Raw genomic sequence first — 113,068 nt, forward strand, 5'->3', positions numbered from 1 at the left:
CCCGGCAGCAGCAGCGGATCGCCGAACACGTCGCGCAGTTTTTGCAGCTGGACGCTGACCGACGGTTGCGACATGTTCAGTTTCTCGGCCGCCCGCGTGACGTTGTGCTCGGCGAGCAGCACGTCGAGCGTGACGAGCAGGTTCAGATCGAGCCTTCTGAGATTATTCATCGCTATACCTGGGATATCAGGAATTCATTTCAAATATACCGTTGAAGGCGGCATCCTGCAGTCATTCAATCCACGGAGTGACGAACATGAATGTGCTGATCGTGTATGCCCATCCCGAGCCGCGCTCGCTGAACGGCGCGCTGCGCGACTTCGCCATCGCGCACCTCGAAGCGGCCGGCCACACGGTGCAAGTGACCGACCTGTATGCGATGAACTGGAAGGCGACGCTCGATGCGCACGACATGACCGGCCGTGCACCCGACGATCGCTTCGATCCGGCGCTCGATTCGAAGCGCGCGTTCGAGACGGGCACACAGCGCGACGACATCGCGCGCGAACAGGGCAAGCTGAAGTGGGCGGACGCGGTGATTCTGCAGTTTCCGCTGTGGTGGTTCTCGATGCCGGCGATCATGAAGGGCTGGTTCGAGCGCGTGTACGCGTACGGGTTTGCTTATGGTGTCGGCGAGCATTCCGACACGCATTGGGGCGATCGCTACGGCGAAGGGTCGCTCGCCGGCAAGCGGGCGATGGTGATCGTCACGACGGGCGGGTGGGAACCGCACTACAGCCCGCGCGGTATCAACGGGCCGATCGACGACCTGCTGTTCCCGATCCAGCACGGCATGCTGTATTACCCGGGGTTCGACGTGCTGCCGCCGTTCGTGATCTATCGGACGGGCAAGATGAACGCGGCGCGCTTCGACGAAACGCGCGCGGCGCTCGGCCGGCGTCTCGACGATCTGTGGACCACGCAGCCGATTCCGTTTCGCCGGCAGAACGCGGGCGATTACGAGATTCCGGCACTGACGCTGAAGGACGGGATCGCGCCGGGGAAGGTTGGATTTAGTGCGCATCTGGCGCACGAGGGTTGATCGTGCGCGATCACGATGGGTCGATGCGCCGGACGACGTGCAGGCGGCCCGGCGGCTCGAAGTAGGTGCCGAAGCGTACGAGCCCGGCGTTCTTCAGATGGCAGGTCATCTCGAAGCTGACGAGAATGCCGGGATCGCGGTTGTCGACGATCGCGACGTCGATCGCGCGAATGCGCGGTTCGTATTTCAACAGCGTCGCCTCCATCTGCTGCTTGAGTAGATGCGCGGACGCGGGCAATGCCTTGTAGATGTTCGTCAGGTCGGGCAGCCCGTAGTCGGGTAGATGCTTGAGCGCGCCGGCTCGCGTATTGAGAATACGGCGGACGTTCTGCTGGACGCTCAGGCATTCAAGCGTGCGATCGTCGTAGGCGCCGATCGGTTCGCCGCCGATCTGGCCGAGCAGCATGTCGTACAGCGACGGGCCGGCGGTCATTGTCGGCTCCATCGTTCGGTGCCGTCGTCGGCGGCCGTCGGCGCATCGACGAAATCGATCGTCAACGTGCCTTCGGCAGTCGCGGACAACGAGATCTGCCGTGGCGCGATGCCCGATGCCATCCGCGCAAGCAATTCGCGGGACACGACGGGCAGCACGCGCTGGTTCAGGAATGCATCGACGCTGCGTGCGCCCGATTCCCGCGATACGCAGTGCCGCGCGATCGAGTCGATCAGATCGTCCGCACACGTCAGTGTCACGCCGTGTTGCCGGAGCAGGCGCGCTGCGATCGTGTCTAGTTTGATGCGCACGATCGACGCGAGCGCCGCGGCATCGAGCGGCCGATAGACGAGCGTCTGGAACCGCGCGAGCAGTGCCGGCTGGAAATGCGCGACCAGTCGAGCGTGAATGACTTCCCGCAATACCGCCTGCGTGATCGATGCGTCCTCAGCCGTCGCATCGTCGATTTGCGCACTGCCGAGATTGGACGTCATCACGATCACGCAGTGGCGGAAATCGATCTCGCGCCCTTCGCCGTCGCGCATCGTGCCCCGGTCGAATACCTGATAGAAGATGTCGAGCACATCGCGATGCGCCTTTTCGACCTCGTCCAGCAGCACCACGCTGTACGGCCGCTGACGCACGGCTTCGGTCAGCACGCCGCCGCGCCCGTAGCCGACGTAGCCGGGCGGCGAGCCCTTGAGTTGCGACACGGTATGCGCTTCCTGGTACTCCGACAGGTTGATGGTCGTCAGCGCGGCGTCGCCGCCGAACAACAGGTCGGCCAGCGCTCGCGCGGTTTCGGTCTTGCCGACGCCGGACGGCCCGGCCAGCAGGAACACGCCGAGCGGTGCGTGTTCGCTCTTCAGGCCGGCCTTGGCGGTGCGCAGACTCTCGGCCAATGCCGCGATCGCATCGTCTTGTGCGACCACGCGCGTCGCCAGCGTCGCTTCGAGGGCGAGCAGGTTGCGCAGTTCGTCCTCGACGAGGTTGCCGACCGGTACGCCGGTCCATTCGGCGACGACGCGCGCGATGGACGGCGCGTCGACGTCGGCGGCAATCATCGGCGACTTGCGTTGAACGGCCGACAACGCATCGAGCGCATCCGACACGGCTGCCGGATCGACCGCTTGATTCGTTGCGTCGCGAAGGGCATGCACGATGCCGACGAGTTCGCGTTCCCGCGTGTACTGATCCAGCAGCCTGTCGGCGGCGCCGCGCGCGGTGTCGTGTTCCGTGTCGATCGACGCACGCCGTTCGGCGACAGCGGCGATCCCGGCGTGGCGGTCCGCGTCCAGCGCGGCGCGCTCCAGTTCGAGCGCCGCCAGCGTCGCACGCGCCTGCTGCAGTTCCGCGGGCGGCACGTCGAGCGACATGCGCACGCGTGCGGCGGCCGTGTCGATCAGGTCGACGGCCTTGTCCGGCAACTGTCGCGCGGGAATATAGCGGCGCGACAACCGCACGGCCGCGACGATCGCTTCGTCGCGGATATGCACGCCGTGATGCTTCGCAAAGCGGCTCGCGAGCCCGCGCAACATCAGGCAGGCGGTGTCGTCGTCCGGTTCGTCGACCTTGATGACCTGGAAGCGCCGTTCGAGTGCGGCGTCGCGCTCGAAATACTGCTTGTACTCGGCCCACGTGGTGGCCGCGATCGTGCGCAATTCCCCGCGCGCGAGTGCCGGCTTGAGCAGGTTGGCCGCATCGGCGCCGCCCGCCGCGTTGCCCGCGCCGATCAACGTATGGGCTTCGTCGATGAACAGCAGGATCGGTGTTTCGGACGCGCGCACTTCGTCGATCACGTTCTTCAGCCGTTGCTCGAATTCGCCCTTGACGCCCGCGCCGGCCTGCAACAAGCCGAGATCGAGTGTCAGGATGCGCGTGTCGCGGATCGTTTCCGGCACGCTGCCTTCCACCACACGCAGCGCGAGCCCTTCGACGACCGCGGTCTTGCCGACGCCTGGTTCGCCGACCAGGATCGGATTGTTCTTGCGGCGGCGCGCGAGTACGTCGATCATCTGCCGGATCTCGCGGTCGCGGCCGAATACCGGGTCGATCTCGCCTCCGCGTGCCTTTTCGGTCAGATCGAGCGCGAAACGGGCGAGCGCATCGCCGTCGATCGCGCGCGCCGGCACGTGCGGCGCATGCGGGGCCGCGTTGCCGGTGGGGGTCGATGCCGCCGTCCCGGCGCCGCGCTGACTGCCGGCCGGGTTGGTCTCCCGCATCGATACCGTTTCGTCGCGCGCGTTTTCACACGAGCGCCGCCCGAGCCGGGGCAGCACACGCCTGATCTGCGTACTCGAAACCGACAGCAGCGGCCATGCCCGCTGGGTGCGCAGCACATGCGGTGCGTCGACGATCGCCTGTAGCAGATGCCCGGAGCGAATGGCGCCGTCGCGGTCGTCGGATACCGCCTGCGCCCATGCGTCCTCGATCACCGTGGCGAGCTGCCGTGACAACGCCGGCACGCCGCGCAGCGTACGCGGCATGCGGTCGATCACGTCGATCATCGCATCCCAGACGGCATCGATGTCGAGATCGTAGTGACGCAGGATCGCCGGAATATCGCCGTCGTCCGCCTCGATCAGCTTCAGCACCCAGTGCTCGACCGCGATTTCGTCGGCGAGCCGGGTCTGACAAAGGCTTGCAGCGGCTTCGAGCGCACGCGTGCAATGAGGATTGAGACGGCGAATGAGATGGGAAGCGTCCCGGAGCGGCGGCGTCATGTCGGTAGCGGATCAGGAGAGGGAGAGGGCGCGCATCCGTCGATGCGCATGCGAACCGGCGGAATCCGGTGCGCGCACGCACCGGATTCCCCCGGCCGGTCAACACGTCAGGAACGTTCGTTCCACGTGTCCTTGTGGATGATGTTGCCGTCCTTGTACGACCACGTGATCGTCTCGTAGCGCAGTTCCACGTCTTCGAGATGGTTGTGCTTCTCGTAGTCGGGGTTCTTGATGTCGAGCATCTTCGGCTTCACCGCGACGATCTTCACGTTGTCGAGCTTCGTATTGAAGTATTCCTTCTCCTTGCCCGCGTCGTCGATCCGATACCATTTGATCTCGACCGACTTCAGCGTCTGGCCGCTCGTCACGGCCTTGTACAGGTACGGCGTCGACGCGTCCGTTTCCTTCGTCAGCATGATCGGCTTGTGCACGCGCGTGCCGGTGAGCTTGCCCGTATTGCCGTCGGTCGGGATGTGCACGCCGTGGTCGAACGCGACCAGTTCGACGCTGCCCTCGCGATCCTGGACGGTTACCGAGCCCTTGATGTCCGCGCCACCGTCGTCCTTGAGCCACATGTAGGCCGGAATTGCCATTTGTTCACTCCTTCTTTTCGTACTGCGAATCGCCGGAACGGCGTTCCGGCGCTGACAAGCCCGAGGCGTCGCCCCGGGACCCAAAAATGTTGCGTATTACCGCGCGGCGCTCGTCGGGACGGCCGGCGGCGTATCGGGAACGAGCGTGATTTCGACCCGACGATTCCTCGCTCGCCCCTGCGGTGTCGCGTTGTCCGCGACCGGCCGTGTATCGCCGTAGCCCTGGATCGCGAACTGCGTCGGCGGGATGCCCGATGCATCGACGAGCCAGTCGCGCACGGCCGACGCACGATCGATCGACAGCTTGAGGTTCCGATCGGGCCGACCCCGATCGTCCGTGTAACCGGCGACGAGCACGCGCTTGCCCGGATGAGCCTTGATGAGGTCGAGCGCATCGACCATCGCGCGCGTGGTGCCGGCCTTGAGCCGCGCGTTGCCGCTGTCGAACAACGACATGCTGTCCAGCGTGACGACGGCGGGCGGCGGCGGGGGCGGTTCGTAAGAGGCGATCGCGTCGTCGAGAAGCGGCAGTAGCTGCGCACCGCGATAGGTGCCGAACGACAGCCGCAGCGGAACGCCGACGCGGGCGTATCGGTCGAGTTGATCGCGGTCCGCTGCAAGAGACAGCAGCGCGTCGCGCTTCGCGGCGTCCTGCGTGACGGGGATGTGGTTGTAGCGCTCCAGATGCGCGCCGACGCGGGCCATCAGCGCTTCATTGTTCCGGGCGGCTGCGCAAATGGCGACGACCGCCGCGCACGCGACGATCGCAATCGCATGCGCGACTGCGGCGACGCGCGGCGATCGCCACGCGCGGCGCGGCATCGTATCGATCAGCGGTTGCGGAAAGGGCCACGGGAGCGGCGACGCCGGCAATGCGGCCGGCGTGATACCCGTCAGCGCGCGCACTTCGCGTTCCCATGGTTTGCCTGGGCCGGACGCCGGGCCGTGATCGATCCAGCCGGCGCCGAGCAGCGGCCACGGCGACGCGGGCTGACGTCGGTCCGTCAGCGTGTCGAACACGAGACGGCGGGTCCATCCGACGATCGATGCGATTCCGGCGGCGCGGGCCGAGAGGGCCGGATTTGCGTCGCCATGGAGTGCGTCCGACTCGGCCGCCGCGATTGCGGTGTCGAAGCCGTGCAGATTCGCGATGGCCGAGCCGGTCGACATGCCGTACCACTGCGCCGCCGATGCGCCGGCGGCAGCCTTCGTCGCCACGCTCGCATCCGACAGTCGCTGATAGACGGCGACGTAGCCCGGCAGCGACGTGCCCAGCATGCGACACGCATCGGCGACGGCCTGCCGGATCACGCGCAGGTTCTGCGACAACGTATCGTCGCTCGCATGGAGGCCGGGCGCGACCGAGAGCACGACGCAATCGGGTGCATGGCCGTCTCGCCACTGACGGACGGCGACGGCAAGCCGGGCGAGATCCTGCGGGCGATCGGCGCGCAGCCAGATTGCGCCGTCGCCCACGTGAACGAAACGTGCGCGCGCCGTATCGCGATCGAACAAGGCGGACAGGCCGTCGCCGGTGACGAGCGCGAGCGGCATTTTCGTGCGCAGTGCGACGGGCAGGTCGGCGGTCGCCGCGCCGAGTTGCGCAAGCACGTGCACGTTCCGTTCGCGGGCACGTGTCAGCCGGCGCGAATGCAGCCAGACGACGAGCGCGGAGAACGCAACGACGCTCGCCGTCAATCCCCACATGACGCCGCGATCGACGGCCAAAACCCATCCGATGATAGCCAGCGCGAGCGTCGCGGATAGCGTGACGATCGTGCGCAGCGGATAGCCGAGACCCGACAGCGCCGCGTTTGCGGCATCGGATTCGACGTGGGTCGCCGCCCGTGGGAGAGGGGTATCCGACGTCACGGCCGCTTCACTGTCTGGACGAGTTGCGCCAGTTCCGCGTCGAGAATGCGATCCCACGCGAACCATGCGAGTATCGCGATCACGCAGGCCGTTCCGGCGATCGCCCATGGCGACAGATGCCTGAGCCGGTCGATCAGTCGCGTGTTCGAACGATCGGTGACGAACCCCGGCCGCACAGCCGGCCGCAATTGATCGATTTGCGCGACCAGCGCGGCCAGCAATGCCAGGCGTGTTGCCTCGCCCTCGTGGGCGTCCGCCGACGAGCCCGCGCGAGCGGCGTAGCGGCCGCGGAATCCCAGACCGAAAATGGCCGCATAGCATTCGAGCAGATCGACGTTCGGCGCGGGTTCGCGCATCCGGTACTCGAGCCGCTCGTAAATGCGCGTGCCTGCGTCGTGCGTGCCGAACCGGTCGACCTGCAGCGGCCTGGACTCCCAGTTCGCCTTGTCGGCGGCGGGCAGATGCCGCAGCGCGGTTTCATCGATCAGCGCGCATTGCGCGACGAGCAAATCGTCCCGTATGTCGGCGGCGACCCCCTGTGCATCGAGTGCCGTCGCCAACTGCGCGACGAGCCGGGCGCACTGCTGACGCAGCCCTTCCGGGTTGTCGACCTCGCCGCCGCTCGACAGCTGCGCGACGAGCAGTGCCGTATCGCGCAGCAGCGCACGCATCGAAGGCCCGGCCGCGTGGCTGGACGATGGCTCCCGCGCCAGCAACGCGGAATCGTGACGTGTGGAGACGATGGCGTTCATCAGCGCAGCACCGCGTAGAGTTCGATCGATGCGTCGGGAACCGACGCCGGCAGATAGATCTGGCAAGCGCGCGCGGCCAGCATTCGCGCATGGGCGGCGTCGTGCGCATCCAGCGCGAAATAATGGTTGTCCAGCCGCACCGGAATGGCGCCCGGCACGCGCTGCACGGCCTTGAGCGGAATCCCCGCCACCGCGGAATTGACGATGTGCTCGACGTCGTCCGGCGCACCGATCTTGCACAGGCGCGGGAACTGTTCGACGAGCTCGAACGCCGGTAGCGCCGCATTGACGGACAGGTACCAGTCCGCCGCGCCCTCGACGATCCGCTCGTCAAGGAACCGGCCGGCCCAGGTGGTCGGCGTTGTGTGCGATAGCCCGATCGACACGACCCGCGACGGGATGATCGCGTCGAGCAGATCGCGGATCAACGCCTCGAGCGTCGCGAACACCTCGTGTGCGCCGGCATGATCGTAAGGCGGGATGTCGGTCAGCGACACGTGTGTCGAGAAAGTGCTCAACGAGCCTGCCAATTGCGCGAGCACTTGGTACAGGCGATCCGTGGGCTGCGCGGGATGCGACGCGAGGAAGCGCAGTTGCGGCCACGCCTGATGAATGCAGTGCAGGAGCCAGAAGAGCTGGACGTCGGCGACGCCGTATTCGGCAACCTGTTCGATCCGTTCGCTGCGGCGCGCGCCGAGGAGCGCGCTCTTGGCGGCGAGGATATCCGCGAGCCGCCGGATGCGTTCGATATGCAGCGGATGACCCGACAGCGACAGACAGGGCGGTACATATTCGCGATCGATCTGGAACTGGCCGCTCGTCGTGCGCGTCAGGCGAGCGATTGCGCATGCAGTGTCGTCTGCGTGCGATTCGTGGCCGAACAGCAAGCGGACGGCGTGGCGCTCGGCTGCGATTTCGGCTTCGCCCGCGCCGTTCAGGTCCACCACCTTCACGAACTCCCGATACGCGCGACGCGGACGGGCCAACGCCGTCTCGTCGAAACGGCAGTTGCCGCCGTTCGCATCGGGCAGCGCGAGTGCGGCGAGCACGTCGACGGTCTGGGTATCGGCGGGAATTTCGCGGCCGAGGTCACGCGCGGGCGGCAGTGCGTCGGCGATGGTCGTGTCGATCGGCGTGCCGTCCGGAAAGCGTAGCCGAAGCCGCGTGAGCTTCAGACGGCCGGACGCCAGTGCTTCTTCGTCGACATCGACGTTCAGCGTTCCCCACGGCGACGCGGCGACCGCCGACGCCAGTTGTTGCAGCGCGAACCCGTTCCAGCGGTCCTGCTGCTGGAAATGCTGCTGCGTGAGAATCAGCCCTTCATGCCAGAGCGGCTTTTCGATCCGCATGGTGTAGTCAATATCGATCAGAAGTTATGAGGCGCCGATTCTAACCATCATTTGCCGATTTCGTCACTCCGTCATCGGGTAATTTGTTGACGAATGTGTCATTTATATCGAGATAAGAGTGGGGTTGATTTTGAGATTGTGGTGTGAATTGTTTTTGTGATCTACGGGAATTTGTGTGCGCTGATTTATCGAGATTTTTGCGAGTGTCGTTTGCTTAATTTCGTTATAAATATCAATGAGTTGTGGTGAGCATTCAGTTATTTGAGATTGATTTTGGTGTAGTTCATGTCTGCCTCGGGCGAGGGGGTGATATAGGACGAGTATTAATTGATCCGTTTCTCGTTAGGTCGGATGTGATTTTTGATTTCTGTCTGTTTACTTTTCATGAAATTGCATGATATTTTCTGCCGTCTGAATCGGCACGTCATGCCGCGAATATCCGATTCGGTCGTGCGTCAATACGGGTTGCGATTTTCTACAAAAGTGACGTGAACGACGGTGCACTCGTGGTCCGGGGTGCATATCGCGGAATCTTCAAGCTTTCTGAGATAAGGAGAACGAATTGGATAGCTTTCAGCGAGAGATCCCGAAGAGCCGGGTGTCGATCACTCTCGACTTGCATACGGGCGGCGCGCAGAAGAAGGTCGAGCTGCCCCTGAAGCTGTTGGTGGCGGGCGACTTCAGCGCCGGCCGCGAGCAGGCGCCGCTTGCCGAGCGCAAGAAGGTGAACATCGACAAGAACAATTTCGATGCCGTGCTGGCCGACTACGCGCCGGATCTCAAGATTGCCGCGAACAACACGCTGGCCGGCGACGGTTCCGAGTTGCCCGTCAACCTGTCGTTCCGGTCGATCAAGGATTTCGAACCCGAGCAGGTGGCGCGCCAGATTCCCGAGCTTCAGGCGCTCCTCGCGATGCGCAACCTGCTGCGCGACCTGAAATCGAATTTGCTCGACAACGGGACGTTCCGTCGCGAGTTCGAGAAGGTGCTGAAGGACGACCGCCTGTCCGCGAAGCTGCGCGGCGAGCTCGCGCAGATCGCGACCGCCGCGACGCAGCCTGAAGGGCATGCGTGAGCGACGCCGGGCAAAACGCGCGTTCAGCGCATTCCGCAACTTCGTAGCCATTCGATCGCAGACAGGATCCGAGATGAAACCCACTGAAACGCAGCAGGCCGGCGCGACCGAGACCGTCGTGCTGGACGCCCCGCATGGGGATATCGACAGCGTCTATGCGTCGCTGTGCAGCAAGATCAACCTGAAGCCCATTAGCGAGGCGCGCCCGCTCGAGGCGTTCCGCGACAACGACATGCTGTCCGAGGCGTCGGCCGACGAGCGCATCGCGCGCGGGATGGGCGCGTTCCTCGAACTCGTCGCGAACGCGCGCCAGCCGGTGGACCGGCTCGACAAATCGCTGCTCGACTTCCACATTGGCCAGATCGACCGGCAAATCAGCCGCCAGCTCGACGCCGTGATGCACACGCCGGAATTCCAGGCGCTCGAAGCACGCTGGCGGGGCCTGAAGATGCTCGTGAGCCGCACCGATTTCCGCAAGAACGCGCGCATCGAGGTGCTCGACGTATCGAAGGACGCGCTGCAGCGCGACTTCGAGGACACGCCGGAACTGATCCAGAGCGGCCTGTATCGCCTCACCTACATCGAGGAATACGACACGCCGGGCGGCCAGCCGATCAGCGCGATGATCAGCGACTTCGAGTTCGCGAATTCGCCGATGGACGTTGCGCTGCTGCGCAATATTTCGAAGGTCGCGGCTGCCGCGCACATGCCGTTCATCGGCTCGGTCGGGCCGGCGTTCTTCGGCAAGCGGTCGATGGAGGAAGTGGCGGCGATCCAGGACATCGGCAACTACTTCGATCGCGCCGAATACATCAAGTGGAAGAGCTTCCGCGATACCGACGATGCGCGTTACGTCGGCCTGACGATGCCGCGCGTGCTCGGCCGCTTGCCGTACGGCAAGGACACGGCGCCGGTGCGGGCGTTCAACTATGAGGAGGCCGTCAAGGGCCCCGATCACGACAAGTACCTGTGGATGAACGCGTCGTTCGCGTTCGCGGCGAACATGGTGCGCAGCTTCGTGAGCAATGGATGGTGCGTGCAGATTCGCGGGCCGCAGGCGGGCGGCAAGGTCGAGGATCTGCCGGTTCACCTGTACGACCTCGGCACCGGCTACCAGCCGAAGATCCCGACCGAAGTGCTGATCCCGGAGACGCGCGAATTCGAATTCGCGAATCTCGGCTTCATCCCGCTGTCGTTCTACAAGAACCACGACTTCGCGTGCTTCTTCTCCGCGAACTCGGCGCAGAAGCCGGCGCTGTACGAAACCAAGGAAGCGACCGCGAACAGCCGCATCAACGCACGGCTGCCGTACATCTTCCTGTTGTCTCGCATCGCGCACTACCTGAAGCTGATCCAGCGCGAAAACATCGGCACGACCAAGGATCGCCGGCTGCTTGAACTCGAACTGAACAACTGGATCAAGGGGCTCGTCACCGAGATGAAGGATCCGGGCGACGAGTTGCAGGCGTCGCATCCGCTGCGCGAGGCGAAGGTCACGGTCGAGGATATCGAGGACAACCCGGGCTTCTTCCGGATCAAGCTGTTCATCGTCCCGCACTTCCAGGTCGAAGGCATGGACATCGGGCTGTCGCTCGTGTCGCAGATGCCGAAGGCCAAGAACTGATCCGACGTGTGATGGCGAACCGCCGGGGTGACGATGATTGCCCCGGCGGCACCGCCTGTTTGCGCAACCGAGAGAGTCGATGTCGATGATTTTGCCTACGCAGGCTTATGAATTGAAGCTGGCGCCGCATCCGGCGCCGTTCTCGATCCTGAAGTTCACGGGGCTGGACCGCGTGAGCCAGCTTTATCGGTACGAGATCGAATTCACAAGCCCCGTGGCCGGGATTCCGATGGACCAGGTGCTGGGCCGGCCGGCGAAGTTCGTTGCGGATCCGATCGACCCGGACATGGATTACTTGCGAAAGATGTTCGGGGAGAACGCGGCTCGGTTCAGTACGAAGCCGGCGGCGTATACGGTTCATGGTGTGATCACGCAATTCGACGAGCTTGAGACTTCGGCGGACGAAACGCGTTACCGCGTCGTGCTGGAACCGACGCTCGCGGATCTCGATCGCGGCGTGACCAGCCGCTTGTTTCAGAAGCAGTCGGTCGAGGAGATCGTGACCGACACGCTTCGGCACTACGGTTATCGCGCGGGGGTGGATTTTCAGTTCCAGTTGCGCGGGCAGTACAAGCGCCGTGAATACGTGACGCAGTATCACGAGACTACGTTCGCGTTCATCCGGCGCATGTGTGCGGAAGAGGGGATCTGGTTTCGCTGGGAGCAGAAGAAGGATCGCGCGGTGGTGGTGTTCGGCGACGATCTCGATGCGTATGCGCGCAAGCAGCGCACGGTGCCGTATCGGCGTGATTCGGGGCTGGAGAGTGTCGGTGCGGATGCGATCAAGACGCTCGGGCGCGAGATGAAGCGCGTGCCGGAGGCCGTGCGACTGCATGACTACAACCATCGACAGGCCGGGGTGTCGCTGCTGGTTGAGGAAAACACGGCACGCGACGACAAGACGACGAACGCCGTCGATTATCGCTGGGGCGAGCATTACGAGACGCCCGAAGAGGGCAAGCGGGTGGCGCGGTTGCGGCACGAGGCCTATCTGGCCGGGCAGATCACCTTCAAGGGAACGGGTAATCCGTTCTGGCTCGAAGCCGGCGAGGTGATGCGCGTCGAGCCGAAGCCGGCCGATGCGAAGCATGGTGTGTTCGTGACGTCGGTCGAGTCGCACGGCGGGCGTAACGAATCGTACTGGGTGGCGTTCGAGGGGATTCCGTCGGATCGCGTGTGGCGCACGTCGATGGCCTCGATTTCGCGGCCGGTGGTCGACGGGATTCTGCCAGCGCGGATTACGTCGCCAGGCAACTACAAGTATGCGTACCTGACCGAGCAGGGCTGGTACGTGATCAAGCTGCCGTTCGATCTCGATGAATGGAGCCCGGGTGGGACGAGCCGGCCGGTGCGGTTGGCGAAGCCGTATAGCGGCGGCGATTATGGGCATCACTTTCCGTTGATCGACGGGGCGGAAGTGGCGATCGTCCATACGGACGGCGATCCGAACCGGCCGGTGATCATCGGGGCGATGCATGACAGCGCGCATCCGGATCTGGTCAACAACCTGAACCATACGCGGAACCTGATTCGGACGGCTGCGCGGAATGAGTTGCGGATGGAGGATAGGGAGGGCAACGAGCATGTCCATCTAATCACGCCGTTCCGGGCAAGCCAGCTGAATCTCGGCTTCATGGTCGACATCGATCGCAACGCGCGCGGAACGGGGGCTGAACTCGCTACCGATGGTCATGCGTCGATCCGGGCGGCAGACGGCGTGCTCGTATCGGCCGAAGCGCAACCTGGGGCGGCCGGCGAGCAGCTCGCGATGCAAAACGCGGATGCGACGTTCGCACAGGCTGAAGAAATTCTGCGCTCTCTCAATGATGCCGCGAACGCCGCAAAGGCACTACAGGCTGAGGCCAATCAGCAACGCGTACTGATCGAGCAGAAGTTGAGCCGCCTCCAGAAGCCCGTCATTGTCGCAAGCGCGCCGGAGGGTGTCGGCATCGCGAGCGGGCAGCACGTTCAGGTTGCTGCACGCAAGCAGATGTTCATTACGGCCGGCGAAGGATTGGACATCGGCGTCATGAAGCGTATCACCGCGGCGGCCGGTGAAGCGATTTCGTTCTTCGCGGCGAGGCTGGGAATTCGACTCTTCGCGGCAAAGGGCAAGGTGCAGATTCAGGCGCAAGGCGACGGCATGGAATTGATGGCGATGCAGGACGTGCACGTGTGTTCTTCGGATGGCGGAATCACGATAACCGGTCGTAAAGGCGTCACGATCGGTGATGGCTCGGGTGCCTATATCAAGCTGTCAGGCGGAAAGATCGTGCTCGGGAGTCCTGCGGGGGAAATCGAGCTGAAAGGCGACCTGACCGTCAATGACGCCGACGGCGGGAGTTTCAAGTTTCCGATGTGGTCCTCGGCGCCGCCAAAGGACGTGAAGAACACACTGAATTTCGGTTTTTCGGAGTAAGCCCGACCATGGCGACCAAACGCACATCGAAAAATGCGCCGAAGCGAGCGACGCCGCCCAAGTCAACGCCGACGCCTGCTAAGCCTGCTCTGAAGAAACTGTCATTCGCATTTCCGTTCTTGCGTAAAGGCAATGGCGTGTCCGATGCGTCAACCCGATTCACCGATGAGCACGATATCTATCGGCTGCTGGCCGAGCGTGAACCGTCCGGCACCTATCTTTCGAGCAGCAACGGCATGTGGCACGGCGGCATCCATATCGCGGAGGCCGGTGCGGGCCAGTCGCTGGACCTCGACGGGGGATTGCGCTGTATCGCCGACGGTATGCTGATTGCGTTTCGCGCCAACAAGACCTATCCGGTCAGCGAAATGGCGGCTGCCGATAGTGGCGCGCCGTATGAAGCGCCGTATAGCACGGGCTTCGCGCTGGTGCGGCATACGATGGAGTTCCCGCGGGATACCAAGCTGACGTTCTACAGCTTGTATATGCACCTGATGTCCTGGGAGGACTACGCAAATTTCCCGAAACGGGAGAAGCCGTCGTATTGGCCGCGGCAATGGCGGGTGACGCAGTATGCGCAGGATAAACCGGTGTCGGGAAAAAACGGACAGGCTGTCGATCCGGCGCAGCAGGGGTTGCGAGTCCGCAAGGTTTCGAACGGCGCCCCTATTGGCATCGTGCCTCAGGGGACCAGCGTCGGCATCGGGAAAATTGAGACGAAGCACGGGAAGGTGTGGGGGCAACTGACGGATCTACACGGGGCATCGCTGTATCCGCAACACGCGGGCGGTTATGTCGAGCCGTCGAGTGCGATCGGTGGGTGGGTTTTCCTCGGCCAGGAAAATGGCGGGCCGGTTGCCGAGGAGGCTGTTGAGGACGCGATGTTCGATCGGGTTGTCGTGGTAACGGATCAAGCCAAGCCTGGCGACACACCCGGCATTCCAATCAAGGCGGGGGATCTGATCGGACACCTGGGGCGATACGACTCGTTGAATCAACGTAGCTCGGGCGTTCGAATGGCGCACGTCGAGGTTTTCTGTGATGACAGCATCCGGCCGTTCCTCGAGCAAGGGCGTGCATGGGTTAGCCAACATGGTTCGCGCAAGGAGGACTGGGCCGAGCTCGGGCTTCCGTCGGAACCGACCATTCTGCGAATCGAGCCGGGTACGGTGCTGTATCAGCGTACGCCGAACAACGAATTTGTACAGGGCGCGGATCCGCAATCGCGAAAAACAGACCGTGTGCAGGTGTACTCGCTCGCCGAGCTGGCGCGTGATTCAACACGGCGTGTTCCGGTGCCCGGACCGAATCCCGATCCAGGATACCCGGTGAGTTGGTGGCATGTCGACGGCGTAAACGCCCACGGGCACGCGATTGAAGGCTGGGTGTGCGATTTCAACTTCGCTGGCGGGCGAGTGACCCGCGAGTTCGCACAGAAGTGGATCGATTTCGAGTGTTTGGCAGATACCCACGATCCGGCACATACGATTTTTGCGACGACGCAATCATGGATTGATTACGCGAGCGGTGCGAATGCGCCTGATCTCGCATCGTGTTCGAAGCTCAGTCCGTTGATGCTCAAGGTATACGACGCACTGTACAAGAGGGGTGATGGTAGCCGCGCGGCTGACGAGCTTTGCACGTTGTCGACAGGCGAACGGGATGGATATCCGTGGTTGATGCAAGCGGCGTCGCGACTGATCGTCAAGCACGAGAGCGAGTGGGCGAATCCGTCGAAGTGGAAGCAGTTGATCGCCGAGTTGGAGAAGCAGACGGGGCCTAAGCCGCAGCATGAGGAAGAGCAGAAGCGGATTGAGAAGTTGGCGTGGTGGGATGAGGTGGGGGCTGGGGTGCCGGGCTTCCCGGGGGCGAGTGTCTATCACGTCAATCCAATCTCACTAGCCGCCAATTTCGAGTCAAAGTTTAAATTTACGCTGCCAATGCTTCAGCATATTTTTCCAGGAGCGAACATTGGAACACTGCAAGCGGTTATGGACGAGTTAAATGGCAATATAGAGTTATTCAAGTTGGACAATTATCTCCGGCGAGAGCATTTCTTTGCCCAGATTCGTCGCGAATCGGGTCCGTCATTGGTTGTCCACGACGGCGAGAGTTTGAATTATCCACCTTCCAGGCTGATCGAGAAATTCAGCTATTTCAAGCGCCATCCCGCTGAAGCAGAACAATATGGGCGTACGAGCAGTCACCCCGCTGATCAAGAGGCGATAGCAAATCGAGCGTATGAAAAAAGAAATGGCAACGGTGCATTTTCAAGCGGGGACGGGTGGAAGTATCGGGGGCGAGGTTTGATACAGATTACTGGGCGTAGGCAGTATGAAAAATTTAACGAATGGCATAGAGAAAATTCGCAAGGGTGGCCTAGTGAGGCGTCACTGAATTTTGTGGAAAATTTTGAATTGGTCGGTCAAGCTAAATATGCAACTAGATCGGCCGCCGGATATTGGGTTGATAATCGGTTGTATGAGGTTGCCGATCATGGTGACGCGAACGACGATGTAGACAACGTAACTAGAGTTATAAATCCTGGTCTTTTTAGTCATCGCCCTGGCCAGCCAATTTCTGATGAAAATATGTCGGATATTGTTGATCGGAGAAATAATTTCATATCTATTCATGGCTGGCAGGGGTTGAGATGACAAATGGGAAATTTACTTTTGCAATTCTCTTGTGCGTGGCGAAAATTAACGTGGCCGGCGCTGGAGTCGGCGCGGCGAGAGATGAAGAAACTCTGTGTCGAGTAGATGAGGATATTTATTTTAGCTGTCCGCTTGTAAACAAAAAAGTAATTTCAATTTGCGCGAAGAATAATTATAGGCCCGGAAAAGGATATATAAAATATCGATATGGGAAGAAGGATAATTTCTTCGAGATTCCGGAGGGGTATATTGGTTCAAGTAATTTATTTTCAATATCCGATGTTTCGGAAGGCAGTATTCGTGGTCTTCATTTAAAAATAACAAATGGAGCTTACGTGTATGTTGTATCTTCTGTTTGGCCGGGGGGGGGTGTACGTTTCGCGAAATGGAAGGGTGATTATGGATCAAGAGTGTCGGTCATCGAAGTACAAAAACTTCTCGGATGATGTGTCGGATGGGGTGAGGCGGGTATTACCTTCTGAAGTTGATGTGCATTAGTCAATATTCGAGAGTGTCTTCGTGAAAGTGATCTCAAAGGAGCTTTCCTTAGTATCGTTAATTATTTTTAATGGCGTAGCTTCTGCTGCGAACACAGATTGTAGTCGATGCAATAGGACGGCGCATCTCGGAGGTCTCCCGGCGGAGTAATTTATGAACATCCTTAGGATGGTCTTCCTGATTTCTCAATGGGGGTGTAGATGATTAAGGGCTATGTTTTTGGATGTGCTCTTATTGTAAGTTGTTCTGTATATGCGAAGGGGGTGTGTTCGGATGTGCGCGGGGAGAAAATATACTCGCCCTTGAAGATCAAAGAGGGAGTTGTTTGCTTTGTCCGGAAGGCGATATTGGATGATAAAACAAAGTCACCAGTCGGGCTTGATGGAATTTCCCTATTTTATATCAAAAGCGGAGGTGTTCCGGTCGAGGCTGAAGGACGAGGTCTGCTTTACGACGATACGCCTGGTGAAATCGTTGATGCTTTTTTATTGCGGGGCGGTCGTGATCGTCGGGAAAAGATATATGTGATTCATTATTTTGACGTTCGAAATTCGCTTGTTGAGAAAAACTCGTCCGGAAAATTTTATTCAGTCTACGTCTTTGAGTCGGTTGGGGGTGTTTTGCGCCAAGATGAGCGTGCTACCGACTGGTTTGGGGCTAACTACAGTTGGCTGTCTGATGGGGAGAGGGTGGTTTATAGGTTTCCGTATCAATATAGAAAAGATGTTGAGTCGGTGGTTAATTCGCCCCTCGCTTTGCTAATGGAGGGGGCTGATGGTGTTCGTGCAAAGGTCAAGAGAAAGGCTTACCTATTTAATGAGTCACGTACCAGTGCTAAGACAAATAAATATCTGATTGCCGGCGATCGAGTGGTGGTTGAAAGGACTACTGCGGGATGGTGCAAAATTGACTATCGTGGAAGCAAGGTGCCGATAAAAATGTGGTTGATTTGTGCTGCGCTTGATGTTGGGGCCGGAGTGGATGTGAATTGATACCTTTTTCATATGGTCGCGCATCATGAAATTGAAGTGCATTTTTTCATTTATGGAATTTTCGCATTGGCGGTCAATTTATGTGCGTCTGCTTTCTTTCTTGAAAAATGAAGAATAAGTGCTGTTTGGTTAAGTGGATCGGTCGCTCGGATACGGATTTATGCGTTAAGTGATAAGAAATGCTAGCGCTGGATATCGAGATGGCTTTTTTCGGCAAGTCCGGGATAGTGTTTTTTCTGCGAAGTAGTCGCGGTCAGAGTTGCATCAGGGTAAAGGGTGGCTGTCTGGGGAGGGAGTGGGTGCTTTTCGAGAATTAATAGAAGAAGGAGATCAATTGATTTTTGGCTCACACAGTATTTTGGCTGACGTATTTAAGGCGGTTTTCGTGTTCGGTGTTGGAGGCTGCGCATATGCAGATGAAGTCACGTTGTGTCAGCCGCACGAGGAAATTTACTTCAGCTGTTCAAGTGACAGTCCCGATTGTTGATGGTGTAGATAATTAATAGTTGCGCCATCCGTGGTTCGATCGTTTGGCGTCTCTGTCGAATTGAAAATTTATAAAATGCTTGATCGCTGGTTTTGATGTGAATTGGTAAATGCTTGGGGATGCCTTGTGTGAAAACGATCTCAAAGGTGGGTGTCTTGGTGTTGTTAACTATTTGTAATAGTGTGGCCTCTGCTGCAAGCGAAGATTATCTATATGCGGGGAGTCTCTGTCATTATGGTGAAGTCGAGTACTTTAATTGCAAATTACAGGACTCAAAGAAGATTGCATCGGTTTGTGCGTCTAACAACTCGTCACCCGATCATGGATATGTGCAATATCGCTTTGGGACACAGAGTAATATTGAATACAAGTACCCTGGCGAACTCTTACACCCGCGCGGAAGAATTTCGATCATTGATGTCTCAAGGCTCTCTGAAGGCTTAGGTAGTCATCTAAAGTTTACGAGCGGGCCCTACACCTACGTAGTCTCAAATGCGCTCGTGCCTGGGGAGATTTATGTTTCTAAAAATGGGAAACTGGTATTCGATCAGATTTGCGAAGGCAATGCATATATCCCATTCGATAAAGCTGTTCGAAGTGGTGTGGAATATGGGGTCGTGGATAACACCGATAAGCTTGATCATCATGGAAAGTAGAGGTGGGGAATCTATGTTTTGATTATTTTAAATCGATGTTAGAGGTCGCGAGATGTTGGAGTTTCATGCTGCGGAAACGTACGGACATGTCCGAAGCCGGTTGGGTCGATGGTTGTTGAATATTCACGAGGAAAAGCGTAAATGAAAAATCTCGCATACGAAGGTGACGCAACGACCCACGGCGGCCGGGTCCTGACTGGCTCCGATCGCATCAAGGTGAAAGGACGCCGCGCAGCCCGTATTGGCGACAAAGTCTCATGCCCGATCCATGGCGACAATGAAATCGTCGAAGGCAGCAGCAGGATGAAGGACGGTACGACACAGCTATCGCGCGACGGTGATCGCACACGGTGCGGAGCCGTTCTGATCGCGCCGTCCAGCGGAGCGCGGGTCCGGTAAGCAATGCCCATCGACTTCAATCGTGTGCCGCCGCGCGTGAAGGTGCCGGCTGCGCCCCGGGTCTCGGCGCTCGTCTGGACGATTTTGCTGGTACTCGTAATGGGAGCGGGAGCCGGACTGACGATCGCGCTCTGGTCGACGGACCGCCCTGCGAACACGCCATGGTTCTGGTTTTGCGTCGCGGGTTACCCATTTCTGGCATGGGCATTCCTGCTGTTTGCGTGGCTCGGATACGGCTATGCCTGTCGCAATCAGGCGATTGCGACCAATCGCGTGAGCGATGACGCAGAACAGGCGTGCCACGCAATGGCAGCCATACCTTTGACGATCGTAGGTCATGCTTGGTGCGTCTCCACGAACGATTCCGAAAACTCACTCCAACAGATACTGACGGGAGTCGAAGGAACGAAATCGCGACCAAGCGATGCAGTGGCGGATAGAGAAGTCAATGCACGCTGGCTCAACCTTCCGGATATTCGTTTCTATCCGGGTAACGAAATCTCGGAATATGTTCGCCATCGTTCGGTTTGTACATGGCTGCTCGAGCGCCTGATAGACGGCCTGCTGCCGCAGCTCCGCGCGCTGCCACGGGGAACGAGACTCTACGTCGAACTGAGTCACCAATCGTGGCTCGAGCACGAGGTCGTCGGGACTCAGATATTGAATCTACTCGCTGAACAAGCCCCTGCATTGAACGTGGAGATGGGAGCCAGCGAACCCGCGCTCACGGTCTTCAAAGCGGATGCCTGGCACGACGACCGAGACGCCGGGAGCGCCCACCTTCTGGTCGCCGTCGAGCTTCGCAATGCAATCAGCTCGGTACTGTCCGACGGCGTTGCGGAGGCAGGCGTCGCGCTGCTGGTCAAGCGTTCGCGCCCCGAGTCGTCGCCGATGTCCGCCGGACTTCTTTTGCATCGGCCTGCCAAAGGCTCGCTCGCTTCTCCTGCCGCAACACTCGAGCTTGCTGCACGGTGGGGACAAACTCCGTCCGACCGTCTGCGTACGGTATGGACGCATGGCCTGGTCGGCGACGGTATCGGTAGCGTTCGCCAAGCGGCGCCGTTGCCGGACGACGCATGCTGGATCGCGCTCGAGACAGCGGTGGGCGACTGTTCGGGCGCAGGGCCCTGGTTGGCCGTGGCCCTCGCTGCAGAAGCGGCCCGGACGACGGGCGATCCGCAATTGGTGCTTTGTGGCGAAGATGAGGAACTTTTCGCACTCGTATGCAGAAAACGGACATGAACGACAAAAGCGAGAACAAAACACGATCGGCCGGTTTCTTCATTGGCGTCGCGGCCGTCATCGTATTCCTGGCACTCAGTATCGCAGTGTGGGTGGAGGGGCCTCGTCGCGGGTGGTCGCGCGAAATCCTGATCATCGGCCAGCTTGCGTTGGCATGTGCGTTGCTGCTGGCAATCCTGGCGGTCAAGTTCTTCGAGTGGGTATTGCTGAAGATTGCGGTGTTGAGGGCGTCCAGATGGTTCGCTCGTTTCGATGCCGAAAAGCGCGCCGAATCCGGCGAGCGCAACGATCCGAACCTGTCACCAGGACAGATCAATCGCGCTGCTGCGCTTCGCGAGGTTCTGCGTAACCGCTACGGCTGGCGTTGGGGCTATCGTGACCGCTGGCTGCTTGTCGCCGGAGACACGCCTCTCGTCAGGCGTCTCGCGCCCGAACTGGCCGACATCGGGTACATCGTTCTCGGTAACACGGTCGTGTTGCATGCAAACCAGACCCGCGACCAACTCGACACCGAATGGCTGGATCAAATCCGCCGACTGCGGCGGCGCCGTCCGATCGATGCGATCGTAGCGGTTACCCGCAACCGTAGCGCCGCGAATACTGCGTTCGACACTGATGAGCTCGCTACGCGTCTAGCGCGCCATGCGCGCGCGCTACGCTGGGCCGCGCCCGCTTACCTTCTGAATGTCACGGATTTCGGTAGCGAGTGGCTGGATCCAGACGAAGCCATCGGCTTGACGTGGGCCAACACGTCGATGAGCGGAGAAGCGATCGATGTATCGCTGCGGAACCTCGCCGGCAACCTCGCGGATGCGGGTGTCGCGCGCCTCGCCGCGGATGCCCGCGATCGTTATCCCGCGGAATTGTCCCAGCATGTTTCAAGGCTGCACGAGGCGCTGTCGAACTTGGTGCGGCAAGCGTCTGAATCCAGTATCTGGAGGCATGCGGTTCACGGTCTGATGTTTGCGCCGCTGTTCAAGGAGCGTGACGTGATGTCGCCGGATTCCAGTATCGAGAACGGCGACGATACGCCCGACAATCCCCACCACCGCACCATCTGGCAAACCGTCGCCGCCCACAGCCGCAACGTACACGGCCGCCGCATCGGCTTTTCGCTATCGACCACGGCGGCGTGGATGGCGACCGTGCTGATCGGCTGCTGGCTCGTCGGCACGATGCTGTCCGGGTTCGGCAACCGTGCAACGATCTCGGGTACAACGGATACGGTTGCGAAGCTCACTGGCGCCTTGAACCCGGCACAGTCGCTGCAAACGCTCACCGACCTCGATCGCCAGATCGACACGCTCGAAATCCGTCAGCGCACCGGCGCGCCGTTGATTGCCCGTTTCGGCCTGAATCGCGACGAAGCGTTGCTCGACGCCCTTTGGCCGCACTACGCCGATGCCGCGAACCGTATCCTCATCGGTCCGATCCGCCGGAAGCTCGAGGCAAGACTGCATCAACTCGCGTCGCTGTCCGACGCGGAAATCGCGAGCGGCGGCGAAGCCCAGGTGCAGGCCGCTTACGACACGCTGAAGACGTACCTGATGCTTGCCAGGCCCGAGCGGGCCGTGGCCGCGTTCCTGGCGCCGCAACTCGTCGCGACGTCCGCGCCCGAACGCCCGGCCGGTTCGCAACTGTCGCGCGGCAAATGGGCTGATATGCGTCAGCACGCGATCACGTTCCTTGCCAATCACATCGGGCGCGGAGCCGGAGCGGACCGCACCGCGCCGGCGATCGTGCCGGACGGCGCGCTGATCGCGTCCACCCGCCAGACGATTGTCGGCGTGCGCGGCATTCAGAACTCGGGAGATGCGATCTACCAGCAGATCGTCGACGAAGCGACACCGAAATACCCGCCGCTATCACTCGCGACATTGCTCGGCGACGCGGCGTCGCAATCCTCTGCCGGTGGTGCAACGAGCCGGGGCCTGTTCGGCACGACCGCCACGGTACCCGGCGTATTCACGCGTGCAGCATGGGAAGAGCGCATCTCGAAGGCAATCGACGAAGCCGGCGAACAACGCGATGTGGCGAGCGACTGGGTACTCTCCGACACCAAGGTTGCCAATGCATCTCCGTCGACATTGAAGGCCGAACTGCGTCAGCGCTATTTCGACGATTACGCGCGGGCATGGGGGCTATTCCTCAACAGTCTGCGTTGGCAACCCGCACCTACGCTATCAGCCACGGCCGATCAACTCACGCTGCTGGGCGACCCGCAGCGCTCGCCGCTCGTCGCGCTGATGAATGCGGTCGTCTATCAGGCGGGAACGGGCGCCAACGCACAGTCGCTGTCCGATACGCTGATCAGTAAGGCGCAGCAACTGGTCGGCGCCGACGAGAAAGATCCGTCGAAGCAGGCGAAGCCACCACTTGCGCCGCTCGCGGCCGCGTTCGGACCGATCTTGCGTCTGACCGGCAGCGATCTCGTTTCGGTGGCGCGATCCGGCGGCAAGGGCGTCAGCCCGCCCGCAGCAACCGGCGACCTGAGTCTGGCGCGCTACCTGGAGCGGATCACCGCGATGCGCCTGAAAACGGCTCAGATCGTCTCCAGTCCGGATCCGGACGCGATTGCGCGTCTGGCCGCGCAGTCCGTGCTGCAGGGCAAGACGTCCGATATCGCCGACAGTCGCGATTACGCGAGCCGCGTCGCTGCAAGCCTCGGCGAACAATGGTCCGGATTCGGTGCATTGTTCCGTGCGCCGTTCGATCAGTCTTGGCAAGTCATCGTGCAGCCGGCCGCCGCAAGCCTGAACGAAATCTGGCGTACCGCGATTCTTGCCGACTGGAACAGGACGTTCGGCGGCCGTTATCCGTTCGCGGATTCCGACAACGATGCGTCGCTGCCCGAGATGGCGCGCTTCATGCGTCCGGACAGCGGCGTGGTCGCGCAGTTCGTGACGTCGCAACTGGCCGGTGTCGTCGAACGGCATGGCGATCGGTGGGTGGCCTCGCAGGGCGCGGACTCCGGCGCATTGACGATCGATCCGGCTTTCCTGAACGGGCTGAACAAGCTCGCGCGCACGGCGACGGTGCTGTTCCCGTCCGGCGATGCACGGGTGCGCTACGAGCTGAGACCGGAGCCGACGCCGGGCGTCACCGACATGCGATTCGTGCTGTCCGGCCGCGAACTGCATTACTTCAACCAGAAGCAGGAATGGACGCCGTTCGAGTGGCCGGGGCAGTCGCTTGAAAATCTGTCGCACATCGAATGGCAGACGGAGCAAGGCGGCTTGCGCACCGCGCTCGATTCGCAGGGACGCTTCGGTTTCATCCGGCTGCTGGAGCGCGCGAAGGTCAAGCAACAGGACAACGCGCGCTATCTGCTGACCTGGACGCCGGATACGAGCCAGGGTGTTCCGCTCAGGGTGCAATTGCGCAGCGAAGCCGGCGCCGGCCCGCTCGACGTGCTCCAGTTGCGCCATTTCGCGTTGCCGGCACGCGTGTTCGTGACGGCGGCGGCGAACGCAGGGGCGCGGGTTTCGGCGAGCGGTCCGCCGCCGTTGCCGCCGTCGGCGATCGAGGCCGCGAAGCATGCGGCCGTGCCGCTGCCGTCGGGGCTTCCGGGCAGAAGCCCGTTGCCGGATGAAGCGAGGTGGGCGGCGTCGGAGAAGGTATCCGGCCGGAATGCCGATCGCGAACCGGCTCGAGCGTCGGCACGAACGACCACGTCCGTCCCGACGACACGAACGACGCCGCCGAAGCCCTCGATCTCGCCCGTGGTGACGACGTCGGCGCTTTCGGATCCACCCGCCAGCCCGTTCCGGTACGCCCTCACGCTGCTGGGCGACGCATTCGTTTTTTGAGACCAGCGATGACGCTAGCCAATTTTGTGAAGACCCTTGTCGGCGGCACGCGTGCCGATTCGCTCCATCGGGGACGCACGGACACCTGGGCCGCATGGATCGCGCCGATACCGGGCGAGCATGCGTGCGGGCGCGATCCCGGCTACGAAGAAGCGTTCTTCGAAATGAAGGACGAAGCCGGCAAGCTGTCGGGAATCGACGACGGGTTGATCGTCCGCGCGTGCGAACACCTGCTGAAGGAGACGGGAAAGGATTTGCGCGTGGCCGGCTACTACGCGTTCGCGCGCCTGCGGCAGGACGGCCCGGCCGGTTTCGCCGACGGGCTCGAACTGGCCGCCGCGCTCGTCGACCGGTTCGGCGAGGCGCTGTTGCCCGCCCGCCACGAAGCGAGGAAAGCCGCGCTGGACATGCTCGCCACCGCGCGTGTGATCGACGCGCTGGACCGCCACGGCGATTTCGCGCCGGCCGATCTCGAGCGTGCGCTTGCCGCACTCGGCGTGCTCGTGACGTGCACGCAGGCGTGGCCCGACGCCGCCCGTCCGAATTTGCAGCCGCTCGTGTCGCGCTTCGATAAAAAGGAAGCACCGGCGCACGGGGCCGATTCCGGCACGGCAGTGCCGCCGGCCAGTGCGCCGGGCAAAATTTCAGCCGGCTCGATCGCGTCGACGCGCGACTTGCTCGATCAGGCACGTGCGATGTCGACGTGGCTGCGGGATCAGGAAAACGGCTACCTGCCTTCGGTACGCGTCGCGCGAAGCATTCGTTGGGACACGCTGCACGACGTGCCGCCGGCGGATGCCGCGTCGCATACGCGTCTGGCGCCCCCACGCGCGGAGTTGCGCCAGCAGATGAAGCGCCTCGTGCTGCAGAAGCACTGGCACGAGTTGCTGGAGCGGGTCGAAGGCGCATTCATGGAGGGCGCGAATCACCTGTGGTTCGATCTGCAGTACTTCCAGCATGTGGCGCTCGATCACGTCGGTACGCCGTACGGCGCGTGGCGAGCATTGCTGCGCGCCGATTTCGCGCTATTCCTCGAACGCTTGCCCGGCATCGAACGGCTGGCGTTCAGCGACGGCACGCCCTTCGCCGACGACACGACACTCGAATGGATTGCCCGGCACGCGGTCGTGCGCGACCTGGAGGCGGGAGAGGCCGTTGCGCCGCTGCCGGTCTCCGCGGATAGCGAAAGCGACTCAACCGGCGACTGGCCGGAGATCGAAGCCCAGGCCCGCGAACTGGTGGGGCGTGAGGGTATCGAGGCGGCGTTCGCGTGGCTCGAAGCGCTGCCCGGCATGAAAACCGATCGACATCGCTACTTGCAGCGGCTCGTGATGGCCCGGTTGGCCGACCACGTCGGCCGTCACGATGCAGCGCTCGCGCTCCTGGTCGAACTCGACGCCACGTCCCGCTCGCTGCCACTGATGCGCTGGGAGCCGGCGCTGACGTTCGAGGTCAAGCAACAACTGGTCAACGCATTGAAAGCGACGAGCAGCCGCAAGGATGCCGACAAGCCTGCGCTCGCGCGCCGGATCGGCGAACTGCATGCGGAACTCACGGTACTCGATCCCGCGCGCGCATTGACTCTTTCGTAATGGATTTTTCATGGACAACGACGATCCCATCCTGCGCTACTACGAAGCGGAAATGCGTTACTTGCGCGAGTCCGGCAAGGAATTCGCGAAGGCGCACCCCGATCGGGCGCGCCTGCTCAATCTGGACCGCGTCGGCGATCGCGATCCGTACGTCGAGCGCCTTTTCGAGGGCTTCGCGTTCCTGACGGGCCGGCTACGGCAGAAACTCGACGACGAATTGCCGGAGTTGACCGAAGGGCTCGTCAGCCTGTTGTGGCCGCACTATCTGCGGATGATTCCTTCGCTGTCGATCGTCGAGCTGACGCCGTTCGCGGAGACGCTTCAGAAAACGATCGTCGTGCCTGCCGGCGTGCCGGTGCGTTCCGCGCCGATCAACGTGCCGTCTGCGAGCGGCGCGGAAGGCGTGGCGCCGCGGACGGTGCAATGTCTGTATCGGACGACGCAGGCCGTTGCGCTGCAGCCGGTCTCGATCACGCATGCCGGGCCGGCCGTGCGTCACGACGGCCGTTCGGTGATCCGCCTGCGCTTCGCGTTGCACGGCTCGGCGCTGCGCAAGGAGACGGATCTGTCGCGGCTGCGGCTGCACCTGAACGCCGATCTGCCGACCGCATTCGCGATGCATCTTGCGTTGACGCGCCAGGTCGATGCGATTCACTGGCGCGTTCCGGAAATACGCGACGGAGAAGCCGTGCCGCTGCCGGGCGTCACGATCGAGCCGGCCGGCTTTTCGACGGAAGAACGGCTGTGGCCCAAAGCCGATGCGGCATTCTCCGGATATCAGCTGCTGCTCGAATACTTCACGTTCCGCGAGAAGTTTCTGTTCGTCGATCTGTGCGGGCTGGACATCTCCACGCTTCCGGAAACATCGACCCGCTTCGAGCTGGAGATGGTCCTCAAGGACGCCTATCCGTCGGACCAGCGCTTCAACGCGGAAAACGTGCGGCTGTTCTGCTCGCCGGTGATCAACCTGTTCGAACTCGATGCCGAGCCGATCGAGATCGATCATCACGAAACCGAATATCGCGTGGTGCCGGCCGGCCATCAGGGCGAGCATGTCGAGACGTATTCGGTCGATGCAGTCGCGACGTTCGATCACGATACGGCCGAGCGATACGAATACGTGCCGTTCGCGACGTTCCGGCACCGCGGCGGCATGCTGCGGCACGAGGCGCCGGAGCGCTATTTCCACACGCGCGTGCGTTCGGGCGTATCGGGGTTGCACGAAATGTGGGTGATCCTCGGCGGGCACGCGTGGGAGTCGATGGACACGCTGCCCGAGGAAAGCCTGTCGCTGCGCGTGACGGGGACGAACGGGCTGCTGCCGCGCAAGGGGCTGCGCGAGGCGAGCCTCGACGAGCTGGCGGCCAGCACGCCGAACGTCGGGGGTGTGCGCAATCTCGTCGCGCCGACGTTGCCGCTGTATCCGCCGACCGAAGACCGCTTCCAGTGGCGCGTGCTGTCGCATCTCGCGCCGAATTTCCTGTCGATGATGAACGCGGAGGTATTGCGCGGCGCGTTGGCGCTGTACGACTGGACGAACGAGGAGCTGAACCGGCGGCGGCTCGCCGGCATCCTGCATGTGTCGCAGGACATGCTGGAAGAAGTATCGGGCGGCGCGGTGGAACGCGGTGTGCTGATCGAGATCACGCTCGATTCGCACGCGTTCTCCGGCGAAGGCGACGTGATGCTGTTCGGCGAGCTGCTGCATCGGTTCTTCGGCGCGTATGCGGAGATCAATCTGTTCACGAAGCTGGCGATCGTCAGCCTGCCGTCCCGGTCGCGGACGGAGTGGCCGCGCAGCAAGGCTCGGCGGGCGCCGCTATGACGGCTTCGATCGATCGGACGGTGGCCGAAGCTGCCGCGTCGAAGGGGGTGCCGACGGTTGTCGGGATGCTGTTCCAGCGAGCGCCGAAGATGACGTTCATGCAGTTCTGTCGGCTGCTGGAGGCGTGTACGCCCGAACGCGCCGGATTCGGTACGCGCGATACGCCGGAGCACGAGCCGGTGCGGTTCCGGCCGCGTCCGCGGTTGGGGTTTCCGGCGGGCGAGATGGCCGCGGTCGAATTCGACGACGAGCACCCCGAGGCACCGCCGACCGTGCGCACGACGTTCATGGGGCTTTACGGCGTCGATGCGGCGATGCCGTCGCACATGATCGACGAGATCGTACTGCGGGAGGAAGGGCATGAGGCGGTCGAGGCGTTTCTCGATCCGTTCAACCACCGGGTGGCGACGCTGCTGTATCGCGCATGGAAGAAATATCGTTATCCGGAGCGTTTCCAGGTCGGCGGAGTCGACGATTATTCGCGCAGCCTGTTGTGTCTCGCCGGATTCGGATGGGGCGACAAGCCCTTGCGTGCGGGTTTGCCGGATTCCCGGATGCTTGCCCTGCTGGGGCTGCTGATCCAGCGGACACGCACGTCGGAAGGGCTGGCCGGCGTGGTGGCGCTCGCCGCGCCGGGAGCCGATGTTCGGGTGGACGAATTCTGGGCGGTGACGACGAGTAGCGGTCGGCCAAAGCCGTTGACGTCGGCGAAGCCGGATGCGGACGCGCTGTCGGACGGGAAGCGCGGCGGGCTCGGCGGCGGTTACGTGCTCGGCAGGCGTCTCGCGTATCGCAGCCGCGCGGTGCGCGTGACATTGCGGCCGGTCGACGAACGGCAGGCTCAGGACCTGTTGCCCGGTGCGTGGCTGCATCGAGAGGTGATGGCATTCATCCAGCTGTATGTCGGCGTCAAGGCCGATGTGCATTTGCGGATGGAAGTGTCGTCAAGGTTCGTTCCGCATCCGACCGTCGGCGTCGAACATGCCGGCCCGGCGCCGCGTCTCGGCTGGACGACGGTGCTGCCGTCGGTCGATGAACGCATGATCGGCATCGCGCTTGGCGTGTACGAGGCGTTCCCCGTACCGCAACCCAACCCGCATCTCGTGCCGCGCACGATCTGATTCCGGAGTTCCCATGTTCTATCGAATGAGTGCGGCTACCGCCGTCGCCGTCTTGCTGCTGTCAGGTTGCGGTGCCTGGCAGTCCGTGTCGGACGCGTCGTCGAATGCGTATCGCGCCGTGTTTTTCAAGCAGGTGAAGGTGCTTGACGTCGATCTGGTCGCCCGTGCCGAACTGAACCCCGACGACGCAGGGCGGCCGACGTCGGTGGCCGTTCGCGTCTACCAGTTGAAGGACCGCAAGATGTTCGACGGAGCATCGTACGACGATCTGTTGAAGAACGACCGGACGGTGCTTGCTCAGGATCTGCAGGCCGATATGTCGGCCGTCGTGAACCCCGGAGCTTCGTCGAGCTTGTCTCAACCGATGCAACGCGAGACGGAGTATGTGGCGATCGTCGCGTTGTATCGCGTCCCGGACGCAGCCGGCGGCTGGAAGCGCGTCATCGAGAAAAGGAAGCTCGATCCGCACAAGCCGCTACGCGTCGGTTTGACATCGACCGGATTGCAGATGGCGGGGGATAGGCCGAAGTGATCGCACTGCTGTCGGGGGCGCGAAAGAGACCGCGCTGACGCAGGCGACTTGAACTGAAAATGCGGCCCATGCGCCGGTTGCCCGGCGATGATGGGCCGCAAGGGCATCACCGATCGTCGTCCCGTACTGAAGACGGATGCCGGCACAGCGCCCGCACGTCCATCTCCATGTACGGAAACAGCGGCAACTGGCTCAGCACGTCGTGCAGTTGCTGCACGCTCTCGACGTCGAAAATGCTGACGTTCGCATACTGCCCTGCGATGCGCCACAGATGGCGCCAGACGCCTTCGTTCATCAGCCGCTGGCACATCGCCTTTTCCTCGGCCTTCAGCGTGGCCGCCTTGACCGGGTCCATGTCCGCCGGCAGGCGAACGGTCATTTCCACATGAAACAGCATCCTGCACTCCTTGCGTTGTCGATTCGTCGAACGGGAAGGGCGCTCACGCCTGCGCGCGGGCCCGCTCGACTTCGCTGCCCGGCACGTCCTGCTTTTCCTTGACCAGCGAGAAGTCGAAGTCGATCAGCGCGAACTGTCCGTCGACGCCGTACGGCTTGCCTTCCGCGCCCTCCGCCTGCCGCACCGGCGGGATCAGCCCGTCGCGCGTCGCGAACGCGAAGTCGTCCCACAGATGCGGATCGCCATCGATGTTGATCTGCGTCGTCAGCTTACGATAACCGTCCGCCGAAACGAAGAAGTGAATGTGCGCCGGACGATGGCCGTGGCGGCCGAGCTGGTCGAGCAGTTGCTCGGTCTTGCTGCCCGGCGGCACGCTGTAGCCGACCGGCAGCACGCTGCGGAAGCTGTAGCGGCCTTCGGTATCGGTGCGGATCGAGCGGCGCAGGTTGAACGCGGGCTGCGACGGGTCGAAGTACGAGTAATTGCCCAGATGGTTCGCATGCCACACCTCGACCAGCGCGTTCGCGAGCGGCGCGCCATGCTCGCCGAGCACCTGGCCGCGCATGATCAGCGTCTGGCCCGGATCGGTGCCGTCGTCGAGGCGCGCATGGCCGACCGATTCCGGCGCGCCGGCGACATACAGCGGGCCTTCGATCGTGCGCGGCGTGCCGCCCTGGATGCCGGCCTTTTCCTCGGCTTCGTCCATCCGCACGTCGAGGAAGCGCTCGAGGCCAAGGCCTGCGGCGATCAGCCCGAATTCGCGGCCGGCTTCGTTCAGGAAGTTGAGCGCCGTCCAGAATTCGCTCGGCTGCACGTCGAAGTCCTCGATCGTGTAGCAGATGTCCTTCACGATCCGGTTGACGATCGCGCGCACGCGCGGGTTGCCGGGCTTCTCGGCCGCGTCGTCGAAGGTCTTCAGCAGGGCGTCGATGGCTTGCTTGTTCATCTGTGTCTCCGGTTTCGGTTGTCGTGTGGGGTCAGCGGGCGCCGCGTCGCATCCGTTCGATGCGGGCCCAGTCGAAGGTGATGCCGAGGCCGGGCGCGGCCGGCAGATGCAGCTTGAAATCCTGGTAGCGCAGCGGCTCGACGAGAATCTCCTCGGTGAGCAGCAGCGGGCCGAACAGTTCGGTGCCCCATTTCAGCGAGTCGAACGTGCTGAACAACTGGGCGGACGCCATCGTGCCGGCCGCGCCTTCGAGCATCGTGCCGCCGTACAGCTCGATGCCGGCGGCCGCGGCGATCGACGCGACGCTCGCCGCGCCCTGCAGGCCGCCCGATTGCGCGATCTTCACCGCGAACACGTCGGCCGCGCGATCCTGCGCGAGCGCGAACGCATCGACGGGGCCGTGCAGCGCCTCGTCGGCCATGATCGGCACCTGCGCGAGCTGCGTGAGGCGTTTCAGCCCCGCGCGATTGGTCGCGGCGATCGGCTGCTCGACGAGGCTCACGCCGGCGTCGGCGAGCCGCGCGCCGGCCCAGATCGCATCGGTTTCGCTCCAGGCCTGGTTCACGTCGACGCGCACGTCGCCGCGCTCGCCGAGCGCGCGCTTGATCGCGACGACGTGCGCCACGTCGTCGGCGACCGCGTTCGAGCCGATCTTCAGCTTGAACGCGCGATGGCGGCGTGCGTCGAGCATCGCTTCGGCTTCCGCGATGTCACGTTGGGTATCGCCGCTCGCGAGCGTCCACGCGACATCGACCGCATCGGTCCGGCGCCCGCCGAACAGCTCGCACAGCGGCACGCCCAGGCGCCGCGCCTGCGCGTCGAACAGCGCGGTCTCGAGCGCGCACTTCGCGAAGCGGTTGCCCTGGAACAGCTTGCGCGCACGCGCCATCGCGGCGCCGGGGCGCGTCGCGTCCATGCCCAGCAGCAGCGGCGCGAAGTAGGTATCGATGTTGACCTTGATGCTTTCGGGGCTCTCCTCGCCATAGGCGAGCCCGCCGATGGTCGTCGCCTCGCCGACGCCTTCGATACCGTCCGTGCATCGAACGCGGACGAGCACGAGCGCCTGGCAATTCATCGTCGCGACCGACAATTTGTGGGGCCGGATCGTCGGCACGTCGACCAGCAGCGTCTCGATGCGTTCGATGGTGGCGGTAGTTGCTATCATGCGATTCCTCCTGTTGGTGCACATGGTAGGAATTCCCGCCCCGCGTCGTCCAACACTCTTTCCGACTACTTCCATACCTTTGAGGCATGAAATGGAATTGCGTCAGCTCCGTTACTTCATCGCCGTCGCCGAGGAAATGAACATCACACGGGCCGCGGAGCGGCTGCACATGACGCAGCCGCCGCTGAGCCGCCAGCTCCAGGCGATCGAGGAGGAGATCGGGCTGCCGCTGTTCGAGCGCGGCGCGCGGCCGTTGAAACTGACCGATGCCGGGCGCGTGTTCCATGCGCAGGCGAAACGTCTCGTCGATCAGGCCGACGAATTGGGGCCGCTGACGCGGCGGCTCGCGCAACTGTCGGAGCGGATCGTGATCGGTTTCGTGCCGTCGACGCTGTACGGCGCGCTGCCGGACGTGATCCGCGCGTTTCGCGAGGCGCAGCCGGACGTCGAGCTGTCGCTGATCGAAATGTTCACGCTCGAACAGCTCGGCGCGCTGAAGGGCGGGCGGATCGACGTGGGGTTCGGCCGCTTGCGCTTCGACGACGACCAACTGGTGCGCGAGGCGTTGATCGAGGAAAAGCTGATCGCGGCGCTGCCGCTCGGGCATCGGCTCGCCGATCCGGCCCGGCCGCTGACGCTCGCGGATCTCGCGGACGAGACGATGATCGTCTACCCGAGCACGCCGCGGCCGAGCTTCGCCGATCAGCAGTTGTCGGCGCTGCGCGACGGCGCGGTCGTGCCGGCGGCCGTGCACGAGGTGCGCGAGTTGCAGACGGCGCTTGGGCTCGTGGCGGCGCAGGTGGGCGTGTCGCTGGTGCCGGAAAGCGTGGAGGGCGTGCGCGTGAAGGGGGTGGTTTACCGGCGGCTGCCAGAGCCGGCCGCGACGTCACCGATCATCATGAGCCGCCGGCTGCACGGTGAGAGCGCGGCCACGGCGGCGTTCTGTGCGATTGCACGGCAGATGTTCGTGCCGGTGACGTGACCTGACTCGAGCACGAATCGCAGCTAACGGCCTATTTCGACGCGCTCCTCCGAGGGGGAATCGGGCTTGTCGCCGCGGCTTCGTGCCGTCGAGCTGGCGCCGGCCGCCCTATTAATGAGATAACTGGTCGGCGAAACAAGCGTCTCTCAGGCTGCACTCAATTTAATGTATTAAAAAATAAACGTAATAATGAGATAATGGGTGGCGACGCATATTGATTCTTGCTGTGTGTGGTTTTAATTGTTGCAATATCGAATCATAAATAATCTGATTTTCTCCCCGTAAACCAGGGTCATGAAGCGGCACTTTTCATTCATTGCCGACCTGGAAAACCGGAGGGGAACGAGGTGAGTCGATTTGCGAAAAGCATAAAGTTCAGGATTTTTGCCACCCTTGCGGTGTGCGTCGCGTTGATGGTCGCAATTGGCACGTTCGGTGTATTCGGTCTGTCCAGACTGAATTCGAATCTCCATCGCGCCTATACGGGCAATACGGTGCCGATCGTCGAATTGACGGAAATCAGCGCGCTCGCGTTCAACATACGGTTGCAAATGCGCCGGCTGCAGGCCGAGCATGACCCCGCGCTCATGCGCAGCGCGGTCGACGACATTCGCACGCAACAAAGCCGTCTCGATACGATCTGGGGCCGTTATTACGGGGAATCGATCACGAGCGACAAGGAACGCATCATCGCCGAGCGCATCCGGAGCGTGCTGCCGCAGTTCCGGGCCGGGGTGAACGACGTGGCCGCGGCGATGAACGGCGGCGATCACGACGCGGCCAGGGCGGTGATCGAGCGATTGTCGCCGACCGCGAACCTGCTCAGGCAGGCGCTCGAGGACGACATCGCGCTGAACGTCGAGCAGGCGAAATCGTTCGTCGACGACAGCGAATCGACCTTCCGCAACATTTTGTGGATCGCGATCGGCCTGATCGGTGTCGGTCTGCTGGTCGCGGTGTGGGCGTCGGCGCATCTGCTGCGGCATATCTCGACGCCGCTCGGCAAGGCCGTGGGCGTGGCCGACGAAATCGCGGGCGGCCGGCTGGACAACCGGATCGACATCGACTCGCACGACGAATTCGGCCAGTTGCTTGGCGCGCTGGAGACGATGGACCGGCAGCTCGGCACGACGGTGCGCGGCATCAAGCGCAGCGCGGAATCGGTGGCGATCGCGTCGCACCAGATCGCGAGCGGCAATGCCGATCTGTCGGCTCGCACGGAGGAGCAGGCCGCGTCCCTCGAGGAAACCGCGTCGAGCATGACGCAACTGACCGAGACGGTGAAGCAGAACGCCGACAACGCGCAGCAGGCCAATACGCTCGCGACGCGCGCGACCGGAATGGCCGACGCCGGCCACGACGCCGTGCAGCACATGGTCGCGACGATCGAGCAGATCAGCAGCAGCTCCAGCCGGGTGTCCGACATCACGGGCGTCATCGAGGGAATCGCGTTCCAGACCAACATTCTCGCGCTCAATGCGGCGGTGGAAGCGGCGCGCGCGGGCGAACAGGGGCGTGGTTTCGCGGTGGTCGCGAGCGAAGTGCGCAACCTCGCGCAACGCTCCGCGAGCGCCGCGAAGGAGATCAAGGAACTGATCGGCGCGTCGGTGTCGATGATCCATGACAGCGCGCAGCAGGCCGCGGACGTCGGCGCGACGATGGGGCAGGTGAAGCAGGCGATCAAGCAGGTGTCCGACATCGTCGCCGAAATCGCGGCCGCGTCGCGGGAGCAGAGCCAGGGAATCGAGCAGGTCAACGTGGCGATCGGGCAGATGGAGGGCGTGACGCAGCAGAATGCGGCGCTCGTCGAGCAGGCGGCCGCGGCGTCGCATTCGCTCGAGGAGCAGGCCGGCCATTTGCAGGCGGCGATGTCGGCGTTCCGGCTGGCGGAGGCCTCCCCGGACGAGCCCGCCGCGCCGGCGGTTGCGCCTGCGGCGCGGGTGCAGCCTCCGGCGGCGGCGCGGCCGCCGAGCGTGCCGGTAGCGGCAGCGGGCGGGGCCGCCGAGTGGCACGCGTTTTGAACGCCACGCGGTCCGCGCTTGTGGCGACGTGCTTGCCGGTGCGCCAGACACGCCGGCGCGCGCGTTCGCCGTTCACTTTCACGATCCGTCCGCGGCGATGCGGGCGGTGGATCTGTTCATGACGCTCATGACGAACCCGACTCAGGCAGTACTGACGCTCGACGCGCTCGTCGACACGTGCGCGCGTTTCGATCCGTCCGACGCGGATCAGCGGCTGATCGTGCGCACGATGGTCGTGCCGATGCTGGCGCGGCGGCTGAAATGGCTGGAATTGCTGCTGCGCGCGTGCCCGCATAGCCCCGCCACGCGGGCGATGTTCGAACAGGTGGAACGCGCGCTGGCCTGCGCGTCGTCGCGACTGGATGGCCCGCGATTGCCGCCCGCGGGCGCTGCCGACACAGCGCAACCGGCATGACCGGCGCAAACGGCGCAGGCATGGGCACCAGCGGCACTAACCGCTGACGCCGCTGACGCCGCTGACGCCGCTGACGCCGCTCGCGCTGCGCGCGCCATCGCAGCAACCGGTGCCGGAGACGGCCGCAGCCACCGAAGCGGTCGGCGCCGCGCGGTACCGCAATGATCGTCGGCCCGCTTGTCGCCGTGCGCGCGTGCCATGCAACAGGCAACCGCCCGTGCTGCCGCGGGCGCGTCCGCCCGAAAACGCGCGGACGTGCGCTCAGCGCAGCCCGTCGAGCGTCTCCGACGGCGATTCGCCGAACTTTTCCCGATACGCGATCGCGAACCGCCCGAGATGGGTAAACCCGCAGTCGAGCGCGATATCGGCGATCCGCCGGTTGGATGCCGCGCCGCGCAGCAGTTCGCGCGCGTGCGCGAGCCGCGTCGCGCGCAGGTATTGCATCGGGCTCATGCCGCGAAATTGCAGGAACGCGTCGCGCAGCGTCCGTTCGGGCACGTTGGCGGCCTGGACGATATCGGCGAGCTGCAGCGGCTGCGCGTAATGCGCATCGACGAACTCCTGCGCGCGCCGCACGAAGCCCGGCGCCGGGTCGCGGTGCGATGCGTGCGGCACGGACGACGGCGGATGGCCTTCGATCAGCAGGTCGATCAGCAGATGCTCGAGCTGCGACGCGACCCGCGGGTTCGCGTTCGCGCGTTCGAGCAGCTCGGGCGAGCGCGCGACGAGCATCAACTGCTGGCGCCACGCGGCGAGCGCGGCGTCGCTGACGTGCAGCACGGGATCGAGCGTCGCGCGCGGGTCGCCGGTCAGCGAGCCGACGGTCGCCGCGTCGATGCGCAGCACGAATTGTTCGCAATCGGCCGACAGCACCGCGTCGAAGCGCTCGCCGGGCGCGCACAGCACGCCGGTCTGGCCGTCGACGCCGAGCCGACGCCCCATCGCATGGACTTCCGCGTGCCCGGACAGGCAGAACATCAGCAGGTAATAGCCGTCGACTGCGTCGACCTGCACGCGCATCGCGTCGCCGAACGCGATCGTGCCGATCCCGAGCCCGCCCAGCCTGACGAAATCCATGTGCGATGCCCCGTGCACGCGGCCGTTCGGCAGCAGCGCGTGCGGCTGCATCACGCGCGAGATCCGCTCGCGAGTCTCGTCGAGATCGCGGGATTCGAACAGCCGGTGCGCGCGCAGCGCGAGCGGCTCGAACGACGTTGGGGACATGGGCTTCAGCCTTGGTATGGACGGCACGCGCTTCGATCCGGCGAACGGGGGCGCGATCGTGCGCCAGCCGCGTGTGCCGTCATGCTAGCGCAGAAATCCGCCGAAAGTGGATATTGCGCCGCCGCAATCGCACTTTCCGGATAGACGCCGAATATTAGCTTTTCAAAAATCGGCTCCATGCATTCAACGCAACGGATCGACAAGGAGTCCGACATGGAGCAGACAGAATCGCCCGTCGTTTTCGCCGCACGCGGCGACGCATCCGACGTGACTTTCCCGCACGACGACGGCTCGCGCGTGCCGTACAAGGTGTTCAGCTCGCGGGCGGTCTACGATCGCGAGCAGGAACGCATCTTCCGCGGGCCGACGTGGAATTTCGTCGCGCTCGAAGCGGAAATCCCGAACGCCGGCGACTTCAAGAGCACGTTCGTCGGCGACACGCCCGTGGTCGTCACGCGCACCGAGGACGGCGCGCTGTCCGCATGGGTGAACCGCTGCGCGCACCGCGGCGCGCAGGTGTGCCGCAAGTCGCGCGGCAACGCGAGTTCGCACACGTGCGTCTATCACCAGTGGAGCTTCGACAACCAGGGCAACCTGCTCGGCGTGCCGTTCCGGCGCGGCCAGAAGGGGATGACCGGGATGCCGGCCGATTTCGATCCGAAGCAGCACGGGCTGCGCAAGCTGCGCGTCGACAGCTATCGCGGGCTCGTGTTCGCGACCTTCAGCGACGAGGTCGCGCCGCTGCCCGACTATCTCGGCGAGCAGATGCGCCCGTGGATCGACCGGATCTTCCACAAGCCGATCGAGTATCTCGGTTGCACGCGCCAGTATTCGAAGTCGAACTGGAAGCTGTACATGGAGAACGTGAAGGACCCGTATCACGCGAGCATGCTGCACCTGTTCCATACGACCTTCAACATCTTCCGCGTCGGGATGAAGGCGCGCTCGATTCCCGATGCGAACCACGGGCTGCACAGCATCATCACGGTGACGAAGACGGGCGACGATACGTCGGCCGCGTACAAGCAGCAGAACATCCGTTCGTTCGACGAGGGCTTCCATCTGGAAGACGAGTCGATCCTCGATCTCGTGTCGGAATACGACGAGGACTGCACGAACCATATCCAGCCGATCTTCCCGCAGCTCGTGATCCAGCAGATCCACAACACGCTGGTCGCGCGGCAGATCTTGCCGAAGGGGCCGGACAACTTCGAGCTGATCTTCCACTTCTTCGGCTATGCGGACGACACGCCCGAGCTGCGCGCGCTGCGCATCAAGCAGGCGAACCTGGTCGGGCCGGCCGGCTACATCTCGATGGAAGACACGGAGGCGACCGAGCTCGTGCAGCGCGGCACGGTGCGCGATGCCGACGCGACGTCGGTGATCGAGATGTCGCGCGGCAATCCGGACCAGCAGGACACGGTGATCACCGAGAGCCTGATCCGCAAGTTCTGGGTCGGCTATCAGAAGCTGATGGGCTATTGAGGCGGGAGCAAGAAATGACGGAAGACATGAAGACGTGGTTCGAGATTTACATGCTCCAGAACCGCTACATCGGGCACCTCGACAACGACCGGCTCGAACACTGGCCGGAGATGTTCACCGAGGACTGCACGTACGAAATCGTGCCGAAGGAGAACGCCGATCTCGGGCTGCCGGTCGGGATCGTCCACTGCACGAACCAGCGGATGCTGCGCGACCGCGTGGTGTCGCTACGGCACGCAAACATCTACGAGGAGCATACGTACCGGCACATGACGTCGGGCCTGACGATCGTCGCCGAACGCGACGGCGAATTCGATACCGAGAGCAACTACGTGGTCGTGCAGACGCGCAGCAACGGCGAATCGAACGTGTACCAGGCCGGCAAGTACTACGACACGGTGGTCCGCACGCCCGACGGCTTGCGCTACAAGACCAAGCGCGTGATCTACGACACGTCGCGCGTGCAGACGCTGCTCGCGACGCCGATCTGACCGCTCCGACGAAGCAAGGAAACGACATGACCGAAGCAACGCTGGCCGAGTGGCATCCGCTCGGCGCTTTCGACGAATTCTCCGAAGACGAACCGGCGGCGCGCGTCGCCGGCCAGAAGCCGATCGCCGTGTTCCGGATCGGCGACGAACTGTTCGCGATGCACGACCTCTGTTCGCATGGTCACGCGCGCTTGTCCGAAGGCTATGTGGAGGACGGCTGCGTCGAATGCCCGCTGCACCAGGGGCTGATCGACATTCGCACGGGCGCGCCGAAATGCGCACCGATCACCGAGCCGGTGCGGACCTATCCGATCCGGATCGTCGACGGGCAGGTGGAAGTCAATGTCGGCTGATCCGTTCGTGATCGTCGGCGCCGGCCACGCGGCGCGGCGCACCGCCGAAGCCCTGCGCGCACGCGATGCGGCGGCGCGCATCGTGATGATCGGCGCGGAGCGCGAGCTGCCGTACGACCGGCCGGCGCTGTCGAAGGACGCGCTGCTGAGCGATGGCGGCGAACAGCGCGCGTTCATCCGGGATGCGGCGTGGTACGACGCGCAGCGCATCGCGCTGCGGCTCGGCACGCGCGTCGAGGCGATCGAGCGCGATGCACGGCGCGTGCGCCTCGACGACGGGACGACGCTGCCGTATGCGCGACTCGTGCTCGCGACGGGTTCGCGGGTGCGTGCGTTCGGTGGTCCGGTCGACGAGGGCGTCGTGCCGCATTACGTGCGTACCGTGGGCGATGCACGTTCGTTGCGAGCGCAACTTGCGGCGGGGCGTCACGTGGCGGTGCTCGGCGGCGGCTTCATCGGCCTCGAGGTCGCGGCGGCGGCGCGCCAGCTCGGCTGCGACGTGACGGTGATCGATCCGGCGCCCCGGTTGCTGCAGCGCGCGTTGCCGGAAGTGGTCGGTGCGTTCGCGCATCGGCTGCACGATGGGCGCGGCGTGAGCTTCCGGTTGGCGACGCTGCCGCGCGCGATCCGTCGCGCGCCGGGCGGCGGCGCGATCGTCGAAACCGATCGCGGCGACGTGCCGGCCGATATCGTCGTGGTCGGCATCGGCGTGGTGCCCAACGTCGAGCTCGCACAGGCGGCCGGGCTCGACGTCGACAACGGGATACGCGTCGATGCGGGCTGCCGCACGGCCGATGCGGCGATCTTCGCGGCGGGCGAGGTGACGATGCACTTCAATCCGCTGCTCGGGCGGCATGTGCGGATCGAATCGTGGCAGGTGGCCGAGAACCAGCCGGCCGTCGCGGCCGCGAACCTGCTCGGCGCCGACGAGCGCTATGCGGAGCTGCCGTGGCTGTGGTCCGATCAGTACGACTGCAACCTGCAGATGCTCGGGCTGTTCGGCGGCGAACGCACGATCGTCGTGCGCGGCGATCCGGCGAGCGGGCCGTTCACGGTGTTCGGGCTCGGCGACGACGGCAGGATCGTCGCGGTGGCCGCGGCGAACCTCGGGCGCGACATCGGCGCGTCGCGCCGGCTGATCGCGGCAGGCGCGGTGCCCGATCCGGTGAAGCTGGCCGATCCGGCCGTCGGTCTGAAGGCGTTCATGTAGCGCGGCACACGCGGCGCGCATGCGCCGTGTGTGCGACGCCGGCCGCGGGTTTGTCGGCTGCGGCGAAATCGGGGATATTAACGACATCGCCGATCCGCCCGTCCTCCATGACGCCAGACAAAGCCCTCGAACTGAAACGAAGCAAGCGCCGTGCGCTGTTGCTGCTGCTGGCGGCCGTCGCGGTGTTCGTCACGACCATCCTGCTGCCGCGCGGCCCGTGGGTCGACGGTTTCAAGGCCGTCGCCGAAGCCGCGATGGTCGGCGCGCTCGCCGACTGGTTCGCGGTCGTCGCACTGTTCCGCCGCGTGCCGATTCCGTTCGTGTCGCGCCACACCGAGATCATCCCGAAGAACAAGGACAAGATCGCCGACAACCTCGCGGTGTTCGTGCGCGAGAAATTCCTCGGCCCCGACGCGCTCGCCGCGCAGATCCGCCAGCACGACCCGGCGCGGATGCTCGGCGCGTGGCTCGGCGAGCCGGCGAACACCGACGCGCTCGGCGGCTACGTGACGAAGCTGATGAGCTTCGCGCTCGACATGACCGACGACGCGCGGATCCAGTCGTTCGTCCACGATGCATTCCGCGCGGTGATCGACCGGGTCGACCTGTCGCAATCGGCCGGTGCGATCCTCGACACGCTGACGAAGGACGGCCGCCACCAGGCGCTGCTCGACGACGCGATCGAACAGGTGGTGGACGTGCTCGACAGGGAAGAGAACCGCGAGGTGATCGCGGGCTTCATCGTCGAATGGCTGAAGACGCAATACCCGAAGGTCGAGAAGATCATGCCGACGCAGTGGTTCGGCGAGAACGGCGCGCGGATGCTCGCGAGTGCGGTGAGCCGCGTGCTGGAAGGCGTGGCGGCCGACCCGGAGCATGAACTGCGGCAACGCTTCGATCGGACGGTCGTGCGGTTGACCGAGCGGTTGAAGCACGACCCCGCATTCATCGCGAAGGGCGACGAGATCAAACGCTACATCCGCGACGGCGACGCGTTCAACGACTATGTGCGCGACTTGTGGGGCCAGTTGCGGGCCTGGCTGAAGGCCGATCTCGCGCGCGCCGATTCTGCGCTGCACCGGCAGGCCGCGACGCTCGGCGGCTGGCTCGGCGCGCGGCTCGCCGAGAGCCCGGCGCTGCGCGCGTCGCTGAACGAGCATATCGAGAAGGCCGTGCACGAGATGGCGCCCGATTTTGCCGATTTCCTGATGCGTCACATTCGCGACACGGTGCGCAACTGGGATGCGCGCGAGATGTCGCGACAGATCGAACTGAACATCGGCAAGGATCTGCAGTACATCCGCATCAACGGCACGCTGGTCGGCGGGCTGATCGGACTCGGGTTGTATCTGGTGTCGCTGGCGCCGCGCTGGGCGGCCGGCTGGCTGCACTGACGCGGGCACGGGCGTTGCGCGCATGACGCGACGCCGCGCGCCGCCGGATCACGCGGACGCCTTGGCGCCGTGCAATTGCAGGCCGAGCGCCTTGATGACTTTCAGGATCGTGCCGAAGCTCGGATTGCCGTCGTGCGACAGCGCCTTGTACAGCCCTTCGCGCGACAGGCCCGCATCGCGCGCGACCTGCGACATGCCGCGCGCGCGGGCGATCACGCCGAGCGCGTGCGCGATGAAGGCCGGATCGTCGCCGGCCTCCTGCAGGCAGGCGTCGAAGTAGTCGGCCATGTCGTCTTCGGTTTTCAGGTGTTCGGCCGAATCCCACGGCCGCGTCTTGATCTTGTCCATCGATCACTCCATGTCGAGGTGCGCGAGCATTGCGTGCGCGGCGCGTATGTCGGCCTGTTGCGTCGATTTATCGCCGCCGCAGAGCAGGATCACCCAGATCGTCCCGCGCCTCGCGTAGTAGACGCGATAGCCGGGCCCATGATCGATGCGCATTTCGACGACGGGCGAGCCGGCGGATTTCCAGTCGCCCGGATTGCCCATCGACAGGCGGTCGATGCGCGCCTGAATGCGGCGCCTGGCGATGCGATCGGGCAGGCCGGCAAACCAGGCGTCGAAGACGTCGGTGGTCCGGATGCTGAATGCAGGAGGACTGTAGGGCATGAATTGCAGTGTGTCAACCATGGTTCACATGTCTGTTGAATGGAACATCGTTGCCATTACAGCCCGGCCGGCGCGTCGGCGGGTGTTGACTGGCCGTCAGGCCGATCTTTCCGCTGGCGGAGCCGGCCATCCGGTCGAAGCCGGAATTTCAGGAATCCGTCTACAATCGAAAACGTCTTTGCCGTTCGCGCGAGCTGGCCGCGCGCGGGCGGATCCGTTCGTCCTCCATCATCCGGAGGCGCCGCCGCGCATCGCGCATCACGCTCCGGCATCGCGTGCCGCGCGGCGAGCAGTGCCGTGGTTTGTGTCCAGCAGGTAAGGCGTCCGCGTGCCGTAGGCCGGCGCGCGTCCTGAACGCCGCGTGTCCGTAGGCCGGGCAGGCGGCATAACCGAGAGTCCCATGAAAGCATCGGATCTGTTCGTGAAGGCGCTGGAAGCCGAAGGCGTCGAGTACGTGTTCGGCATTCCAGGCGAAGAAAACCTCGATCTGCTCGAATCGCTGCGGCGATCGAAGATCAAGCTCGTGCTGACCCGGCACGAGCAGGCGGCCGGGTTCATGGCCGCCACCTACGGCCGCCTCACGGGCCGCACCGGCGTGTGTCTCGCGACGCTCGGGCCGGGTGCGACGAACTTCGTGACGGCCGCCGCGTATGCGCAGCTCGGCGGGATGCCGATGCTGATGATCACCGGGCAGAAGCCGATCAAGTCCAGCAAGCAGGGCCACTTCCAGATCGTCGACGTGGTCGACATGATGCAGCCGCTCACGAAGTTCACGCGGCAGATCGTGTCGATCGGCAACATCCCGTCGGCCGTGCGCGAGGCGTTTCGCCGCGCGGAGGAAGAGCGTCCGGGCGCCGCGCACCTCGAACTGCCCGAGGACATCGCGCACGAGGAGGGCGACGGCAAGCCGATCCCGCGCAGCTACAGCCGGCGGCCGGTGGCCGAGGAGAAGGCGGTCGCGCATGCGGTCGACGCGATCCAGGCCGCGCGTCATCCGCTGTTGATGATCGGCGCGGGCGGCAACCGCAAGACCACCTGCAAGATGCTGCTCGAATTCGTCGACAAGACGGGCATTCCGTTCTTCACGACGCAGATGGGCAAGGGCGTGATCGACGAGACGCACCCGCTGTGGCTCGGCAACGCGACGCTGTCCGACGGCGACTTCGTGCATCGCGCGATCGAGCATGCGGACTGCATCATCAACGTCGGCCACGACGTGATCGAGAAGCCGCCGTTCTTCATGCGCACCGACGACAAGACCGTGATCCACGTGAACTTCCTCGGCGCGCAGGTCGACCCCGTCTATTTCCCGCAGATCGAGGTGGTCGGCGACATCGCGAATGCGGTGTGGCAGATGAAGGAGGCGCTGACGCCGCAATCGCACTGGGATTTCGAGCGCTTCAGGATGATCAAGTCGCATTTCGACGCGCATCTGGAAAAGGGCCAGCACGATCCGCGCTTCCCGATGTACCCGGTGCGGATCGTGAACGACCTGTACAACGCGTTGCCGGTGGACGGCATCGTCTGTCTCGACAACGGGATGTACAAGATCTGGTTCGCGCGCTACTGGCGTGCGCACGAGCCGAACTCGCTGCTGCTCGACAACGCGCTCGCGTCGATGGGCGCGGGCCTGCCGTCGGCGATCGCGACGAAGATCGTGCATCCGCAGCGCAAGGTGATCGCCGTGTGCGGCGACGGCGGCTTCATGATGAATTCGCAGGAACTCGAAACGGCCGTGCGGCTGAAGCTCGACATCGTCGTGATGATCCTGCGCGATGACGCGTTCGGGATGATCCGCTGGAAGCAGGAGAACATGAACTTTCCCGATTTCGCGATGACGCTGCAGAACCCCGATTTCGTGTCGTACGCGCAAAGCTACGGCGCGCACGGGCATCGCGTCGAGTCGGCCGACGATCTCGAGCCGCTGCTGCGCGAATGCTTCGCGTCGCCGGGCGTGCACGTGATCGACGTGCCGATCGACTACTCGGACAACGAGCGCGTGCTGAACCGCGAGATCAAGCGCCTGTCGGCGCAACTCTGAATGCCCCGTTCACAGGAAGGAGTCGTTCCATGTTGAAGGAAACCTATCCGTACTATCTCGCCAACGAAGCCGTCTACGCGAACACCGATCTGGAGGTGACCGACAAGTTCAGCGGCAAGGTCGCCACGCGCGTCGCGCTGGCCGACGCGAAGGCGATCGACGCGGCGATCGCCGCGGCAGTCGACGCCACGAAGCCGATGCGCGAGATGCCGGCCTACAAGCGGCAGGCCGTGCTCGATCATTGCGTCGCGCGGTTTCGCGAACGTTTCGACGAGCTGGCCGAGGCGCTGTGCATCGAGGCCGGCAAGCCGATCAACGATTCGAAGGGCGAAGTCACGCGGCTGATCGACACGTTCCGCGTCGCGTCCGAGGAATCGGTGCGCATCGACGGCGAGATCGTCAATCTCGAGATTTCCGCGCGGGCGCAGGGCTATACGGGCTACACGAAGCGCGTGCCGGTCGGCCCGTGCTCGTTCATCTCGCCGTTCAACTTCCCGTTGAACCTCGCCGCGCACAAGGTCGCGCCCGCGCTCGCGGCCGGCTGCCCGTTCGTGCTGAAGCCGGCGAGCCGCACGCCGATCGGCGCGCTGATCATCGGCGAGGTGCTCGCGGAAACCGACCTGCCGAAGGGCGCGTTCTCGGTGCTGCCCGCGCATCGCGACGGCGCCGACCTCTTCACGACCGACGAGCGCTTCAAGCTGCTGTCGTTCACCGGTTCGCCGGCGGTAGGCTGGGCGCTGAAGGAGAAGGCCGGCAAGAAGAAAGTCGTGCTGGAACTCGGCGGCAACGCGGCCGCGATCGTCGATGCCGACCAGCGCGAGCGGCTCGACTACGTGGTCGATCGCCTCGCGTTCGGCGCGTACTACCAGTCGGGCCAGAGCTGCATCGGCGTGCAGCGGATTCTCGTGCATGCCGACCTGTACGACGCGCTGCGCGAGAAGCTGATCGCGAAGACGCGTTCGCTGAAGATGGGCGATCCGAAGGATCCGTCGACGTTCGTCGGGCCGATGATCTCCGAATCCGAGTCGCGCCGGCTGTCGGGCTGGATGGACGCGGCCGTCGCGGCGGGCGCGAAGATCGTCGCGGGCGGCAAGGTCGACGGCGCGATGTTCGAGGCGACGCTGCTGGAGAACGTCGGGCGCGAGCAGGACCTCTACCGGAAGGAGGCGTTCGGCCCCGTCGCGATCCTCGAGAAGTTCGACCGCTTCGACGACGCGCTCGCGCGCGTGAACGACAGCGACTTCGGGCTGCAGGCCGGCGTGTTCACCGATTCGCTCACGCATGCGCAGCGCGCGTGGGACGAGCTCGAGGTGGGCGGCGTCGTGATCAACGACGTGCCGTCGTTCCGCGTCGACAACATGCCGTACGGCGGCGTGAAGGATTCGGGCCTCGGCCGCGAAGGCGTCCGCTACGCGATCGAGGACATGACCGAGCCGCGGTTGATGGTCGTGCGGCGCCGGTAATGCGCGGCAGGCGGCGCGGCGCCACGACGGCACGCGGGCGGGCGATCGGGCCGGCCCGCGTGCCGTTCTTTCATCGCGCGTCGCGAGCGCGGCGCGGCGCCGCGCGTGTCCCGCGCGCCGAACTGCCCGACACGGGCTCGACGATGGGCGTCGCCTCGTGATGTAATCGCGCGAAACTGCCGGCCGGGGTACGACGCCGGAACGCGCGAATTCATTCTTCACGAGGTCGATTCATGTCCCCCGTCTCGGCATTCAAGCTGGTTCTGTTGTCATTCCTCGCGATCGTCGCGCTCGAATGCATCGCCAAGCGGCTGCGGCTGCCGCCCGCGGCCGCGCTGCTGATCGGCGGCATCGGCATCGCGTTCATCCCCGGCCTGCCGCCGATCGATCTCGATCCCGAGCTGGTGCTGCTGGTGTTCCTGCCGCCGCTGCTGATGGACGGTGCGTACTTCTCCGTGTGGGAAGAATTCAAGCGCAATGTCGGCGGCATCCTGATGCTGGCGATCGGCGCGGTCGTATTCACGACGTTCGCGGTCGGCTTCGCCGTGCACTGGGTGGTGCCGACGCTGCCGTGGGCCGCGTGCTTCGCGCTCGGCGCGATCGTGTCGCCGCCCGATGCGGTGGCCGCGAAGGCCGTGCTCGAACGCGTCGCGCTGCCGCGCCGGCTGATGGTGCTGCTCGAAGGCGAGAGCCTGCTGAACGACGCGGCCGGCCTCGTGCTGTTCCGCTTCGCGGTCGCGGCCGCGCTCACCGGCGCGTTCAGCCTCGAGCACGCGGTCGTGCGCTTCGCGGAGCTCGGGCTCGGCGGCGTGGTGGTCGGCTTCGTGGTCGGCAAGCTCGTCGTGTGGTTCCTGAAGCTGCTCGACGACGACTATCTCGTGATCACCGTCGCGGTGATCGCCGGCTGGATCGCGTACATCGCGGGTGAAATGGTCGAGGTGTCGGGCGTGATATCGACCGTCACGGCCGGCATGATCGTCGGCTGGCATCAGCACGAAGTGTTTTCGGCGGCCGTGCGCACGCGCGGCACCGCGTTCTGGCAGGTCATCGTGTTCCTGCTCGAGGCGCTGGTGTTCGTGCTGATCGGGCTGTCGCTGCGCGGCGCGATCCACCGGCTCGGCGGCTTCGAGCAGGTGCTCGGCACGATGGTGCCGCCAGTGCTCGCGGTGCTGGCGGCGGTGATCGTGTCGCGCTTCGTGTGGATCTACGCGGTCGAGGCGCTGAAGTGGCCGGTGCGCGGCCTCGCGGGCCGCGGCGAGGCGCCCGACTGGAAGGCCGCGACGATCATGAGCTGGGCCGGGATGCGCGGCGTGGTGACGCTGGCGATCGCGCTGTCGCTGCCCGAGGCGCTGCCCGGCCGCGACGTGATCCTGGTCGCATCGTTCGCGGTGATCCTCGTCACCGTGCTGCTGCAGGGCACGACGATTGGCCCGCTGATCCGGCTGCTGCGCCTGCCGCCGCGCGACGAGCGCGCCGCGCACCACCTGACCGAGCCGCAGACGTGGGCGTACGTCGAGGCCGCGCAGCTCGCGGCGATCCAGCCGCTCGTGCGCGACGAGAACGGCGTCGTGATCCATCCGCGCCTGCTCGAGCAGTACACGTATCGCGCCGAGCTGACCGAGCGGTCGAAGAACGCGCCCGCGTATCCGGTGGAAGTGCGCACCGCGCACTACGACGTGGTGCTGGCCGCGATCCGGGCCGGGCGCGCCGAGCTGTTGCGCCTGCACCGGTCGGGGCGCATTCACGACGAGATGCTGCACGCGCTCGAACGCGACCTCGACCTGCAGGAAGTGTCCGCGCAGCACGCGCGCGGCTGATCGGCCGCGGGCTCACGACTCACACCCACGGGGCCGGCGTCCTGCCGGCTTCCCGCCGGTTCTCATACGCATGCGGATCGAGCGTCGCCCGCCGCGCGATTTCCCCTCGCACTGCCGATTTGACTCGCCACGATCGGGCCCCAATACGACCGATCCCGCAGCCTTGCACGACATGCAAGCCTTATGGCGCGGGTCTCGCAAACGTTATCGTGCGTCGAATCCGGAAATGATCCGATTTATCCGTTGCCGTCTCTTTCTGCATATTTGGCAAAACTAAACCGGAAGGAGATAGATGCTGTGTTCTAATTTCATTTAGAATCAGCCGGTTATGTTTATTGAGAGAAAGAATGCGGAGGTAATGCGGTCGTCGACGGGGAAACAACGGCGTCCGAGGCCCCGCAAGGCAATGCCGACAGGCCTAATCCGCGGAATCAGGCGGGTTTTTCAACTGCCAATATAAGATGGCGCCCAAGTCGGATAAACAACTCCTATGAAAGAATCGTTTGGAGATTCGGCGTTTGAAACTGGATTTATGAAAGAATCGAGTAGTGATAATGCCTCGGATTGCCTCGAATCGGGGTTATCGGTCCTCCTTGTCGACGACCAGCCATTCGTCGGCGAGGTGATCCGCCGCGCGTTGCGCAGCGAGCACGACATCGACCTGCACGTGTGCACCGACGCACATCGGGCGATGGCGGTCGCGCGCGACGTGAAGCCGACGGTCATCCTGCAGGATCTCGTGATGCCGGAGATCGACGGCCTCGATCTCGTGCGCGCGTGGCGCGCGGACGCCGGCACCGCGCGCGTGCCGATCATCGTGCTGTCCGCGAAGGAAGAGCCGATCGTCAAGCGCGAGGCGTTCATCGCCGGCGCGAACGACTATCTGGTGAAGCTTCCCGACGCGATGGAGCTGACCGCGCGCATTCGCTACCACTCGAATTCGTACCTGATGTCGCGGCAGCGTGACGAGGCGCTCGATTTCCTGTCGCACGACATGCGTTCGCCGCAGACGTCGATCCTCGCGCTGCTCGACGTCTACCGGGCCGAACACGGCGACATGCCGGCGATCATGGAGCGCATCGCCGGCCATGCGCGGCGCGCGCTCGCGCTCGCCGACGGCTTCATCCACCTGACCCGCGCGCAGTCCGAGCGCCGCGCGCACGAAGTCGTGAGTCTCAACGAGATCGTGGTCGACGCCGTCGACCAGCTGTGGGAGAAGGCGGCCGGGCTCGGCTGCCGGGTGATCGCGCACGTGCCCGACGGCGAGTGCGTGACGATGGGCGACCGCATGATGCTGACGCGCGCGGTCGCGAACCTGGTCGACAACGGGCTGAAATACGGCCCGGCCGGGATGGACGTACATTGCACGCTGGGCGGCGAGGACGGCGCCTGGCTGATCGGCGTCGAGGATGCCGGCGCCGGCATCGCGCCGGAGCAGCGCACGGCCGCGACCGAGTCGTTCGTGCAGCTCGAATCCGCGCATGGCGCGGCGCGCGGCGGTTTCGGCCTCGGCCTCGCATTCGTCCGCGCAACGGCGGCGCGGCATCGCGGCCAGATCCTGATGCGCAATACGGCGCGCGGTTTCATGGTCGCGCTTCGGCTGCCGGCGCAGGCGGAGCGGTGACGTCGCGGCGCGGCCTGCCGCGGCCTGCCGCCGCCGCGCCGCCCGAGAGACCTCGATGCGCTCGTGGCGCGCCATTCGGCGCGTACGCGGGCGCGGTTTTTTCAACGCTGAATTTAGAAAGCCCATAACGAACATGGCCACCGTGACGCCCCGCGCGACCAATGAAAGCCTGCATCCGACGATCGGCGCCGCCCGGCTGACGCTCGGCAATCGCATCCTGCTCAGCTTCGGCGTGCTTTTCGTGCTGATGCTGGTGACGGCCGGCGTGTCGTACGAGCGACTGCGTGCGATCAACGCCGAAGCCGTCAGCATCGAGCGCGACTCGCTGCCCGGCGTCTACCTCGCGTCGACGCTGCGCGGCGCGGTCAACGAATCGTTCACGCTGCTGCAGCGCGCGATCTTCGTCGAAACCGATCCCGACGCCGCGCAGCGCGATCTCGCGAAGATCGCCGACGCGCTGAAGGAGGTCGAGTCGCTGACGGTGGACTACCAGAACACGACGTTTCGCGACGACGACCGGCAGCGCTTCACGGCGTTCCGCGGCGCCTACGATCACTACGTGCCGTTGCTGAACGAAGCGGTGCAGAAGGGCCGCGCGTCGCGCGAAGACGCGGTCGCCGCGTACGCGAAAACGCTGCCCGCGTGGACCGAGGTCGTGCGCAACGCGAACGTGCTGGTGCAGGAGAACCGCAAGTTCGCCGAGCAGTCCGCGAAGCTGATCCGCGAATCCGTGCAGGACACCGAGATCGTGCTGGCGACCGCGCTGGCGTTCATGCTGCTGTCCGCGCTCGGGCTCGGCTACATGCTGTACCGGTCGGTCACCGTGCCGATGGCGCGGCTCGTCGAGGTGCATGACGTGATGCGCACCGGCAACCTGACACATCGCCTCGACCTGCGCCGCCGCGACGAGTTCGGCACGCTCGAGACGGGCTTCAACCGGATGGCCGACGAGCTGACCGAGCTGGTGTCGCGCGCGCAGCAATCGTCGCTGCAGGTGACGACGTCGGTGGCCGAGATCGCGGCCACCTCGCGCGAGCAGCAGGCGACCGCGAACGAAACGGCCGCGACGACGACCGAGATCGGCGCGACCTCGCGCGAGATCTTCGCGACGTCGCGCGACCTGCTGCGCACGATGAACGAGGTGGCCGGCGTGGCCGAGCAGTCGGCGACGCTCGCGGGCGTGAGCCAGAGCGGGCTCACGCGGATGGGCGAGACGATGCGCAGCGTGATGGACGCGGCCGGCTCGGTGAACGCGAAGCTCGCGATCCTCAACGAGAAGGCGCTGAACATCAACCAGGTGGTCGCGACGATCACCAAGGTGGCCGACCAGACCAACCTGCTGTCGCTGAACGCGGCGATCGAGGCCGAGAAAGCCGGCGAGTACGGCCGCGGCTTCGCGGTCGTCGCGACCGAGATCCGCCGCCTCGCCGACCAGACGGCGGTGGCGACCTACGACATCGAGCAGACGGTGAAGGAAATCCAGTCGGCCGTGTCGGCGGGCGTGATGGGGATGGACAAGTTCTCCGAGGAAGTCCGCCGCGGGATGCTCGACGTGCAGCAGGTCGGCGGGCAGTTGTCGCAGATCATCGCCGAGGTGCAGACGCTCGCGCCGCGCTTCCAGATGGTCAACGAAGGCATGCAGACGCAGGCGAACGGCGCCGAGCAGATCACGCAGGCGCTGTCGCAACTGTCGGAGGCCGCGCAGCAGACGGCCGAATCGCTGCGCCAGTCGTCGCAGGCGATCGACGACCTGACGCTCGTCGCGAACCAGTTGCGCACCAGCGTGTCGCGCTTCAAGGTCGACGCGTGACGCGCGCCGATCCGCAGAACGGCGCGCGCGCGCTGTTCCTGATGTTCGAGCTCGACGGCGAGCGTTATGCGCTCGACGCGGCCGGCATCGACAAGGTGCTGCCGCTCGCCGTCATGAAGGCGATGCCCGGCGCGCCCGACTGGATCGCCGGGCTGCTGATGCGCGACGGCCAGCCGGTGCCGGTGATCGACGTGCCGATGCTGGCGCTCGGGCGGCGCGCGCAGGCGCTGCGCTCGACGCGGCTCGTGCTGGTCCGCTATCGCGCCGGTCACGCTGACGGCGAGCGCACGATCGGCCTGATCGTCGAGCGTGCGACGCAGACGATGCGGATCGACCGCGCGGCGTTTCGCGCGAGCGGCATCGCGACCGCGCGCACGCGCTGGCTCGGGCGGGTCGCGAACACGCCCGACGGCGTCGTGCAGCAGGTGTCGGTGCCCGACCTGATCGACGACGTTGCGCGCCTGTATCTGTTCGACGGCCTGTCGGGCCACGGGGAGGAGTCTGCATGAACGTGTCCGAATCGCGATTTCGCGGCTGGTTGCTGCGCGAGACCGGCATCGACCCCGATTCGCTCGGCAACGATTTCCTGATGCGGGCGTTGACCGATCGCGTGCATGCATTGCAGGCCGACGGCGAGCGCGTGCCGTCGGCTGCGCGGGCGCCCGTGACGCCGGAAGCGCTCGATGCGTACTGGCAGCAGCTCAACGCGTCGGCCGACGAACGGCGCGCGCTGATCGAGCTGTTCGTCGTTCCGGAGACGTGGTTCTTCCGCGACCGCGAGGCCTTCGCGACGCTCGCGCGGCTGGCCGCCGAACGGCTCGCCGCAATGCCCGGCCGCGTGATCCGCGTGCTGAGCGCGCCGTGTTCGACGGGCGAGGAGCCGTATTCAGCGGCGATGGCGTTGCTGGATGCGGGGCTCGAGCCGGCCAGCTTCGCGATCGACGCGATCGACCTCAGCGCGCGCGCGATCGAGCAGGCGCGGCTCGGCTGTTACGGGCGCAATGCATTCCGCGGGACGGCGACGGAGTTCCGTACGCGGTATTTCACGCCGACCCGCGACGGCTGGCTGCTCGACGAGCGCGTGCGCGCGTGCGTGCAGTTCAGCCACGCGAACCTCGTCGAGCCGGTGGCCGATACCGGCATTCGCTACGACTTCGTGTTCTGCCGCAACGTGCTGATCTATTTCGACCGCGACGCGCAGGATCGCGTGATCCGCTCGCTCGACGCGCGCCTCGCCGACGACGGCATGCTGTTCGTCGGGCCGGCGGAGACGGGCGTCGCGATGCGGCACGGGATGCGCTCGGCGCGCGTCCCGCTGGCGTTCGCGTTTCATCGCGAGCTGGCCGGCGCGGCGGCCGATGCATGCGCGGCGCGGCCGGTTGCGCCGCTGTCCGCGGCGGTACCGCACCAGCGCGCGGAGCGCTTCACGGTCGCCCCGCTCGCCGCGCCGCGCCCGGTGGTGGCCGTCGCGCCCCCGGCCTGGTTCGGCGACGTGCGTCAGCCGTTCGTGGCGGCGCCGGCCGTGGAGACGGCCGCAGTCGACGCACGGGCCGACCTGACGGTGGCGACCGCCGCGGCGGCCGTACCGGCCTACGACGGCATTGCGCCGGCAATCGACGATGTCCCGACGCTGGAGGATGCGCAGGCGCTGGCGAACGCGGGCGCGTTCGACGAGGCCGAGCGCGTGCTCGCGCAGTTCTCGGCGCGCGTCGGCCCGCATGCCGATGCGTTCTACCTGAACGGGTTGATCGCGGATGCGCGCGGGCGCGCCGCGGAAGCGAGCGACTTCTACCGGAAGGCGCTGTACCTGCGCCCCACGCATCACGAGGCGCTGACGCATCTCGCGACGCTGCTCGACGTCGGCGGCGATCGCGCGGGCGCGCAATGGCTGCTCGAACGCGCCCGGCGTTCGGCCGGCTGACACGACGACGGGAATGGGACCGACACCGCGATGACCGGAGGAATGCATGAACCGCGACGCCGCTGCCACTGACGATGCGACGCTCGACGTCGACGACTGCTGGAACCGGATCGGCACGCGCGGCGACCGCTCGTGCGAACGGCTGAACGACTGCCAGCGCTGTCTGAACTGCCCGGTCTATGCGTCGAACGCGGCGAGACTGCTCGAGCGTCCGCTCGACGTGGCCGAGATGGCGGACGTCACGCGCCGGATGAGCGCGTTCGGCACGGCGCGCGCGGGCGACGCCGCCGGCGACGCGCGCCATGCGGCGCTCGCGTTCCGGGTGGCCGACGAATGGCTCGCGCTGCCGATCGGCGTGCTGCGCGAGATCGCCGGCACGCGCCCGATCCATTCGCTGCCGCATCGACGCCATTCCGCCGTGCGCGGTGTGGTCAACATCCGCGGCACGCTGCGTATCGCGATCTCGATCGGCGCGCTGCTCGGCCTCGATGCCGGCAAGGCCGGCCGCGGCGGGAGCGGTGGTGGCGACGGCCGTTTCACGCGGCTGCTGGTGGCCGCGCACCAGGGCGAACCGGTCGTGTTTCCGGTGGACGAAGTCGAGGGCGTGCTGCGCTTCGGCGCGTCCGACTGGGTGCCGGTGCCCGCGACGGTCGGGCGAGCGAGCGCCGGCCTGTCGCGCGGCGTGCTGTCGTGGCGCGGCAAGTCGGTGGGGCTGCTCGACGACGACCGTCTGTTCGACGCCGTGACACGGAGCATGCGATGAGCGGCGACGACGACCTGAGCCACCTGTCGCTGCTCGAGCTGTATCGCGAGGAGACGCGCACGCAGACGCAGGCGCTGTCGGAGCGGCTGCTCGCGCTCGAATCGGGCGAGCCCGATTCCGTCGCGCTCGAAGCGTGCATGCGCGCCGCGCATTCGCTGAAGGGCGCCGCCCGCATCGTCGGCGTGCCGATGGGCGTCGAGATCGCGGGGCGGATGGAAGAGTGCTTCGTCGCCGCGCAGGCCGGCACGATCGCGCTGACGGCCACGCACGTCGACGTGCTGCTGGCCGGCGTCGATTTGCTGGTGCGCGTCGGCGATCCGCAGGGGCACCCCGTGTCGCAGACCGAGATCGACGTGTTCGCGGCGGCGCTGACGGGCGCCGACGGCGCGCAGACGATGCAGGCGCCGGCCGCCGCGCCGCCGCCCGCGCCGCCGTCGTTCGTGCCGTATCGCGAGCACGACGGCGCCGCGAACGAGCCGGTCGGGGCCGGTGCCGCGGTGCCGCCGCTCGCCGTGTCGGGCCCGGCGCCCGATCCGGCCCAGGCCGGCCGCGTGGTGGGCGCCGGCGCGATGCGCCGCGTGCGCGCCGATACGCTGAACCGGCTGCTGAGCCTGTCCGGCGAATCGCTGGTCGAATCGCGCTGGCTCAAGCCGTTCGCCGAATCGATGCTGCGCGTGAAGCGCGCGCAGCGCGACGCGGCCCGTTCGCTCGACCTGATGGTCGAGCAGTTCGCCGACGATCTCGACGCCGGCATGCTCGCGTCGATGAACGAAGTTCGGCACATGCTCAACGACCTGCAGCGCTCGCTCGCCGAGCGCATGGACGAATTCGACCGCTTCGAGCGGCGCAGCACGCATATCGCCGAGCAGCTTTACGACGAGGCGTTGCAATGCCGGATGCGGCCGTTCGGCGACGCGACGCGTGCGTATCCGCGCATCGTGCGCGATCTCGCGCGCTCGCTCGGCAAGCAGGTGCGTTTCTCGATCGTCGGCGAAGGCACGCAGGTCGATCGCGACATCCTCGACCTGCTCGACGCGCCGCTCGGCCACCTGCTGCGCAACGCGATCGACCACGGCGTCGATTCGCCCGAAGCGCGGCACGCGCGCGGCAAGCCGGCCGAGGCGAGCGTCACGCTCGAGGCGCGCCACAGCGCCGGCTCGCTGCTCGTCAGCGTGATCGACGACGGGCCGGGCGTCGACATGGACGCGCTGCGCGCGGCCGTCGTGCGCCAGCGCCTGACCGACGACGAGACGGCCGCGCGGCTGTCCGATCCCGAATTGCTCGAATTCCTGCTGCTGCCGGGCTTCTCGATGCGCGACGCGGTGACCGACGTATCGGGGCGCGGCGTCGGCCTCGATGCGGTGCAGGAGATGGTGCGCGGCGTGCGCGGCGCGGTACGGATCTTCAACGAGCCGGGTGCCGGCATGCGTTTCGTGCTGCAGTTGCCGCTCACGCTGTCGGTGATCCGCAGCCTGCTCGTCGAGGTCGGCGGCGAGCCGTACGCGTTCCCGCTCGCGCACGTGCGCCGCACGCTGGAACTCGCGCACGACGACATCGACGTGCTCGAAGGGCAGCCGCATTTTCCGTTCGACGGCCGGCGCGCGGGCCTCGTCGCCGCGCACCAGTTGCTCGACGCGGGCGAACCCGACGTGGCGCGCGCCAGTACGGCCGTCGTGGTCGTCGGCGGCGAACCCGAACTGTACGGCGTCGCGGTCGACCGCTTCCTCGGCGAACGGATGCTCGTCGTGCAGCCGCTCGACAGCCGCCTGAACAAGATCCAGAACATCGCGGCCGGCGCGCTGCTCGAGAACGGCGACCCGGTGCTGATCGTCGACGTGGAGGACCTGATCCGCTCGGTCGACAAGCTCGTGCGCGGCGGGCAGCTCGCGCGGGTCTCGCGCGATCCGCAGCTCGCGCTCGCCGACCGGCGCCGCCGCGTGCTCGTCGTCGACGATTCGCTGACGGTGCGCGAGCTCGAACGCAAGCTGCTGGAAAAGCGCGGCTACGACGTGACGGTCGCGGTCGACGGGATGGAAGGCTGGAACGCGGTGCGCAGCGATGCGTTCGATCTCGTCGTGACCGACGTCGACATGCCGCGCATGGACGGCATCGAACTCGTCACGCTGATCAAGGGCGACCCGATGCTCAAGCGCGTGCCGGTGATGATCGTGTCGTACAAGGATCGCGACGAGGATCGCCGCCGCGGGCTCGACGCCGGCGCCGATTACTACCTCGCGAAGAGCAGCTTCCACGACGAGGCGCTGCTCGATGCCGTGCACGACCTGATCGGGGACGCGCGAGAATGAACATCGGCATCGTCAACGATCTGCCGCTGGCCGTGGAGGCGCTGCGCCGCGTGATCGCGCTGCGCGCGGACCATCGCGTGCTGTGGGTCGCGACCGACGGCGACGAGGCGGTGGATTTCTGCGTCGCGCACCCGCCCGACGTCGTGCTGATGGATCTCGTGATGCCGAAGGTCGACGGCGTCGCCGCGACGCGCCGGATCATGGCGCGCGCGCCGTGCGCGATCCTGATCGTGACGGCGAGCGTCAGCGCCAATACGTCGTCGGTGTACGAGGCGATGGGCGCGGGCGCGCTCGACGCGGTCGACACGCCGACGCTCGCGCTCGGGCTGTCGACCGACGCGTCGCCGCAGGCGCTGCTCGCGAAGATCGACCAGATCGGCCGGCTGCTCGAAAGCCGCTCCGCGGCGCTCGTGCCGCCGGGGCCCGCGTCCGCGCGCGGCCAGCCGACGCTCGTCGCGATCGGCGCGTCGGCGGGCGGGCCGACCGCGCTGACCGCGCTGCTGCGCGCGCTGCCGGCCGATTTTCCGGCGGCACTCGTGATCGTCCAGCACGTCGACCAGGCATTCGCGTACGGCATGGCCGAATGGCTCGACGGCTACACGCGGCTGCCGGTGCGCGTCGCGCGGGAGGGCAGCGTGCCGGAAGCGGGCACGGTGCTGCTCGCGGCGACCAACGACCATCTGACGCTGTCGCCGCGCGGCGTGCTCGGCTATACGCGGCATCCGGCCGACACGCCGTACCGGCCGTCGATCGACGTGTTCTTCAACAGCGTCGCGGACGGCTGGCAGGGCGAGGCGCTCGGCGTGCTGCTGACCGGCATGGGACGCGACGGCGCGCTCGGCCTGAAGGCGATGCGTGCGAAGGGCTGGTACACGATCGCGCAGGACGAGGGGACCAGCGCCGTGTACGGGATGCCGAAGGCGGCCGCGGCGATCGGCGCGGCGTCGGCGATCCTGCCGCTCGAGCAGATCGCGCCCCGGCTGATCGCGCGGATCGCGCTCGCGCCGCGCGACTGACGGCGCAGCGGGCAGGCGCCGTCGTTTCGCAGCGGCCCGGCGGCGTCTGCATTGTGTGCGTGGCGCGCCGTCGCGTACAATTGCCGCCTGCGGAGATGGCATGCCTCCCTGCGGTCGTTCCCGGCGCGTGGCGCGCGCGGTGCGGCCCTCAACCGCCGGTTTGCCCGGCTGATGATGCCTGCGTGTTCCTGGGTCGTCAGGAGGTCGCAGGCCGTCCATCCGGTATTCTGCCGCCCAGGTTTTGATGTTCCGTCGAATCTGGGAAATCATGTTTTTCACGACTTCTGCCGATTTTTTCGCGACCGTGCGCTACGTGTGCCGCTGGCTCGCGCTTTCGGCCCTGCTCGGCGCGCTCGCCGGCACGGCTTCCGCGCTGTTCCTGATCGCGCTCGACTGGGCGACCGGTACGCGCGTCGCCCATCCGTGGCTGCTGTGGGGGCTGCCGGCCGCCGGCTTCGCCACCGGCTGGATCTACCATCGATTCGGCCAGTCGGTCGCGCGCGGCAACAACCTGCTGATCGACGAGATTCACGACCCGAAGGCGCTCGTGCCGAAGCGGATGGCGCCGCTCGTGCTCGTCGCGACCGTCGTCACGCATCTGTTCGGCGGCTCGGCCGGCCGCGAGGGCACGGCCGTGCAGATGGGCGGCGCGCTCGCCGATCGCATCACGCACGTGCTCCGCCTCGATCGCGAGCATCGCCGCGTGCTGCTGATGGGCGGCATCGCGGCCGGCTTCGCGTCGGTGTTCGGCACGCCGCTCGCGGGCGCCGTGTTCGGGCTCGAGGTGCTCGCGATCGGGCGCCTGCGCTACGACGCGCTGCTGACCTGCGTCGCGTCGGCGATCGTCGCGGACGTCGTGTGCCGCGCGTGGGGCGTCCATCACACGGCCTATGCGATTCCATCCGTGCCGGCCGTCACCGTGACCGGGCTCGCCGTGACGGTCGTCGCGGGCATCGCGTTCGGCGTGGTCGGGCGGCTGTTCGCGTTTGCGACGCATGCGCTGACCGCGTGGTTTCGCCGCGTGATCCGCCATGCGCCGCTGCAGCCGGTGCTCGGCGGCCTGCTGGTCGCGGTGGCCGCGACCGTGCTGAACGTGCCGCAGTATCTCGGCCTCGGTATCCCGACGATCGAGGCCGCGTTTCACGGCCCGCTGCCGCTTTACGATTTCGCGGGCAAGTTCGCGTTCACCGTCGTCACGCTCGCGTCGGGGTTCAAGGGCGGCGAGGTGACGCCGCTGTTCTACATCGGCGCGACGCTCGGCAATGCGCTAGGCCAGGTGCTGGCGCTGCCGGTACCCGTGCTCGCGGGGCTCGGCTTCGTCGCGGTGTTCGCGGGCGCCGCGAACACACCGATCGCGTCGACGATCATGGCGATCGAACTGTTCGGCGCGGATATCGGCGTGTATGCGATCGTCGCCTGTGTCGTCGCGTATCTGTTTTCCGGGCACGCGGGGATTTATCGCGCGCAGCGCGTGGCGGTGGGGAAGGGGGCGCGGGTGGAGGGGGAGTGACGGGCGGCCGCGGCCGATGTCGTTCGATCGCCGCGGCGCGATGCGATATCCCGTACCCGGTGATCCGGCGGATCACCTGGCACGCGGGCATCGCGCTTACTGCTTCGGCAGCCGCGCGACGTTGCGCGCCAGCAGTTCCTCGATATCGATGCCTTTTTCCGCGAGCAGCGCGGTGACGACGCCGTTCAATTCGCCGAGCGTTTCCTTGACCGACTCGCGAATCGTATCCACGACGACCTGCGTGCTGCGCTCGATCTCGATGTTGACCTTGTCGCCCACGCCCTTCGCATCGAACGTGGTCGCGCGGCGCGTTTCTGGAATCAGCCAGACGTCGAACCACCCTTCGTCACGATTGACGTCCGACACGGTCAGGCTGCAGCCGTTGATCGCGATATAGCCCTTCGCGAACACGTAGCGCTTGAATTCGGCCGGCACGCCGATGCGGATCATCCGATTGTGCTCGGACGACGCGATGTGCGCGATGGTCCCCGTGAAATCGACATGACCGGACAGCGGATGCCCGCCGATCTCCGCGCCGTCCTTCGCGGCCCGCTCGACGTTGACCCGCGCGCCGGTCGTAAGGTCGGCGAGCGTGGTGATCCGCAGGCTCGGCAGCATCACGTCGAAGTCGATCAGCGCCGGCGAATGGATGGTCGTCACCGTCAGGCACACGCCATCGACCGACACGCTCGCGCCGATCTCGATGTCGTCGGTGAAGCGCTCGGGGAATTCGATGCTGAACGTCCTCAGCTCGCCGTGATCCTTGATGGCGTTGATGGTGCCAACACCCTGAACAATGCCTGTAAACATGGTCTGCCTTTCGTCGCGAATTGCCTGGCCGACATGATAAGTGATCCTGGCGGCGGACGCGGCGCGCGGCCCGGTGCCGCCGCGCAAGATCCGCGAGCACGAAAAAGGCCGTGCGCGTGGCACGGCCTCGAATCGGAACCGATTGCCGACGACACGGCCCGGCGGCGATGACCGCGCCGCCGGGCCGCATCGCGACGCGCCGGCGTCAAGCCTCCACCGGTTCGCCCAGCGGCCCGGCGTCGCGATCCACCATGCGGCGCGGCGAATCGGCGAGCCCCTTCGCCAGCTCCAGCGCCTGCCGCTCGAACAGCCGGCGGTAGATGCCGCCGTCGATGCGGATCAGCGCATCGTGGTTGCCTTCCTCGATCACCTTGCCGCGATCGAGCACCAGCAGCCGGTCGAGCGCGCGCACGGTCGACAGCCGGTGCGCGACGACGAGCGTCGTGCGGCCGACCATCAGCCGCTCCATCGCCTGCTGGATCAGCAGCTCGCTTTCGCTGTCGAGGCTCGACGTCGCTTCGTCGAGGATCAGGATCGGCGCATCGGCGAGGAACGCGCGCGCGATCGCGACGCGCTGGCGCTCGCCGCCCGACAGCTTGATCCCGCGTTCGCCGACGAGCGTGTCGTAGCCGTCCGGCAGCGCGGCGATGAAGTCGTGCGCGCTGGCCAGCCGCGCGGCGCGCTCGATGTCGGCGCGGCTCGCGCCGGGGCGTGCATACGCGATGTTCTCCGCGAGCGTGCGGTGGAACAGCACGGGCTCCTGCTGGACGATCGCGATCTGGCTGCGCAGCGAATCCTGCCGCACCTGCGCGATGTCCTGGCCGTCGATCGTGATGCGGCCGCCCGACACGTCGTACAGGCGCTGGATCAGCTTGATGAACGTCGTCTTGCCCGACCCCGAATGGCCGACGAGGCCCACGCGTTCGCCGGGTGCGATCCGCATCGAGAAATCGTCGTACAGCGGCACCGGATGGTTGCCGTAGCGGAACGTCACGTGCTCGAAGCGGATCTCGCCCCGATCGATGCGGATGGCCGGCGCGCCGGGGCGATCGTCGATGCCGAGCGGCTGGCGTTCGAGCGCGACGAGTTCTTCCATGTCGTTCACCGAGCGCTGCAGGTTGCGGATGTGCATGCCGACGTCGCGCAGATAGCCCTGCAGCATGAAGAACATCGTCAGCGCGAACGCGATGTCGCCGACGCTCGCTTCATTGTTCATCCACAGCCGCAGCGCGACGCCGATCATCGCGGCCTGCATCGCGACGAGCATCGCACCCTGCAGCCCGCCGTTGAACGTGCCGCGCACCCACGTGCGGCGCGTGCGCTGCCGCCACTTGCCGATCACGCGCGCGAGCCGCGCTTCCTCGCGCGTTTCCGCGCCGAACGCCTTGACGACCGCGTTGCAGCTCACGGCGTCGGCGAGCGCGCCGCCCATGCGCGTATCCCACAGGTTGCCGAGCCGGGCGGCCGGCGCGACGATACCGAGCGACACCGCCACCGTCACCGCGATGTACAGCAGCGACCCCGCGCCGACGACGAGCCCCATCACGGGCCAGTGCGTGCCGAGCAGCACGGTCGCGCCGACCAGCATCGTGACCGACGGCAGCAGCGCGATCAGCACGGTGTCGTTGAGCAGGTCGAGCGCCCAGATCCCGCGCGTGATCTTGCGTACGGTCGAGCCCGCGAAGCTGTTCGCGTGCCAGTCGGTGGAGAAGCGCTGCACGCGGTGGAACGACGCGGCGGCGATCTCGCTCATCATCTTCAGCGTGAGCGTGATGATGTTCAGGTAGACGCCCTGGCGCAGCACGGTCGCGCCGATGCCGAGCGCGGCCAGCGTGCCGAACGCGGCGAGGGCCGAATGCCACGCGGCGGCGCGGTCGGTCAGGCCGGCCGACAGCGCGTCGACGAGGCGGCCGGCGAACAGCGGCGTGAGGACGTCGGCGAGCGCGGCGAGCAGCGCGAGGCTCGCGACCGCGGCGATGCGCGCCGGCTGCTTGCGCCAGTAACGGACGGTGAAGCCGAAGACGGCCTGGAATGCGTGGCCGCCCAGATGGGAGGTTTTTCTGGTCATGTATCGTTGCCCGGCGCATCGCGCGACGGGACTTTCCGGTTCGGAGAACGTCGAAAACGCAACAGCCGGGCCGCGCGAAACACGCGGGCGGAACGAAACGGGCTGTCGGGAAAAGCGCGGCTGACGGGTTAGCGGAAAACTCGGGAGCCGGCGCGGACGGCGGGCTGGATCAGCTGCGCCGTGGGACCACGTTCGGGAAGGTTGCTGGCATTCGGAACATCTGCACCTCCCTGAAGTGAACGGTTGAAAGGACGCCGAAAAAAGACGTGTCGCGATTTTATCAGGAGTGTCGCGCGCGCCGCAACGTCTGACGAATGCGGCGTTGCGGCGTCGATACGGTTAGTATTCGGGGTTTTGGCCCCTTTTCGCGTACGTTGCGCGATGGCGGGCACGGGGCCGGCAGGCGCATCGATTACACTTGCGCGTCCGCGGCGCGCGACGATGCGGCCCGCACAGATTCACTCCGAACCATTCCCGAGGAAACGATGAGCGACGTTCAGCAAGGCATCCTGGCTCCGATCGATACGGCGGCCCGATACCTCACTTTCACGATGTCGAATGACGGCAATATCGCGGCGGCGCTGGCCGCGCTGCGCGAGATCGCCGACGGACGCGACACGGTCGTCGGCTTCGGGCACGCGCTGGCTGCCTATCTCGGGCACCCGGTGCCGGGACTCACCGGGTACCCCGCGTTCTCCGTGAACGACCGCACGCTGCCGATCACGCCGGCCGACGTGTGGGTGTGGCTGCGCTCGGACGACCGCGGCGAGATCGTGCTGCGCGCGCGGGCGATCGAACGCGCGCTGGCGCCGGCGTTCGTGCTGCAGGACGCCGTCGACGGCTTCCGCTATTCGAACGATCGCGACCTGTCCGGCTACGAGGACGGCACCGAGAATCCGGAAGGCGATGACGCGGTGGCCGCGGCGATCGTGACGGGGCAGGGCGCGGGGCTCGACGGCTCGAGCTTCGTCGCGGTGCAGCAGTGGGTGCACGACTTCGACCAGATGGAGCGCATCCCGTCGGGCGAGATGGACGACATCATCGGGCGCCGCCGTTCGGACAACGAGGAACTCGACGACGCGCCCGAATTCGCGCACGTGAAGCGCACCGCGCAGGAAAGCTTCGCGCCCGAGGCGTTCATGCTGCGCCGTTCGTCGCCGTGGTCGGACACGCGCCGGGCGGGCCTCTATTTCGTCGCGTTCGGCTGCTCGTTCCGCGCATTCGACGTGCAGATGCGCCGGATGAGCGGCGCGGAAGACGGCATCGTCGACGGCCTGTTCCGCTTCACGCGGCCGCTGACGGGCGCGTATTTCTGGTGCCCGCCGATGAAGGATGGCAAGCTGGATCTGTCCGCGCTCGGACTGTAAGCGTCGGGCGGGATCGACGAACGGGCGGGTCGCGCTGGATGCGCGGCCCGCCCGTTCCGTTTTTCAAGCGTTCGAGCGCCGTGCGTGAGTGCCTGCGGCGTGCGTCGGTGCGTCAGTGCGTCAGTTCAACGTCGTCTCGATCCGCGTGCCGCGCTTGATGAACTGCGTCACGGGGGTTTTCTCGCAGATCTCCGCGAGACGCTGGCGTTGCGCGTCGTCGAGCGGGCCGTCGAGCGTCACGACGCGGCGCACGTACTGCACGCCTTCGCGATCGGCATGCAGCTCGGTGCGCACCGCGATGCGCGCGGCCGGCCACGTCTTGCGCTGCATGTACATGCGCAGCGTCGCGGCCGTGCATTGCGCGAGCCCGGCCAGGACGAACTCGTACGGCGCCGGCCCGCGATCCTGGCCGCCTTCGCGCGGTGCCTCGTCGCCGGTCAGCGCATGCGTGCCGGCCTGCAACTGGACGACGTAGTCGGGTGCGTCGGCATCGAGGACGGCGGCGGCGTGGATGAGCGACATGGCAAGTCTCCGGTAAGCGGATCGAGGAAAGAAGGCGCCGTGTGGTGGCGTGCAGCCGCCAGCATACCTTCCCGGTCGAGCGCGCGTGCGCAGCGCGCGACGCGTCGGCGATGCCGGCGCTGCCGCGCACGCGCGCGACGATGCGTTCGCGCACCCGCTGATGCGCTCGGTCGGTGTCGCGTGACTCGTGCCAGTACGCGAGCAGCGGGAATGGATCGTCGACATGCGCGCGCAGCGGGTTGAGCGCATGCGTGACGGCCGGTTGCGTGACGTGCGGCGCGCGGGCGGCGTGGTGAAGGACCGATCGATTCCAACGGATGCGCGGGCAACGGATGCGCCCGTCGGCGTGCGACGCGATCGCACGCGTTCGATGCACGTCGATGCCGTTCGCGCCGATACGCGAGCGTTCGCTTTGCCGATGCACGACGCCATCGGACACACTCGTCATTGAACATGGCGGCTGCAATAATCGGCCGCATCGCATACGCGTTTCAGTGTCGGCATACCAGCGGCGCGCGGCAGCCTGTAGTAATCCGCCATCATGCTGTCCCCGTCGGCCATTTCGCGCCAAAGGCGCTACCCGTTCGGCTAAGATGCCGTCGCTTCATATTTCGGGATAGCCGTCCTGTCGCACGCATTCAAACCAAATATAAGCCTGACAGTTCGACGGTATTAGAAGAAGTCGAACAAGTCGGGGGCTTGGCCAGTGAATGCAGCAGATCAGCGGTGGGTCATCATCTATTTGAGCACGGGGTTTTCGTTGGCCCAGGCCGCGCGTCTTGGCGAGGCCTTCAACCTGGCGAATCGCCTGCATGGGTACGGCGTGGATTACCAGCTCAAGTACGTATCCGAAAGCGGGGGACTGTTGCAGTCGTCGTCCGGCGTGAGAATCGCGGCCGATCCGCTCGGCGACGAACACAGCCGCCGTGCGCTCGCGTTCTTTCATCTTCATGGCGAGCGCGCGGCCGTCAATGTAACGTCGCGGCCGAATTGGCACTGTTTCGCGCTGGCTTTGTCACTGACGTGTCGTAGGCGCTTTGCGGTCTTTTTGTCACGTTCCAATGTCGGGTTCGCGCGCCCGTAGCAAGCCGGCCTACCGGGCTGCGCCCATCGCAGTTCACGCCAATCGTATCCGTCCGTCTAGCCGCTCCGCGAAACGGTCCCGTCCCCGATTCGTCTATACTTCCGACGAATTTCCTGCAAGCCGTCCGTAAGTCGGCAAATTTTCTACACCAACCGGGACAGGCGGCGCGTTGTGCGCCGTCCGGGGACCATCAATTTCGATAAAACGAAGTGAAAAGGCGAGAATTCATCCTCGCAGCGGCGCTGACGCCGCTGCTCGGCGCGTGCAGCCGCGATCTTGCTGCTAAGCGGTTTCAACCGCGATCAATTGCCGCTGGCCCGACTCCAAACGATGGCAGCAAGCACATCCTTACGTTCGGGGAAGACGGCATCACGTTCTTGCTGGACGGTAAGCCATATCAGATTCGGAGCGGTGAAATGCATCCGCCGCGTATCCCGCGCGACTACTGGCGTCACCGGATTCAAATGGCGAAGGCTATGGGGATGAACACCATCGCCGTCTACGTCATGTGGAATTTTCATGAAACGAGCGAAGGCACGTTCGAGTTCGATACCGACGAGCGAGACGTCGAGGCGTTCATTCGCCTATGCCAGGACGAAGACATGTGGGTATTGCTGCGTCCAGGGCCGTATATCTGCGGCGAATGGGACCTGGGCGGCTTGCCTGCGTATCTGCTTGCGCACGACGACATCCAGTTGCGCGTCAGTTCGCACCGCGATCGCCGATACATGGACGCGGCGAAGCGATACATCGCTGAGCTGGTGCCGCGCATCAAACCGTTGATGTCGGAAAACGGCGGCCCGATCCTCATGCTTCAGATCGAAAACGAGTATGCAACGTACGGCAACGACGTCGCGTACCTCGAAGAAATCCGCGCGGCGTGGGTGCAGGGCGGGATACCCGGCCCGTTCTTTACCGACGATGGAGTTAAGCAGCTCCAGGAGAGCCGGACAGCGCTCGAAGGCTGTGCCATCGCACTCAGTGGGCCGAAGGCACACGACGTCGCAAAAATCTGCGAGACGTTCCCCGGGTCGACTGTTATGGGCGGCGAACTCTACCCCGGCTTCTTTACGCATTGGGGTGACCGCGAATTCCAAGGCGCAAAGTCCGACATCTCGCGCGAGCTTACGGACTTCATGCGCTATGGCATCTCGTTCAGCATCTACGTGATCCACGGAGGCACGAACTTCGGCTATTCGGCCGGTGCAAACCTCGACTCAAAAACCGGGGAGTATCAACCGGACATCACCAGCTACGACTACAACGCGCCGATCGACGAGCAAGGGCGAGCCACCGACAGTTTCTCGAAATACAGAACCATAATTCAGGCACGCCTCGATACACCGCTTCCCGATGTGCCGGCCGTTCCACCAGCACTTGACCTGTCAGGCGACTACGCGCTGCGTCCGTATCTGCATTCGTCGGTATGGGACAACCTGCCGTCGCCGATCGTCGCGGGCGATGACGCACCGCTCAAGTCGATGGAGCACCATCGCCAGGCGTCGGGGTTCATCCTGTATCGCAAGGCCGACATGCCGGGTATTGGTGGCGCACTGACACTCCGCGACGTGCACGATTACGCAACGGTCTTCACCGACGGATCGTATATCGGCGGGGTCAGTCGAGCGAAAATGCCTCGTTACTTGGCCGAGGGGCTGCGCCTTGTGACGAATGAGGACCGGCTGCCTATCGCGAGCGGATCGTCTACGCTCGACGTGCTTGTCGAAGCCATGGGGCGCGTGAACTATGGTGACGACATGATCGATCGAAAAGGGATAACAGACGCCGCACACCTCGATGGAACGGAACTCCGTGGATGGCATACCTACTGCCTTCCCATGAGTCCCGAGTATGTCGCGGCACTGCGACCGATCTGCACTGATCCACGTCGCCCCGGGTTGTTCTTCAAAGCATCAATGATGCTCAACGAAGTAGGCGATACGTTCCTCGACATGCGCCATTGGATCAAGGGCGTTGTATGGGTCAACGGTCGGAACATTGGCCGTTACTGGAACGTTGGTCCGCAGTTCAGGCTCTTCTGTCCCGCTCCGTGGCTCCGCAAGGGTTACAACGAAGTGACGATCTTCGATTTGCACCAGATTGATCCCATGCCAATCGATCTTCGCTCGACCGCCACGTAGCCTTTACTCGCTGCCCGGTTCCTCGTCGGGAGGAACCGGACAAGTTACCTCGAACGGAAATCCTTCCTGCTCCGGAATCTTCCGCAGCGCTTCACGAAATGCGATCCACCTGACAGCGAGCGCCTTCACTGAGTCCGGAGCGTCAGGAGGCGCGAACGGCTTGCTGTCCGTCGCGCTCAAAGCCGCATCCCGGAAGAATCGAACGTGCTCGGCGCGGATCGATTCCTCGTTGCTACGGAAAAACGCCTCCACGTCCGTATCGTCGGGTTGCGGCACCGAGTCACTCGTCCAATACACGATAACCGGCGGCCCGCTTTGCTTCCCATCTTCACCGAGCGGATGTCGCGTGCGGTAGTCTCTGCCGGCGACGAGCTCCGGGTACATGCGTTTCAGACTAAGAACCATGTGATCGTGCGTGTAATTGCGGAAGTCGATTTGTCTGAGGTCCATATTTCTTCGCTCCTTATTGGTTGCGCAGCACAACGCCGCGCTGCCAGATCGCCGTGATTGCACTGGTGCTCGCTGCGACTCGCAGACCCGTCACAACCCACGGCGCGGGCAAATCGATTTGACCGTGAATGTTGCTGCTCACTGACCCCACGTAGTCGAATTCAGAGATACCCGAATCCCACTGCACGCGAGCGCCGGCAGTCGCCTTTCTCGCGACCACGTTCGACGCATAGTCGTTTCCCCAGGCTGATCCCCATATGTTGCCGTCGGCCTGATAAGACGCACCACCCACGTGAGCGGTGCTGTTTTGCCACGTCTCGCCAGCATCCGACACTTGCCACGGAACCGCGTTGTAAGCGCTGTTGATGATGTCCAGGCCGCCACCGATGCGCGCCCGCAGGTACACATTCGAGTTCTGCGAATACAGGTTCTGAAGCTGGATGTCTGCCTGCCAGCCGTCACGCGAGACGATCAGTCGGTCCGACATGCGGGGCACACTGCGCGACACATACGTGTTGGACAGATATGTGCTCAACCATCCGCCCCATACCGGTCCATAGACGTTTCCGTCGGTTGCATACGTGGCATTGGCCCCACCTCCTACCGTCGTCCCGCCTACGGTCAAACTGCTTCGGGTCGCTACTTGGCCACCGTCAAATACCCACATATTCACAGCGGTGTTCGCGCCGTTCACGATGCCGACGAATTTTCCAGGGCCATCAGTTTGGATACGCGGTGTGTAACCGCTCGCACTGAGAACTACACCGCTGTATCCACCCGGTACCGCGATCGTCAGGATGCCGGTCATCGTATCGCCGGCCTTATTGAGGGCGTATCCCTTCACCCAATCCTGCGACGCATATGCGGAAAGCTGGCTCGCGAATGCGAGCAGACCGAGATCGTTCGCATCGACCGTCACGCGCAGACCGGAACCGTCCTTCGCCCACCCGATCTTCACAGCATTGGTGCCTTGGCCTACGCCGGTGCCCTGTTGAACCGGTGTGTAGCCGAGCTTGGGTTGGTAGTCCGCGCCAGCGTCGGCGACCATCTTCTGGATCGCCTTGACGATTTGCTTGTTGTCGGCCGGATCGAGTTGCATGCCGACGCTCTCGGGAACGGCCGCCAGCTCTTCCTGGACGGTCTGCATGTACGGCATCGTGACAACCGTGCCCTTGATCCCTTGCGAAGGATCGCCCGCGTGCCAGTTGCCGTCCGGTGTGTTGATTCGCTGCATGGTTACTCTTCCTGGTAGATGAAGTAGACGAACGTGTCGGCCGGCTTCAGGTCTTGGAACACGGATTCGAGAATGGGATCGGCGAACGTCAGCAGCGGCTCGCCAACCGCGCTCTCATCGACGCGGAAGTAGATTTCGAGCGAAGGCGAGCCGTGTACGATCACGCCCCACTCGTAGACGATGTCCTCGATCCAGATCGCATCGCCGATCGCGCCTTCGTCGACGCGGAAGGGGTCCGGTTCGACGATCTCGATGCGATAGCCGAGCGCGGCCGCGAGGCGCGTGAAATACGGAATCGACATCCCGCCGGTCTCGTTGACCTTCGCGACGACGGTCGACACGCGCTGCTGCAACGTGGCATCGACGGCCGGCGTAATCCCGCACACGCGTTCCCAATCCGGCAGAAGCTGTTGCGCGAAGAACGGCGTGATGCCGTTCACAATCGTGTCGGCATCGGCGAGCGCGCGATCGAGCGCTTTCCCCTCGGCCGTCAGCTCCGCCGCGAGACGCGGCTCGCGAGGGTCGTATGAGACGGGCGGGAGAAGACGCCCAAGCAACTCGGCGTGTTCGTTCATACCATCGGCCTCAACGTCACGTTGCCGAGGCGGCACCACTCGATCACCTGCGCATCGACCACCGGGACGACGTTAGCCGCTGGACTGTCCAGCACGTAGTCGCCGATGCCGAGCGTGTCGTTGATGACACCGCCGATGCGGTTGCGAATGACCGTGTCGCCGGGCGATACAACCGCGTTGTAGGCTCCGAGTCCGGATTCCACCGCCGCCTGGGCCGTATCGAGCGTGATGCCGTTCAGCTTGACGGCCGCCGTCACGTCATAGGTCTTGATCGACGGCACAACGACACGCGTATCCTTGGCCCGCACGGGGCGCTGATCGTCGATGTGCGCCTGTGCCGCCTTCAACACATCGTCGGACGGTAGGCCATCCTCGGTCACGATCACCACATCGACCGTGCCGAGTCCGCGACGCAGCGGATAGACGAACGCCGCGGTCACGCCCGGTACTTCCATCGCCCATTGCCAGTAGTCGTATTTGTTGCCGCCGGCCGGCGGCCGACGGATACGCTGAAGCAGGCGTGCGAGCAGGCTATCGAGCGTCTCGATCGCCGTCCCGCCGCGCAGCGTCACGATGGTCAGTGTCGCGTCGACGTCGATCGGCGGCACGGTGAGCGTGAGCGTATCGCCGTCCTGGCGGTTCCCGATGGTGCCGGCGTCGACGGCCGCTACCGACACGACCAGATTTCCATCCGCATCAAACGTGCCGCCGCTCGTCGTCACGTAGGCGGTGCCGTCCTGATATTTCGCACTCAGACCGCTGGCGATTTGGACACCAGGCTTGCCCTTGGCGCGTGCGGTGCCACTTGCGACGACAGGCGACTTGCGATCGATGCCGCGCAGGCGCGCGTGCAGGATGAGATTGTCTTCGTCGGCCGTGTCCGGGAAAATCTGCCGCGCCGTCCAGGCGATACGCGCATACAGACCTTCGACCGCGCTGGCCGTGCCGCTCGCGCGCACGTAGTGATCGGAATCGTCGCCGACGTCGGCATCCGGGCGCTGGTTCTTGATCTCGCGCAGAATGTTCGCGCGGACCTGGTCGAGAGTGAGAACGGTCGCCGGCATTACGACACCTTGACCGGATGCTGGAAGTGCTGGACGTTGCCCGTCGCGTCATACACTTCGACGAGCAGAACGAGCCAGCCTTTTTCGCCCGCCGTGGCCGACACCACCACCTTGCTCGCGCGGCCATCCTTGACCAGCGGGGCGAGCGCTTGCTCGGCGTATTGAACAGCGAGGCCACGCACGCGCGGCGTGTCTTTCTCGCGCGCCAGCGTGTGCAGCAGCGACCCGACGTCGGGCGCAGCCCACCAGGAGCCGAGCGGCGTGGCGAGGCGGATATACACGGCGTTGGCGAGCGTCGTCGTCTGTGTGCCGGTATATCCGCCTGTTTGCGGGTTCAGAAGTGCGTCCATGCCGCGATTGTCATCGCGCGCGCGTGAACGTCTTACGTGATGGAGGTCAGTGGGCTTCTGCTGACGTCAAACGACAGGCGTGTCCGTGATGCTGCCGGTTTCCGGATGCTTGTGGCCGTTGAAGCTCTTATTGCCGATCACCACGTCCTGGTCGACGCGAAGATTGTCGATATGTGCACCGTCGCCACCCGACATCGACAAGCCACCCTTGCCTGTGATCTGCTCGGCGACGTTGAGCGCGTGATCCATGTTGACGGTCGGCGTCTTGAAGTTCACCGAGTCTTCCGCCTCGATGTTCAGCGTCTTCGTCTTGATGTTGATGACGCGGCCGCGTGAGAGCACGATTGAATCACCTTCGTCCGTGTAGATCGCTACCTCACCATCCTTCAACGCTTTCACGCGATACTGCGCGTGCTCCGTCGCAACCACAATGCTATGACTCGTCTTTCCGCCGATCGGCACGACGATCCTCATCGTGCCGGCCGGCGGCGCACTGGTGTATCCGTAGTGCTGGAACAGCTCTTCGTCGACACCGCTCTCGCCGGCAAGCCCTTCACCACGCACCATCACCACCGGGCCGTCGGTGTTCACGCCGCTGATCACGCCACGAAACGCTTGTCGCACGCCGGCCAACATGCGCGACACTCGCTTTTCAACTTCTCGCATCATTTTGTCACCGTCGTGTTGCCGTTTGCGTCCGTCACGACCAGCGAAAGCGGGCCGTCGCCTTTCTTCTTGCGTCGATGCTTGCGCCCCGAATGCGGATGCGCGTCGAGAATCCAGACCCCGTCTTCCTTCAGCGTCAGCGTCGTGTGAGCCCCACCAGGACGACCGCCCGTGAAGCGGCGCGCCATCAGGAAATAAACGGCGTCGATGCCGTACTCTTCCCACACGACATGCACGCGCTGCCCGGGCTTCCACAGCACGCCGTTCGAGGTTCGGTGTCCCTTCACGCTGGCTTTCAATGTATGCGCCGCGAGCGCCGAATCGGAGATGATTTTCTTCGCGCGAGCTTCAGCGGCCGCAAGGTTGGGCGCGTCGTGATCGACGTACACCTTTGGCCGATACACCGTCACCCCCTGGTCTTTCACCGTGGCCTTGATCGCGTGCTTGCCGGCCGTTGTGCGCGTACCGTGCGCCTGGCCCAGCACCGTGACTTCCGAATACCGCTCCGCAATCGAATCGTCTTCGTCGAACCATTCGACGTTGTTGCCTTTGCCATCCTCGCGCAGGATCAGGCTGGCCACGGGCGGCGCATTGTAGTCGGGGCCTCCGATCACAAGCGTGCCGTCCGGTTCGAACCACGGCCACAAGCCTTCGCCCTCGGCAGCGTGGACCAGCGCGTCCCACGCGGTGTCACCCGGATCGACGCTGATCTTGTCCCACGTCGACTGGGCCTGTACGGTGTCGATGCGTACTTTCTTGATGCCGAGCGGTTTGACGATGTTCGCGACGACGTCGGCGAGCGTTACCTGCTTCGCGGTGAAGATCGGGGCCGAGCAATCGCGCAGGATCGCGGCATAGTCACGGCCGCTGATCGATAGTGTCTTCTCCGTCTTGCTGGTGCGCCGCCGCACGTTGTCGACGTAGCCCACGAGCACGGTATCGTCGCCGACCTTCACCTGGACGTGTGCGCCAGATTTGACCGTGTCGGGCATCTTGCCGGCCGGGCGCGTGAGCCGCACGTCCCACGCATCGGCCGGCGTCAACAGATCGGAATCGATCGAGTACGACGACCAGGCGCTGTGCGCCTTGCCGCCGATTAGCACCGTTACGTCGTTATTGGGCGAAGCCACGGACAGTGTCTCCTCGCTGGATGAAGTTCGGATTGCGGATTTGCGGATTCAGTCGCAGCAGCTCGGCGGAGCGCAGGTAGTTGCCGTACCAGAGATGTGCGAGCAACGTCATGTTCGACGGTGCATCGACGGTACGCGAGATGATCGGCGGCAGGACGTCGATCACCTTGATCGCCAGCTCCTGCACCGTCAGCGCCGTCTCTTTTAACGGCTCGATAACGGGCCGCGCCTGCTCGACCGGCACGGCCGCACGAACCGCGTCGATTGCGGTCTGTATCAGCTCGCGCGTGTCATTCGCGATCTGCTCGACCTGGTCCGGTGTGAGTGTCGGTTCGTCGGCCTCGTTCGCGAGAACGTCGGACGCGACGCTCGCGGTAACCGTTGCGACGACGACGGCCGTCACGGCCGTGACGAGCTGCACGTCGGATGTGTCGGCCGCGACCGTACCCGGGCGCGGCGGTGCATACGGCGCGGCCGGATCGGTCGAGCCGCTCGGCACGACCGTTGTCGCCTGCGTACCAGGAATAGCAAGCGGCTGGCCAGCGGCAGATGCGGCGGGCAGCTTCACGACCGTTTTCATCTGGTCGCGCATGTCGTTCCAATCGGACATAACGAGGCCCGGATCGAACGAACGGAAGTCCGCAATGCCGCTGACCAGGCCGATCAGGTCGGACGCAAACGCGCCGGGCCACGACAGATAGTCGACGCTCGCACGGCGGAAGCCGACGACCAGTGCCTTGATCGGGCCGAGCGTCTCGCTCAACACGTCGCGCAGCGCATTGAGTCGCCGCAGACCGGCCTTCATCGTCTTGAGAAAACCGACTGCGCGCTCGAACATGCTGGTGCCGGCATCCATCGCGGTGGTCGCGAGTTGCGCGGCCGCGTCGGCAGTTTGCGTCGGCCGCTGCTCGACGAAGAACGGGTTGCCGGGCGTCGAGCGCTTGAACCGCATCTCGATCACGCACGCGTCAACGTTGTCGGCGTCGTGCGACACGTGCGCGCCGATGAGCTGCATGCTCGGCATCGAGCCGAACACCGGATGAATCAGTTCGCCCGGCCCCTTGACCGCGAGCGCGGCGAGCAGCGCCTTCATCCGCACTTCATAGTCGTCGCCGAAGAAGATCGCCGTGAGGCTCGTCGTGTGCGCCTTCAAACCGAGGTCTTCGACATCCTCGCCGTCGACGTGCGGGACCGCATATTCCGCCGTGTCGCGGTCGATCGTATCGTCGGTGAGTCTCACGTCGAACGGCACACCGCGAAACGATGCGTCGAACAGTGTGTCTTTCCACGCCATATCAGTTCCTCAGTGCGTTCTTCTGGCTGGCCGTCGACACGAAGTCGTACAGGTGTTGGCCGTCGAGATTGATCGTGAAGTGGCCTTCGACGACGGGCGGCTTCTCGTCTTTCTTCTGCGCGAAGATCGCGTCGCCGATCATCTTGCCGATGCGCTCGCCGAAGTCGTGGCCGAAGTAGCCCGCGATCGCACCGCCGATCGCGCCCACGGCAGTGCCGGCGATCGGCACCACCGAACCGGCCGCAGCGCCTGCGGCTGCGCCCAATGCCATGCCGCCCAGACCACCGACGACGCCACCCGCGACACCGACGTAACCGGCCTTCTTCTGGTCCGGCGTCATCGAGTCGTTGTTCGCGATGGAGTACGCTTCGATGCCGCCCATGACCGCTTGCAACGGGGCACCGAAGCGACCCACCAATCGCGCGCCGGCCGCGAAGCGCGAACCGAAGGTCGCGGCCTGGGCGGCGGTGGTGCCGAGCGCCCCGGCCGATGCAGCGGCTGCGGCATCAGCGGCCGCAACTCCAGCAACCGGCGCCGCAGCGAACCCGCCGCGCAGGATGCTGATAGACGCCGCGACACCGAGCGCGGCCGACAGAGTCTTCAGGCCGAGCGTCGTGCCTTCGATCGCGGCAGTCAGCTCGGGATACTTGCGCGCGTAGTCGGTGAGGTTCGTCGCCACGTTGCCGAGCTTCTCGTCGAAGCCTTCCAGCGCCTTCTGGCGTGCAATCTGGCGCTCGTTTTCGAGCTGCTCGGCCTTGAACGAGGCGGTGCCGGCGATCGTCTCGAAGTTGCTGTCGACCGCCATCTTCGGGTTGAACACCTGAGACTCGACCTGCTTCCGGTAGTCTTTTTGACCCATATACGCGACTGCCGCACCGAGCGCCTGTCGATCGTGGATGATCTTGCCGATCGACGTACCTTCGAGCAGTTGGACCTGGCTCTCCATGATCTCTTTGCGCTGGCTCTCAGGTGCGGTCGCGAGCTTGGTCTTCAGGCTCTGATAGCGCTTGTCGCGCGACATCACGTTTTCGAGAATGCCGACGAACGCGTCCAGTGCGTTCACACCTTTCGCACGCGACGCGGCGAGACTGCCGGTCAGATCGATACCGAGCTTCTTCGCCTTGATCTGCGTGTCCTGCGAGTTCAGCTTCTCGAGCAGGTTGACCAGGTTATTGCCGGCCTCATCCTTCGTACCGGCCGTGATCACCGACGCCTGGTTGGCGACGACGAGCTTGCCGAAATCCTGCAAGCCTGACATGCCGGCCAGCTTCGCCATGGCCATCTGCTGCGGGAGCCACTTCGACATATCCTTCAGCTCGAAGCCGCCTGCCTGGCCACCCTTGAGCGCCATGTCGAGCGCGCGCGGGATGTCGGCTTCCTTGATCTTGAAGTTCTGCATCGCGCGAATGGCGATGTTGCCGAGTTCGTTCGGGTCCGCGCCGGTGGCCGTCGCGAACTTTTGCAGGGTCGGCAGCATTTTCATGGCGGTTTTGTCACTGACCGCGCCGGACGCGAGCAGGTTGTCGAGCGTGTCCGCCGCCTGTTCACGCGAACCACCACCCGAACGCACGGCCGTCACGATCGCATCGTTCAGCTCGCCGACACCCCTACGTCGGCCAGCGACGTCGCGATCGGAGAACGCGGTGTTCGCCATCATGGCGAGCCGGCGGTCATAGGCCATCGTCTCGCGCACGGCAGGGGCGGCCACCATCACGCCGGCAGCAGCGCCGGCCACGACGCTGCCGGCACGCCACATCGCGCCGACCGCACGACCACCGCGCGCGAGCCGGCCTTCCGCCTGCTCGGTGCCGCGCAGCTCGCGGTTCAGCTCGGCCACACGCGTACGCACCGCAGCGAACGCGCGCGCCTGCTCGGCGGCCGACGCGAAGCCCGCGCGCTGGAGACGGTTGTAGGCGGCGACGGTCTGGGAAATTTCCCGGCGGATCGCCTGTTCGGAACGGACGTCGAGCTGCGAGCGAGCCGCCGCCAGGCGTTGGGAGCCGGTGAGGATGTTCCGGTTCGCCTGGGTGTAGGCCGCTTCGGTTTGCTGCACGTTGCGCTGGACGGCCTGCTCGGCACGGGCCGATTGCGACATGCGCACGTCGTACAGCATGCGACTGGTCGCTACGCTCACGCGCGACGCGTCTACATACGTCTGCGCGGTCTGACGCACCGAGCGCTGTACGTTGCGCTCGCTTTGTTGTGCGGGCGTCGACACCTGGTCGCGCATCCGCACGGTCAATCCAACTTCGAGATCCCGGCTCACTGTTTTTTACCCTTCGGACGCTTACGCCTCATGCTCTTCACGGTGCGCGTCGTGGTGCCGGGCACCTGCTGACGAGGATTCTTGCCGCGAATCGTTGCGATCGCGGCAAGGTATCCCTCAAGTTCCGGCTCGGTCAGGCTCCGGAACCGTTCTTCGCTGACGCCGTATTCGGCGAGGACGATTCCGGCGAGCCGGTAGTTTCGGCGGCCGGCTTCGGCCGCTGTCGCTTTTTTTTAAGATCGTCCTGCGCCTTCATCATCACGTCGTAGTCGCTGTCGACGGCCGTCATGAGCAGCTCGTCAGTGATGGCTTCCTTCGGGATCGCGCCGAGCGAGACGAGACAGCGCGCGAGCATTGCGACGTTCACGCGCATGTTCGACACGCCACCGCCAATGATTTCCGGCTGTTCGTAGACCTCGATGTTCTCGCCGATGGTGCCGAGGCGAATCTCGAAGTCGTAGTGCAGTTCGCCGCTGCCCGGCGGATATTCGACGCCGTATTCCAGCGAACCTTTTTCGGTGTTGATGCTCATTCATTCACCCGTCGAGTCGAGAAGATGGTGAGGTCGCGGCGCGCCTCGTTTTCCACGCTGTACTGGTCGCCCATGTCCAGCGTGACGCAGTCGTAATAGCTCACGCGCTGGCCGCCCGGCGAGACGGGGAACTGGGTCAGCTTGCCGCCTTCCATGTTCCACCAGTCGATCTCATCGCCGCCGAGCGGGATCACGACGGTCACCTTCAGTTCATGTTCCTCGACGCCGCGCGCGAAGCCCTTGACGCGACCGGTACGGTTCATCGTCTTGACCGGCTTCTTGCCAGTTTTCGACGTCACCGAGAAGGTCACGACCTCGGCCTCCTGGCCGTCGACTTCGAGCACGATCGCGCCGACGTATTCTTCCAATGCCATAGCTGGCTCCTATAGTGTTTCGATGGGTGTTACAGGATCAGGTCGATCCGGCCAGCGAAGACGTGCAGCCCGTTCACGACGTCGCACGGGATCGCGGCATTGAGCTGGTTGACGTCCTGCAGATCGCGTTCGACGATCAGCTTGTCCTTGTTCGCCTCGACGTTTTCGATGATTTCCAGCTCTTCCAGCTTGTACAGCACGTCGAGCAGCTCGCTACGCACCTTCGGCGGCGTCTTCTCCGACAGCTTCTCGCGCGGGAAGCGAAGCGCAATCCGTTGCTGACACGCCTTGCGAACGTAGTCCAGCGTGCGGATCGTCGTCACGTCGAGCAGCGCCGGATCGTCGATGCCCTGCGCATCCTTCGTGTACGTCGTGATCGCACGGACGATCTGCACAACGTTGCCGGGGCCGATCTCGAAGGGCGTCACGCCGTTATGCAGTGCTTTCTCCTGTTCGGTGCGTCCCGGTTGCGACGGGATCGGCGTCACATCGAGGCCGAGCAGCGCGAGCGTATTCAGCGGGCGTGCCGGGTCGGTCTCGCTGGAAAGGACGGCTGCATATTCGGCTGCGATCTCGGCCGGCATGCATACCGAGCCCGGATGCCAACCGATCGTGATCCGCCCCCCGTTGAGATCACCGGCGAGCGTAGTAGCGGTAGACAGAGTCGCGGGCGTGCCAGCGACGCCGACAGCGGGACGTTGTTCGAGCGCGCCCGAGATGCTGTCCAAGTGCGTGCGCAACTTCGTCATCGACTCCAACGTCGGCCAGCACGTCGCATACAGGTTGTACTTCGCGCCGTATACGGCCGCGAGCGCAGGGGCGATGTCGGGATCGTTCAACCCACCGGAGAGTGCGGTAATCGTTGCTTTGACGCCGGCCGCCTGGTTGAGCTGCGACAGGACGATATCGTTGCCAAACACCCCCTTGTTCTTCGCCGTCAGCGTGACCTTGCCGTTGACCGAGTCGGCCGTGACGGGCAATGCGGTCTTCTGCGCGATCTGATCCTTGAGGCGCGTGGCGATCGTCGTTTCGGTGTCGTCCGCGTACACAGCGATATCGACCCGCGCATTGGCAATGAACAGGGCGAACGCACCGTCGGCAGTCGCCGGTCCCGTGAATTCGATTGTCCCCTTTGCTGGCTGCCCCGCAACAGCGTCGTCGACCGCGATGACCGTCAGGCTCACGTACTTGTACGCCGTGATCGCAGCGACGGCCGCGATGTGCGCGAGCGACCCTGCGCCAAAGTACAGTGCCGCCTGGTCGCCGGAAAACACGTCGACTGGCTTCAGTGCCGGCACAGTGCCGTCAGCGGTACGCTGGCCGATGATAAGCACAGTCTGGTCGTTCGCCGGCAGCGTGCGCACGGCGAGCTTCGTGTTGAATTCGAAATACTTGCCCGGCTTGCGGATACCCGACGGGATCGTATCGAACGAGATGTTTTTGCTTGCCATCGGTTAGGCTCCTTTCGCGGCCTTTTTGGCACCCGAGTCGACTGCCGGACTCGGTGCGACGTCGGCGCTCGACTCCGCGGCCGGCCGGTTTTCTTCGATCAGGTCACCCTCGGCGACGCGACGCTGGTAATACGCGGTGTCCGGCACATCGACGGCTTCAGCGTCCGTGATGTACTGGCGCGATGCGTGTTCCTTCGGGACACGCAGCCCGGATCGGGCTTTCACTTTCATGGTTGCTCCTTCATCTCAATGCGATCGACAGCGTCAGCCGGCCGATCAGTGCCGGGTTGCAGGTAGTAGCGCAGCAGCGTCGACTTCCAGTCCGGCGTCGGCGGATCGAGCTGGCCGTCGTACTGCTCGAACACTTCTCCGAGCGGCCCTTCGACGCTGCCTTGCGGAAACGCGCCGACGAACAACGTGTCTTCGACCCATGCGGTGTGGAATTCCAGCGCATAGACGGACATCGCGTCGCTGCGGACCTTCGTGTTGAACAGCGTGCGAATCGCACCGGGTTGCAAATGTCGGATCGGCAGGCCCATGTCCTGCTGGTTCAACAGATGCCGCACGGCCGAGATCAGCAGGTTCGTACCGACCTCGACGTGTGCCGGCCCGCCGTGCCGGCTCGTTTCCTCGTTGCGCACGCTGCGCGCGCCCACCATCACGACGAACGTCGCCTCGGCCTTCCACTTCGAACGACTCGTCGCAACGGGATCGGTGCGCTTCACACCGCCGAACGTCACCCACGCGGCCGGGAAGCGCCGAACGACGGTGTCCAGCTCTTCATCGTCGAACTCGCCGCCATAGGTTTTGACCTCGGTGACCATCTTGCCGAGGCCGCGCGTCAGGCGGTCAACGATGCCGAGCTCGACGGCGGTCACGATCGGGACGTAGGGCATGGCGTTATCGGTTGTCGCGAGAGAACACACGCGTGCCCGTCACGAACTGGACAGAGTTGTCGGGTTGCGGGACCGATCCCGTCGTCGTCGAGCCGAGCGTGACGTCACCCGATGCGACGAGCTTCAGGAATGCGATCGCCGCCTTGTAGCGCTTGTCGATCTCGTCTGTCATGACGGTCTCGCCGCCGCAGAGGCGATAACGCGCGATGTCACAGCACACGCCCGCAAGCATCTTCGGTTGCGGATCGAGCGGCAGCGCGTAGCGGCCGGCCAGATACGTATCGATCTCGGCGGATGCTTCGTCGAGCGCATCGGCAAGCACGAGCGCATTCACGTCGCCGGTGCGATCGCGGTCGGACAGCGAGATTGCCTCGCGCTGTCCGAACCGGCCCACCAGAAATTCGACGGTGGCGTACATGCCTGATTAGCTCCGAGCCTTGGTCGCCGCCGACTTGCCCGATGCTGCGGCAGCCTGAGCGGCTTCGAACGCCTGTTCACGGGCGGTCAGATCGTTCTCGCGCGCGACCAGGCCGGCGACGCGCTCGTCGAACTCGGCGACGCGGCGCTTCAGGTCCGCTTCCGCCGCTTCGAACTCGGTTTCAGCGGCCTTCAGATCGGCCTCGCGCAACTTGATCGACGCTTCGCGCTGATTCAGTTCCGCTTCGATGTCGGCGAGCGCCAATGCGCGCTTCGCATCGTCTTCGCTCACATCGAGCGTCAGCGTGTCGGCGTTCGCCAGCGCCGCCGTCACGTGCGGGGCGTCGTGGTGCGGGAGCGCCGCCGCGTCTTCGTCGCTGAGCTGGATCGCCGTGTCGACCACGACCAGGGACTTGTCGGCGACGATTGCGGCGTGTGCGTTCGGATGAAGCGCAGCCAGCGCGATCGTTTTCGGCACGATCCCGAACACATGGCCAGCGCGGCGAAACCCTTCCTTCGCCGACGCCACCTTGATCGCCGGATGTTTCTTGCTCATGAACCTCTCCTGTGAATTCGAACCCAACCGGAGCCCGCCATTGCGCCGCAGCTCCGGGACGTTCTTCCTCCGCGCTTATCGGCGTCGCGCGGCCGTTTCTCGCGGGGCGTTATCCCGTTATGCCAGCCAGGGCGTTGCCAGCAGATCGGCCGAACCCTTCCAGATGTTGGTCGCGCCGTAGTTGTTCGCGTCGGCGTTCAGGATCTTCCGGCCGCGTCCTTCGTACATCGGCGGCACGACCAACAGCGATGGACGGATGCCAAGCGGGCGGCCGTTGTCGCCCTTCATGCCGGTCATCGCTTGGCGGGCGGCCTCGTAGCTGTCCTCGGTCAGCTCGGCCTGCGACGCATACGCGAGTTGCCAGAGCGCGAAGCCCACGTTGCAACGTGCGTCAACGCCGTAGCGGAGCTTGTTCTCCGAGAACACGACTTCGTCGGTTTCCTGATCCATTGCAACGAAGTTGTACGGCTTGCGCTGCTGCAGGATGATCGGCTTCACGACGCGCGTCATATCGAGCAGATACCAGGTGGGGCCTGCACCGGCCTGGAAGTTCGAGACCGAACCGACCTGGCCGTTTTCCTGCAGCACCGGGTGATCGGTATCGAAGAAGTATTGGCCGTCGTAGCAGGTCTTCGTCGAGCCTTGCTTGAGTAAGCCGAACACCAGCTCGTCCGGATGCTGCTTCGCGTCGAGGCCGAGCTGCGCGATCGCCGGCTTGTAAACGCCGTAGGTGTCGTCTTCGATTGTCGTGCGCTCGACACTGACCGTGTTCTCGAACGATTTGTTCTTGATCGCAAAATCGTGGGACGTCAGGTTCTGAAGAACGCGATCGCCGATCCATTCACGGAAGCGCGTCGTCTGGCCGAGCCACGGATAGACTTCCTGCGACGTGGTCGACGGCACGGGCATGGCGACCTTTTGCCAGTCGGATGACGCACCATCGAAGGCTTGCTGGAATACCGTGTTGAAGCCGGTGAACACTGCGCGCAAATTGGCGCGATTGATTTCCATGTGCTTTCCTTATGGAGTGGTCGGGAGGTGTGACGGGGCCGCGTTAAAACGCGATCCAGACGCCGGCCGGGTCGATGTCAACCATGGTGCCGGCGACCGAACGCTTGCCACCGCCGTCCGTTTTCGCGACGGTCTGATCGTCGACGATGTACGCGGGCATGCCGACGTCCTTCAGCGTGAGCTGGTCCGCGCCGGCCGAATTGGCGACACGCCACTGGCCGCGCCGGATCGTCACGTTCGCGGCACCGTCTGCGCCGGCCGTGTTGTCGATCTGCTCTTGGACGATGCCGGCGCCCTTGAGCGTGGTGGATTCAGCGCCTTTGGTCGCGAGGCCGGTCGCCGTATCGATCGCGGCGATCGCGCCGGTGAAGAACAGCACACCGCCCTTGGCCGGGTAGCTGAACAGCAGGCCGGCCCGGGCAACGGTGTCGCGGTCGGCGGTCAATGCAGCCATGTGAATCTCCTGGTGGAAGTGAAAACGCGTTGCTGATGGAAGTGAAACGAGTTGCCGCGCTACCGTCAGGCGGTCGGCTGCGACGTCTTGTACGTCGCCGGGTCGAGGCCGAGCGCTTTACACACAGCGAGGTCTGCTTCGGCGAGCGCGGGTGCGCCGGATTGGTCGCCGGCCGGCGGATTGCCGCCGGTCTGCGTGCCGCCGAGCGCCTGAATCGGCTGTGCGGTCGCGACGAACTGTTTCAGCGCGGCGACGTTGCTCTTGCCGAGGTCGCGCGCCCAGCTCTCCTGAGCTGGCAGCAGCCGGCCGTTTTTCAGAGCGGCCGTCACCAGTTCCTCGACTTCGTTGCCGGTGAGCTTTGCGTTGGCCGCGTCGAGCTGCGCGCGCAGGTCGGTCATCACCGAAATCGGCACGAAGCGCGCCGGGTCGACCTGGTTGGCCGACAGCGTCGCGATCTGCGCGCGTTGCGATTCAAGCAGGACGGGCAGGTTCACGCTGGCAGCGGCGGTGCCTTCGCCGCCGGACAACGTGTCGATCAGCTTGTTGAGCTGGGCGACGATCTCTTCAGCGGTCGCGCCGACCGGCATATTCAGCAGCCATTGCAGCCGTTCCAGGAGTTCATTCATGTTGGGAACCTCGGTAGGTGGGACAGTGGAAAGCGCCGCGTGCGCGGCAGGATCGATCGCGCCGGACATTGCCGAGCACGCAGCGGTGAGCTGCACCTCGTCGAGACAGTCGAGCGCGGGGTCGTTGGTCAGTGCCGCGTTGAAGAGCGCGATCACGTTGCCCGCCTTATCGAAGGCGAACACAGGAGAGATGTAGGCGTATTCGTCCGCGTCGATCATTGCGGACGCGCGGGCGGTCCATTGGACGTCGGTCGCGTACAGGCCGTCGCCTTCGCGCCATTCCAGCGTCTTGAACCAAGCGGCGGCCGGCGCGGGTTGGCCGTTCTTCGCCGAATTGAGCGTCTGGTGCTCGTAATCGATCACATAGCGGGTCTGCCGGGCGTTCGCCGCCGCGATCAGACGTTCCGCACCGGCCGCGTCGAGCCGCCACGCGGCGCATTCGGTCGGTCGGCCGTCACGTGCACGGAACTCGCCAGCCGGCAGCAGCTTGAGTGCCGTGCCGGTCGACTGGATTTGCGCGGAAAGCGCCGCGATGAAGAAGATAGCCATGCCGCCATGTTGGCGACCGGCCGGGGGAAAAATAACGGGACCGGTGTCACTGGGAACACACCGGTTGACTCGCGCGGGGGGAGTGGCGGGAAGTGAATGCCGCTAGGACTGATTTTAACGGGGGTTTAACGGCCCTCACGCCCCCATCTGGCTATCTGCGCCTATCCGGCCCCTGAAAACCGCTCAAATCGGGCGAGCGGGTTACTGATCAAACAGGCGGCGCAGGTAGGTGGTGACCTCTGACTCGATCCCGATATTGTCGGACTCGGTCAGCGCAAAGAACGGCCGCGCCGGAATCTTGATCGTCCAGCCCTGGCTGCGGGTCCACTTCACGATCTTGACCCGCTTGTGGCTGTTCTTCGCGAACACGGCCAAGTGCGGATGGTCCGCCTGGCGCATGATCATGCCATTGCGATCCTTGCGCAATCTAACGTAGCCCGACATGGGATGACGTTGGATCGTGCCGCCGAACTGGTGAATCGCCGCGTATACAACGTTAGTGCCGACACGGGCCGTCGTCGCGTCGTGTGCCGGCGTGATGCTGGATGCGAGCCGACCCGAACGTTGCAGAATCTTGCCGGTGCCGGCTTCCTCACGGCGGCGCTTGAGGGTCTTCAGACTCAGGCCGAGCCATTTCGGCCGGCCTTGTTGCGCGAAGTTCTCTTCGACGGCGTCGGCCATTAGCCCGGCGATCAGCGCCGTCACGGGCGACGCATCCTGCATCAGTGCGCGCACGCGGGCCATGGTCGCCGCGTACCGGGAGTCGTCGATCTCGATTTCTACGATCATGGGCTATACTCTGTATATACCGATTGCAGTCGCACAAGCTCCCGACTGACGCGACCAAAGGAACTGCACGGTGGCCCGCGACGAGTCGGCGTCGCGGGCCGTTCTATTTCCGGTACGCCAGAAAGCCGTCACGCTGCTTTTCTATATACCGACGGCGCGCTTCCTCGCCGCGCTCGATATTCGCCATCATGGCCGTCGACCCGGTCCAGTTGTCCTGGCCCAGCTCGAACACGCTCAAACCGTACTGCGCACCGTCCTGGCCGTCGATCAACCAGGACTTGATGTAGCGCCGCTTGAGCAGCCACGTACCGGGCTTCGCGCGGCTCTCTTCCCACCGTAGCCATATCTCGTCGGGTTCCTGGATCGCCCGGGCGAGCAGCGACATATACGCACCGCGTCCGTCCTTGTCCGCCTTCCAGCTCCCGTCGCCAGCCTTGAACAGATCGTCTGAGATCGTGACGGCCGAACGCGTGGCATCCTCGAAGACCTTCGATTGACCGGGCTTCAGGCCGAACTCCCGAAGAAACGCCTGCGCATACTGTTCGGGCGTGCGGCCAGCCGGCAACAAGCTCGACGCCGGCACCGGGGTCGGCGTCGGCAATGTCGGCAGCTCGATGCCGGACGGAAAGGTGCGCGGCAGGCTGTCGGCCGGCGGCGGCGTAAACGGCTTCATCCACTGCGCGCCCGGGTTCGAGCTGAAGCCCGGGTCCGGCAGTAGCTTCTGTCCCGTGGCCGGGTCTTTGTAAGCGAGCGCCGGCTGCTTCGCACCGGATCGGTCGACAATCTCGACCTCGACCAGGTCGCCGTCGCTGTTGCGTACGGGAATACCGTTCTGCTCGACATACGCGCGCGTGCGGGTGCGCACGCGGCAGCGGCACCGGTAGCCATTGGGCGGGTAGAACGTGTGCCAGAACGGATCGTCGTATCGGTAGATCGCACCGGCCAGCGCCCGGTGCGCGGGGCGCGTCCGGCTGTCCAGGACGGCGACGTACTCCCAATACGGATGCGTGTCGACCTGTTCGAGCTGCGCGGCGTAGCGGCCGGCCATGTAGGCCGATTGCATGTTCGTCTGGAAGATCGTCTGCAAACGGCGGGGTGTCAGGCGCTTGCCTTCGATCTCGCCGGTGTCCTGGTCGACGATCATGCCCTGGCCGAGCCAGCCTTTCTTTTCCAGAACCGGCGAGAGCTGCCGTTTAAACTCGTCGAACGTCGTGCCCTTCTTTAACGACGTCGTGAGCGCCTGGCGAATATCCTGAAGCACGTCGACCTTCATCACGCCCGCGACCGTGAACGCCTTGGCATGCGCCTCGGCGGCGACGTCCTGCCAGCGGAAACCGATCTTGTAGCCTTTCGACTCGAAGTAGGCGATAGCCTTCTCCGGTTCCAGGCCGATCGCGTAGCCGAGATCAACCGCCATTCAGACGCCCCCACACATCGGCAACGAAGATGCACCGCGCGAGCAGCTCCTGCATCGCCGTGTCGTCCATCTCGGGCTGCGCTTCGAGCAGCATCTCGATTGCTTCATCCGGGGTCGCGCCTCGGCGCAGCGCGGCAATCGCCGGCCCGATTGTCGCGCGCAACGCGTCCGTGATCTCGTCGGCCGGCAGCGCCGCGACTGTCTGGTCCAGCTCGTCCTGGTCGGGATAGACAATCTCGCCGGCTGCGTTGCGCAGCACGGCGCGATAGCGCATCTTCGCGGTGCGCGGCAGCTCGTCCGGTCGTTCCGCTGGCGGCAGCGCCATCTGCGGCTTCGGCACCGACAGGATGTCCTCGCCATCCTTCGGCTCGGGGATCATGAGCTTGTCCTGCGCCCACTGGCGTGGCACCTTGACGCCGGCACCGACCAGCTTCGGCAGTGCGTCGGCGTACAGGGCCAAGTCTTCGGCATCGCGCGTATCGAACTCGAAGCGCGGGCAGCGGCGCGGATCGGACGCGCCGAAATTCAGCGCCGACAGCATGTAGCAGAGGTTCGTCAGGGTACGTTGCGCCTGGCGCGCGTCAGACGTCAACAGATCCCGCCGCACTTCGTTGTGCGTCTTGCCGAGCGCGTTCGTCGACGTCTTGCCGTCAGCCTGCGAAGTCAGCGTGCCGCCGAGGATCGCCTTCGACACGCTCTTCTCGCACCAGTCGATCATGGCCTCGAACGGGTCTTTCGTGCCGTCGGCCGCTTCCTGGAATTCGATCAACATCCCTTCCGGGATGATGCCGGCCGCGTTGTGGCCGATCTCGGCCACTGCGCGCAGCAGTGTCGCTTTCTCTTCCTTCGTCGAACCCGGCGGATACTTGCCGACCCGCAGCGGCAGGCCGTAGATTTCGAGGAACTCGGCCAGGTCCGACACGGCGTACGTCTTGAACAGGTACGGCCACGCCAGGACACGATGAAGGCCGGCGCGGGTCAGGTAGCCGCTCTTCGCACGGTGTTTGTGGACCAGCCATCCGAACGGCCAGAGCGGCGTGCCATCGGACGAATTGTCACGCAAGCGCAAATCGTTACCGTCGTACAGCGGCGTGCGAAACCATCGTTGCGGCCGGTGGGTGAGCGTCTTCGGGAGCCACACCTTCTCGACCTGGTGCCACTCGATCTCCTGCGCCGAGAAGCCGTGGCCGACCGCGTCCATCTGGTCGAACAGCACGTCGTCGAGATTCGCGAAGTCGGTGAACCATTCCTCCAACTGCGCGGCTTGCTTCTTCTCTTGGGCGCTGGCGTTAGCTGGTGCAACAATATTCCAGTCGAGCGTCAGCAGTGCGCGCTTACGCTTGCTCATGTCGGCGAACAGATGCGCGTCACGCTCTTCCATGTCGGTGAACAGATCGGACTGCGCCATCAGGTCGCCATACTCGGCTGCCTCCAGAATCGAGTGCAGCTTCTTCGGCGTCAGGCCGCGCGACGGATGCTGTGCAAAATCGCGCGTGATCCAGCCGATCTTCGACGTCTGCGGCTCGGACAGCACCTCCCGCTGGATCGGCTGTCCGTACATATCAAGAATTTGTGCCATTTTTTCGTTTCCTCAAAACCCGCGCCGGCTTGACTGCGGATAGTCGTAGTCGTCGTCGGGGCGGTCCGAACCGCGTTCGATAGGCCGTGACGCGACCGGCTCGTACCCGTCCGTGATGCCGTAGCCGCGCGACTGCGCGATCATCCAAAGGATGTGCAGTGCGGTCAGGCCGTCGAAGTGGTGATGTCCCTGCGGCTCCGGCCATTCGTCCAGCTCGGCCAATAACGTCGTCAACGCAGCGTGGAAGAGAATCGATGGCGAGATACGATCCGTGATGAACGGTTCCAGAGAGTCGATCCGCACTTCGGGCGCAATGGACGCGGTGACGCCGACAAGCGGAAGCGGTACACCGGCGCGAAGGCTAGACTTCAGCAAATCCTGCCGCGCCCACTCGTAGGCGTTGTTGTTCTCGAAGCCGAATGCACGGCAGCGATACTCCCGCTGAACGGCGATCAGGTCCGCTTCCAACTTGGACGGAACGCGGCGCTTGATCTCCGCATGGATGACGTGCAGCTTCCGGCTGACGGTATCGAGACCGCCGACCAGAATCGCGGACGGGTCCGACTTCCGATCTTTCCCCATCGATGGGTCGCACGCGCCGAACATCAACCAGGATTGCAGGCGCTGCACCCAAAACGTGATGTGGCCGAAGACCTTGTCTTCTTCGGTGCGCGGGTCACCCTGCATTTCCGTCGCGAATGCGCGGGGCGACTTCGCGCGCTGTCGCATCAGGTAGAACAGCGTGCGCACGGACGGCCAGGACGTAACGGCGCCAGCGTCCATCTCGGCCTGGTGCTCCAGGTAGAACCGGTACGACGGCAGCTCGGTGTCGGCGACCGCCTCGCCGCGCTGCGCGGCCGCTTCGATCGCCGGCTTGTCGTCGTTGAGCATCAGCGCTTCGCACTGCTGCCACAAATCCATGTTCTTCGGCATCTGCGCGATCGCGCGGAAGTGATGGACGACGTGGCCGATCGTGCGCTTCGCGCGGGAGATCGGGTCATCCTTGTCGAGCACCGTGCCGACGCCGATGTACTTCACGCTGCCGTCCGGTGGGCCGAGGTAGTCGATGGCCTTTTCCAGCCACGTCCACCGGTTCTGGCGCTCGGTCGGACTCTTTGCTTCGGCGTCGGTGATCAGGTCATCGCCCATCAGCACCTTCGGGCGGCTTGCGCCGTGGAACGTGCCGCGAATCGCCTGTTCGGCACCGAACGGTTCCACCTTGACGCCGTTCTTCGTGACGATCTCGCCGACCCGCCACGTCGGGCTCTTTCCACACACTTCCGGGAAGTCGAGCTGAAGCGCCGCGTTAGCGGTCAGCTCCGTTTTAACCACTTCGAGCAGCTTGGTCGGCAGCGACGTTTCGGCACCGAGCAGGATGATGTAGTCGAGGAACGCGGGGAGCGCGTCCGTCCATCCGACCTCACGCCGGATTTCCTCACGCTGTAACAGACCCTGCACGATGATGTAGACAGGGCCGATCTTCGTGCACATGGACGACTTCGCCTCGCCGCGTGGCGCGACCCACCATTCGCGCGTGCCGCCAGGCTGGCGCAGCAGCTTCGGAAATCGCCCGCAGAAGTGCGCTTGGAACAACGACGGCGTGCCGCGAATGTGATGCGGGAAGTACGTGTATGCGAAGAACTGGTAATCGCCGTCGACCAGCACACGTCGGCGGCGTTCCAGGCGCGCGGCCGGCGACGGATCGAGGCCCGTTGCATGGGCCTCGATGTCGCGCCGCAGCTCGGACGCCAGCTCCGCGATTTCCTTATGGAAATCTTTCTCGGTGAATTTCTGGACCATTAGACGAACGTGGTCGGCTTTGCAATTGCGCGAATCAGCGCGCTGAAGCCCTTCTGGATATCTGTCTTGGCGATCTCCAGCCAACGCTTGTCTACCTCGAGACTTTTCTCGAGCATGTCAAACACCTCGCCAAGGTTGTTACCTTGCAATTTGATCGCGTTTATCACGTCGATATCTTCTTGGCTAAGCTCGCGGTATCCCGCGATCATGCGATGCTGATTTTCCATGCGAAGCTCCTTTAACCATAGCTGGTGGCCAGCTCGTCACCGAACGGCACGAGAATTTCTGCGAACGCTTCAACGTGACTCGGATAGCGCTCTTTCACGAATGCGGCAAGTCGCTGCACGACGCCCATCGCGACCGCGAGTTCATTCGTCTCCGGAAGCACACGCTTCGACGCGTTGATCGTCTTGTTGTATGCGTCGGCGAGACTGGCCAGCATGGCGACCTTATCGGCCGGTTTCATTACGGTATCGGCGTCGAGCTGATCCATCGTCGCTTGATACTGCGTGATCATGCCGGCGAGCATTTGTCGGGCCGCACCTTCGATCCCGCCACCAGCCATCAACTGCGCGGCCTGGGCTTTATCCCAATCGTCACCGGCAGCACGTGCGTCATCCTTCCATCGCCGCGCCGTGGAATAGTTGACGCCGCTCTTCATGGCGGCGACTTCGAGCGACAGACGGTCGAACACGAACGCTCGACGCACCTTGTCGCGAACTTCCTTCGGGTAGGCCATCTCGACTACAGCCCCAGCTTCGCGCGGGCAAACGAGATGCCCATCGCGACGATCCCGCCGGCCACGGCACCCGCGCCGGCACCTGCGGCCGCACCGTACTTGATCGCGCGTTTCTCGACTTTGGCCATCTGGTCTTTCAGTTCGTCGACCCCTGCGTCGATCTTGCGCAGCATCCGCATTTCGGGGCTGTCTTCCGGCTTCACATCCTCGGTCATTGTTTGTCCTGTTTTCGGTCAAGCTTGTTATTGATATCGGCGAGCTTCAAATCGATTCTCGTCAATCCGTCGCGGAACTCGTCACGCATTTCACGATGCTCGGTTCGAGGAACGTAATCGCGTGCTACGGTCTCTCGGAATGCAGCGAACTCGCGCAGAATTCCTGCATCTCGTTTTTCGTTGTCCTCCATCTTCTTCACAACGCTGCGGATCACAACGCCCCCGAAGAGGTTGATCGCTCCGAGTAGAAGTGTGATGACGCCCATAAAGATTGCGGCCGGATCGAATGTCACTTGCACGCGTACCTCCGGTTGATAACGTGCTCGCGGCGCTCCTGGCATTCAATGCAGAAGCGGCAGCCCTGAACCGCGCGGCGCCGTTCCTCGGGAATGGGTTCCCCGCATGCCTCGTTCTGACAAAACGATTCCGATTCGGCAGCGCTGTGCACGGGGCGAGTTGCCGCTGCAATCGCGAGCGCGCGATACTGTTCTTCGACGTCGCTCGCGTGGTCAAAGTCATCCATCTATTGCTGGTCCTCTTGTTCCGGAAGTGCGGCCTTCACCGCCTTCAGTTTCGATTCGGTGTTTCGAGTGCGCGCGGCGTAGTCGATGAACCAGGCGAGGACGTCGGCTTGTGATACCCCGGAGTCAGCGGCGGCATCGGCGTCGGGGCCGACAACAGCAGCGGCGGAATCGGCGCTTGCCGGCACGTCGGAATCACCAGCGTCGGCGATGCCTGCTGCGTCGTTCCACACGCGGACAAAGCCACGGCTGAACACACAGCCAACGACAGGCGCATCATTTTTCTGGCCGGGAACCGGCGGGCTACGACGAGGTTGCGCGACATGGTCGATTCGCTCCTTCAGTGCCATCGCGCTCTGTGCGACGGCGGATTGAACTGTGAGATAGCCGGACTCCGCGGCTGATGCACGTGTCACGTCGGCCGCGTATCGACCGAATGCGTCGCTCGCGGCCGAAGCGGCAGTGTGCTCGACGGACGCACGGTAGTCGGCCAGCGCCTTGTCGCCGCGTGCGGCTGCCATGCTGTAGCCGTGCTGGTAGGTTTTCGCGAAGGCGAACACGATGAGCACCGCGACGACGATGCCTGCGACCAGCTTCGCGTACTTACTGATTGCTTCCGTCATTTGCGCTTTCCTTCGAGGGACGGCCACGCCATGCGGCGAGCGCCTGGATGACGGCTGAGTAGCCACCGACGCAGCCGAGATAGATCAGCCAGGTATCGAACGTGAGTTGATTTCGGTAGCCCTGGTAGATGAACATGCCCGTAGCGGCGGCCGACGCGATGTTCGGCCAGAGCTTCGCGTGCGAAAGCTTGCCGTCGTGGCCGGTGATCAGATCGCTGAGTGACATCGCCGCTCCTGATCAGGCAATCGCAACGACACCGCCGGCCGCGCGGTAGGCCGCCGTGAGCATCGCCAGTTCGTTCTGACGCTGGCCGTAGTCGTTCCCGGGCAGCGACGCCCAGATGTTCGAACATGCCTTGATGGCGGCAGCGAGCTGGCCGGCGACGATCAGTGGCAGCGCACGACGTTCGCGAATCTGCTGAATCGCGATCATGTCCTGGGAAAGCGGGCTGAAGTCGTCGAGCTTGAGCAGCTTCGCGTAGGGTGCGTAGTAACGGGACAGGAGCTGGTAGCGGCCAGCGGCCGTCGAATTCAGCTCCGCGTTGTAGATGCCCGGGTGCTTCGCGTAGGAGGGGAACGTAAGCAGTCGGGCCGGGACGACGTAAGTGCCGCCTGCGCTGCTCTTCTTGGTGATCGGCCCGTGCGAGCCGACCAGGACGTTATAGCCGTCGTCGCTGTTCTGACGCGTCCATTTGTCGATCTCGCTCGCAGCGAGCATGTCGAGAAATGCGACGACGTTTTGTCCGCCCGCCGCCTCGGCCGCAATGCGTGCCATCGATACCTCTATTCGTGGAATGATGACCGCATTGTTGATGTTGCGATGCACTGACACGAGTCGACCGATGTCAGCGGGTAGCAACAAAAAGCCCCGCACGTGGCGGGGCTTCGTTTAATCATGGCGCGATTCTAACGCTAGAACAGCTCCGCCTGGGGAACGGTGCGTTCGGATGCGTCGGCGCGTTTCAGGATGCGCCAAACATGTCGATCGGCCATCTGATAGCGAAGTGCGAGTTGCGCGACAGCGTGATTCGCAGCGTGGTCGCGGGTCAGCACGTCGAACTCAGCGCGAATGCTGCGGTACATCAACTCGCGCATAGCTTTGACACATCGCGGTATGTACAGCACGTCGCCTCCGAAATGCGCGGTAAGCTGATCGGCCGCGTCCGGGCCAACGATCTCCGCCAGTGCTTCGTAGCGGATTTCACCCAGGCGCGAACGGCGCATCGCAACCGGGAACGTCGTGCCGCCGAGCTGTTCGACCAGGCGCACCGTTGTCGGCAAACCGATCAGCTTGACGATGGTTTTCACGACGTCCGGCAACAGGTGTTCAACACCGTCGAATTTCATGCCGACCTCCGCTTCGCATCGTATTGCAGCGCCGCGATGAGCTTGCCGAGCATCACGTCATCGCAAAACTCGATTGCGTCAACCTTGCAGATTCGCTTCACCATGCCGCCCACGTAATCCCACGACCGGCCCGCGTCGGCGAGCAGCGCCTCGATCTTGCGGATTTGAGCGACACGCGGCCGCGCGACATTCGGCCGGCGACCGGCATCGCGCTTCGGCTTGAAACCGCAGCGCTCGAAGTGCTTTAGCAGCTTGTGCGCGCCTTCCGGCGTCAGGTCTTTCGACGAGCCGACGCCGGCGACGCTGCGCAGCACCGTGCGGTATTCATCGTCGGTCATCGCGAGCTGCTGCTTTGCGATGTGGATTTTCGCTACTGTCGTTTTTGCGATCAGCATCACGACCTCCACCAGCGCCGCAGTTCCTTGCGGCAGAGACAGACCAGGAAGACGATCCCGACCAGGATAACGACGATGTCAGACATGGCCGAGCCTCCGTGTGCCAGGCGCACCGACACCGGGACGAACAACGGCCGATCGCCCCTGCGCGACGCCGTGCCAGTGATCATCGGTCGTGCGACGCCCAGCTACGTCCCGCGTGCGCGGCTCAAATTCGCGTACCTCGGCATGATTCGCCCGCATGTACGCGTCGATCATCGCGGTTTGTTCGTCAGTGCGGGCCGTGTTCTGCATCTGCATGCGTACCGCGTACACCCACCCTTCGCAGAACTCGTCGGCGCGGGCGGTCTTGTTCTTCGGACCGCAGCGGCGCAACTTCGTCTGGATGTAGGCTCGACGAGCGGCGCGCAACTGACGGGCGAAGACGTCGAACGTATACTTCGCCACCTCGGGTGCGGGCGCGACGCCGACGAACATATAACCGCCGACAATGCGGGTGAGAGTGTCGTTGGGACGCCGGCTGAACAGCAGCTCGCATCCGTACACATCGGCGACGACACCGGCCAAAGCGACCTCGTATCGAACCGGCAGGCTCGCGGCTGCGCTTTTCGACCATTCCTCGCTTGCGCCGGCCGCAAGCAGCTCGGGATGGTCGATCCCGAACTGCTCCATCAGCTTCTGTGCCTGGCGAAGCGCGGCAGCCGCTTCGTGCGGCTCGCTCGATTGCGACAGCGCAAGGCACTTACGGATTTTCTCGATTGCAGTTTTCTTATCCACGTTACCCCCGCTTTAACGACTGCGATCTTCGAGTGCAGGATGGCTGCTCGGCATCACGACATCGTCCGAATCGACCATCGTCATCTGGAGTTCCGGACGCTCCTGGGCGATATACCGGTATCCTTGATCGTGATAGTGCCTATCGCACTTGATCGCGCCTTGAAACAGCTTGAGTGCTTGCATTGCCTTGTCGGCATCCATCAGGTATTCCTGGTAGCCGATTCGGAGGCAGGCGACATCGCGACTACGCGTAGTGGCTTTTCTCGTCGCCATGGTCAGATCGCCGCAAGGTCGAGGCTGATCGCGCGATACTCTTCCGTATCCTCGACGCGCTCGTACAGCCGGATATACGGCTTGCTGCCCGTCACACGGATGCTGTCGACGATCGCTCGCATTGCTTTGGTCCACTTCGGATCGTCGATCGCAAGGCGACGCAGCGCGAGAATGCGGCCGGTGTTCACGTTGCCTTCCTTGTCGACCTGGAACGCTTCGTTGATCAACACCTTGATCTTGTCGTTGCTGCCTTCGGTCCACTCGCGCAGACATTCGTCGATCAGTTCCTTCGCCGCTTGAAGGCGCTCGTCGAACTGGATGCGCTCCGCGATCTGGCGCACGATCTTGTAGCGACCGTCGAACGTGATCAGCGAAATGTTGCCCTTCGCGCCACCGACCTTGACGCCGTATTGCTCGTGGCTGGCCTCGACGAAGGCAGCGATGTCGCCGAATGCCCGTGCCTTGAATTCGGCCAACTCCGATTGCAGACGCTTCGCATCAGCGACGAGCGACGTAACCGTCTGATCGCGGAGCTGGTCGATCGGCTCGACGAGCGATTCGGGAACGAGTCGGCCGCGTGCGTCCTGGACATAGCCGGCCGGGATGGTATTTTTTGTCATGGTGTGTTCCTGGTATTGGGTTGAAGGTGCGTTTAGTGCATCTTCCGCAGAGCTTCGCTCTCGATCGCTTCTTCGAGCTTCTCGCGTAGCCGCTCACGGTTGGCAAGGTAAGCGTCACAACGCGCAGCGAGCGCGGTGGAGTCGGCGCGAATATGTGCCTTCAGCACGCCCTCGACGAAGCCCGCCATCTGAATGCCCGTTGCGTTCAGTCTGGCCAGCAAGGCGCTCTGCTCGAAAAGCTCTTTGTTCACTCGGTGCAACTCACGACGGAGGTCCTCGATCGTGTCGAGCTTCTCGGGGTTGGTGATCGTCGGGCCGACCATCACAATGGCTTCCATAGTCATGCCTGTTCTCCCGCGATGGCTTCGATGTTGATGCAGTCGACGAACTTGAGCAGGCGGGCAGTTTCTGCGCGTGTCAGCTCAATCGTCTTGCGTCCCTTGGTGACCGTCAGGCGGCCGGCGGTGGAGAAGCCACACACGAACTCGCCGGGTGCGACATCGGCGGGCGTGAATGCGGGCGAATTTCGCGCCGCTTTTGTCACGATCTGTTTCGTGCCGTCGAACTCGCGGATCAGGTCGTCGGTCGGGTAGTACAGGTTGATCGGCGATGAGCCGTCCATGACCTTTTTGTCGCGAATCACGCGACCCTGGCGGATATACGGATCGATGCGCGGCTGGATTTCCTTCGCCTCGATGTCCAGCATTTCGCCGAGCTGCGCACCGGACGAACCCGGGTGGTCGATGATGGCCTGAAGAATTTGCTTTACGGATGCCATGTTCCTTCCTTTCACGCGAGGGTTTGGGTTGCTTTGATGAACTGGCGGGCGGCTGCAATCGCGCGCCAGAATTCTTCCGTTGACTTCTCTGCGATGAGCTGCCGAGCGGTCGAGATCGCAGCGGCCTGCGTCTTGCCGCCGGCCAGACGCATGCCCGTGCCGACGTGCGACACCACATAGGCAGGCTCGCCTTGGGTCTTTGCCAGCGGGTTCGCGTGCGCCGCGAACGACTCTGTCTTGTATTGGGGGAAGTCGACACGTTCACCGTCGACCTCGATGCGACGAAAGCGCTCTCCCGCTTGCGATTGGGCGATGATGTGGAAGCGCATGTCAGTGGCCTCGCTCCGTCCACAGGACGCGAATCTCGCCGACCTTGAACTGGCCGGTTCGGTAACGCGAAATACCGGAACCGCCCGTGCGGTAGTAGGTGGCTTCGCCTTTCTCGACCATGTCGGCGCAGACGGCGCAGTTCTGCACCTGGATCGTCGGTTTCGAGCCGTTCGAGAACTCGATACCGATGACCGTGAAGCCCTTCGCGGTCAGCGTCTCGATCGTCGCCGCGAGACGCAGCGCCGTGAGCTGCATGAGCTGATTGATCGGCGGCACGGCCGGGTTGAGGGCGTTACAGTTCGTCATCACTTGGACTCTCCTTTAACGGGGCGCAGCGGGCAGTTGCGGCACGTGCGCCAGTGGCTCAGTTCCATCGGGTTATTGATCGGCGCGCGGCGATTGGCGAAGGACACGCATACCGTCAGCGAGATCGACTGCCCGGTATGCGTGCACTGCACCTGTCCGAATGTCTTCAGGACGCGAGCGGCGACGCGATCGGTTTTGCCGGGGTATTTGCCCGACAGGACAAGCGAAACGGTCGTTCGTGAGACGTCGAGCAGCTTGGCCGCGTCGGTCTGCGACGTCGCGGCGACGGCCTCGCGAAGCATGGCGAGCCAGTCCGGATCAGCATGCGTCATGGTCCGGTTCCTCTTGCCACACGATCTTCCCGAGGTTCGGGTCGTAGACCGATTTCGTGCGCTGGATCATCGGCGGGCGCGGGCCGGTGTACTTCGATGCGATCAGGCGATAGCGCGCCTGTTTCGCGCCCTTGCCACGGATGTATGCGTGGCCCGGATCGATGAGCGTCAGATAACCGGCGTGCGACAGGCATTTGACGTACGACTGCGCCGTCGAATCGGTAATCGCGACGTCGGGCGTCGACGCGCGCATGGCAAGCTCGCGCGGCGTGAAGTCGCCCATGATGCGCATCGTGCGCCACATGTGCTCGTTGCCACGCGACTGCATGACGGGCTGGCCTTTGCGATCGAGGCGCGGTGCTTCGACGCCAGCGTCGCGAACGAGACGGTAGTGCTTCCGATCGCTGATCGCCTTACGTTCGCCGATCTGCTCGACGTACTGGCCGCGTTCGAGCGCCTGCAAATACGTCTGTACGGTCGGCTTGTCGATGTCGGCGGCACGGACGATGCTGTGCGGGGTGAAGTCGTCGCGTTGGCTGCGAATCGCTTCCCATACACGCTGGCGCGGCCCCTTGCCGCCGGTCAGTTCGAGGTGGGCAGGTTTTCTAGCCATGTTTGCCTCCCTTCACAACAGCCAGAGCAGCAAGCGCGAGGCATGCCAGTGCGGCGAACAGGACGGCTACCGTCCATGTCGTCAGTGCGATCCAGCTCGACGGGATCAGCAAACCGGCCAGGAGCGCAACAAACGAGGCGGCAGACACGCGCGCGATGAACTGGATCGCACGGCCGGCATCGGCGGCGGCATTTGCGTCGGGTGTGATGTGGTGATCGATCATGTTCACCTCACACGCGGCGCTTCGGCGCTTCACCGGTGTACAGCTCGCGCTTACCCCATTGCGTGAGGTCGATCGCATCCTTGCCAGCCATCAGCGCTTCTTCCTGGATGCGTTCGAGGTTCACGCACACACGCCGCACAGAGCCGTGGGCCAGTTCGACGACGCGCGCGAGCAAATCATCCGCGACCGTGATGTGACGGCAGTACAGCGGTGCAAGCTGGCGGGCGTCGTCGACCGTGACGGGCTGCGCCGGAATCCATGCCAGCACACGGCCGTGCATGCGCTCCCATTTCTTGAGCTTCGCTGGCAGCGCTTCCTCGCCGATCATCAGGATGGGCGCCTGGCTCGACTCGTACAGGTCGCGGACCAGCTCAACCGCGTTGCGGTCGACCAGATGGTCCATTTCGTCGATGATCAGCGGCCGGCCGGACGCGGCCAGTTCCTCGGCGACCTGGTCGGCCATTTCGGGAATCGTGCCGCCGGGCTTGATACCCATCTCGAATAGGATCGCCTTCAGGAAATGCTTCTTCGTCCAGACGGATTTCGCCTGCACGTAGCGCGCGCGGCGAGCATTCGCCACGTAGTTCGCGGCCATGCTCTTGCCGTAGCCGGACGGGCCGTAAAAGCACACGAGACCGGGCAGGTTCGCGCTGCGTGAGACGGCGCGCTCGATCGCGATGTCGCACATGTTCAGGTTGGTGATTTGGGCGACGCCGCCTACAATCGGTTTGAGCGTGGATTCGAGTTGTGTCATGCTTGCTCCTGTTGGTCTTACTGATGGCTGGCGAGCTGCAACTCTTCAGCCTGTTCCGCGCGGCGCTTTTGCGCCGCGAATTCTTTGCTCAACGCATATCTGCCGTACCACTGCAACTCGTCCTGGTCGGGGATGCCTCCTGTTTCGATCTGTTCGTTCAGCGTCTGCCACCGGGCAAACCGCAGCTCGGGTGTTTCCGGAAGCTGGAACACGGTTGCGGTTTCGGTTACGGCTTCCGGTTGCGGTTCATGGGTGATGGGCGCGATCGGTTCGATGTCGATCACCGGCTCGGCATCCACGAATCGGCGATTCAGGACATCGCGCGTGATGTCGCCGAATCCCGGGATCGTGATGACCTCGGGCGTTTCGAGCGTCAGCGCTCGTTGTCCACGACGTTCCGCCTCGACCTCGTCCAGCTTCGCCTGCAAGCGGTTCGCTCGCGCATCGGCGCGTTTCTCGCGGGCCTGCTCGACAGCGGACTGCGGCATGTAGTCCCGTTCATTCGCGCCGGCCTCGGCCTGACAGATGTAGCGACCGTCGAGCGCGTAGATCCAGACGAACCGCGCATCGTTGATGTCGTAGGCGACCTGGACTTCTTCGTCGTGGAATTCGAGCAGCGCCTGCGGATTCGAATACCGGTGATTGAGGAATCGAACCTCGCCGCGCGAAACGGTGCGCTTGATACGCGGCCGGAACACCAGGCGTGCATCGTGTTCGTCGAGCGTGTCGGCCTGCCAACCTTGCTCGACATGCGCGGCCCATGCCTCATTGGGCGACATGTGACGACGCTTACCGGTGTTCGGATCACGGATGACGGGTAGCGTGCTATGGGGACGGTCGTTGTACGCGTCGACCTGTTCCTGGCAAAACTGGATGAACGCGTCCCATCCCATCAGCGACATCGGCCCACCATGCTTGAGCGCGTCGCGTGTGATCTTGAACACCGCGTGTTTAGCCTGACGGTCCATGTCCGCGCCCATGTATGACGGCAGCTTCTTCGCGGCAGCGACCCACAGCGTCTGGTGCAGGCGCTCGACGACGCCCCGGGCTTGCGAGTTGTACGGGATCGAGTGCGTGACGACGAAGCCCAGGCGACCTTGGACGCCGACGCCTTCGTCTTTCAGCAGCGCATTTTTGTAGCCGGACCCGTTGTCGACGTAGAACATGCTCGGCACTCCGCACTTGAGCACTGCGGTACTCAGCGCATCGAGCACTGCGAATGACGACTCGGCAAGGTCGAGCGAAATGCCGACCGCGCGTCGCGTGGCGACGTCGATGATCGACGTGATCTCCGGTCGGAACGGCCGACCGTGCAGCGGGTGCTGTACCTCCGCGTCGAACGTATGGCCGTCGGCCGACCAGATGTCGTTCGGCAGCAGCTTGTCGAACGTGCGGCGGATGAACGGCAGCATGGTCTTCAGCTCGCGCGACCCCATACGCCCGGTCTGCAACGTCACGCTGCCGAGCTTGTCGAGGAATCGACGGACCTGGTGAACGCTCGGAACGTCGTATGTGACGCGTCGCACCGCGCATGCCGTCGTGAAGTCACGATAGGCTTGCTCGACAGATGGCTTCTGCGGCTGCTGATAGTGTTCGAGGAACAGCTTCGCCCACTCCGGGATAACGAAGCTGGACTTCGGGATTTTCGGCGCGAGTGAACCCTGTTTCGACAGGCCAAGATAGCGCTTCAGCGAGCGAATGCTCGGGAACTCGTCTCCCTTGCGGCCGCGCGGGTCTTTTGCAGCGCGCAGCATGGCCGTCATGTGGTCGTCGAGCGTGCCAAGGCGGGCCTGGGTCAGCAGCGTGTGCATCGCCGCTTCACGTGAGACACGGCACTGCGTCATGATGCGATCGAGCATCGACAAGATGCCCTTGCGCGCATCGGCGCGCAGGCGCTGCGTGTCGGTTTCGACGAGTTGCAATTGCTGCTCGCGTCGGATGACGGCCTTGGCTGGCTGCGCGGGGACGGACGTGACGAGCGCCGCCGATGCGCGGTGACGAATCGCCGCTTGTGCTTCGGCAGGCAGGCTGTCGAGCGCGTATTCCAGGCCCTTGCCCTTTGCTCGGCGACGTGCCGCCCACTTTTCCCTGGTCGCGCTGTAGCGAACGCCCTGTTCGGTCGTCGGCACCCCAGGCAGACCGAGCATCGCAAGTTCGGGGGCGGTGTAGTGTGATTTGACGACGAGCTGCATCACTCGGCCTCCGCTGCGTCGAACCGCAGTTCGGGGGCGCGATCCTTCGTGACGTTCTCGCGGTGGTAACCGGCTTGCGTCATCGCATGAGTGAGCGCAGCGACCGCTTCCGCCTGTTCGTGGCCGGATTCGTAATAGCGGCACAGCACCGCAGCCGCGTCGGCGAATGCAGATTGCAGCGACGCCAGATCAGTGACGCGGGGGCGGCGGCCGGTCGGGATTTCGATAACGACGCGACAGCCATCCGCGATGCAGAGGTATTCGCTGACGAAGCGCGCGCCGCAGAATTCTTCGAATTGACGCAAGCGGTTCAGCGGCATCGATGTATCGGCGAGCCAGCGATACAGCGTTTTGACTTCGACGCCCATCAGATCGGCCAGCACCTTCGCCGGGCGGCGCTGTTCGTCGGCATGTTCAACGCACAGCTCGAAAGCCTCGCTCAGGCTCGTCGCGTGCAGGGATTTCCAGGTCCGTTTTCTCATCACTCAGTCACTCGCATCGGGAATCGTGTCAGTAGCGTGGTGCGCTTCGTTCACGTACGATTCACCCCATCGCAGCGGCCCGAACTTTTTCGGGGCGAACCGTGCAAACGGGAGAGGACGGTGACAAAACAGGCGTAAAATTTCGTTTTGCGTAACGGCTCGGCCAAATAACTTCGGGGGCGACGCCAATTGCGTCCGCAATAATGCGTTCGACCTTCGGATATGGGGCGTCGAACGCCTTCCGCAGAGCGCTGGAGTTGCTGTAACCCGATCGCTTGGCGAGCTGCCGCAGGTTCCAGCCCTTTTTTTCAAGGGCATGTTTGATATCCGCCTTGTCCCAGTCACTGGCGGTTTTTTTTGACTCCGCAAATGTGCGCATGTGCTCGTCCTTTTTGCTGAACATGTGCGCACATCGTACCGCAGATATTCTGGGTAGATCAAGAGAAAGTTCGGATGCTGTGCAGATTTTCGTTTCTGTTTCGTTTCTTACCCCGCACTTTTGCAGGGCCGTGCCCCGAAAAAAGTAGCTCCATCAATCACTTACAGCGATAACGAAAGTGCCGAACCGAGAAGATGTGCGGGTTTCGATTCCGGCGGACGGAATCGAAAGTCGAATTGATGAGATGTGCCGCCAGATTGGCGGGCGTGGCGCGGCGGCGGCCGTCGCCGGGGTATCGGACGACATGCTTCGTCGATACATCCGTGGCGACAGCAAACCTACCTTCGAGGTAGTGGCAAAGCTCGCCCGTGCTGCGGGAGTCAGCTTGGACTGGGTCGCGACCGGAGAGGGCGACGGCGTCCGGGGCGGCGATCAGGCGCAACGAGACGCGGCGCAGCCGCAGCTGTGCGTCGATACGCTGGGGAATCCGGTCGATCTAGAGGAGTTCGTGTTCATTCCTCGCTACAACGTGAAGGTTGCAGCGGGGCACGGACAAGCGATCACGGACGAGGCTCCCAAGCATACGATGGCCTTCCGTCGATACTGGATCGAGAACTACCTCCATGCAGCGCCAGCGGACCTTTCAGTTTTGTCAGTGAAAGGCGACTCGCTCCAGGGGGTACTTAACGATCGGGATGTGATCCTGATCGATCGGAGCCAAACCAGTGGCGCGGCGGGCCTGTATGTGCTGCGGATCGACGGGGATGTCATCGTCAAGACGTTGCAGCGGCTTCCAGACGGGATACTGGAGGTGAGTAGCGCCAATCCGGCCTACAAGCCGTTCACGGTCAACATGGCCAAGCCGCCGTCGGACTTCGCCATCATCGGGCGCGTGGTCTGGTTTGGCCGACAGGTATAGGCGTTGTGGATAACTTCCGTTTCCCGCTTATTCCGGTGTCAAAATCTTCGCGAAATCCGCGCATTTCGCAGTCATTTCTGGCAGAACCTTTCGCGCATTGTCGTGTCCGCTGAAATCGCCCGACGCCTTGCGTGATGGGCGTTCGGGCCGATTTCGAGCACTGGTTCTCGCCGTGTCAAATCGAGCACCTCCCCACAGTCAACTGGGACGACGCATTGCAGCGGCGCCTGGCCGACATTCGCCAGCAGGCGCGCTGGATCGTCGACGCGATGGATCTGCCCGCGCTCGCCGCCACGCGGCGGCCGCCGGCGTCGATCGACGGGCGGCCGGGCAGGGCCGGGCACCGCGTTACCACGACGATCGAATCGCCGGCCGGCGAGACCGACGTGTTCGCCGCCGCGCTCGACATGTTCCGCGCCGACCTCGGCGACGGCGCCGCGCAGGAAATCGCCAGCAACATGGCGCGGCCGGTCGAGCAGCGCTACGTGCAGTCGATGTGGGCGTTCCGCGAACTGAGCGCGAGCCCGTCGATCCGGATGTCCGCGCAGCGGTTGCGCGCGCAGAGCGTGAACCGCATCTCGGTCGCGGACGCCGCGCAGGCGGCCGCGATGAGCGAGCGCAATTTCCTGCGGCGCTTCAAGAAGGAAATCGGCGTGACGCCGACCGAGTTCGTCCAGCACGTGCGGCTCGAACGGGCGTGCCACATGCTGATCCATACGACGCTGCCGGCCGACAAGGTCGCGCGGCGCACCGGGTTCGGCAGCGGCGAGCGGCTCGCGAAGCTGTTTCGCCAGCGCCTGCTGATGTCGCCGACCGAATATCGCGTCGCCGAGCGGGAAAAAATCCTCGCGCACCGCGCGGCGTCGCCCGTTTCGTATGACGGGCACGCCGCCGCGTGTTGCGACGGCGACGGGGCGAATTGCGACGCGTGCGCGACCGCGCGCGGGAAAACGGGACGGATACCCGTAGAATCGTCGTGTCGCGACCTCGATTCCCGGTTTCCATGCCCTTCCTCCCCTCTACCGCCACCGCCCCTTTCTGCCCGTCGGAAGTAAAGGGCAGCATCACGATCGACGCCGCCGCGCCGCGCTGGCAGAAGCTCAGGCGTTTCTTCGGCCCCGGCTTGCTGGTCGCGATCGGCTACATGGACCCCGGCAACTGGGCGACCGATATCCAGGCCGGCTCGCAGTTCGGCTATTCGCTGCTGTGGGTCGTCGCGTTCTCGAGCATCGCGGCGATCTTCCTGCAGATGCTCGCGGCGCGGCTCGGCCTCGTCGCGGGCAAGGATCTCGCGCAGGCGAGCTACGACCGCTACGGCCGGTTCGGCCGCGTCGTGCAGTGGATGACCGCCGAAGTGTCGATCATCGCGTGCGACATCGCGGAAGTGCTCGGCTGCGCGCTCGCGTTCAAGCTGCTGCTCGGCGTGCCGCTCGCGTGGGGCGTCGTGCTGACCGCGCTCGACACCGTGATCGTGCTCGGCCTGCAGGGCAAGGGGTTCCGGCAGATCGAGGCGATCGTGCTCGGGCTGATCGCGACGATGGCGTTCTGCTTCGTCGCGCAGGTGGCGATCACGCCGCCCGACTGGCATGCGGTGGTCGGCGGGCTCGTGCCGGGCGATCCCGGCCACGACCGCAAGGATGCGATCGTGCTCGCGCTCGGCATCGTCGGCGCGACGATCATGCCGCACAACCTGTACCTGCATTCGTCGGTCGTGCAGACGCGGCACGTCGTCGGCGGCACGCGCGGCGTGATCCGCGACACGCTCGCGCTCGTGCGCATCGATACCTGCGTGTCGCTGTTCGTCGCGATGCTCGTCAACGCGGCGATCCTCGTCGTCGCGGGCGCGGCATTCCATGCGACGGGCCAGCACAACGTGACCGACATCGAGCAGGCATACCGGCTGATCACGCCGATCGCGGGCGGCGCGGCCGCGCTGCTGTTCGGCATCGCGCTGCTCGCGTCGGGGCAGAGCTCGACGCTGACCGGCACGATCGCCGGCCAGGTGATCATGGACGGTTTCCTCCATACGAAGATCCCGTGCTACCAGCGCCGGCTGATCACGCGCGGGCTCGCGCTCGTGCCGGCGCTGATCGGCGTGCTGTGGCTCGGCGACGGCTCGGTCGGGCAACTGCTCGTATGGAGCCAGGTGCTGCTGAGCCTGCAGTTGCCGTTCGCGATGTGGCCGCTGATCCGCTCGGTCAGCGATCGCCGCACGATGGGCGAACACGCGATCGGCCGCGGGATGCAGGTGCTCGCATGGGCGCTGTTCGCCGTGATCACCGGCACGAACCTGCTGTTGATTACCGGTGTCGCGGGCTGATACAGCCTGTCACAGGCTGACACAGGTGCGCTGCGCGCATGCGGTAAACTGCGGCCTTTCGTTCGTCTCCGAAGTCCGTCATGTGGAGTGAAATCAGCAACATCGGCGATGCCGCGCTGACCTTGCCGATCGCATTGACCTGCGCGGCGTGGCTCGCGCTGACCGACTGGCGCCTCGCCGCCCGCTGGGGCCTGCTGCTGGCCGCCGGCATGGGGCTCGTCGGCGCCACGAAGATCCTGTACGCCGGATGCGGCATCGAGCTCGCGCAGTTCGATTTCCGCGTGATCAGCGGCCACACGATGCTGTCGACGTCCGTGTGGACGGTCGCGCTGTCGATGCTGTGGCAAGCGTTCCGGCCGGGCAAGGCGCCGGGCATCGCGGCCGGGCTGGCCGTCGGCGCGCTCACGGCCGTCGCGCGCGTGTTCGATCACTCGCATACCGTGCCGGAAGTCGTCGTCGGCTGGATGCTCGGCGCGCTGGTCGCGCTGGTGTTCCTGCGCGGCTACGACGGCGCGCGGCAGCGCACGTTCTCGCCGCGCGTCGCGGCGGTCTGCTTGTTGCTCGTGTCGGGTATCGCGTACGGGCACCGTGCGCCGTTCCAGCAGATGATCGACACGCATTCGCCGCAGCTCTGCGCGTTCGTGCGCGCGCCGTCGGGCGACGGCTTCTGACTTTCGGGCCACGGCGGGCGCTTCGGCGCCGCTTTCTTGCCGCCGGCGTTCGTCCGGCGCTTTCCGGCGGGGGCACGATGCCTCGCCGCCGGTTCATCTTCCCGATTGCGTTCTCCTTGATGCGCAACCCAACGCCCGTCATGCCGATAATCGACTGGCACGGCTCGTGCGCGCGTCCGGCCGCGCCCGCCGCTTCGCGCATCGGCGCGGCGACGCGCCAGCCATGAACGGCGCTTATGACCGGGCATCACGAATATTCATTTCATCGATCGGCCGCGTTCGCGTACGCTGGCTGTCGTGCCGGGCCGGTCCGGCGTGCGTCGCGCTTATCTCGATATACTCGCGCAAACGTGCGGTGCGCCGTCATGCCGGCGTACCGGTAACCGACGCACGTCGGCCGGCGGCGGCCCGGCAGGCACGAAAACCCCGTCGCGGCAGCGTTCCGCGACGACGATTCACGACAGGAGCAGGCCCATGACAATCGTTTCCCCGCGCCTCGCCGGCAAGTGCGCATACATCACGGGCGCCGCGGGCGGCCTCGGCCGCGCGATCGCGCGCCGGATGGTCGAGCACGGCGCGCGCGTGTTCGTCACCGACATCGCGGAAGCGGCGGTGCTCGATGCGTTCGCGCAGGAACTCAACGCGGGCCATGCGACGCCGGTCGCGTTCGCCGCGACCCAGGACGTGCGCGACGAAGCGCGCTGGCAGGCGCTGCTCACGCAGGCGGTCGATGCGATGGGCGGGCTGTCGGTGCTGGTCAACAACGCGGGCGTCGGCTCGATCGGCTCGCCCGCGCAAATCGAGCTGGACGAATGGCGGCGCGTGATGGCGATCAACGTCGAGAGCATCGTGCTCGGCTGCAAGCATGCGCTGTCGTATCTGGCCGAGAGCCACCCCGCGTCGATCATCAACATCTCGTCGGTCGCCGCGTTCAAGGTCGAACCGGATTTCACCGCGTACAACGCGTCGAAGGCGGCGGTCGCGTCGCTGACGAAATCGGTCGCGATCGACTGCGCGCGCCGCGAGATCGACGTGCGCTGCAATTCGATTCACCCGGCGTTCATCCGCACGGGGATCGTCGAGCCGCTGTTCCAGTCGCTCGGCGAACGCGACGCGACGCGCAAGCTCGCGCGCGGCATTCCGCTGCGCCGGCTCGGCGAGCCGGACGACGTCGCCCATGCGGCCGTCTATCTCGCGTCCGACGAGAGCCGCTTCGTGACGGCCGCCGAACTCGTGATCGACGGCGGCATGTGCGCGGTCTGACGCGCATCCCGAACCACAACGATTGGAGGAGAACAGCATGTCGACACCCGTGAACCGCCAGCTGCTGCTGAAGACGCGCCCGGAAGGGCGGGTCGGCCGCGAACATTTTTCGCTCGTCGAGACGCCGGTGCCGGCGCTTGCCGACGGCGAGGTGCTCGTGCGCGTGCTGTATCTGTCGATGGACCCGACCAACCGCGTGTGGATGAGCGACGTGCCGCAGTACCTGCCGCCCGTCGCGATCGGCGAGGTGATGCGCGCGCTCGGTATCGGCCGCGTGGTCGCGTCGCGCAACGCGGGTTTCGCCGAAGGCGATCTCGTGCAGGGGCTCGTCGGCTGGCAGGATTACGCGGTCGTGCCGGCCGGGCAGGCCGAGCAGCTCGTGAAGCTGCCCGCGCAGTCGGGCCTGCCGCTGCCGACGCTGCTCGGCGCGTGCGGGATGAGCGGGCTGACTGCGTACTACGGGCTGACCGACATCGCGCCGGTGCAGCCGGGCGAAACGCTCGTCGTGTCGGCGGCGGCCGGCTCGGTCGGCTCGATCGCCGGGCAGATCGGCAAGATCCACGGCGCGCGGGTGGTCGGCATCGCGGGCGGCGCGGACAAGTGCCGCTACCTGACCGAGACGCTCGGCTTCGACGCGGCCGTCGACTACAAGGCCGACGATTTCCGCCAGCAACTGAAGGCGGCGACGCCGGACGGCGTGCACGTGAACTTCGAGAACGTCGGCGGAGAGGTGATGCGCGCGGTGCTGTCGCGGATGGTGATCGGCGGGCGCGTCGCGCTGTGCGGCGTGATCTCGAACTACAACAGCGGCCGCGCGGCCGACGACGTCGGCGTGCTGATCTCGAAGCGGCTGACGATGCGCGGCTTCCTGATCCTCGACTACCGCAAGAGCCGCGAAGCCGTGCAGACGCTCGCGGGCTGGCTGCGCGACGGCCGGCTCAAGGCCGAGGAAACCGTGGCCGATGGGCTCGAAAACGCGCCCGACGTGCTGAACCGGCTGTTCGACGGCGACCATCGCGGCAAGCTTGTGCTGCGGGTCGACCCGGACGCGTAACGGGCGTGCAACGCCGCTCGCATCGGGCCGCGGGGCGATGTCGATTGCACTGAGTTCGATCAACCCGGCTGCAGTTTAGGACTTGTCCCATATATTGTCCGGGCCGCTCTCCCTAAAGTGATTGCCAGCAGACAGGCGGCGTGACCGACGCGTCACGCCGCCTGTTTTTCTGGTGACGCGGCGGAGGAGAGGAAACATGCGGAACAACGCGAAGCGGTCGGGATCGGCAGCGGCATCGCGCGCCGGGGGCGTACGGAGGACGGTGGTCGGGCTCGGTGTCGTACTCGCGATGTCGACTGCCATGTCGAACGCGATGGCAGCCGGGCAGCCCGCGCCGGATGGCGTCGTGCGGTTCACCGGCTCGCTCGTCGATCTCTACGACGTGACGCTCGATGCCCCGGCGGGCGTGCTCGTCGACGCGCGAGAGGCGGCCGACGGCGCGGCAACGGCCACACTCCGGTTCGATGCGCATGGCCGGCGCTTGCCCGGCGCGCAGGTGGCGCTGGTCGGGCCCGACGGCGCGCCGTTCGCGCCGGACGGCGGCGCGGCGGTGCGCGCAACGTGGCGCGATGCGCACGCCGGGCAAAGCGTGCGGCTGGCGCCGGGCCAGGTTCAGCGCGTCGGCCCGTATGGCGGCGTGATGACGATTGCGGCGGATGAAGCAACGGGCGCCGTGGCGCCCGTCGTGATCCATATCCGTCATCCCTGAGCGGCGATCTCCGCACGCGTGCGGAGCACCGGCGGACGGACGCGGGTCATTCGCCGTGTTCGGCGCGTGCGTAGATGTCCCAGCTCGCCATGAACAGCGCGGCGACGAGCGGCCCGATCACGAAGCCGTTGATGCCGAACAGCGCCATTCCGCCGAGCGTCGAGATCAGCACGACCCAGTCGGGCATCTTCGTGTCCTTGCCGACGAGGATCGGGCGCAGCAGGTTGTCGACGAGGCCGATCACGCCGACGCAGAACGCGACGAGGATCACGCACTTCCAGACCGCGCCGATCATCAGGAAGTAGAGCGCGGCCGGCACCCACACGAGGCTCGCGCCGATCGCGGGCAACAGCGACAGGAACGCCATCAGCGCGCCCCACAGCACGACGCCCTCGATCCCGAGGATCCAGAAGATCAGGCCGCCGAGCGCGCCCTGCACGAGCGCGACCGCGATGTTGCCCTTCACGGTCGCGCGCACGACGGTCGTGAATTTCGCGAGCAGCAGGTTCTTGTGCTCTTCGTCGAGCGGCAGCGCGCGCCGCACGCGGCGGCCGATCTCGCCGCCGTCGCGCAGCAGGAAGAACACCATGTACAGCATCACGCCGAAGCTCACGACGAACTGGAACGTGTTCTGGCCGATGCTGAGCGCCTGGGTGGCCGCGAACTGGCTGATCTGCGCGGCGCCGTCGGTCAGCTTCTTCTGGATGCCCGGGATGTTGGTCAGCCCGTATTTCTGCAGCAGGTTCTGGATCGACGTCGGCAGCGCGTGAATGATGTCGTGGAAGTACTGCGAATAGTTCGGCTGAGCGTCCTTGAGCTCCTGGTACACGTACGCGATTTCTTGCACGAGCGTGGCCGTGACGAACACGAGCGGCAGGATCACGATCAGGATGATCAGCGACATCGTGACGAGCGCGGCCAGATTGCGGCGCTTGCCGAAGCGCGCGGCCAGCCAGCGCTGCACGGGCTGGAACAGGATCGCGAGAATGGTGCCCCAGAAGACGGCGCCGGAGAACGGCGCGAGGATCCAGCAGAGTCCGACGGTAACCGCGAACAGCAGGAAATAGAAGAATTTTTGGTGATCGTGTCCGCTATCCATGGGTGCATTCGCGCAGATTGATGCGTGGTTTGATTGAATCTCGTTGCCCCGCGCGCGATCGGTTCGCGAACGTCACGGGTTCGCGGAGCAACGCGCCGCGGCCATCCGCGGGGCGGCCCATGCGGAGTATGCCCGCAAAGGTGCCGCCATCATAGCCGCTGCGTGACGCACATGCGAAAACGCCGCGGCCGGGGCCGCGGCGCTGCCGGGAAGCGAACGCGGCGCGAGGCCGCGTGCCGCGTCGTCAGATGTTGAGCTTGGTGACCTTCGTGCCGTTCACCGACAGGTCGCCCATCAGGCCTGCATTGGTCAGAATCAGCACTTCCACCGGGGCGGTGGCCGTGTTGGAGTCGACCGCACCGTTCGCGCCGACCTTCACGACCGCGACCGACGCGTCGGCGCCGGCCGACCAGCCGTCGGACTTGCGGAACGAGTCGAGCGCATCCTGCGTCATGAAGAGGAACACGACCGCCTTCGACTGCGCGCCGGCCTGCAGGCCGACCGACAGCGACGACGTGTTGTAGTAGCCGACGGTGCTGCCGCCGACACGCAGCGCGCCGTTGCCGGACTGGGCGCCGACGATGAAGCCGGCCTGCAGCACGTTCGGGAACACGAGGACGCCGCGCGCCTTCGAGACGAGGTCGCGCGAACCCGGCACCGTCGAATACAGACGCGACAGCGTCGCGTTCACGCTGGCGTCGATCGATTGACGCTTGGACGCGCTGGCCGCGGCGGTATCGGGTTTGTCGGACGTGGTCGTGCAGCCGGCGAGGGCGAGGCTGCCGAGCATCACGGCGGCAGCGGCTTTCATGGCGAGGGACTTCTGCATGGCGATTCTCCTTCGTTGTCTGATTGATGACGGGCGGGGCGGGCGGCGGTGCACGCGGCCCCGTTCAACGGCGGGAAAGGAGCAGGCCCGCGACGAAGGCGAGGCCCGCGACGACGCCGGCGGTTTGCCACGGGTTCTCGTGCACGACCTGCGACACGCGCTCGGCCGAATCGCGCAGCCGGGCGGCCGCGCTGCCCGACGCGTAGTCGAGCGCGCCGCGCGCTTCATCGAGCCGGGCTTGCACGCGTTTGCGCAGCGCGGCGATATCGCCATCGCCATCGTTTTTCAGCAGATCTTCCAGTTCATCGACCAGCCCGCGCAGATCGTCGGTCACGTCGGCATGCAGATCGCGGGCAGCCGCGCGCGTCGTGCGGCCCACGCGCCGGCCGGTGCGGCGGATATCGGACAGGCCGCGGTCCAGCTTGTGTTCGATCGAGTCGGTAAGCGCCATGGTGTTTATCCTCCTTTGATTCCAGGCCCATTTTGAAGATAAGACGAATCCCAGCAACCCATGTGATTCACTTCCTCCCATTGAGTTTCGAGACAAATTTTCAATTCGTCGGCAGGATCGCCGGGAAAGCCCGCCGCGCGGGGCAGCGCAGCGGTTGAAAAAATTTCGCGTCTCGGGATGAAGCAGCGTGTCGAGCAGCAGGTCGCAGTGAAGGTCCGGTAAATATGGCGTCGCCACGGGCCTCAGGTAAATAGTGCCATTGCAGGCTGGATGCTGATGCAAATGCACTACTCGACGCCCGAGCGGTGCGCACGATTCGTGCCTGCTGCCGGTGGCGCGGCGCCCCGGTCCAGCGCGATGTCGATGACGAGGGGATCGTGATCCGACGAGCGGTATGCATCGGGTGCGTAATAAGCCGACCGCCGTGCGGCGGTTTTGTAATCGGGCACGGGTTGCAGCGCAACCGGTTCGTCCGCGTTGATGTGCCAGAACCGTACGGCCTTCACGCGCGCGTCGAGGGGCGGCGTGGCAAGCGCATGGTCGATATTGCCGGCCTCGCCGCGAAATACGTAGCTGTACGCAGCATCGCCGACGAAGCGGGCGACGAGGTTCGTGTAGCCGCGCGCTTCGAGCGTGCGAATCGGGTCTTCCTTCGCATAACTGTTCAGATCGCCGATCAGCAGCACGCCGCCGGCCGCATTGCCCGTCGGCGAGGTGGCGAGCCAGTCGGCGAGACGCGTGGCCGCCTGCGTGCGCGCCGCATTCCAGCAACCCTGCCCGTCGGACTGGTCGAGATCGACGCCGCTCGCATGCGGGCAGTTCTTCGACTTCAGGTGATTGACCGCGACCGTGAACGTGCGTGTGCCGTTGATGCGCCGGAACGTCTGCGCGAGCGGCGGGCGGTGGCGGCGGCCGAGCGAGACGGTGGCGGCGCGCCCGATCGGCTCGACCGCGCGGCTGTCGTACAGCAGCGCGACGGCGATCGCATCGCGGCCCAGCCGCGCGGTGTCGGGGGCGACCGCGCGCCAGCCGTCGCCGAGCTGCGCGGCGAGCCGACGGATGGCGCTCGCGTCGCCGTCGCCGTTGTTCGCGATCTCCATCAGCCCGATCACGTCGGCGCGCAGCGCGCGCAACGCCGCGACGATTTTCGCCTCCTGCCGCGCGAACGCGGCGGGCGTTTTCGCGCCGCGGTTGGCCGGCGCGTCGAATCCGCCGCCGTGGCCGTCGCCGTTGAAATAGTTGAAGACGTTGAACGACACGATGCGCACGTCGGCACCGGGATGCCGGGCCGGTGCCGCGGTACGCGGGTTCGCGGCGGCCTCGAATACGGGCGCCGCGCCGGCCACCGGTTGCAGCCGCCATGCGCCGTAGCGCAGCTCGAGCACGCCTTCGACGTCGCGTACCGTGTAGCCCGCCCGCAGCGTGTTGGCGGCGCTCAGTGCGGGCGGCGGATAGCGGACGACCGCCGGGTCGCGGCGGTTCGAACCGTCGTCGAGCACGATGCGGTTCAGCGCGTTGGCCGCGGCGTGCGCGGCGGCGTCGGCCGGCGGCGCGACCTGGGTCGGCGCGCGCAGCCGGCCGTTGCTCAGCACGACGCTGCCGTAGCGGCCGAGTTCGTAGGTATCGCTGACCGTCAGCGTTTGTGGCAGGCGTACGCGCATGGCTTCGTGCGCGGCGAGGACGGCGGGCGACGCGACCGGCAGCGTGAGCACTGCCGGGGTGACCGTCTGCCCGCGCGCGCAGACGGCCACGTCGCCCGACAGCGTGAGTTGCGTCCGGCCGTATTTCTTGTCGATCTTGCCGGTGATATGCACGAGATCGCCGGGCGCCACGCGCGCGTTCGGTGCGTAGACGAACAGGCCTTCCGGGACGCCCGGCCGGTGTTGGCGTTGTGCGTCGGCCTGCTGGACGAAGAAGCCGCCCAGGCCGTCGGCGCCGCCGAACGCCGCGGTGACGACCGCTTCGATCGACGCCGTTTGCCCGGCGAGCGGCGACGGGCCGCCCGCGCGCCGGATTTCGGCAATCGCCGTGGCGGCGCCGCCGCAGCCGCTGCTGACGGGCAGCGCGGCGGCGGCCGGCCGGGCGAAGAGCGCCTTGGGCGGCATGACGGACAACACCACGAACAGCGCGACGGCAAACAGGGGAAGCGGGCGTGACATGAGACGGTCCACAGGATGAAAATCCGACAGTTCGGGACCGCATCTTGAAGGCAAAATGTCGGACCGCGGCCGAAATGGCCGTCCGGCCAGTGCCGGTTGGCCAACGATGCGGCAAGCCGCTTCGCGGCTGTTACGCTTTCGCACCGCGCGTCGTGTGCCGCTCGCCCGGCGCAGGCCGCCGCGCCCCGTCCCCCACAGGAGAAATCCATGTCTTACATGCTGTTGATTGTCGAACCGACCGAACAGCGCGCCGAGCGCACGCTCGACGAAGGTCAGGCGCTCTATGCGCGGATGGTCGAGTTCGCCGAGTCGCTGAAGGCGCGCGGCGTGCTGCGCGGCGTCGAGTCGCTCGAGCGCTCCGAGCGCGGCACGCGCGTGCAGGTGCGCGACGGCGAGACGCGCCTGCTCGACGGCCCGTTCGCCGAGGCGAAGGAGATGGTCGGCGGCTTCTTCCTCGTCGACGTCGACACGCGAGAGGAAGCGATCGAGATCGCACGCCAGTGCCCGGCCGCGCAATGGTGCACGGTCGAGGTGCGCGCGGTCGGCCCGTGCTTCCTGTAAGCGTCGCGACTCGGTATTTACCCTGATTTGTCGTGGCGCGTGTCGATCCGGCCGTCGTTCGGCCGTCGTCCGGGTAAGGCGCCGCGGAACGGGCGTCGCCTTCCACCGACGACAAGGAGTCAACGATGCGATTCATGATCATGATCCGGGCGAACGCCGTCAGCGAATCCGACGCGTTGCCGGACAACCGGCTGGTCGAGGCCATGACGGTCTATCACGAGGAACTCGCGAAAGCCGGCGTGCTGCTCGACGCCAACGGCCTGAGGCCGAGCGCCCATGGCTGGCGCGTGCGCTACGCGGGCGGCAAGGGCACGGTGATCGACGGCCCGTTCGCCGAGACGAAGGAGCTGATCGCCGGCTATACGCTGATCCAGGTGCGCTCGCGCGACGAGGCGCTCGAATGGACGCGCCGGTTTCCCGCGCCGTTCGGCGCCGAGCTCGATTGCGAGATCGAGGTGCGGCCGCTGTTCGAGCTCGACGACCTCACGCCGAGCGACGCGGTCGAGCGGTTCCGCGATCTCCACGTCGGCCGCAGCCACGCCTGAATCCAACCTCACCGGGAGCACCCGTCATGCACAAGATGGTTTTCATCAACCTGCCGGTAGCCGACCTGCCGCGCGCGAAGACGTTCTACCAGGCGCTCGGCTTCGAAGTCGTGCCGGCCTATACCAACGATCAGGCCGCCTGCATCAAGATCAGCGACGCGATCTTCGCGATGCTGCTCGTGCGGCCGTTTTTCCAGACCTTCACCGACAAGACCATCATCGATCCGGCCACGCACATCCAGGTGTTGTCGTGCCTGTCGTGCGACAGCCGTGCCGAAGTCGACGGGCTCGTCGCGAAGGCGCTGGCGGCCGGCGGGGCCGCGCCGCAGGCGCCGCGCGAGTACCCGAACATGTACGGCCACGGGTTCACCGATCCCGACGGCCACACGTGGGAGCTGATGG

General features: G+C 64.7%; 113 protein-coding genes, 2 pseudogenes and 1 riboswitch (2 of these 116 cut by a window edge). Of the genes and pseudogenes, 48 read left to right on the plus strand and 67 right to left on the minus strand.

The window, feature by feature from the left end:
• Positions 1–170, minus strand: partial view of a LysR family transcriptional regulator gene (locus KPB06_RS24930; RefSeq protein ID WP_226223907.1) — the 5' portion only. Its footprint begins 724 nt before the window's first position; 170 of the gene's 894 nt are visible here — the first part of the coding sequence; it begins with the start codon at positions 168–170; its stop codon lies beyond the left edge, outside the window.
• 86 nt (positions 171–256) lie between these two features.
• On the opposite strand from KPB06_RS24930, the gene KPB06_RS24935 reads away from it, so the two are divergent.
• Entirely contained in the window at positions 257–1,042 is a 786-nt protein-coding gene (locus KPB06_RS24935) for an NAD(P)H-dependent oxidoreductase (RefSeq protein ID WP_275905961.1), read from the plus strand.
• A 10-nt stretch (positions 1,043–1,052) separates the two neighbouring features.
• Here KPB06_RS24935 and tssE read toward each other — a convergent pair whose 3' ends face one another.
• From tssE to tssK, 6 genes are all read right to left on the minus strand, one after another.
• Positions 1,053–1,475: a type VI secretion system baseplate subunit TssE gene (gene tssE / locus KPB06_RS24940; RefSeq protein ID WP_059575349.1), complete on the minus strand. Its 423-nt coding sequence runs from the start codon at positions 1,473–1,475 to the stop codon at positions 1,053–1,055.
• A complete protein-coding gene (tssH, locus tag KPB06_RS24945) occupies positions 1,472–4,198 on the minus strand; it encodes a type VI secretion system ATPase TssH (protein WP_275905960.1) in 2,727 nt (908 codons plus the stop codon). Before tssH ends, tssE begins: the two co-directional genes overlap by 4 nt.
• Positions 4,199–4,305: 107 nt before the next feature.
• The gene (locus tag KPB06_RS24950; RefSeq protein ID WP_059575329.1) at positions 4,306–4,791 is read right to left on the minus strand and encodes an Hcp family type VI secretion system effector; all 486 of its coding nucleotides are present in this window, start codon (positions 4,789–4,791) and stop codon (positions 4,306–4,308) included.
• Positions 4,792–4,887: 96 nt separating this feature from the next.
• On the minus strand, positions 4,888–6,663 hold the full coding sequence (locus KPB06_RS24955) for an OmpA family protein (RefSeq protein WP_226094225.1): 1,776 nt from the start codon (positions 6,661–6,663) through the stop codon (positions 4,888–4,890).
• Positions 6,660–7,415 (minus strand): DotU family type IV/VI secretion system protein, encoded by a 756-nt coding sequence (locus tag KPB06_RS24960; protein ID WP_179231797.1) that lies wholly within the window; start codon positions 7,413–7,415, stop codon positions 6,660–6,662. The genes KPB06_RS24955 and KPB06_RS24960 overlap by 4 nt, the downstream gene beginning before the upstream one ends.
• Positions 7,415–8,764, minus strand: coding sequence for a type VI secretion system baseplate subunit TssK (gene tssK / locus KPB06_RS24965; protein ID WP_089465443.1), 1,350 nt, complete (start codon positions 8,762–8,764; stop codon positions 7,415–7,417). The genes KPB06_RS24960 and tssK overlap by 1 nt, the downstream gene beginning before the upstream one ends.
• 562 nt (positions 8,765–9,326) lie before the next feature.
• Here tssK and tssB point away from each other — a divergent pair.
• The 14 genes from tssB to tssJ all read left to right on the plus strand — a co-directional run bounded on the left by tssB (position 9,327) and on the right by tssJ (position 29,692).
• On the plus strand, positions 9,327–9,839 hold the full coding sequence (gene tssB, locus KPB06_RS24970) for a type VI secretion system contractile sheath small subunit (protein WP_059575337.1): 513 nt from the start codon (positions 9,327–9,329) through the stop codon (positions 9,837–9,839).
• 73 nt (positions 9,840–9,912) lie between these two features.
• Positions 9,913–11,463, plus strand: coding sequence for a type VI secretion system contractile sheath large subunit (gene tssC / locus KPB06_RS24975; RefSeq protein ID WP_059575339.1), 1,551 nt, complete (start codon positions 9,913–9,915; stop codon positions 11,461–11,463).
• Between the two features lie 79 nt (positions 11,464–11,542).
• Positions 11,543–13,882, plus strand: coding sequence for a type VI secretion system Vgr family protein (locus KPB06_RS24980; RefSeq protein ID WP_059575341.1), 2,340 nt, complete (start codon positions 11,543–11,545; stop codon positions 13,880–13,882).
• A gap of 8 nt (positions 13,883–13,890) precedes the next feature.
• Positions 13,891–16,539, plus strand: coding sequence for a glycoside hydrolase family 19 protein (locus tag KPB06_RS24985; protein WP_179231765.1), 2,649 nt, complete (start codon positions 13,891–13,893; stop codon positions 16,537–16,539).
• Positions 16,536–16,985: a hypothetical protein gene (locus KPB06_RS24990; protein ID WP_143328748.1), complete on the plus strand. Its 450-nt coding sequence runs from the start codon at positions 16,536–16,538 to the stop codon at positions 16,983–16,985. Before KPB06_RS24985 ends, KPB06_RS24990 begins: the two co-directional genes overlap by 4 nt.
• Positions 16,986–17,339: 354 nt before the next feature.
• On the plus strand, positions 17,340–18,029 hold the full coding sequence (locus KPB06_RS24995; RefSeq protein WP_124657252.1) for a hypothetical protein: 690 nt from the start codon (positions 17,340–17,342) through the stop codon (positions 18,027–18,029).
• A gap of 615 nt (positions 18,030–18,644) precedes the next feature.
• A complete protein-coding gene (locus tag KPB06_RS25000) occupies positions 18,645–19,172 on the plus strand; it encodes a hypothetical protein (protein WP_155753800.1) in 528 nt (175 codons plus the stop codon).
• Positions 19,173–19,313: 141 nt separating this feature from the next.
• The gene (locus KPB06_RS25005) at positions 19,314–19,571 is read left to right on the plus strand and encodes a PAAR domain-containing protein (protein ID WP_081066514.1); all 258 of its coding nucleotides are present in this window, start codon (positions 19,314–19,316) and stop codon (positions 19,569–19,571) included.
• Positions 19,572–19,574: 3 nt separating this feature from the next.
• Positions 19,575–20,813 carry a hypothetical protein gene (locus KPB06_RS25010; protein WP_081068165.1) on the plus strand — a complete coding sequence of 413 codons (1,239 nt, stop codon included), beginning with the start codon at positions 19,575–19,577 and terminating at the stop codon, positions 20,811–20,813.
• A complete protein-coding gene (locus KPB06_RS25015) occupies positions 20,810–24,622 on the plus strand; it encodes an ImcF-related family protein (RefSeq protein WP_059608795.1) in 3,813 nt (1,270 codons plus the stop codon). The genes KPB06_RS25010 and KPB06_RS25015 overlap by 4 nt, the downstream gene beginning before the upstream one ends.
• An 8-nt stretch (positions 24,623–24,630) precedes the next feature.
• Positions 24,631–26,214 carry a type VI secretion system protein TssA gene (gene tssA / locus KPB06_RS25020; RefSeq protein WP_059573735.1) on the plus strand — a complete coding sequence of 528 codons (1,584 nt, stop codon included), beginning with the start codon at positions 24,631–24,633 and terminating at the stop codon, positions 26,212–26,214.
• A gap of 10 nt (positions 26,215–26,224) precedes the next feature.
• Complete coding sequence (tssF, locus tag KPB06_RS25025; protein ID WP_059573736.1) at positions 26,225–28,039, plus strand: type VI secretion system baseplate subunit TssF; 1,815 nt, start codon at positions 26,225–26,227, stop codon at positions 28,037–28,039.
• A 65-nt stretch (positions 28,040–28,104) separates the two neighbouring features.
• Positions 28,105–29,160, plus strand: a complete 1,056-nt coding sequence (gene tssG, locus KPB06_RS25030) for a type VI secretion system baseplate subunit TssG (protein ID WP_226094229.1) — start codon at positions 28,105–28,107, stop codon at positions 29,158–29,160.
• Positions 29,161–29,173: 13 nt separating this feature from the next.
• Positions 29,174–29,692 (plus strand): type VI secretion system lipoprotein TssJ, encoded by a 519-nt coding sequence (gene tssJ / locus KPB06_RS25035; RefSeq protein ID WP_059573737.1) that lies wholly within the window; start codon positions 29,174–29,176, stop codon positions 29,690–29,692.
• A 106-nt stretch (positions 29,693–29,798) separates the two neighbouring features.
• Here the strand turns inward: tssJ and catC are convergent, their stop codons facing one another.
• The 3 genes from catC to KPB06_RS25050 are packed head-to-tail and all read right to left on the minus strand — an operon-like array spanning position 29,799 to position 32,200.
• Positions 29,799–30,089 carry a muconolactone Delta-isomerase gene (gene catC / locus KPB06_RS25040; RefSeq protein ID WP_059573738.1) on the minus strand — a complete coding sequence of 97 codons (291 nt, stop codon included), beginning with the start codon at positions 30,087–30,089 and terminating at the stop codon, positions 29,799–29,801.
• A 43-nt stretch (positions 30,090–30,132) separates the two neighbouring features.
• Complete coding sequence (gene catA, locus KPB06_RS25045; protein WP_059573739.1) at positions 30,133–31,035, minus strand: catechol 1,2-dioxygenase; 903 nt, start codon at positions 31,033–31,035, stop codon at positions 30,133–30,135.
• 31 nt (positions 31,036–31,066) lie between these two features.
• Positions 31,067–32,200 (minus strand): muconate/chloromuconate family cycloisomerase, encoded by a 1,134-nt coding sequence (locus KPB06_RS25050; protein ID WP_275905958.1) that lies wholly within the window; start codon positions 32,198–32,200, stop codon positions 31,067–31,069.
• A gap of 91 nt (positions 32,201–32,291) precedes the next feature.
• On the opposite strand from KPB06_RS25050, the gene KPB06_RS25055 reads away from it, so the two are divergent.
• The 3 genes from KPB06_RS25055 (at position 32,292) to KPB06_RS25065 (ending at position 35,618) form a co-directional block, all read left to right on the plus strand.
• On the plus strand, positions 32,292–33,182 hold the full coding sequence (locus KPB06_RS25055; RefSeq protein ID WP_059573741.1) for a LysR family transcriptional regulator: 891 nt from the start codon (positions 32,292–32,294) through the stop codon (positions 33,180–33,182).
• A 347-nt stretch (positions 33,183–33,529) separates the two neighbouring features.
• Positions 33,530–35,203 (plus strand): methyl-accepting chemotaxis protein, encoded by a 1,674-nt coding sequence (locus KPB06_RS25060; protein WP_059573742.1) that lies wholly within the window; start codon positions 33,530–33,532, stop codon positions 35,201–35,203.
• Positions 35,204–35,321: 118 nt separating this feature from the next.
• A complete protein-coding gene (locus KPB06_RS25065) occupies positions 35,322–35,618 on the plus strand; it encodes a hypothetical protein (protein ID WP_226288546.1) in 297 nt (98 codons plus the stop codon).
• Between the two features lie 261 nt (positions 35,619–35,879).
• Here KPB06_RS25065 and andR read toward each other — a convergent pair whose 3' ends face one another.
• Complete coding sequence (andR, locus tag KPB06_RS25070; protein ID WP_059573743.1) at positions 35,880–36,842, minus strand: anthranilate 1,2-dioxygenase regulatory protein AndR; 963 nt, start codon at positions 36,840–36,842, stop codon at positions 35,880–35,882.
• Positions 36,843–37,055: 213 nt separating this feature from the next.
• Here andR and andAc point away from each other — a divergent pair, with 213 nt between their 5' ends.
• The 5 genes from andAc to KPB06_RS25095 all read left to right on the plus strand — a co-directional run bounded on the left by andAc (position 37,056) and on the right by KPB06_RS25095 (position 41,775).
• A complete protein-coding gene (gene andAc, locus KPB06_RS25075; protein ID WP_034174903.1) occupies positions 37,056–38,327 on the plus strand; it encodes an anthranilate 1,2-dioxygenase large subunit AndAc in 1,272 nt (423 codons plus the stop codon).
• 14 nt (positions 38,328–38,341) lie between these two features.
• On the plus strand, positions 38,342–38,818 hold the full coding sequence (gene andAd / locus KPB06_RS25080) for an anthranilate 1,2-dioxygenase small subunit AndAd (protein ID WP_006479528.1): 477 nt from the start codon (positions 38,342–38,344) through the stop codon (positions 38,816–38,818).
• 26 nt (positions 38,819–38,844) lie between these two features.
• Positions 38,845–39,171 carry an anthranilate 1,2-dioxygenase ferredoxin subunit AndAb gene (andAb, locus tag KPB06_RS25085; RefSeq protein WP_039344765.1) on the plus strand — a complete coding sequence of 109 codons (327 nt, stop codon included), beginning with the start codon at positions 38,845–38,847 and terminating at the stop codon, positions 39,169–39,171.
• Positions 39,161–40,381, plus strand: coding sequence for an anthranilate 1,2-dioxygenase system ferredoxin--NAD(+) reductase (andAa, locus tag KPB06_RS25090; RefSeq protein WP_059573744.1), 1,221 nt, complete (start codon positions 39,161–39,163; stop codon positions 40,379–40,381). The genes andAb and andAa overlap by 11 nt, the downstream gene beginning before the upstream one ends.
• Positions 40,382–40,488: 107 nt before the next feature.
• Entirely contained in the window at positions 40,489–41,775 is a 1,287-nt protein-coding gene (locus KPB06_RS25095) for a DUF445 domain-containing protein (RefSeq protein WP_059573745.1), read from the plus strand.
• 48 nt (positions 41,776–41,823) lie between these two features.
• Here the strand turns inward: KPB06_RS25095 and KPB06_RS25100 are convergent, their stop codons facing one another.
• Together KPB06_RS25100 and KPB06_RS25105 are read right to left on the minus strand one after the other, a co-directional pair.
• Positions 41,824–42,123: an addiction module antidote protein gene (locus KPB06_RS25100; RefSeq protein ID WP_059573746.1), complete on the minus strand. Its 300-nt coding sequence runs from the start codon at positions 42,121–42,123 to the stop codon at positions 41,824–41,826.
• A gap of 3 nt (positions 42,124–42,126) precedes the next feature.
• Positions 42,127–42,444, minus strand: a complete 318-nt coding sequence (locus KPB06_RS25105) for a type II toxin-antitoxin system RelE/ParE family toxin (protein WP_060163117.1) — start codon at positions 42,442–42,444, stop codon at positions 42,127–42,129.
• Between the two features lie 400 nt (positions 42,445–42,844).
• On the opposite strand from KPB06_RS25105, the gene KPB06_RS25110 reads away from it, so the two are divergent.
• The 11 genes from KPB06_RS25110 (at position 42,845) to KPB06_RS25160 (ending at position 58,715) form a co-directional block, all read left to right on the plus strand.
• Complete coding sequence (locus KPB06_RS25110; protein ID WP_059639075.1) at positions 42,845–44,485, plus strand: acetolactate synthase large subunit; 1,641 nt, start codon at positions 42,845–42,847, stop codon at positions 44,483–44,485.
• Positions 44,486–44,514: 29 nt separating this feature from the next.
• Positions 44,515–45,948, plus strand: a complete 1,434-nt coding sequence (locus KPB06_RS25115) for an aldehyde dehydrogenase family protein (RefSeq protein WP_059573749.1) — start codon at positions 44,515–44,517, stop codon at positions 45,946–45,948.
• 233 nt (positions 45,949–46,181) lie between these two features.
• A complete protein-coding gene (locus KPB06_RS25120; RefSeq protein WP_060009515.1) occupies positions 46,182–47,765 on the plus strand; it encodes a Na+/H+ antiporter in 1,584 nt (527 codons plus the stop codon).
• Between the two features lie 490 nt (positions 47,766–48,255).
• Positions 48,256–49,389: a hybrid sensor histidine kinase/response regulator gene (locus tag KPB06_RS25125; RefSeq protein WP_059573751.1), complete on the plus strand. Its 1,134-nt coding sequence runs from the start codon at positions 48,256–48,258 to the stop codon at positions 49,387–49,389.
• Between the two features lie 133 nt (positions 49,390–49,522).
• Positions 49,523–51,199: a methyl-accepting chemotaxis protein gene (locus tag KPB06_RS25130; protein ID WP_059573752.1), complete on the plus strand. Its 1,677-nt coding sequence runs from the start codon at positions 49,523–49,525 to the stop codon at positions 51,197–51,199.
• Positions 51,196–51,708 carry a chemotaxis protein CheW gene (locus KPB06_RS25135; protein WP_059573753.1) on the plus strand — a complete coding sequence of 171 codons (513 nt, stop codon included), beginning with the start codon at positions 51,196–51,198 and terminating at the stop codon, positions 51,706–51,708. The genes KPB06_RS25130 and KPB06_RS25135 overlap by 4 nt, the downstream gene beginning before the upstream one ends.
• The gene (locus tag KPB06_RS25140; RefSeq protein WP_059573754.1) at positions 51,705–53,120 is read left to right on the plus strand and encodes a CheR family methyltransferase; all 1,416 of its coding nucleotides are present in this window, start codon (positions 51,705–51,707) and stop codon (positions 53,118–53,120) included. The genes KPB06_RS25135 and KPB06_RS25140 overlap by 4 nt, the downstream gene beginning before the upstream one ends.
• Before the next feature lie 46 nt (positions 53,121–53,166).
• Positions 53,167–53,883: a chemotaxis protein CheW gene (locus KPB06_RS25145; RefSeq protein WP_059573755.1), complete on the plus strand. Its 717-nt coding sequence runs from the start codon at positions 53,167–53,169 to the stop codon at positions 53,881–53,883.
• Entirely contained in the window at positions 53,880–56,189 is a 2,310-nt protein-coding gene (locus KPB06_RS25150) for a hybrid sensor histidine kinase/response regulator (protein ID WP_059573756.1), read from the plus strand. Before KPB06_RS25145 ends, KPB06_RS25150 begins: the two co-directional genes overlap by 4 nt.
• Complete coding sequence (gene cheB / locus KPB06_RS25155) at positions 56,186–57,205, plus strand: chemotaxis response regulator protein-glutamate methylesterase (RefSeq protein ID WP_275905957.1); 1,020 nt, start codon at positions 56,186–56,188, stop codon at positions 57,203–57,205. The genes KPB06_RS25150 and cheB overlap by 4 nt, the downstream gene beginning before the upstream one ends.
• 82 nt (positions 57,206–57,287) lie before the next feature.
• Positions 57,288–57,393, plus strand: a riboswitch (Fluoride riboswitch).
• A gap of 80 nt (positions 57,394–57,473) precedes the next feature.
• Positions 57,474–58,715 (plus strand): voltage-gated chloride channel family protein, encoded by a 1,242-nt coding sequence (locus tag KPB06_RS25160; RefSeq protein WP_275905956.1) that lies wholly within the window; start codon positions 57,474–57,476, stop codon positions 58,713–58,715.
• Positions 58,716–58,811: 96 nt separating this feature from the next.
• On the opposite strand, the gene KPB06_RS25165 is transcribed toward KPB06_RS25160, so the two are convergent.
• Together KPB06_RS25165 and KPB06_RS25170 are read right to left on the minus strand one after the other, a co-directional pair.
• A complete protein-coding gene (locus KPB06_RS25165; protein WP_059573759.1) occupies positions 58,812–59,525 on the minus strand; it encodes a riboflavin synthase in 714 nt (237 codons plus the stop codon).
• A 205-nt stretch (positions 59,526–59,730) separates the two neighbouring features.
• Positions 59,731–61,593 (minus strand): ABC transporter ATP-binding protein, encoded by a 1,863-nt coding sequence (locus KPB06_RS25170; protein WP_060311378.1) that lies wholly within the window; start codon positions 61,591–61,593, stop codon positions 59,731–59,733.
• Between the two features lie 485 nt (positions 61,594–62,078).
• On the opposite strand from KPB06_RS25170, the gene KPB06_RS25175 reads away from it, so the two are divergent.
• On the plus strand, positions 62,079–62,960 hold the full coding sequence (locus tag KPB06_RS25175) for a Dyp-type peroxidase (protein ID WP_099317202.1): 882 nt from the start codon (positions 62,079–62,081) through the stop codon (positions 62,958–62,960).
• A 120-nt stretch (positions 62,961–63,080) separates the two neighbouring features.
• Here the strand turns inward: KPB06_RS25175 and KPB06_RS25180 are convergent, their stop codons facing one another.
• Entirely contained in the window at positions 63,081–63,482 is a 402-nt protein-coding gene (locus KPB06_RS25180) for an OsmC family protein (RefSeq protein ID WP_006487795.1), read from the minus strand.
• Between the two features lie 187 nt (positions 63,483–63,669).
• Between KPB06_RS25180 and KPB06_RS25185 the strand changes: the two genes are divergently transcribed.
• From KPB06_RS25185 to KPB06_RS25195, 3 genes and pseudogenes are all read left to right on the plus strand, one after another.
• Positions 63,670–63,933 (plus strand): hypothetical protein, encoded by a 264-nt coding sequence (locus KPB06_RS25185; protein ID WP_275920517.1) that lies wholly within the window; start codon positions 63,670–63,672, stop codon positions 63,931–63,933.
• 255 nt (positions 63,934–64,188) lie between these two features.
• A pseudogene (locus KPB06_RS25190) lies at positions 64,189–64,455 on the plus strand (helix-turn-helix domain-containing protein); the annotation flags it as partial.
• 320 nt (positions 64,456–64,775) lie between these two features.
• Positions 64,776–66,707 carry a beta-galactosidase gene (locus tag KPB06_RS25195; protein ID WP_275920518.1) on the plus strand — a complete coding sequence of 644 codons (1,932 nt, stop codon included), beginning with the start codon at positions 64,776–64,778 and terminating at the stop codon, positions 66,705–66,707.
• Positions 66,708–66,710: 3 nt separating this feature from the next.
• On the opposite strand, the gene KPB06_RS25200 is transcribed toward KPB06_RS25195, so the two are convergent.
• From KPB06_RS25200 to KPB06_RS25430, 47 genes are all read right to left on the minus strand, one after another.
• The gene (locus KPB06_RS25200) at positions 66,711–67,157 is read right to left on the minus strand and encodes an XkdW family protein (RefSeq protein WP_275920519.1); all 447 of its coding nucleotides are present in this window, start codon (positions 67,155–67,157) and stop codon (positions 66,711–66,713) included.
• 13 nt (positions 67,158–67,170) lie between these two features.
• On the minus strand, positions 67,171–68,391 hold the full coding sequence (locus KPB06_RS25205) for a hypothetical protein (protein WP_275920520.1): 1,221 nt from the start codon (positions 68,389–68,391) through the stop codon (positions 67,171–67,173).
• A gap of 2 nt (positions 68,392–68,393) precedes the next feature.
• On the minus strand, positions 68,394–68,966 hold the full coding sequence (locus tag KPB06_RS25210; RefSeq protein ID WP_059475760.1) for a YmfQ family protein: 573 nt from the start codon (positions 68,964–68,966) through the stop codon (positions 68,394–68,396).
• The gene (locus tag KPB06_RS25215; protein ID WP_275920521.1) at positions 68,963–70,030 is read right to left on the minus strand and encodes a baseplate J/gp47 family protein; all 1,068 of its coding nucleotides are present in this window, start codon (positions 70,028–70,030) and stop codon (positions 68,963–68,965) included. The genes KPB06_RS25210 and KPB06_RS25215 overlap by 4 nt, the downstream gene beginning before the upstream one ends.
• Positions 70,030–70,380: a phage GP46 family protein gene (locus tag KPB06_RS25220; protein WP_011884316.1), complete on the minus strand. Its 351-nt coding sequence runs from the start codon at positions 70,378–70,380 to the stop codon at positions 70,030–70,032. Before KPB06_RS25220 ends, KPB06_RS25215 begins: the two co-directional genes overlap by 1 nt.
• Positions 70,381–70,446: 66 nt before the next feature.
• Positions 70,447–71,049 carry a phage baseplate assembly protein V gene (locus KPB06_RS25225; protein ID WP_275920522.1) on the minus strand — a complete coding sequence of 201 codons (603 nt, stop codon included), beginning with the start codon at positions 71,047–71,049 and terminating at the stop codon, positions 70,447–70,449.
• Positions 71,046–72,176, minus strand: coding sequence for a phage baseplate assembly protein (locus KPB06_RS25230; protein WP_338083649.1), 1,131 nt, complete (start codon positions 72,174–72,176; stop codon positions 71,046–71,048). The genes KPB06_RS25225 and KPB06_RS25230 overlap by 4 nt, the downstream gene beginning before the upstream one ends.
• Positions 72,160–73,470 carry a DNA circularization protein gene (locus KPB06_RS25235; protein WP_275920524.1) on the minus strand — a complete coding sequence of 437 codons (1,311 nt, stop codon included), beginning with the start codon at positions 73,468–73,470 and terminating at the stop codon, positions 72,160–72,162. Before KPB06_RS25235 ends, KPB06_RS25230 begins: the two co-directional genes overlap by 17 nt.
• Before the next feature lies 1 nt (position 73,471).
• Positions 73,472–75,736, minus strand: coding sequence for a phage tail tape measure protein (locus KPB06_RS25240; protein WP_275920525.1), 2,265 nt, complete (start codon positions 75,734–75,736; stop codon positions 73,472–73,474).
• A 133-nt stretch (positions 75,737–75,869) separates the two neighbouring features.
• The gene (locus KPB06_RS25245; protein WP_275920526.1) at positions 75,870–76,268 is read right to left on the minus strand and encodes a hypothetical protein; all 399 of its coding nucleotides are present in this window, start codon (positions 76,266–76,268) and stop codon (positions 75,870–75,872) included.
• The gene (locus KPB06_RS25250) at positions 76,265–76,642 is read right to left on the minus strand and encodes a hypothetical protein (RefSeq protein ID WP_011884322.1); all 378 of its coding nucleotides are present in this window, start codon (positions 76,640–76,642) and stop codon (positions 76,265–76,267) included. Before KPB06_RS25250 ends, KPB06_RS25245 begins: the two co-directional genes overlap by 4 nt.
• Positions 76,643–76,671: 29 nt before the next feature.
• Positions 76,672–78,006, minus strand: a complete 1,335-nt coding sequence (locus KPB06_RS25255; RefSeq protein ID WP_275920527.1) for a phage tail sheath C-terminal domain-containing protein — start codon at positions 78,004–78,006, stop codon at positions 76,672–76,674.
• A gap of 90 nt (positions 78,007–78,096) precedes the next feature.
• On the minus strand, positions 78,097–78,324 hold the full coding sequence (locus tag KPB06_RS25260) for a DUF2635 domain-containing protein (protein WP_275920528.1): 228 nt from the start codon (positions 78,322–78,324) through the stop codon (positions 78,097–78,099).
• Complete coding sequence (locus KPB06_RS25265; RefSeq protein WP_275920529.1) at positions 78,321–78,989, minus strand: DUF1834 family protein; 669 nt, start codon at positions 78,987–78,989, stop codon at positions 78,321–78,323. Before KPB06_RS25265 ends, KPB06_RS25260 begins: the two co-directional genes overlap by 4 nt.
• 4 nt (positions 78,990–78,993) lie before the next feature.
• Positions 78,994–79,407, minus strand: coding sequence for a gp436 family protein (locus KPB06_RS25270; protein ID WP_275920530.1), 414 nt, complete (start codon positions 79,405–79,407; stop codon positions 78,994–78,996).
• A gap of 6 nt (positions 79,408–79,413) precedes the next feature.
• Positions 79,414–79,962, minus strand: a complete 549-nt coding sequence (locus KPB06_RS25275; RefSeq protein WP_275920531.1) for a hypothetical protein — start codon at positions 79,960–79,962, stop codon at positions 79,414–79,416.
• A gap of 117 nt (positions 79,963–80,079) precedes the next feature.
• A complete protein-coding gene (locus KPB06_RS25280) occupies positions 80,080–80,973 on the minus strand; it encodes a Mu-like prophage major head subunit gpT family protein (protein ID WP_275920532.1) in 894 nt (297 codons plus the stop codon).
• 43 nt (positions 80,974–81,016) lie between these two features.
• Positions 81,017–81,427 carry a hypothetical protein gene (locus KPB06_RS25285; RefSeq protein WP_275920533.1) on the minus strand — a complete coding sequence of 137 codons (411 nt, stop codon included), beginning with the start codon at positions 81,425–81,427 and terminating at the stop codon, positions 81,017–81,019.
• Positions 81,428–81,492: 65 nt separating this feature from the next.
• Entirely contained in the window at positions 81,493–82,602 is a 1,110-nt protein-coding gene (locus KPB06_RS25290) for a phage protease (protein WP_226212169.1), read from the minus strand.
• A 201-nt stretch (positions 82,603–82,803) separates the two neighbouring features.
• Positions 82,804–83,391 (minus strand): phage virion morphogenesis protein, encoded by a 588-nt coding sequence (locus KPB06_RS25295; RefSeq protein ID WP_275920534.1) that lies wholly within the window; start codon positions 83,389–83,391, stop codon positions 82,804–82,806.
• A gap of 103 nt (positions 83,392–83,494) precedes the next feature.
• The gene (locus KPB06_RS25300; protein WP_275920535.1) at positions 83,495–84,808 is read right to left on the minus strand and encodes a PBECR2 nuclease fold domain-containing protein; all 1,314 of its coding nucleotides are present in this window, start codon (positions 84,806–84,808) and stop codon (positions 83,495–83,497) included.
• The gene (locus KPB06_RS25305) at positions 84,798–86,342 is read right to left on the minus strand and encodes a DUF935 domain-containing protein (protein WP_275920536.1); all 1,545 of its coding nucleotides are present in this window, start codon (positions 86,340–86,342) and stop codon (positions 84,798–84,800) included. The genes KPB06_RS25300 and KPB06_RS25305 overlap by 11 nt, the downstream gene beginning before the upstream one ends.
• A gap of 57 nt (positions 86,343–86,399) precedes the next feature.
• Positions 86,400–88,187 (minus strand): hypothetical protein, encoded by a 1,788-nt coding sequence (locus KPB06_RS25310; protein WP_275920537.1) that lies wholly within the window; start codon positions 88,185–88,187, stop codon positions 86,400–86,402.
• Positions 88,187–88,414, minus strand: coding sequence for an Acb2/Tad1 domain-containing protein (locus KPB06_RS25315; protein WP_275920538.1), 228 nt, complete (start codon positions 88,412–88,414; stop codon positions 88,187–88,189). Before KPB06_RS25315 ends, KPB06_RS25310 begins: the two co-directional genes overlap by 1 nt.
• 11 nt (positions 88,415–88,425) lie before the next feature.
• A complete protein-coding gene (locus KPB06_RS25320; RefSeq protein ID WP_212178737.1) occupies positions 88,426–88,926 on the minus strand; it encodes a DUF1804 family protein in 501 nt (166 codons plus the stop codon).
• Between the two features lie 5 nt (positions 88,927–88,931).
• The gene (locus tag KPB06_RS25325) at positions 88,932–89,141 is read right to left on the minus strand and encodes a hypothetical protein (RefSeq protein ID WP_217264852.1); all 210 of its coding nucleotides are present in this window, start codon (positions 89,139–89,141) and stop codon (positions 88,932–88,934) included.
• Positions 89,138–89,440: a hypothetical protein gene (locus KPB06_RS25330; protein ID WP_275920539.1), complete on the minus strand. Its 303-nt coding sequence runs from the start codon at positions 89,438–89,440 to the stop codon at positions 89,138–89,140. The genes KPB06_RS25325 and KPB06_RS25330 overlap by 4 nt, the downstream gene beginning before the upstream one ends.
• Positions 89,431–89,664 (minus strand): TraR/DksA C4-type zinc finger protein, encoded by a 234-nt coding sequence (locus KPB06_RS25335; RefSeq protein ID WP_275920540.1) that lies wholly within the window; start codon positions 89,662–89,664, stop codon positions 89,431–89,433. Before KPB06_RS25335 ends, KPB06_RS25330 begins: the two co-directional genes overlap by 10 nt.
• Positions 89,665–90,285: a hypothetical protein gene (locus tag KPB06_RS25340; protein WP_275920541.1), complete on the minus strand. Its 621-nt coding sequence runs from the start codon at positions 90,283–90,285 to the stop codon at positions 89,665–89,667. It lies immediately after the preceding gene.
• Positions 90,266–90,511, minus strand: a complete 246-nt coding sequence (locus KPB06_RS25345; RefSeq protein ID WP_275920542.1) for a hypothetical protein — start codon at positions 90,509–90,511, stop codon at positions 90,266–90,268. Before KPB06_RS25345 ends, KPB06_RS25340 begins: the two co-directional genes overlap by 20 nt.
• A 12-nt stretch (positions 90,512–90,523) precedes the next feature.
• Positions 90,524–91,060, minus strand: a complete 537-nt coding sequence (locus KPB06_RS25350) for a glycoside hydrolase family 24 protein (protein WP_011884341.1) — start codon at positions 91,058–91,060, stop codon at positions 90,524–90,526.
• A gap of 137 nt (positions 91,061–91,197) precedes the next feature.
• Positions 91,198–91,632 carry a Mor transcription activator family protein gene (locus tag KPB06_RS25355; RefSeq protein ID WP_011884342.1) on the minus strand — a complete coding sequence of 145 codons (435 nt, stop codon included), beginning with the start codon at positions 91,630–91,632 and terminating at the stop codon, positions 91,198–91,200.
• On the minus strand, positions 91,629–92,027 hold the full coding sequence (locus KPB06_RS25360; RefSeq protein WP_275920543.1) for a gp16 family protein: 399 nt from the start codon (positions 92,025–92,027) through the stop codon (positions 91,629–91,631). Before KPB06_RS25360 ends, KPB06_RS25355 begins: the two co-directional genes overlap by 4 nt.
• 78 nt (positions 92,028–92,105) lie before the next feature.
• The gene (locus KPB06_RS25365) at positions 92,106–92,804 is read right to left on the minus strand and encodes a DUF2786 domain-containing protein (protein ID WP_275920544.1); all 699 of its coding nucleotides are present in this window, start codon (positions 92,802–92,804) and stop codon (positions 92,106–92,108) included.
• A 12-nt stretch (positions 92,805–92,816) separates the two neighbouring features.
• Positions 92,817–93,005, minus strand: coding sequence for a hypothetical protein (locus KPB06_RS25370; RefSeq protein WP_275920545.1), 189 nt, complete (start codon positions 93,003–93,005; stop codon positions 92,817–92,819).
• A gap of 74 nt (positions 93,006–93,079) precedes the next feature.
• Complete coding sequence (locus KPB06_RS25375) at positions 93,080–93,697, minus strand: DUF3164 family protein (RefSeq protein WP_275920546.1); 618 nt, start codon at positions 93,695–93,697, stop codon at positions 93,080–93,082.
• Positions 93,698–93,729: 32 nt separating this feature from the next.
• Positions 93,730–94,041 (minus strand): hypothetical protein, encoded by a 312-nt coding sequence (locus tag KPB06_RS25380; protein ID WP_275920547.1) that lies wholly within the window; start codon positions 94,039–94,041, stop codon positions 93,730–93,732.
• Positions 94,038–94,475 carry a hypothetical protein gene (locus tag KPB06_RS25385; protein ID WP_275920548.1) on the minus strand — a complete coding sequence of 146 codons (438 nt, stop codon included), beginning with the start codon at positions 94,473–94,475 and terminating at the stop codon, positions 94,038–94,040. The genes KPB06_RS25380 and KPB06_RS25385 overlap by 4 nt, the downstream gene beginning before the upstream one ends.
• An 11-nt stretch (positions 94,476–94,486) precedes the next feature.
• Positions 94,487–94,804, minus strand: coding sequence for a hypothetical protein (locus KPB06_RS25390; RefSeq protein WP_176314605.1), 318 nt, complete (start codon positions 94,802–94,804; stop codon positions 94,487–94,489).
• A gap of 1 nt (position 94,805) precedes the next feature.
• Positions 94,806–95,111, minus strand: coding sequence for a hypothetical protein (locus KPB06_RS25395; RefSeq protein ID WP_176314604.1), 306 nt, complete (start codon positions 95,109–95,111; stop codon positions 94,806–94,808).
• Entirely contained in the window at positions 95,111–95,443 is a 333-nt protein-coding gene (locus KPB06_RS25400) for a helix-turn-helix domain-containing protein (protein WP_176314603.1), read from the minus strand. The genes KPB06_RS25395 and KPB06_RS25400 overlap by 1 nt, the downstream gene beginning before the upstream one ends.
• A complete protein-coding gene (locus tag KPB06_RS25405) occupies positions 95,430–96,056 on the minus strand; it encodes a helix-turn-helix domain-containing protein (protein WP_275920549.1) in 627 nt (208 codons plus the stop codon). The genes KPB06_RS25400 and KPB06_RS25405 overlap by 14 nt, the downstream gene beginning before the upstream one ends.
• On the minus strand, positions 96,049–96,279 hold the full coding sequence (locus KPB06_RS25410; protein ID WP_275920550.1) for a hypothetical protein: 231 nt from the start codon (positions 96,277–96,279) through the stop codon (positions 96,049–96,051). Before KPB06_RS25410 ends, KPB06_RS25405 begins: the two co-directional genes overlap by 8 nt.
• A gap of 7 nt (positions 96,280–96,286) precedes the next feature.
• A complete protein-coding gene (locus KPB06_RS25415) occupies positions 96,287–97,033 on the minus strand; it encodes an AAA family ATPase (protein ID WP_275920551.1) in 747 nt (248 codons plus the stop codon).
• A 17-nt stretch (positions 97,034–97,050) separates the two neighbouring features.
• Positions 97,051–99,225, minus strand: coding sequence for a DNA-binding protein (locus KPB06_RS25420; protein WP_275920552.1), 2,175 nt, complete (start codon positions 99,223–99,225; stop codon positions 97,051–97,053).
• Entirely contained in the window at positions 99,225–99,707 is a 483-nt protein-coding gene (locus tag KPB06_RS25425; protein ID WP_275920553.1) for a hypothetical protein, read from the minus strand. The genes KPB06_RS25420 and KPB06_RS25425 overlap by 1 nt, the downstream gene beginning before the upstream one ends.
• A 61-nt stretch (positions 99,708–99,768) precedes the next feature.
• Positions 99,769–100,110 (minus strand): helix-turn-helix domain-containing protein, encoded by a 342-nt coding sequence (locus KPB06_RS25430; RefSeq protein WP_275920554.1) that lies wholly within the window; start codon positions 100,108–100,110, stop codon positions 99,769–99,771.
• A gap of 154 nt (positions 100,111–100,264) precedes the next feature.
• On the opposite strand from KPB06_RS25430, the gene KPB06_RS25435 reads away from it, so the two are divergent.
• The 7 genes and pseudogenes from KPB06_RS25435 (at position 100,265) to KPB06_RS25465 (ending at position 107,022) form a co-directional block, all read left to right on the plus strand.
• A complete protein-coding gene (locus KPB06_RS25435) occupies positions 100,265–101,005 on the plus strand; it encodes a helix-turn-helix transcriptional regulator (RefSeq protein ID WP_275920555.1) in 741 nt (246 codons plus the stop codon).
• Between the two features lie 197 nt (positions 101,006–101,202).
• Positions 101,203–102,060, plus strand: a pseudogene (locus tag KPB06_RS25440) (helix-turn-helix domain-containing protein); the annotation flags it as partial.
• The gene (locus KPB06_RS25445) at positions 102,009–103,325 is read left to right on the plus strand and encodes an Nramp family divalent metal transporter (protein WP_060967797.1); all 1,317 of its coding nucleotides are present in this window, start codon (positions 102,009–102,011) and stop codon (positions 103,323–103,325) included. The pseudogene KPB06_RS25440 and the gene KPB06_RS25445, both read left to right, overlap by 52 nt.
• Positions 103,326–103,405: 80 nt before the next feature.
• Complete coding sequence (locus tag KPB06_RS25450; RefSeq protein WP_099317204.1) at positions 103,406–103,996, plus strand: phosphatase PAP2 family protein; 591 nt, start codon at positions 103,406–103,408, stop codon at positions 103,994–103,996.
• Between the two features lie 474 nt (positions 103,997–104,470).
• The gene (locus KPB06_RS25455) at positions 104,471–105,259 is read left to right on the plus strand and encodes an SDR family oxidoreductase (protein WP_124657237.1); all 789 of its coding nucleotides are present in this window, start codon (positions 104,471–104,473) and stop codon (positions 105,257–105,259) included.
• A gap of 37 nt (positions 105,260–105,296) precedes the next feature.
• A complete protein-coding gene (locus KPB06_RS25460) occupies positions 105,297–106,313 on the plus strand; it encodes an NADP-dependent oxidoreductase (protein ID WP_226094373.1) in 1,017 nt (338 codons plus the stop codon).
• A 196-nt stretch (positions 106,314–106,509) separates the two neighbouring features.
• Complete coding sequence (locus tag KPB06_RS25465; protein ID WP_275905955.1) at positions 106,510–107,022, plus strand: thioesterase; 513 nt, start codon at positions 106,510–106,512, stop codon at positions 107,020–107,022.
• A 46-nt stretch (positions 107,023–107,068) separates the two neighbouring features.
• Here the strand turns inward: KPB06_RS25465 and KPB06_RS25470 are convergent, their stop codons facing one another.
• The 4 genes from KPB06_RS25470 to KPB06_RS25485 all read right to left on the minus strand — a co-directional run bounded on the left by KPB06_RS25470 (position 107,069) and on the right by KPB06_RS25485 (position 111,560).
• Complete coding sequence (locus tag KPB06_RS25470) at positions 107,069–108,121, minus strand: AI-2E family transporter (protein WP_059573768.1); 1,053 nt, start codon at positions 108,119–108,121, stop codon at positions 107,069–107,071.
• Between the two features lie 244 nt (positions 108,122–108,365).
• Complete coding sequence (locus tag KPB06_RS25475) at positions 108,366–108,950, minus strand: BPSL1445 family SYLF domain-containing lipoprotein (protein ID WP_059573769.1); 585 nt, start codon at positions 108,948–108,950, stop codon at positions 108,366–108,368.
• 64 nt (positions 108,951–109,014) lie between these two features.
• Entirely contained in the window at positions 109,015–109,401 is a 387-nt protein-coding gene (locus KPB06_RS25480) for an ElaB/YgaM/YqjD family protein (RefSeq protein ID WP_059573770.1), read from the minus strand.
• 287 nt (positions 109,402–109,688) lie between these two features.
• A complete protein-coding gene (locus KPB06_RS25485; RefSeq protein WP_275906031.1) occupies positions 109,689–111,560 on the minus strand; it encodes an ExeM/NucH family extracellular endonuclease in 1,872 nt (623 codons plus the stop codon).
• A gap of 207 nt (positions 111,561–111,767) precedes the next feature.
• Here KPB06_RS25485 and KPB06_RS25490 point away from each other — a divergent pair, with 207 nt between their 5' ends.
• The 3 genes from KPB06_RS25490 to KPB06_RS25500 form a co-directional block, all read left to right on the plus strand.
• Positions 111,768–112,121 carry a YciI family protein gene (locus tag KPB06_RS25490; protein WP_059573772.1) on the plus strand — a complete coding sequence of 118 codons (354 nt, stop codon included), beginning with the start codon at positions 111,768–111,770 and terminating at the stop codon, positions 112,119–112,121.
• 125 nt (positions 112,122–112,246) lie between these two features.
• Complete coding sequence (locus tag KPB06_RS25495) at positions 112,247–112,666, plus strand: YciI family protein (protein WP_059573773.1); 420 nt, start codon at positions 112,247–112,249, stop codon at positions 112,664–112,666.
• A 26-nt stretch (positions 112,667–112,692) separates the two neighbouring features.
• Positions 112,693–113,068, plus strand: the 5' portion of a protein-coding gene (locus KPB06_RS25500; protein WP_059573774.1) for a VOC family protein. Its footprint extends 41 nt past the window's final position; only the first 376 of its 417 coding nucleotides appear in the window; it begins with the start codon at positions 112,693–112,695; its stop codon lies off the right edge, out of view.

This window comes from Burkholderia semiarida (assembly GCF_029268935.1).
Classification (GTDB): domain Bacteria; phylum Pseudomonadota; class Gammaproteobacteria; order Burkholderiales; family Burkholderiaceae; genus Burkholderia; species Burkholderia semiarida.

What these genes read in the sequence shown, in the direction of transcription:
- KPB06_RS25130 (WP_059573752.1), top strand. Translation starts at nt 49,523, where the DNA reads ATGGCCACCGTGACGCCCCGCGCGACCAATGAAAGCCTGCATCCGACG.
- andR (WP_059573743.1), bottom strand. Translation starts at nt 36,842, where the DNA reads ATGTCCCCAACGTCGTTCGAGCCGCTCGCGCTGCGCGCGCACCGGCTG.
- KPB06_RS25300 (WP_275920535.1), bottom strand. Translation starts at nt 84,808, where the DNA reads ATGGCGGTTGATCTCGGCTACGCGATCGGCCTGGAACCGGAGAAGGCT.
- andAd (WP_006479528.1), top strand. Translation starts at nt 38,342, where the DNA reads ATGACGGAAGACATGAAGACGTGGTTCGAGATTTACATGCTCCAGAAC.
- KPB06_RS25465 (WP_275905955.1), top strand. Translation starts at nt 106,510, where the DNA reads ATGCGGAACAACGCGAAGCGGTCGGGATCGGCAGCGGCATCGCGCGCC.
- KPB06_RS25420 (WP_275920552.1), bottom strand. Translation starts at nt 99,225, where the DNA reads ATGCAGCTCGTCGTCAAATCACACTACACCGCCCCCGAACTTGCGATG.
- KPB06_RS25385 (WP_275920548.1), bottom strand. Translation starts at nt 94,475, where the DNA reads ATGGCATCCGTAAAGCAAATTCTTCAGGCCATCATCGACCACCCGGGT.
- KPB06_RS25345 (WP_275920542.1), bottom strand. Translation starts at nt 90,511, where the DNA reads ATGTCACTCAGCGATCTGATCACCGGCCACGACGGCAAGCTTTCGCAC.
- KPB06_RS25425 (WP_275920553.1), bottom strand. Translation starts at nt 99,707, where the DNA reads ATGAGAAAACGGACCTGGAAATCCCTGCACGCGACGAGCCTGAGCGAG.
- tssG (WP_226094229.1), top strand. Translation starts at nt 28,105, where the DNA reads ATGCTGTTCCAGCGAGCGCCGAAGATGACGTTCATGCAGTTCTGTCGG.
- KPB06_RS25280 (WP_275920532.1), bottom strand. Translation starts at nt 80,973, where the DNA reads ATGGAAATCAATCGCGCCAATTTGCGCGCAGTGTTCACCGGCTTCAAC.
- tssF (WP_059573736.1), top strand. Translation starts at nt 26,225, where the DNA reads ATGGACAACGACGATCCCATCCTGCGCTACTACGAAGCGGAAATGCGT.
- KPB06_RS25110 (WP_059639075.1), top strand. Translation starts at nt 42,845, where the DNA reads ATGAAAGCATCGGATCTGTTCGTGAAGGCGCTGGAAGCCGAAGGCGTC.
- KPB06_RS25105 (WP_060163117.1), bottom strand. Translation starts at nt 42,444, where the DNA reads ATGCCCTACAGTCCTCCTGCATTCAGCATCCGGACCACCGACGTCTTC.
- KPB06_RS25470 (WP_059573768.1), bottom strand. Translation starts at nt 108,121, where the DNA reads ATGGATAGCGGACACGATCACCAAAAATTCTTCTATTTCCTGCTGTTC.
- KPB06_RS25015 (WP_059608795.1), top strand. Translation starts at nt 20,810, where the DNA reads ATGAACGACAAAAGCGAGAACAAAACACGATCGGCCGGTTTCTTCATT.
- KPB06_RS25370 (WP_275920545.1), bottom strand. Translation starts at nt 93,005, where the DNA reads ATGGATGCCGACAAGGCAATGCAAGCACTCAAGCTGTTTCAAGGCGCG.
- KPB06_RS25480 (WP_059573770.1), bottom strand. Translation starts at nt 109,401, where the DNA reads ATGGCGCTTACCGACTCGATCGAACACAAGCTGGACCGCGGCCTGTCC.
- KPB06_RS25410 (WP_275920550.1), bottom strand. Translation starts at nt 96,279, where the DNA reads ATGATCGATCACCACATCACACCCGACGCAAATGCCGCCGCCGATGCC.
- KPB06_RS25205 (WP_275920520.1), bottom strand. Translation starts at nt 68,391, where the DNA reads ATGCAGCGAATCAACACACCGGACGGCAACTGGCACGCGGGCGATCCT.
- KPB06_RS25400 (WP_176314603.1), bottom strand. Translation starts at nt 95,443, where the DNA reads ATGACGCATGCTGATCCGGACTGGCTCGCCATGCTTCGCGAGGCCGTC.
- KPB06_RS25275 (WP_275920531.1), bottom strand. Translation starts at nt 79,962, where the DNA reads ATGAGCAAGAAACATCCGGCGATCAAGGTGGCGTCGGCGAAGGAAGGG.
- KPB06_RS25405 (WP_275920549.1), bottom strand. Translation starts at nt 96,056, where the DNA reads ATGGCTAGAAAACCTGCCCACCTCGAACTGACCGGCGGCAAGGGGCCG.
- KPB06_RS25265 (WP_275920529.1), bottom strand. Translation starts at nt 78,989, where the DNA reads ATGCCCTACGTCCCGATCGTGACCGCCGTCGAGCTCGGCATCGTTGAC.
- KPB06_RS25415 (WP_275920551.1), bottom strand. Translation starts at nt 97,033, where the DNA reads ATGACACAACTCGAATCCACGCTCAAACCGATTGTAGGCGGCGTCGCC.
- catA (WP_059573739.1), bottom strand. Translation starts at nt 31,035, where the DNA reads ATGAACAAGCAAGCCATCGACGCCCTGCTGAAGACCTTCGACGACGCG.
- KPB06_RS25210 (WP_059475760.1), bottom strand. Translation starts at nt 68,966, where the DNA reads ATGAACGAACACGCCGAGTTGCTTGGGCGTCTTCTCCCGCCCGTCTCA.
- KPB06_RS25360 (WP_275920543.1), bottom strand. Translation starts at nt 92,027, where the DNA reads ATGCTGATCGCAAAAACGACAGTAGCGAAAATCCACATCGCAAAGCAG.
- KPB06_RS25100 (WP_059573746.1), bottom strand. Translation starts at nt 42,123, where the DNA reads ATGGACAAGATCAAGACGCGGCCGTGGGATTCGGCCGAACACCTGAAA.
- KPB06_RS25215 (WP_275920521.1), bottom strand. Translation starts at nt 70,030, where the DNA reads ATGCCGGCGACCGTTCTCACTCTCGACCAGGTCCGCGCGAACATTCTG.
- KPB06_RS25140 (WP_059573754.1), top strand. Translation starts at nt 51,705, where the DNA reads ATGAACGTGTCCGAATCGCGATTTCGCGGCTGGTTGCTGCGCGAGACC.
- KPB06_RS25175 (WP_099317202.1), top strand. Translation starts at nt 62,079, where the DNA reads ATGAGCGACGTTCAGCAAGGCATCCTGGCTCCGATCGATACGGCGGCC.
- KPB06_RS25115 (WP_059573749.1), top strand. Translation starts at nt 44,515, where the DNA reads ATGTTGAAGGAAACCTATCCGTACTATCTCGCCAACGAAGCCGTCTAC.
- KPB06_RS25005 (WP_081066514.1), top strand. Translation starts at nt 19,314, where the DNA reads ATGAAAAATCTCGCATACGAAGGTGACGCAACGACCCACGGCGGCCGG.
- KPB06_RS25065 (WP_226288546.1), top strand. Translation starts at nt 35,322, where the DNA reads ATGACGCTCATGACGAACCCGACTCAGGCAGTACTGACGCTCGACGCG.
- KPB06_RS25335 (WP_275920540.1), bottom strand. Translation starts at nt 89,664, where the DNA reads ATGGATGACTTTGACCACGCGAGCGACGTCGAAGAACAGTATCGCGCG.
- KPB06_RS25160 (WP_275905956.1), top strand. Translation starts at nt 57,474, where the DNA reads ATGTTTTTCACGACTTCTGCCGATTTTTTCGCGACCGTGCGCTACGTG.
- catC (WP_059573738.1), bottom strand. Translation starts at nt 30,089, where the DNA reads ATGCTGTTTCATGTGGAAATGACCGTTCGCCTGCCGGCGGACATGGAC.
- KPB06_RS25460 (WP_226094373.1), top strand. Translation starts at nt 105,297, where the DNA reads ATGTCGACACCCGTGAACCGCCAGCTGCTGCTGAAGACGCGCCCGGAA.
- KPB06_RS25225 (WP_275920522.1), bottom strand. Translation starts at nt 71,049, where the DNA reads ATGATGCGAGAAGTTGAAAAGCGAGTGTCGCGCATGTTGGCCGGCGTG.
- KPB06_RS25165 (WP_059573759.1), bottom strand. Translation starts at nt 59,525, where the DNA reads ATGTTTACAGGCATTGTTCAGGGTGTTGGCACCATCAACGCCATCAAG.
- KPB06_RS25285 (WP_275920533.1), bottom strand. Translation starts at nt 81,427, where the DNA reads ATGGCTGCATTGACCGCCGACCGCGACACCGTTGCCCGGGCCGGCCTG.
- KPB06_RS24990 (WP_143328748.1), top strand. Translation starts at nt 16,536, where the DNA reads ATGACAAATGGGAAATTTACTTTTGCAATTCTCTTGTGCGTGGCGAAA.
- KPB06_RS25455 (WP_124657237.1), top strand. Translation starts at nt 104,471, where the DNA reads ATGACAATCGTTTCCCCGCGCCTCGCCGGCAAGTGCGCATACATCACG.
- KPB06_RS25250 (WP_011884322.1), bottom strand. Translation starts at nt 76,642, where the DNA reads ATGGCATTGGAAGAATACGTCGGCGCGATCGTGCTCGAAGTCGACGGC.
- KPB06_RS25180 (WP_006487795.1), bottom strand. Translation starts at nt 63,482, where the DNA reads ATGTCGCTCATCCACGCCGCCGCCGTCCTCGATGCCGACGCACCCGAC.
- KPB06_RS25010 (WP_081068165.1), top strand. Translation starts at nt 19,575, where the DNA reads ATGCCCATCGACTTCAATCGTGTGCCGCCGCGCGTGAAGGTGCCGGCT.
- KPB06_RS25270 (WP_275920530.1), bottom strand. Translation starts at nt 79,407, where the DNA reads ATGTACGCCACCGTCGAATTTCTGGTGGGCCGGTTCGGACAGCGCGAG.
- KPB06_RS25235 (WP_275920524.1), bottom strand. Translation starts at nt 73,470, where the DNA reads ATGGCGTGGAAAGACACACTGTTCGACGCATCGTTTCGCGGTGTGCCG.
- KPB06_RS25145 (WP_059573755.1), top strand. Translation starts at nt 53,167, where the DNA reads ATGAACCGCGACGCCGCTGCCACTGACGATGCGACGCTCGACGTCGAC.
- KPB06_RS25450 (WP_099317204.1), top strand. Translation starts at nt 103,406, where the DNA reads ATGTGGAGTGAAATCAGCAACATCGGCGATGCCGCGCTGACCTTGCCG.
- KPB06_RS25320 (WP_212178737.1), bottom strand. Translation starts at nt 88,926, where the DNA reads ATGGCCTACCCGAAGGAAGTTCGCGACAAGGTGCGTCGAGCGTTCGTG.
- KPB06_RS25390 (WP_176314605.1), bottom strand. Translation starts at nt 94,804, where the DNA reads ATGCGCTTCCACATCATCGCCCAATCGCAAGCGGGAGAGCGCTTTCGT.
- KPB06_RS24980 (WP_059575341.1), top strand. Translation starts at nt 11,543, where the DNA reads ATGTCGATGATTTTGCCTACGCAGGCTTATGAATTGAAGCTGGCGCCG.
- tssC (WP_059575339.1), top strand. Translation starts at nt 9,913, where the DNA reads ATGAAACCCACTGAAACGCAGCAGGCCGGCGCGACCGAGACCGTCGTG.
- KPB06_RS25170 (WP_060311378.1), bottom strand. Translation starts at nt 61,593, where the DNA reads ATGACCAGAAAAACCTCCCATCTGGGCGGCCACGCATTCCAGGCCGTC.
- KPB06_RS25445 (WP_060967797.1), top strand. Translation starts at nt 102,009, where the DNA reads ATGCCCTTCCTCCCCTCTACCGCCACCGCCCCTTTCTGCCCGTCGGAA.
- cheB (WP_275905957.1), top strand. Translation starts at nt 56,186, where the DNA reads ATGAACATCGGCATCGTCAACGATCTGCCGCTGGCCGTGGAGGCGCTG.
- KPB06_RS25350 (WP_011884341.1), bottom strand. Translation starts at nt 91,060, where the DNA reads ATGGCACGCATTGCGGCCGAGGCGGCGGGCGGACAAAACGTCGTCGCA.
- KPB06_RS25395 (WP_176314604.1), bottom strand. Translation starts at nt 95,111, where the DNA reads ATGACGAACTGTAACGCCCTCAACCCGGCCGTGCCGCCGATCAATCAG.
- KPB06_RS25295 (WP_275920534.1), bottom strand. Translation starts at nt 83,391, where the DNA reads ATGATCGTAGAAATCGAGATCGACGACTCCCGGTACGCGGCGACCATG.
- KPB06_RS24950 (WP_059575329.1), bottom strand. Translation starts at nt 4,791, where the DNA reads ATGGCAATTCCGGCCTACATGTGGCTCAAGGACGACGGTGGCGCGGAC.
- KPB06_RS25310 (WP_275920537.1), bottom strand. Translation starts at nt 88,187, where the DNA reads ATGGTCCAGAAATTCACCGAGAAAGATTTCCATAAGGAAATCGCGGAG.
- tssA (WP_059573735.1), top strand. Translation starts at nt 24,631, where the DNA reads ATGACGCTAGCCAATTTTGTGAAGACCCTTGTCGGCGGCACGCGTGCC.
- KPB06_RS24985 (WP_179231765.1), top strand. Translation starts at nt 13,891, where the DNA reads ATGGCGACCAAACGCACATCGAAAAATGCGCCGAAGCGAGCGACGCCG.
- KPB06_RS25375 (WP_275920546.1), bottom strand. Translation starts at nt 93,697, where the DNA reads ATGACAAAAAATACCATCCCGGCCGGCTATGTCCAGGACGCACGCGGC.
- KPB06_RS25340 (WP_275920541.1), bottom strand. Translation starts at nt 90,285, where the DNA reads ATGACGGAAGCAATCAGTAAGTACGCGAAGCTGGTCGCAGGCATCGTC.
- KPB06_RS25200 (WP_275920519.1), bottom strand. Translation starts at nt 67,157, where the DNA reads ATGGACCTCAGACAAATCGACTTCCGCAATTACACGCACGATCACATG.
- tssJ (WP_059573737.1), top strand. Translation starts at nt 29,174, where the DNA reads ATGTTCTATCGAATGAGTGCGGCTACCGCCGTCGCCGTCTTGCTGCTG.
- KPB06_RS25490 (WP_059573772.1), top strand. Translation starts at nt 111,768, where the DNA reads ATGTCTTACATGCTGTTGATTGTCGAACCGACCGAACAGCGCGCCGAG.
- KPB06_RS25495 (WP_059573773.1), top strand. Translation starts at nt 112,247, where the DNA reads ATGCGATTCATGATCATGATCCGGGCGAACGCCGTCAGCGAATCCGAC.
- KPB06_RS25050 (WP_275905958.1), bottom strand. Translation starts at nt 32,200, where the DNA reads ATGATAGCAACTACCGCCACCATCGAACGCATCGAGACGCTGCTGGTC.
- tssK (WP_089465443.1), bottom strand. Translation starts at nt 8,764, where the DNA reads ATGCGGATCGAAAAGCCGCTCTGGCATGAAGGGCTGATTCTCACGCAG.
- KPB06_RS25315 (WP_275920538.1), bottom strand. Translation starts at nt 88,414, where the DNA reads ATGGAAAATCAGCATCGCATGATCGCGGGATACCGCGAGCTTAGCCAA.
- KPB06_RS25125 (WP_059573751.1), top strand. Translation starts at nt 48,256, where the DNA reads ATGAAAGAATCGTTTGGAGATTCGGCGTTTGAAACTGGATTTATGAAA.
- KPB06_RS24935 (WP_275905961.1), top strand. Translation starts at nt 257, where the DNA reads ATGAATGTGCTGATCGTGTATGCCCATCCCGAGCCGCGCTCGCTGAAC.
- KPB06_RS25220 (WP_011884316.1), bottom strand. Translation starts at nt 70,380, where the DNA reads ATGGACGCACTTCTGAACCCGCAAACAGGCGGATATACCGGCACACAG.
- KPB06_RS25475 (WP_059573769.1), bottom strand. Translation starts at nt 108,950, where the DNA reads ATGCAGAAGTCCCTCGCCATGAAAGCCGCTGCCGCCGTGATGCTCGGC.
- KPB06_RS25380 (WP_275920547.1), bottom strand. Translation starts at nt 94,041, where the DNA reads ATGACTATGGAAGCCATTGTGATGGTCGGCCCGACGATCACCAACCCC.
- KPB06_RS25485 (WP_275906031.1), bottom strand. Translation starts at nt 111,560, where the DNA reads ATGTCACGCCCGCTTCCCCTGTTTGCCGTCGCGCTGTTCGTGGTGTTG.
- KPB06_RS25245 (WP_275920526.1), bottom strand. Translation starts at nt 76,268, where the DNA reads ATGAGCATCAACACCGAAAAAGGTTCGCTGGAATACGGCGTCGAATAT.
- andAc (WP_034174903.1), top strand. Translation starts at nt 37,056, where the DNA reads ATGGAGCAGACAGAATCGCCCGTCGTTTTCGCCGCACGCGGCGACGCA.
- KPB06_RS25430 (WP_275920554.1), bottom strand. Translation starts at nt 100,110, where the DNA reads ATGTTCAGCAAAAAGGACGAGCACATGCGCACATTTGCGGAGTCAAAA.
- KPB06_RS25120 (WP_060009515.1), top strand. Translation starts at nt 46,182, where the DNA reads ATGTCCCCCGTCTCGGCATTCAAGCTGGTTCTGTTGTCATTCCTCGCG.
- KPB06_RS25290 (WP_226212169.1), bottom strand. Translation starts at nt 82,602, where the DNA reads ATGGCTATCTTCTTCATCGCGGCGCTTTCCGCGCAAATCCAGTCGACC.
- andAb (WP_039344765.1), top strand. Translation starts at nt 38,845, where the DNA reads ATGACCGAAGCAACGCTGGCCGAGTGGCATCCGCTCGGCGCTTTCGAC.
- KPB06_RS25095 (WP_059573745.1), top strand. Translation starts at nt 40,489, where the DNA reads ATGACGCCAGACAAAGCCCTCGAACTGAAACGAAGCAAGCGCCGTGCG.
- KPB06_RS25355 (WP_011884342.1), bottom strand. Translation starts at nt 91,632, where the DNA reads ATGAAATTCGACGGTGTTGAACACCTGTTGCCGGACGTCGTGAAAACC.
- KPB06_RS25055 (WP_059573741.1), top strand. Translation starts at nt 32,292, where the DNA reads ATGGAATTGCGTCAGCTCCGTTACTTCATCGCCGTCGCCGAGGAAATG.
- andAa (WP_059573744.1), top strand. Translation starts at nt 39,161, where the DNA reads ATGTCGGCTGATCCGTTCGTGATCGTCGGCGCCGGCCACGCGGCGCGG.
- KPB06_RS24960 (WP_179231797.1), bottom strand. Translation starts at nt 7,415, where the DNA reads ATGAACGCCATCGTCTCCACACGTCACGATTCCGCGTTGCTGGCGCGG.
- KPB06_RS25325 (WP_217264852.1), bottom strand. Translation starts at nt 89,141, where the DNA reads ATGACCGAGGATGTGAAGCCGGAAGACAGCCCCGAAATGCGGATGCTG.
- KPB06_RS25260 (WP_275920528.1), bottom strand. Translation starts at nt 78,324, where the DNA reads ATGAAAGTGAAAGCCCGATCCGGGCTGCGTGTCCCGAAGGAACACGCA.
- tssH (WP_275905960.1), bottom strand. Translation starts at nt 4,198, where the DNA reads ATGACGCCGCCGCTCCGGGACGCTTCCCATCTCATTCGCCGTCTCAAT.
- KPB06_RS25150 (WP_059573756.1), top strand. Translation starts at nt 53,880, where the DNA reads ATGAGCGGCGACGACGACCTGAGCCACCTGTCGCTGCTCGAGCTGTAT.
- tssE (WP_059575349.1), bottom strand. Translation starts at nt 1,475, where the DNA reads ATGACCGCCGGCCCGTCGCTGTACGACATGCTGCTCGGCCAGATCGGC.